Below are 80,834 nucleotides of genomic sequence, written 5' to 3'. Positions count from 1 at the left end.
CGGTCATCGTGGTCACCCTCGGTAAGGGTTTGAGTTGTGGTGACCAGACTGTACCGAAGAACCACGATGACCGCCCGCCGGGGCAGGCCCTCCGGCCGGCTACGCCGACCTGCGGACCTGCCCCGGCGAACGCGCTGCTACACCACGCCCTGGGACGTCACCGCTGATTGTGCGGCCAGGGCGCGCAGCACAAAGGGGATCATCACTCAGGGGAGCGATGGTTTCCAGGTTCATGTCGTGAGCACGCTGGGTCGCGGAATGCACAGTGTCGGCTTTCGGGCCGGCCCAGTCTGGCGGTCAACAACTCAGGCCATGGTCTCCTTACGGCCCCGACGCCAGGACGATGTCCGAGGCGCGCAGGGTGCGGGTGTCGAAGGTGGCGATGGTCACCGCGGCCCCGGCCCCCGAGCCGTCGGCGTCGAAGGACAGCACGCCGGTGTTGGTGTCGAACACGAAGAAGTCATCGGCGTCGCGCGGGTTGCCCAGCGCGAAGTTGCCGGCCGACAGGGTGCCCGACGCCAGGTTGCCGAAGTTCGGGCTGTAGACCACCACGGTGTCGACGCCGCTGGTGAAGTCGACGATGCGGTCGCCGCCGTCGGCGAGGTCGGTGTAGCGGAACACGTCCGCCCCCTCGCCGCCATGGAGGACGTCGGCCCCCTTGCCGCCCACCAGCGTGTCGGCGCCCTGGCCGCCGAACAGGGTGTCCGCCGCCTCGCCGCCATAGAGCGCGTCGTCGCCGCGGTTGCCGTAGAGGACGTCCTCGTCCTGGTTGCCGTAGAGCCCGTCCCGGCCGCCGTCGCCGAGCAGGGTGTCGCGGCCGCGGTTGCCGTAGAGGAGGTCCTCGCCCAGGCCACCGTAGACGGCGTCCCCGTCCTGCCCGCCGAACAGGGTGTCGGCGTCCTGGCCCCCGAACAGGGTGTCGGCGCCCTGGTTGCCGTAGGCGAGGTCAATCCCCTGGTTGCCGAACAGGACGTCGTTGCCGATGCCGCCGGTGACCGTGTCGGTGCCGGCGTCGCCGTACAGCACGTCGTCGCCCGCCTCGGAGCCGACGAAGTCGTTGCCGCCGCCGCCGTGCAGGGTGTCGTCGTCGGCGCCCAGGACGATGTACTGGTCCTCGCTGTCGCCCCAGACCGTCTGGGACCCGGCGCCGCCCGTCACCCGCACGGCGCCGATGACCGCCGCGAACTCGACGTTCTGAAGCAGGATGGTCGAGCCCGCGGGCATGCCGCGGGTGTCGACCACCAGCGCCGTGCGCACCCCGCCCGTCGCGGTCGGGGTGCCGGCGATCACCAGCGGCTGGCCCGATCCGGTGGCACCCGTTTCCACGGTCGGCACGATGGTCTGCACCACCAGCGGCGCGTCGGTGGGCAGGCCGCCGAGAAAGCCGCTGCCGCCCGAGGTGAGGGTGTCGCGGTCCGACGACCCCTCCGCCGTGTGGGCCTGGATCTCGCGGATGAGGTCACTGAGCGAGGTGCCCGCCGCCTTCGGGGCGGCCGATCCCGACGCCGTCAGGCCGACCCCGACCGGGACCTGGACTGTGAGCAGGCTTTCGCCGGCGACGGTGACCAGGGGAATGTCGGCGACGTCGTTGTTGCCGACGGAGTCCGCGCGGCTGCCCGTGACCACGGGGACGACCACGGTCTGCGACGTGGTCCCGTCTCCGTTGCTGACGGTGCCCGTGCCGATGGTCACCCCGTCCACCGTGGTCGGGGTCGTGGTGCCGCCGCCGCCGCCGCCGGACGACGCCGGCTCGGCGCCGGTGGTGAACGCGAAGGCGGTGCCGGTCACGCCGGCGAAGGCGTTGCCAGCCGCATCGGTGACCGCCCCGGCGGCGATCTCCACGGTGTAGGCGGTGCTGTAGGCCAGGGTCACCCCGGTGGTCACGGTGACGGTGCTGCCGGAGACGGCCACCCGCGCGGTGTCGCTGACCGGAACCGTGGCGACCACGGCGTCGTCGCTGGTCCGCTTCACGACGATGGAGCCGGTGCCGCGCAGCACCGCCTCGTCGAAGGTGAGGACCAGGCTGGCCGACGGGCCGACCCCGGTGGCGTTCTGCGCCGGGCTCTGCGTGACCACCGCGGGCGCGGTGGTGTCGACGGTGAAGGTGAAGGCCGCGGACTGGCCGGAGGTGACGCCGTCGACGTCCTGCGCCACCGCGGTCAGGGTGCGCTGCGACGGGGTCAGGCCGCCGGCCGCGAAGGTCCACACACCGTTGGCGTCGGCGGTCGCCGTGCCGACGCTGGTGACGCCGGAATAGAGGGTGACCACGGACAGCGCCATCGCCGAGCCGGTGAGGTCCGGGGTCGTGCTGTTGGTCCGGTTGTCGCCCAGGGTGCCGGTGTCGGAGGCGGCCGCCAGCCCCACCGTCGGCGCCGTCGCCAGCGGGGTGATGGTCAGGGTGAGCGGGGCGCTGGCCGACGAGGTGTTGCCGGCGGCGTCGACCGCGTGCACCGTCAGGCTGTGGGCGCCCACGGTCAGGGTGGACGCGGAGACCGACCAGTCGCCGAGCGGGTCGGTGTCGGCCTCGCCCACCAGGGTCGCGCCGTCGAGCAGCAGGATGTGGCTGTTCGCCTCGGCCCGGCCGGTCAGGGCCGGGGTGGCGACGTTGGTCATGCCGTTGCCCGCCGTGCCGCTGTCGCTGTCGGCGCTGAGCGCCACCGACGCGGGCGCCGTGGGCGCGGTGGTGTCGATGGTCGGCTGCAGGGCCACCGACGCCGTGGCGGTGTTGCCGGCCGGGTCGACCGCGGCGATGGAGATCTGGCGCAGGCCCTCGCTCAGAGGCGTCGAGACGAGGGTCCAGCTGCCGAAGGCGTCGGCCGTGGTGGTGCCCGTCACCGACGCGCCGTCGTAGAGGGTGACCAGGCTGTTGGCCTCGGTGGTGCCGAAGAAGGTCGGCGTGGCCAGGTTGGTCAGGCCGTCGTCCGGTTCGGCGCCCCGGTCGGACGCGGTGTCCATGAACACCACGGCGGGCGCCGCCGTGAGGTCGACGGTGACCACCAGGGCGTCCGAGGCCGCACCGCTGTTGCCGGCGACGTCCTGGGCCACCGCGGTCAGGGTGTGGGTTCCCTCGGCCAGCGGGCTGGCGGCGATGGTCCAGGCGCCGTCGGCTCCGGCGGTGACCTGGCCGACCAGCGCCCCGCCGTCGTACAGGGTGACGACGCTCAGCTCCTCCGCCGTTCCGGTGAGCGTCGGGGTCGCCACCGCGGTCAGCCGGTCGCTGCTGGAGCCTCCGGTGTCGGAGCCGGTGGCCAGCGCCAGACCGGTCGGCGCGGCGACCGCGGTGTCGACCGTCACCACCAGCCCACTCGACGCCACGCTGGTGTTGCCGGCCGGGTCGACGGCGGTCGCCGTGAGGGTGTGGGAGCCGTCGCCGAGCACGCTGCCCGACGAGACGCTCCACACGCCGGAGGTGTCGGCGGTGGCCGACCCCAGGGCGGTCGCGCCATCGCGCAGGGTGACGACGCTGCCCGCCTCGGCCCGGCCGAGCACCGTCGGCGCGGCGGCGCTGGTGATCCGGTCGTCGGCGGCGCGGCCGCTGTCGTTGCCGGCGGCCAGCGCCAGCTCGGTCGGCGCCGCCGAGCCCGTGTCGATGGTCACCGCCAGCACCGCCGACGCCGCGCCGGTGTTGCCGGCGACGTCGACCGCGACGGCGGTCAGCTGGTGCGCGCCGCTGGCCAGCGCGCTGGCGGTGATGGTCCAGGCGCCGGCGGGGTCGGCGGTGGTCGTGCCGGCCAGGCTCGCCCCGGCGTAGAGGTGGACGACGGCGTTCGCCTCGACCGCTCCGGTCACGGTCGGGGTGGTGACGTTGGTCAGCCGGTCGTCCGCGAGCGCGCCGCTGTCGGAGCCGGACGCCAGCGCCAGCGTCGGCGCGGCGGGGGCGGCGGTGTCGACGACCACGACCAACGGCGCCGACGGATCGCTGGTGTTGCCGGCGATGTCGATGGACCGGGCGGTCAGCGTGCGGCTGCCGTCGGCCAGGCCGCTGACCTGGATCGACCAGGCGCCGGCGCCGCTCGCCGTCGCGACGCCGATCTGGGCCGTGCCGTCGTAGAGCATGACGACGTCGCCGGGTTCGGTCGTGCCGGTGATGCGCGGGCTGGTGATCCGGGTGACGCCGTCGCCCGTGGCGCCGCTGTCGCTGTCGGCCGCGGGATCGAGGGCGAGGCCGGTCGGCGCCGCCGCCGTGGTGTCGATCTCGACGACCAGCGCGGTCGACGGGTCGCTGGTGTTGCCGGTGACGTCGACCGCGGTGGCGCTCAGGGTGTGGGACCCGGCGGCCAGCACCGGGGTGGTGACGCTCCAGGTGCCCAGCGCGTTGGCGGTCGCCGTGGCGATCGAGGCGGCGCCGTCATAGAGGGTCACCACGCTGCCGGCCTCGGCGGTGCCGGTCAGCGTCGGGGTGGTCAGGCGGGTGCGGGTGTCGGTGGTGTTCCGGCCGCTGTCGGACCCGGCGGCCAGGGCCAGGCCGCTCGGCGCGTCGGCGGCGAGGTCGATGGTGACCGTCACGCCGTCGGTGGCCTGGTTGCCGGCGCCGTCCTCCGACTCGATGGTGATGGTGTGGGTGCCGCCGGCCAGCGTGCCGGCGGTGAAGGTCCAGGAGCCGGTGGCGTTCTCCGTGGCGGAGCCGCTGGCGGTGACGGTGCCCAGCACGGTGGCGCCGTCCTTGACGACCACCTCGCGGCCGGAGCCGGCCGTCCCCGTGAAGGTCGGGGTGACCACCGAGGTGATGCGGTCGGTGCTCGACGTGCCGTTGTCGGACGCCGCGGTCAAGGTCACCGAGACGGCGTCGGGGACCGTGTCGATGGTGAAGGTCAGCGGCGCCGAGGCCGCGCTGGTGTTGCCGGCGAGGTCGACGATGGTGGCCAGCAGCGTGTGCGCCGTGCCGGTCCCGCCGGCCAGCGTCGCGGTGGTGATCGACCACACCCCGGTGGCGTCGGCGGTCGCCGTGCCCAGCGGCGTGGTGCCGACGCTGCCGCTGTACAGGGTGACGACGCTGCCGGCCTCGGCCCGGCCGACGATGGTCGGTTCGGTGACGGAGGTCAGCAGGTCGCCGGCGATCCCGGTGTCGGAGGCGGGCGCCAGGGCCAGGGCGGTCGGCGCGGCGCCGGCGGTGTCGATGGTGACGGTCAGCGGCGCCGAGGCCGCGCTGGTGTTCCCGGCCGCGTCCTGGGCCAGGGCGGTCAGGGTGTGCGGCGTCCCCGCCTCGGACCCGGCGAGCGCCGTCGGTACGATGGTCCACGAGCCGCCGCCGTCGGCGGTGGCGCTGCCGAGCGCCGTCGTGCCCGCGTAGAGGGTCACGATGCTGCCCGCCTCGGCCGTGCCGGTGACGGCCGGCGTGGTGGCGGCGGTGACCGCGTCGGCGGAGGAAAGGCCGGTGTCGGAGGCCGCCGTCACGGTCAGCCCGCCGGGCGCCCCGGGGGCGGTGGTGTCGACGGTGACCGTCAGGGCCGTGGAGGCGGCGCTGGTGTTGCCGGCGACGTCGATCGCCCGGGCGGTCAGGGTGTGGACGCCGGAGCCCAAGGCGCTGCTGGTGATCGACCATGCGCCGGCGCCGTCGGCCGTGACCGCGCCCAGCAGATTGCCGCCGGCGTAGAGCTGGACGACGCTGTCCGCCTCGGCGCTGCCGGTGATCACCGGGCTGCCCGTGGCGATCAGCCGGTCGGTGTTGGAGACGCCGCCGTCCGCGGCCAGCGCCAGGCCGGTCGGCGGTGCGGCCGTCGTGTCGACGGTCACGGTCAGCCCGGCCGACGCGGTCGAGGTGTTGCCGGCGGCATCGACCGCCACCGCGGTCAGGGTGTGGGCCCCGGTGGTGAGCGTCGCCACCGCCGACCACACGCCGAGGCCGTTGGCGGTGGCGCTGCCCAGCGCGGCGGCGCCCTCGTAGAGGGTGACCACGCTGCCCGCCTCGGCGGTGCCGGTGACGGTCGGCGTGGTCGCGGAGGTGATGGCGTCGGCGGTGGAGCGCCCGCTGTCGGAGGCGGCGGTCAGCGCCAACCCCGACGGCGCCGCCGTCGTCGTGTCGACGGTCACCGACAGCGGCGCCGAGGCGGCGCCGGTGTTGCCGGCGGCGTCGGTGGCGGTGACGGTCAGCCCGTGCACCCCGTCGGCCAGCGACCCCCCGGCGGTCACGGTCCAGGCGCCGGTGCCGGCCGCGGTGGCGGTGCCGATGGCGGTGGCGCCGTCGTACAGCGTTATGGTGGCGCCGGCCTCGGCGGTGCCGGTCACCGACGGCGTGGCGATCCGGGTCAGCCGGTCGGTCGCCGACGCGCCGGTGTCCGATCCGGTGGCGAGGGCCACCCCGGACGGGGCGGTGGGGGCGATGGTGTCGACGGTGACCACCAGGGGCGACGAGGCCGCACTGGTGTTGCCGGCGGCGTCGCTGCCCACCGCCGTCAGGGTGTGGGCGCCGTGGCCGAGCTGGCCGGAGGTGATGGTCCACAGGCCCGCGGAGTCGGCGGTCGTCGACCCGCGCAGCACGGTTCCTTCGTACAGGGCGACGTAGCCGCCCGGCTCGGTCGTGCCGGCGATGTCGGGGGTGGAGTCCCGGGTGGTGTCGTCGCCGCTCACCCCGCTGTCGGAGGCGGTCGCCAGGGCCGGCGTCGGCACCGCCGCCGTCCGGTCGATGACCACCGTCACCGCGGTGGAGGCGGACGAGGTGTTGCCGGCCTGGTCGACGGCCACGGCGGTCAGCGTGTGGGCCCCTTCGGTCAGGCCGGGGGCGGCGACGGACCACGCCCCGAGGCTGCCGGCGTCGGCGGTGCCGATCGCCGTGGCGCCGTCGTAGAGGGTGACCCGGGCGCCCGTCTCGGCGGTGCCGAGCAGGAAGGGCGACGCGCTGTTGGTGATGGCGTCACCGCTGGACACGCCGCTGTCGGACTGACCCGCCAGCGCCAGGCTGGGGGTGGCCGTCGTCAGGTCCACCGACACGCTGAGGGCGGCCGAGACCGACGAGGTGTTGCCGGCGCGGTCGACGGCGACCGCGGTCAGGGTGTGGTCGCCGGCCGCCAGGGGTCCGGCGGTGACGGAGAAGCCGCCGGCCGCGTCGGCCGTCGCCGTGCCGATGGACGACGCGCCCGCGTACAGGGTGACGACGCTGAGCGCCTCCGCCGTGCCGGCCACCACCGGGCTGGCGAGGCGGGTCAGCCCGTCGGTCGTCGAGATGCCGGTGTCCGACCCGGTGGCCAGCGCGAGGTCGAAGGGCTCGGTCGCCACGGTGTCGACGGTGATGGTCAGCGTCGCCGACGCGGCGGAGCTGTTGCCGGCGGGGTCGACGGCGCGCGCGACCAGCGTGTGCTCGCCGCTGTGCAGCGTCGCCGTGTCAGCCGACCACACGCCCGAGGCGTCGGCGGTGGTCGCCGCGACGGCGGTCGCGCCGTCGTAGACGGTGACCGCCGCCCACGCTTCCGCCGTGCCGGTCAGGGTCGGCGTGGTGTCGCGGGTCAGCCGGTCCGTCAGGGTCGTCGCGTCGTCGGCCCGGCCGGTGTCCGACCCTGCGGCGAGGGCGGGGGCGGTGGGCGGCGCGACGCTGACGTCGACGGTGACCGTCAGGACGGCGGCGGCGGTGGCGCTGTTGCCGGCGCGGTCGATGGCGACCGCGGACAGGGTGTGCGCCCCCTCGGCCAGGGTCGGGGTGGTGATCGACCACAGGCCGGCGTTGCTCGCCGTCGCCGCGCCCAGCAGGGTGGAGTCCTCGTACAGCGACACCACCGCACCCGCCTCGGCGGTGCCGGCGATGGCCGGGGCGACGGTGCGGGTCACCGCGTCGCTGGCGGAGCGGCCGGTGTCGGTGGCCGCCGTCACCGCGACGCCGCTGGGCGCCGGCGTGGTGGTGTCGATGGTGACCACCAGGGCGGCGGAGGCGGCGCTGGTGTTGCCGGCGGCGTCGACGGCGCGCGCGTCCAGGGTGTGGGCGCCGTCGGCCAGGGTGGTGGCGACGATGGTCCAGGCGCCGGTTCCGCTGGCGGTGGCCGTGCCGACCGTGGCGGCGCCGTCGGTCAGCAGGACCACGCTGCCGGCCTCGGCGGTGCCCGTCAGGGTCGGCGTCGTCGTCCGGGTCAGGGCGTCGGCGGCCGAGACGCCGGTGTCCGAGGCGGGGTCGAGCAGCGGCACGGTCGGCGCCGTGGGGGCGGTGGCGTCGATGGTGACGACCAGCGTGCCCGACGCGTCGACGCTGTTGCCGGCCACGTCGACCACCCGGACCGACAGCGTGTGGCTGCCGGCACCGAGCGCGGCCTCGATCGACCAGACGCCCCCCCCGTCGGCGGTCCCCATCCCGACGAAGTTGGCGCCGTCGTAGAGGGAGATCCGGGAGCCGGCCTCGGTGGTGCCGGTGATCGCCGGCGCCAGCAGGCGCGTCAGGAAGTCGCCGGCGGTCCCGGTGTCGGACGCCGGGGCCAGGCCCGGCGCACCGGGGTCGGCGAGGGTGAGGTCCACCGTCACCGTCAGCGAGCCGGCGGCGGCGGAGGTGTTGCCGGCACGGTCGACGGAGGTGGCGGTGACGGTGTGGGCGCCCTCGGCCATGCCGACGGCGGTGAAGGACCAGGCGCCGTTGGCGTCGGCGGTGGCGGTGCCGAGGGGCACCGACGAGCCGTTGTCGAACAGCGAGACGACGCTGTTGGCCTCGGCCGACCCGGTCAGCGGCAGCGTCGTCGCTGTGGTTCGGCCGTCGTTCGTCAACAGGCCGGTGTCGGCGGCGGCGGCCAGGCCGAGGCCGGACGGTGCCGGCGTCGCGGTGTCGATGGTGACGGTCAAGGCCGCCGAGGCGGCGCTGGTGTTGCCGGCCACGTCGACGGCGCGCGCGGTGAGGGTGTGCGGGCCCTCGGCCAGCGGCGGCGCGGTGATCGTCCAGGTGCCGTCGCCGGCGACCGCGGTGCCGACGGCCGACGCACCGTCGTAGAGGACCACCGTGCTGCCGGTCTCGGCCGTGCCGGTCACCGGCTGGGTGGCGACGCTGGTGAGCCCGTCGGCGGCGGCGGTGCCGCTGTCGAGGGCGGGGTCGAAGGCCAGCGCGCCGGGGGCGCCGGGCGCGGCGAGGTCGATGACGACGCGCAGCGCGCCCGACGGATCGCTGGTGTTGCCGGCGACGTCGACCAGCCGGGCGGTGAGGTCGTGGGTGCCGCTTCCCAGCGCCGCGGTGGTGACCGACCACGCGCCGGTGCCGTCGGCGGTGCCGGTGCCGACGGCAGCACCGTCCTTGTACAGGGTGACGACGCCGCCGGCCTCCGCCGTGCCCTGCACGGTCGGGGCGGAGACCGCGGTGATGCCGTCGCCGGTCTGCCCGGTGTCGGCGGCCGTCGCCAGGGCCAGCGCGCCGGGCACCTGGGCGGCGGTGTCGATGGTCAGGGTGAGCGCGGAGGACGCGGCCCCGGTGTTGCCGGCGACGTCGACCGCCGAGGCGGTCAGCGTGTGGTCGCCGGCTGCCAGCGCGCCGCTGGTGACCTCCCACAGCCCGGCCTCGGACGCCGTCGCCGTGCCGAGGGCGGTGACGCCGTCGCTGCCGAACAGGGTGACCACGCTGCCGGCCTCGGCGGTGCCGCTGACGGTCGGCGTGGTGGTGGCGGTGATGCGGTCGGTGGCGGAGGGGCCGGTGTCCGAGGCGGGCTGGAGGGCCAGCCCGGCCGGGGCCCCGGGGCCGGCGGTGTCGATGGTGACCGTCAAACCGGCCGAGAGGCCCAGCGCCGTGCCGTTGTGCTCGCCCGACGCCTTGAGGGTGTGGGTGCCGTCGCCCAGGCTGGCCGAGGCCGACACGGTCCAGAGGCCGCTGCCGTCGGCGGTCGCCGAGCCCAGCGTCACGCCGAGGTCGCTGGCCAGGGTGATGGTGCCGCCCGCCTGGGCGGTGCCGGTGACCACCGGGGACGCGGTGTTGGTGATGCGGTCGCTGCCCGACACGCCGGAATCGGTCGACAGCACCAGGGACCCGGGAATGCCGATGCGGCCGGTCACGGTGACCGAGGTGCTCTGGACCGCCTCGTTGCCGGCCAGGTCGCGGGCCCGCGCCGTCAGGGAATAGGTGCCGCCGGCCAGGTCCGGGGTGGTGATCGACCACGCGCCGCCGCCGTCCGCGGTCGCCACCCCCAGCACGGCGGCGCCGCCGCCGGTGCCGTCGTACAGGGTGACGACGGCACCGGCCTCGGCGGTGCCGGTGACGGTCGGCGTCTCCTGGTCGGCATCGGCGGTGATCGTCGACAGGGCGGGGGCCGCGGTGTCGATGGTGACGGACAGGGCCGACGACACCGCGCTGGTGTTGCCGGCGACGTCGACGGCACTGGCGGTCAGGGCGTGGGTGCCGTCGCCCAGCGCCGACGCGGTGATCGACCAGCGGCCCGACCCGTCGGCCGTGGCGGTGCCGACGGCGGCGGCGTCGCTGAACAGGCTGACGACGGCGCCCGCCTCGGCCGTCCCGGTCACGGTGGGCGCGGTGACCCGGGTCACCCCGTCGGCGGCCGACGCGCCGCTGTCGGACGCCGTGGCCAGCGCCAGCCCGCCGGGCTGGTCGGACACGGTGTCGACGATCACCGTCAGGGTGGTGGAGGCCGCGCCGGTGTTGCCGGCGGCGTCGACGGCGCGGGCCGTCAGGGTGCGGGTGCCGGTGGAGAGGGCGGACGCGGTGACCGACCATGCGCCGGTCGTGGCGTCGGCCGTGGCGGAGCCGAGAAGCGTCGCCCCGTCGTAGAGGTCGACCCGGCTGCCGGCCTCGGCCGTGCCGGTGATCGTCGGCGTGGTGATCCGGGTCCGGCCGTCGCCGGCGGTCCCGGTGTCCGAGGCGGGGGCCAGCGCCAGCGCCACCGGGGCGCCCGGCGCCACCAGGTCGACGGTGACCACCGCGGCGGCGCTGGGGGTCGACGTGTTGCCGGCGGCGTCCACCACGCTGGCGGTCAGGGTGTGGGCGCCGCCGTCGAGGCCCGATGCGGTCACCGTCCAGGCACCGTCGGCACCGGCGACGACCTGGCCGAGCAGCTGCGCACCCTCGTGGAGCGAGACGAGGCCCCCGGACTCGGCGGTGCCGACGATGGACGGCGACGACTGCCGGGTGATGGCGTCGCCGGCGGTTCCGGTGTCCGACCCCGGGGCGAGCCCGACGATCGCCGGGGTGTCGCCGGCGGTGTCGATGGTGACGATCAGGGCGGCGGAGGAGACGCTGAGGTTGCCGGCGGCGTCGGTGGCCGTGGCGGTCAGGGTGTGGGGGCCGACCGCCAGCGTGGTGCCGGCCAGCTCCCACGACCCCTGCGCGTTGGCGGTGGTCGTGCCCAGCAGGACGCCGCCGTCGCGCAGAGCCACGGTGCTGCCGGCGGCGGCGGTGCCGGTGACCGTCGGGGCGGTGATCCGGGTGACGCCGTCGCTGGTGCTCGACCCGCTGTCGGTGCCGGGCGTGAGCGCGAGGCCGCCCGGCGCGTCGGGCGGGGCGGTGTCGATGGTGACCGACAGCGTTCCCGCGCCGTCCCGGGTGTTGCCGGCGAGGTCGCGGGCGCGCGTGGCGAAGCTGTGGGTGCCGTCCGCCACCGTGGTGGCGGTGATGGTCCATGCCCCGCCGCCGTCGGCGGTGGCGGAGCCCACCGGGGTCGGCGACCCGGCGATCATCAGGTCGACGACGGCGCCCGGCTCGGCGGTCCCGGTGAAGGTCGGCGTGGCGATGTTGGTGAGGCGGTCGCCGTCCGACGCACCGCTGTCGGAGGCCGCTGTCAAGGCCGGCGCGGACGGCGCCGGCGGCGGCGTCGTGTCGATGGTGACGGTGAACGCGCCGGACTCGGCGCTGGTGTTGCCGGCGCGGTCGACCGAGCGCGCGGTCAGCGCGTGCGCCCCGTCGGCGAGCGCGCCCAGGGTCGCCTGCCACAGGCCCGACGCGTCGGCGGTCGCCGACGCCAGCGCCGTGCCGGTCTTGAACAGCGTCACGACCGCGAACGCTTCGGCCGTCCCGGTGACGGTCGGCGCCCCGGTGGCGGTGAGGCCGTCGCCGAGGGTGCCGGTGTCGGAGGCGGTCGCCAGGGCCAGGCCGGTGGGGGCGGTGGCGGCACCGTCGACGGTGACGACGAGGCCGGCCGACGCCACGCTGGTGTTGCCGGCGGCGTCGACCGCGGTCGCGGTCAGGGTGTGCAGGCCCGACGCCAGGGTCGGCGTGGCGAAGGACCAGGCGCCCAGCCCGTCGGCGGTCGCCGCGCCGAGGAACTGCCCGCCGTCGTAGAGGCCGACCATGCTGCCGGGCGCCGCCGAACCCTGCACGGTCGGGGCGGTGGTGCGCGTGATGCCGTCGCTGGACGAGACGCCGGTGTCGGTCGCGGCGGTCAGCTCCAGGGCCGACGGTGCCGCCGGGGCGGTGGTGTCGATGGTCACGGTCAGCGCCGGCGACGCCTCGCTTTGCGCCGCGCCGCTGCTTGCCCGGGCGACCAGCGTCCAGGTCCCGTCAGTCAGCGCATCGGCGGGTGTGATCCCCCACGCCCCGTCGGCCCCGGCGGTCGCCGTGCCCAGCGCCGTGCCGTTGCCGTACAGGGTGACCACGGCGCGGGCGTCGGCCGTTCCGGTCAGCGTCGGCCGGGCGACGCTGGTCAGGCCGTCGCCCAGCGCACCGCTGTCGGAAGCCGCGCCGAGGATCGGTGCGGACGGCACCGACACGGCGTTGGGGAATGTCAGGACGGTGTCGGCGCCACCGAGCTCCAGCGTCTGGCCGGGTGTGTAGACCGTCTCGATGCCCGACACGTGGATCGTCGCGGCGGTGTCGGTGAAGGTCACCACGTCGAGGCCGGCGGCGCCGATGACGGTTTCGACGGCGCTCACCGTCATGGTCGTCCCGCGCGTGGTGCGCACCGAGACGGTGTCGATCCCGCTGCCGCCGGCCACCGTCTCCAGGGCCTCAACGGCGACGGTGTTGCCGCCGTTCGTCAGGGTCAGCACATCGGTGCCGATCCTCCCGACGACGGACTCCACCGCCGACACCGCCAGCGTCGAACCGGCGTTGTCCAGGGCCATGACCAGGTCGTTGCCCGAACTTCCGACGATGGATTCCACCTGCGACACCTGCATGGTGCTGCCGGTGGTGTTCCAGGCCACCGGGCCGACGCCCACCACCGGGGTGCCGTCGCGCAGGTCGATGGTGATGACGTCGTGGCCGCTGCCACCGATCACGGTGTTGAGGCTGGAGACGGTGACGGTGTTGCCGACGTCCAGCAGCACGGCCGCGGTCCGGCTGCCGGTGCCGCCGACGACGTGGTCGATCATCGACACGGCGAGGGTGCCGGTCGCCGCCAGGAGGTTTACGGTCCCGGTCTTGAAGGCGAGGGTCGCGATGTCGTAGCCGGCGGTGCCGATCAGCGTGTCGGCGTAGGCGACGCCGATGGTGCTGCCGCCGGAGGTCAGCCGGATGACGTCCGCCAGCTGGGCGCTGCCGATGTACGCCTCCACGCCCTGGACGAGAACGGTGTTCGCCCCACCCCCCATCGTCGCGATCAAGTCGACGCCGGTCGTGCCGACGATGGTTTCGATGTTCTTGATGACGGTCGTCGTGCCGATCTGGCCGTCGGCGCCGAAGGTGATGACGTCCTTGCCGTCGCTGCCGGCGATCGACTTGATGTACGCCACCGACATGGTGTTGCCGGCGGTGTCGTTCAGAAGGAGCAGGTTGGTCCCGGTGCTGGCGCCGATGATGGTCTCGATCGACTCCACCGCCATGGTGGTGCCGGTCGACGAGATGAGCACACGGTCGCGCCCGGCGCTGCCGATCAGCGTCTCCAGGCCGCCGACCTTGATGGTGTTTCCGCCGGCGGCCGCCAGCGTGACGACGTCGCCCCTGGCGCCGTAAGGGGGATTGGCGCCGCCCGTGATGTGGTCGAGGCTGGTGACGGCGAGGGTATGGCCCTGCGTGCTGAGCACGACACCGCGGGTGCCGTTGCCCCGGATCCCGGACCAGACCTCCGTCTTCGAGAAAACGTAGTCCGACCCACCGGACGGCAGCGTAAGCGTCTGACCCGCGGCCATTTTCTGAATCCCGCACCTGCTGTGCCGGTCCGGGCGGCGCGCCGGGAGCCGGGATTGCCACGCCACGCGCCGCCCATTGCAACCTGGGCGACTAGCGGCATACTGATCGATAGCCCAAGAAGCGTTAACAAAACCACTACAAGATTGGAACGAATTGTAACGTTTTTTGACTTCGCATCGACCGCTCAGTTCTCGAGGATCATGCATGTAGCGAACAGAGCGCGTGCAAATCTCAAGTAGACATTCTATCGGCCGGCGTGTCGACGTGATGATGCGGCAAAGACTTCCGGTAGCAATGGTGATCGGCTACGGTGGCCAAGGGGCAGGGCGTTGCGGGCAGATGATCACGGGAGATCTGGGTGTGCCGACGGTTGACGGGGACGGCGTGCAACGGATTGGTGACGGCGACATCCTGGCCGCGGTCGCGGCCGCACTCGCGGCCGATCCGGCGGATGCCGGGGCCTGGAGCATGCTGGGTCTCCTGCTGCGCCGCTCCGGCCGTGCCGACGAGGCGATCGCCTGCCACCGCCGCGGGTTGGAGCATGCGCCGTCGAACGCCAGCATATGGACCAACCTCGGCAACGCGCTGGTCGACGCCGGCCGCTTCGACGAGGCGCTGGCGGCGCAGGGCGAGGCGCTGCGTCTCGAGCCCGACGCTCCGACCATCCACTTCAACGCGGTCGTCGCGCACCGCAAGGCCGGCCGCTTCGCCGATGCGCTGGCCGCCATCGAGCGGGCCGCGGCGCACGAGGCGGCGCTCCCGGCGCTGCGCTGGGAACGCGCGCTGACGCGGCTGCAGATCGGCGACTACGTCCATGGCATGGACGACTACGAGGCGCGGCGGCGGCTGCCGTCCTTCCACGGCCGTCCCTGGCGGGCGCCGGAGTGGGACGGTGGCCACCTCGGCGGGCGCCGCATCCTTCTGTCCAGCGAGCAGGGGTTCGGCGACGCGCTGCTGATGGCCCGCTACGTCCCGCTGGTGACCGCACGCGGCGGCCGGGTGCTCTACGAGTGCCACCATGAGCTGCGGCGCGCGCTCGCCGGGCTGGAGGTGGAGGCGCTCTTCCCCACGGGGGCGGAACCGCCGCCGGCCGAGGTGGAGGCGTCGCAGATGAGCCTGCCGAGGCTGTTCGGGACGACCCTGGCGACCGTTCCGCCGCCGCTCCGTCCGGCGGTTCCGGAGGCGGCGCGGGACAAGGCCGACCGTCTGCTGGGTCCGGGCGAGCCGGGCACGCTGCGGGTCGGCATCGTCTGGTCGGGCCGGGAGACCTTCGCCGACAACGCCCGCCGCGCCGTTCCCCTGCGGCGCTTCCTGCGCCTCGCCGAGGTGCCGGGCGTGCGCCTCTACAGCCTGCAGAAGGGCCCGCCCGAGGACGAGCTGGCCGTCCTCGGCCCGGCCGGCCGCCTGGTGGTCCCGCTGGGGCCGCAGCTCGACGATTTCGCCGACACCGCGGCCGTGGTCGACCGGCTCGACCTGGTCGTGATGACCGACAGCGCGGTCGCCCATCTCGCCGGCGCGCTGGGCCGCCCGGTGTGGAACCTGGTGCAGCACGTTCCCTACTGGATCTACGGCTTCACCGGCGCACACACCCCGTGGTACCCGACCATGCGCCTGTTCCGCCAGGGGCCGGACCAGGACTGGGGGCCGGTGTTCGAGGCGGCGGCCGACGCCCTGCGCGACGAGGTCCGCCGGCGGACGGGTCGCTGAGGAAGCGCGCGGGCGTCGGGCCGGCACCGCTAGGGCGGGGGCCGCGCCGCCCCGTCCCGCCGGAGCCAGTCCCGCCACATCGCGCGATAGGCCGCCTCCACCGCCCGCGCGAAGCCCAGGTGGTCGGTGAGGGGCGAGCGCGCCAGCCGCTCGCGCATGGTCCGGCGCAACGTCCCGAGACGCGCCGGGTCGGTCGCCAGGGCCGCCGCCGTCCCGACATACCCGGCCTCGTCGGTGGCGACCAGGTCGGGCAGGCCGCAGTGGTGCAGCAGGCTGGCGCCGACCCGGCCGACATGGCTGCGGCCGGCCAGGCTCACCACCGGCACCCCCATCCACAGCGCCTCGCAGGTGGTGGTCGTCCCGTTGTAGGGGAAGGGGTCGAGCGCCACGTCGATCGCCCCGTAGGCGCGCAGGTGGTCGTCGACCGCGGGCGTCAGCGGCAGCAGGGTGATGCGCCCGGCGTCCACGCCATGCCCGGCGAAGCGGTGCAGAAGCCCGTCGCGGGTCGCCGCATCGGCGTAGCCCCGGCTCTTGAGGAGCAGGCGGGACGAGGGCAGCCGCGCAAGCAGCGCCGACCACACCCGCACCACCTCGGGGGTGGTCTTGGCGGCGTTGTTGAAGGAGCCGAAGGTCACATGCCCGTTGGCGACCGCGGGCGGCACGGTCGGCGGCGGCGCGTCGGGCGGCGGCTGGTAGGCGAGAAAGCCGCGGGGCAGGCGGACCAGGGCCTCGGCGTGCCAGCGCTCGGTGACGCCCAGGGGATCGGCGACGGAATCGGTCAGGCGGTGGTCGACGGCCGGCATGCCCGTCGTTCCCGGATAGCCGAGCCACGCGACCTGGAGCGGGGCCGGCTTGCGGGCGAACAGCAGGGGCCGGCCGTCGGCGGTGTGGCCGGCGAGGTCGACCAGGATGTCGATGCGGTCCGCCTCCACCAGGGCGGCCGCGTCGTCGTCGGGCACGCCGACCACGCAACGCCAGTGGTCCGCCAGCGCCCTGATGCGTCCGGTGGTCGCGTCCTCGTGGCGGGTCGCGGAGTAGCAGACCACCTCCACCGCGGCCCGGTCGTGGGCGCGCAGCAGCGGCTCGATGAAATGGGCGCAGGCGTGGTGGCGGAAGTCGGGGGAGACGTACCCCACCCGCAGGCGGCGGTCGGCGCGCCGGTCGTTGGCGAACGGCCGCCCGGCCCGGGCCACCGGACGGGCATGCCGCTCGTTCCAGTGGAGGTGCGCCCGGTGCACGACCTCGGGCGGCACCCAGGGGGAGTAGTGCAGGGCGAGCAGCAGGTTGGAGTGCAGCAGGGCAAGCTCGGGATGGTGCTCCCGGCCGTGCTGCAGGACCGTCAGCGCCTCGCTGACCCGGCCCTGGTCCTTCAGCGTCTCGCCCAGGTTCACGAACGGCTGCGGCAGGGACGGCTGCACCCGGATCGCCGTGGCGTAGCAGGCGACGGCGAGGCCGGGCTCGTCGCGGTCGCGGTGGGCGTCGCCCAGGTTGCTGTGCGCCTCGCCCATGGCCGGGTTCACGGCGATGGCCCGCCGGTAGGCCGTCATGGCCGCCGCGCGGTTGCCGGCCATGCCGTCCAGGGTGCCGGCGTTGAACCACGCGCCCGGGTGGTCGGGGCACAGCGCCAGCGCCGACCGCACCGCCGCCGCCGCCGCGGCGGTTCGGCCCTGGTCGGACAGGGTGCGGGCCAGGTTGGTCCGGATCTGCGGGTCGTCGGGCCGGGCGGCCACCGCGTGCCGGTAATGGGCCGCCGCCGCGTCGAGGCGCCCGGCGGCGCGCAGCAGGATGGCGAGGTTGTTGTTGGCGTCGGGATGGCCGGGGTCGTCGCGCAGCGCGGCGCGGTAGCCGGCGGCCGCGGCCTCGAGCCGGCCGGCCTCGTGATCCGCCACGGCCGCCGCGAACGCCTGCGTCATCGCCGGAGGCCGGCCTCGTCGAGGATCGCCAGCAGGCGGGCGGCGGCGTGGTCCCAGGTGAAGCGTTGCAGCAGGCGGTCGCGCGCCGGCGCCGGCTCCGCACGGTCGCCGGCGATGATGCCGGCGATGATGGCGGCGGCGGCGGCCTCGTCGGGCACCCACCAGTCCAGGCCGTGGAAGGGCGGATAGAACTCGGTTGCGCCGGGCAGGTGGGCCGGCCCCACCGCCGTCGGCACCATGTGCGCCACCGTGTCGTCGAGGTAGTCGAGGTAGGCGGTGTGGCGTGGCGCGATCAGGCCGAGCCCCAGGGTGCCGGCCTTCGACATGGGCAGGTCCCAGCCTTCGCCGTGGGACAGGCTGACATAGTGGGTCGCCGCCCGGTAGAGCCGGGTCATGTCGGATTCGGCGAGCAGCCGGTCGACCAGCACCACCGGGGCGGCCTCCGCCATCCGCTTGCCCACGGCGCTCTCCGCCAGCCGCACCAGCGCGCCGAGATCCGCGCCCAGCGACGGCTCGGTGCCCTTGCCGACCTTGAGGATGAGCACCGCGTCGTCGCCGCGTGTGGTGGCGCGCAGCCACACCCGCAGCAGGCCGTCGATGTTCTTGCGGGCGACGAAGTCGGACACGTTGAGGAACCGGTGGCGGTGGCGGGACACCGCCCCGCCCTGCGGGTCGGCCAGGACGAGGGCGCCGGTGTCGTCGCCCCGCACCGGATCGACGCCCAGCGGGCACAGGCGCAGGCGGTCCTCGGGAAACCCCGCCGCGGCCCAGGCGGTGCGGGAGGATTCGGTGGGCACGACGACGAGGTCGCTGCGCTCGCATTGGCGCCGCCACGCCGGCGGGATCCGGCGTCCCTCGAACATGGTGAAGGTCACCGTCGCCAGGCCGGGCACCGGCTCGACCGCCAGCGGGATAAGGCAGTTCACCAGCGCCCGCGCGCCGACCGGCGCGGCGAGGTCCTCGGCCGGCCACGCTTCGTCGCCGAAGATGCCGATCGCCTGGAGCGGCACGCCGCGGCCCCGCAGCCCCTGGATCAGGCGATGGCAGAAATGGCCGTAGCCGCTGCTGCTGAGGAACGGCCCGCGCACCGCCACCCCGGCGGACGGGCCGGCGCTCCCGGCCGTCGCCGCGTGGTAGCGGCGGCAGCGGGCGAGGCCGTGCGCGGCCGCCGCCGATCCGGCGTCGAGCCGGAGGGTGCGCCGGAACGCGGCGGCGGCGGCGGCGGTACGGCCCAGGCGCAGAAGCGTCTCGCCGAGATGGAGCGGGGGCGACGCCAGGGCGGGATCGATCGCGGCGGCGCGCCGCAGCGCCGCCACGGCGTCGGCGTACGCGCCGGCAAGAAACCCGACCACGCCCAGGTTGAGCCAGCCGGAGCCCGCGTCGGGGTCGAGCCGGACGGCGCGCCGCAGGCAGCGCAGGGAGGCGTCGAGGTCCCCGGTCTCCTGCAGGACGGCGCCCAGCCGGGCGAACGCGACCGTCGATGCCGGGTCGAGCACGGCCAGGGAGGCGAGATGGCCCCGCGCGGCGGCCCAGGCGCGCCGGTGCTGCAGCACCAGCGCCAGGTTGGCGCGCGCCGCGGCGTCGCCCGGGGCGACCCGTGCCGCCTCCGCCAGCGCCGCCGCGGCGCCGTCGCTGTCGCCGGCGGAGAAGAGCGCGACGCCAAGGATGTTGAGCGCTTCGGCGTGGCGGGGGGCGGCGTGCAGGATGGCCCGGCACGCGGCGACGGCCTCCGTCAGGCGGCCGGCCCGGACGTGCCGGGCGGCCGTGTCGATGCTAGCCGTCATGGCCCGTCCGGAGGATCCAACGATGCGCGGTCCGCATGGTCAGCGATGTAGCGGCGCCCCGGCGCGGCGTCAACCGCGGTGCCGCCGCGGCGCCGGCAGGCGGTGCCGGGAAAAGTCCCTTGGCAAGCCGGCGCCGGTCGCCGACGATGGCGTCATGACCCTCGACGAGGCGCTGACACGCGCGCTGTCCCTGCACGAGAGCGCGAGACCGGAGGCCTGCGAGGCGCTCTGCCGTGCCATCCTCGCCGCGGTGCCCGACCAGCCGGCGGCGCGCCTCCTGCTGGGCGTGGCCGCCTTTGCCGGTGGCCGGCTCGCCGAGTCGCGCCGGCACCTGGCGGTGGCGGCGGCCGTGAAGCCGGATCTGGCCGACGCCTATCTCAACCTCGGCGTGCTGGCGCGCCGTGACGGGAACGCCGTTGCCGTGGCGCTGGCACGGCGGGCGGTCCGGCTGCTCGGCGATGGGTCCGGCACCCGGCCCTACGCGCACCTGGCGGCGGTGCTCCGCGAGCGGGGGGAGGCCGCCGGGGCCCTGCCGGTTCTGCGCCGGGCCCTGGCGCTGCGGCCGGACGACGCCCGGGAGTGGCGGGGATACGGCCATGCGCAGCGCGAGGCCAACCTGCCCGCCGCCACCGCGTACGGCCGCGCCTTCCGGCTCGACCCCGACCGAACCGAGTGCCTCAGCGAATGGCTGTTCGCCAGCCTGTCGGTGTGCGACTGGAGCGCGTACGATCGCCTGTGCGGGCAGGTGCTGGACCTCATCGACACCGGGCGCGGGGTCGCGCTGCCCCTCCTCACCCTGGCCATCGCCACCACCCCGGCGCAGCAGGACCGCTCCGCCCGCCTGTTCCACCGCACCTTCGTGCGCCCGTCGGCACCGCCGCACGAGCACCCGGCGGCGGCCGGGCAAGGGCAAGGGGCGGCGGCCGTTGCGGCCGGTGGCGGGCGGCTCACCGTCGGCTATCTCTCCGCCGACTTCCGTGACCACGCCACCGCCCATCTCGCCGCGGAGCTGTTCGACCTGCACGACCGCACGCGGTTCCGTGTCCACGCCTACTCCTACGGCGCCGACGACGGCAGCGCCATGCGCCGGCGTCTGGAGGGTGCCTTCGACGCGTTCCGCGACATCCGCGGCGCCGACCCGCAGGTGGTCGCCGGCCAGGTCGCCGCCGACGGCGTTGACATTCTGGTCGACCTCAAGGGCTACACCCAGGACGGCCGGCTCGACCTGCTGGCGCGCCGGCTGGCGCCGGTGCAGGTCGCCTGGCTCGGCTACCCCGGCACCCTGGGCGCCGACACGATCGACTATCTGATCGGTGACCCCGTGGTCACGCCGCCGGACCAGCAGGCGCACTACCGCGAGCGGCTGGTGCTGATGCCGGAGACCTACCAGATCAACGACCGCCGGCGCCCCAGGGACCTGCCGGCACCGGATCGCGCCGCCTGCGGCCTGCCCGCCGGCGCCGTGGTCTTCTGCGCGTTCAACGCTCCGTTCAAGATCACCCCGCCGCTGTTCGCGGTGTGGATGACCATCCTCGCCGGCGTGCCGGGCAGCGTGCTCTGGCTGGCCGGCGGCGGCGAGGCCGCGGCCAACCTGCGCGGCGCGGCAGCCCGCCACGGGATCGACCCGCGCCGGCTGGCTTTCGCTCCCCAGGCGCCGCTGGCCGTCCATCTCGCACGCTACCGGCTGGCCGATCTGGCGCTGGACACCTTTCCCTACACCGGCCACACCACCACGTCGGACGCCCTGTGGATGGGGGTTCCCGTGGTGACCCGCCGGGGCGACACCTTCGCGTCGCGGGTCGCCGCCGGCCTCCTCGGCGCCGCCGGCCTGCACGACCTGGTCGTCGGGACCTTCGACGCCTATGGGGCGCTGGCCGTCCGGCTCGGCCGCGACGCCGTGTTGCGGGGCGCCTTCCGGGAGCGGGTGGAGGCGGCGCGGCCGGTGGCTCCCCTGTTCGACAGTCCCCGCTTCGCGCGGCATCTGGAAGCCGCCTACCGGACCATGTGGGACCGCCACCGCGCCGGCCTGCCGCCGGCCCCCTTCGCGGTGGCGCCGCTGGCGACGCCGACCCGGGCCCGGTCCGCCACCGCCGGGCCGGGCTGAATCGAATCGGCCGGGGCGATGGGCCATTTTCGCTCCGCCCGCTGTTGCGGTCCCGGAAGTCCACTCGTCCAGGGAGCACACCGATGCCGACCGAACACCGACCCTCCGAGCGGCGCGCCGCGCCGCGCCCCCTGACCGCGGAGCAGGCGCGCCAGGGGCGCATCGTCCTCGACACGCCGGCGCGCCGCTGGATCTTCGTGGCCGGGCTGGCGGGGTTCGCCGTGCTGGCCCTGGTCGGCGCGGCGATCGTCTGACCGCGGGCACCGCCCGGCGGGTTCACCGCTCCGGCGGGTCGAGCGGCGGCACCCGGGCGACGAAGCGGCCCTTGACCCCCTCGGGCCATTGGCGGAAGGGCACGACGCCGTCGGCCGAGGCCGCATAGGCCTCGGCGTACGCGAGCAGCGTCCGGGCGGCCTCGGGCGCCGGGGCGAGGTCGCCCAGCACGTAGGCCATCTTTCCCGGGGCGCGGAGATGGACGGCGCAGGGCCGGCGGCAGCTCATCAGGCAGCGCAGGGTCGCGACGCGGATGGCGGCTCCCCCGGCCCGGCCCGGGGCGTCCCGCTCGGCCAGGGCGGCGCGCAGCAGGGCGGCGAGGCGGGCCCCGGCCGTCGGTTCGTCCGGCCCTTCCGGCGCGGCGTCGGCTTGGCGGCAGGTCTCGCAGACGATGATCTCGGTCACGGGGGTGGCGGCTCCGGTCGGGGGACGAAGGCCCTTCGGTAGGGCGTCGCGGCGCTCCCGTCAACGCCGCCGCGCCGGGGAACAGAGCGGGGCGGCCGGCGGTTTATCCCTGGCGCATCCGAAAAGGGGAGGAACAGGCACCATGGGCAAGTTGAGCACGATTCTCGGCGTCATGCTGGCCAACGGGATGGGCGGGCACAGCGCCCGTGGGCCGGCGTTCGCCGCGGCGCTGCCGCTGCTCCTGGGCAAGAAGGGCAAGACCCTCAAGCGCGGCTACGCCGCGCACGCCCTGGGCGCGCCGCCGATGGCCAGCGCGGCCATGGGGTTGTCCGGCAAGGCCGGCCTGGCGGCGCTCGGCTACCTCGCCTACAAGGCCTACCAGGACGGCCGGACGCGCACGGCGCCGGGCGCCGCGGCCCCGGCGGGGGCGCCGGGCCAGGCCGCGAACCCGCTGGCCGGGTTGCTCGACCGCTTCGGCCTGGGCGGACTCCTGGGCGGCGGTCCGGCGGCCGGCGGCGCCGGCGGCGGCGGCCTCGGCGACCGGCTGGCCGGGCTGCTGCGCGGCACCGCGGCGCCGGACGGAGAGCTGGGCGACGCCAAGGCGCTGCTGCTGATCCGCGCGATGATCGCGGCGGCCAACGCCGACGGTGCCATCTCGCCCGACGAGACGCGGCGCATCCTCGACAGCCTCGACGCCGCCGGCGCGGGCCCGGAGGAGCGCCGCACCGTCGAGCGGGAGCTGGCGGCACCCCGGCCCATGGACGACATCGTCCGCGGCGTCGACGATCCCGAAACGGCCGAGCAGATCTACCTCGCCTCGGAACTGGCGGTGCGCGGTGGCACCGCCACCGACCGCCAGTACCTGGCCTATCTCGCCTCGCGACTCGGCCTGCCCGAGGAGCGGCGGCGCGCGCTCGACGCGGTCGTCGAGGCCTCGGAGGGCCGCGCGTAGCGGCACCGGTCGGCCTGGGATGCCGCCCCGAAGGTGGCGCCATCTACGCGGCAAAGCGCCGCAGGCGTTCGGTGGAGGGGGTGACGCCGAGGCCGGGGAGGGTCAGCGGGGCGTCCAGCGCGGCGGCGGGATCGTCGAGGACGTCCTCGGCGAGAAGCGTGGCGTTCTGCGCCCGGCCGTCCAGCCAGGCGAAGTCCGGCACGCATTGCCCCAGCACCTCGGCGGCGCGGGTCAGCAGCCCGGTCTCCCCCACCAGTGTGCCGAGGTCGCAGCGCAGGCCGGCGGCGCGCGCCCGTTCGACCAGGCGCAGGGCGCCCAGAGGGCCGCCGCACTTGCCGATGCGGATGTTGAAGGCGTCGGCCGCGCCCTCGGTGATGAGCCGCTCGGCGTCGGCCAGGGTGCACAGGGATTCGTCGGCGACCACGGGGATGCCGGTGGCCTCGCGCACCCGGCGCGCGCCGGCAAGGTCGTCGGGCGGCAGCGGCTGCTCCACCGACGCCAGGGGCACGGATGCGAAGGCCGCCAGCCCGCGGATCGCCGCGTCGGCGGTGGCCCAGGCGCCATTGGCGTCGATGCGCAGCGGCACGCCCACGGCGTCGGCGACGATGGCCAGACGGGCGGCGTCGTCGGGGAGGCCGACCTTCACCTTCACGTGGCGGGCGCGGCGCAGGCGCAGCACTGCGGCGTGGCGCGGCAGGTCGCCGGTGGCGACGTCGAAGCCGATGACCACGCCGGCGGGGGGCGGCGGCCGCACCGCCCCGCCGAGCAGGGTGGCCAGCGGCACCCCGAAGGCCTGGCCGGCGAGGTCGAGCAGCGCCCCCTCGAAGCCGCCGTGGGTGGCGAGGGCCCGCCCGGCGGCGTCGCGCGCCCGCTGCAGATGCGCCACCACCGCCTCCAGGGTGGCGAAGTCGCGGCCGACCAGGGCGCGGCCGGCCGCCGGTCCCAGCGTCTCCAGCACGCCGCCCAGCGTCTCGCCCGTCACGTAGGCACGGGGCTGGATCTCGCCGTGGCCGGTGAGCCCGTCGGCCGCGCGCAGGGCGACCACCACCGCATCGGTCTGGACGCGGCGGTGCCGGGCGTGCGTGAAGCTGCGCCGGAAGGGGATGCGGATGGGATGGAGCACGAAGCCGGCGATCCTCATGCCGCACCGCCCGCGGTGTCCGGCCCAATGTCCGGCCCAATGGCCGGCCCGCCGTCCGGGGCCTTGCCGGACGTCCACGCGGCCAGGGTCGCGGCGAGCCGGTCCGGTGCCTCGAACGGCAGGCCGTGGGCTCCCGCGAGCATGGTGACGGCGGCCGGCCGGCCGGGCCGCCGGGCGAACGCCTTCAGGGTGCGGGCGTTGTCGGTCGCCTCGTCGTCGCCGGCCAGCACCAGCAGGATCGGCAGCCGCAGCCGCCGCAGCGCCAGTTCGGCACCCAGCGCCAGCGCCCTCATGGCGGCGTGGAAGCGCGGCGTGACGCGGCGGCAGCGCAGGGTGTCGGCGGCGAGCGCCGCCAGGTGCGGCCCGCGGGTGAACAGGGCGTCGGGGATCGGCACCTCCAGGCAGGGCGCGTCGGCCGGCCGGCCCCGCGCCTCGGCGTCGAGGATCGCCATGCCGGCGGCCACCGCCGGCGTGGGGTGGAAGCCGGGGGCGAGGAACGCCAGCCCGGCCAGCGCCTCCGCCCGGGCCGCCGCGACATTGGCGGCCAGCACCGCCCCCCAGCACCAGCCGCCGAGATGCAGGGGGATGCCCGGCCGCGCCTCGGCGTCGAGGATGCGGACGGCGTCGTCGATGAGCGCGCCGGCGGAGGGGGCGTCGCCGCGTGCCTGCGCGTTGAGGCCGCTGCCGCGGCGGTCGGCCCCGACCAGCGCCACCCCGGCGGCGGCCAGTGGCCCGGCCAGGGGCTGGAACCAGCCGGCGTGCCCGGTGACGCCGTTCAGCAGCACCAGCGTCGCCCGCGCCGGCCCTTCCGGCGACCACGCGCGGTAGCGCAGCGCATAGCCGTCGGCGCCGCGGAGGGTCGCCACCCGAGGTTCCGGTTCCACCGCGCGTCGCCTCCTCAACCCCAGGGAAGGATGCGCAGGTCGCCCGGCCGGTCCTGCCAGTCCGGGTCGATGGGCCGCGTGCGCAGGCGCAGCGCCCCGTCGCCACGGCTGGCGACGATGGTGGTCAGCCAGGCCGCGTCGTCGCGCCGGGGATGGTCGGCGCGGCAGTGGGAGCCACGGCTTTCCGTGCGCAGGGTCGCGGCGCCGATGATCACCTCGGCGACGTCCAGCAGGTTGCGGTGTTCCAGCGCCGCCACCCGGTCCGCCGGCCGGGTGATCCGGATGCCGGTCGCCAGCCGCTCGCGGTCGTCGTGGACGTACTGGAGCGCGGCGGCGAGGCGGGTGGCGTCCTTCTCCACCAGGAGATGGGACCACATCGCGCGCTGCAGCGGCCGCAGCAGGTCGCCCGGCCGTGCCGGGCCGGCGGCCTCGGCCAGGCGGGCCAGCGGCTCGAACAGCAGGCGGTCCAGGGTGTCGGCCGCGACGGCGGCGGCAGGGTGGTCGCGCGCCACCTCGGCCGCCTTGCGCCCGGCGCGGAAGCCGAACACCTGCGACCCCCCCAGCATGGTGCCGCCGAGGCGGTCCGCGCCCTGGTAGCCCATGGTCTCCCCGGCCGCGAACAGGCCGGCCACCGCGGTCTGCCCGTCGCCGTCGACCCGGGCGCCGCCGTTGCTGGTGTGGTGGTGGTTCTGCACCTGCAGGAGGTCGCGCGAGAGGTCGATGCCGAAGCGCGCCATGTAGTCGACGAACATCTCCGGCAGGAAGCCGCGGCGCGCCGCCGAGAGGTCGAGGTAGACGCCGTCGTGGTCGGTGGCGCGCCCGGCCAGCGCCTCCGCGTGGATGGCGCGGTCGAGGTGGAGGGCGAGGTCGCGCCCGCTCACCGGCCAGTGCAGGGCCTTGCAGCGCGAGACCTCCTCCAGGGTCACGCCCGCCGGCAGGTAGCCGGAGACGAAGGATTTGCCCTCGCGGTTGAACAGCCGGTAGGGCTCCGGCATCTCGTACAGCATGACCATGGCCTGGCAGGGCCAGGTGGTGGCGAGTCCCTGCTGCATGAACTCCATGTTGAACAGCTCGCCGCCCGCCCGCAGCACCATGGCGTAGCCGTCGCCGGTGTTGCCGGGCGGGTTGAAGCTGTACTGGAACAGCTGGCCCACCCCGCCGGTGGCCAGCACCACCGCCCCGGCGCGCACCAGGAAGGGGTCGCCGTCGTCGTCGATCCCCACCGCGCCGCAGCAGCGCCCGTCCTCCACCAGCAGGTCGGTGAGGTTGGCGTGCTCGACCACCGTGGTCTCGGTGTGCTCGATCACCGCCTTCTGGATCGCCACGATGTTGTTGGTGCCGCCCGCCGCGGCCACCGCCGGCATCACCGCCAGGACCTTGCTCTGGAAGCGCAGGCCCATGGAGCGCAGGCGCTGGATCGCCTCGGGCGCCTCCTCCACGAAGATCCGGCACAGCTCCGGGTCGGCCATGCCCAGGCCGGCCTGGACCATGTCGCGGTGCACCAGCTCGGGCGGGTTGAACAGCCCGCCCTTGGGGCCGATGGTGCGGATGGTCCAGAAATCGGCCAGCGGGTTCGACGTCGCGCCGGCCCCGCGCACGCCCGGCACCCCGAACCGACCCTTGACGGCGAGCATGGTCCGGGCGCCGGCCTCGTGGGCGGCGATGGCCGCGGCGGTGGCGGCGCCGCCGCCGCCGACGATCAGCACGTCGGTCTCGTGGAGCTGGAGCGCCGGCTTCATCGCCCACCCCGCACCGGACGCTGGTGCTGGACCGGCATGCCGTTGACCGCGCGCAGCACCAGGTCGGTCCTGGTCCCGCAGCGGACATGGGCGTGGGACCGGCCGATGTAGTGGGCGGTCAGGGAGTTGCGCGAGGTGCCCGGCGCCGTCGGCTTGAGGCTGCCGTGCAGCACCCGCGACCCCCAGAACACCACGTCGCCGGCCTCCAGCATCGGTGCCAGGAAGGGGATGCCGGCCAGTGTCCGGGCCAGCACCCGGCCATGCTCCACCCGCAGCGCCGCGTTCTCCGCCTCGGTGTTGGCGGTGAAGGTGCCGGCGGTGCGCTTCGCCAGCGCCTCGTACGCCTCCCATTGGGTGCGCAGGTGGGCGAACGGCGGCGCGTCGGTGCCCAGATGCTGGCTGCGCGGCAGCAGGTAGAAGCGGCCGGCGCCGGGGTCGATGTCCTCCAGCGCGAACCATGCGCCGACCAGCGCGCCGGGAACCGACGCGTCCATGAAGTGGGAGTCCGGGTGGGTGATCGTGCCGCGCGCGCTGGATTCGAAGTACATGGATTCCACACAGGCCGCGGCCTCCCCGGCGAGACCGGCCAGCACCCCCTGCACCCCCTCGTCGGTCAGCACGGCGAGGCTGGCGTCGCGGAACCCGGCGAAGCGCGGGTCCACCAGATCCTGGACGCTGAGGAGCGTGTTGGTCATGAAGCCGTCGGCGGAGAAGCGGTGCTCCTCCATGCGGGTGGTGAGCTGGCGCAGCAGCGGCCCGCGGTGGGGCTTCACCTCGGCGCGGAACGCGGCGACCACCGCGGCGGCGCGGTCGGCGGGGATCAGGCCGCGGGCGACGGCGTAGCCCTCGTCCCGGTAGTGGGCGGCGAAGGCGGCGCCGTCGCGCCAGTCCGGGCCGGCGCCGCGGACGGTCTCGACGACGACGGGCAGGCCCTCCTTGGTGCGCGCGGCTGCCGGGGCGGTGCCGGTACCGATGGCGGTGCCGGTGGGCGCGAGGGTCACGGTTTCCATGGTCACCTCCTTCGACGCGGGTGATGGGGCGCTGGGGGCGCGGTCAGGGCCGGCGCTTGAGGATCTCGGTCAGGTCGACGCGGGCCATCACGGCGTCCGGAACGCGGTTCGGCCGGATCGGCCGGGCGGGCCGCAGGGGCCGGGTGGCGTCGACCCCCATCTTGGAGCTCCGCCCCTCGGTCGAGGGGCAGGAGGGGTCGAGCAGGGAGCCGCGCTCGTCGGCGAAGAGATGGACGCCGGCCGCCGGCTGGGTGTTGAGCCCGAGCGCGCGGAACACCGCGCGGGGGTCGCGCACGTCGACGTCGGCGTCGACCACGAACAGGTGCTTGGCCTGGATGTCGGTGGTCAGCAGGGCGTCCATCACCCGTCGCGGCTCGTCATCGGCGGCCTTGTGGAGCGCCACCGCCGCGGTGAACGGGGCCAGCGCGGCGTAGGCGGTGACCCCGGGCACCGCGGCGCGGGCGCGGGCCAGGGCCCGGTGCTCGATGGCGGGCAGCTCGATGGTCACGTGCTCCAGGCTGCCGCTCACCACGTCCTGGTAGAGCGGGGCGGTGCGGCTGGTCATGGCGGTGACGTGGAACACCGGGGTGCGGCCGGTGCCGGTGCTGAAGCCCGGCCACTCGCCGAACGGCCCCTCCTCGACCCGCTCCTCGGGGGCGACGACCCCCTCCAGAACGATCTCGGCCCGGGCCGGCACCACCAGGCCGGGTTGCGTCAGGCAGCGGACCACGGGCAGCGGCGCCCCCAGCAGCCCGCCGATGACGTCGTATTCCGGCAGCGGGCCGGAGTGGACCGCGCCCAGGAACCAGGCGGGGTGGAGGCCGATGAAGAAGGCGATGGGCATGGCCCGGCCGGCCCGGCGGTGCGCCTGGTGGATGGCGTCGAGGTGGCGGCCCGGTTCGATAAGGATGGCGGTGCGGGCGCGGTCGAGGACCATCAGGCGGTGGACGCTGAGGTTCGTCCGCCCGGTATCGGGATCCCGGGCCACCCCGACGGCGGCGGTGATGTAGGGTCGCGGCGCGTCATGCTCGTGGTAGACCAGCGCGGGCAGCCGGCCGAGATCGACGTCGCCGCCCAGCGCCACCGTCTCGTGCACCGGCCCGTCCGGCACCGTCACCGGGGCGACCGGGTCGGCCACCGCCCGGGCGTAGCGGGCCGCCACCTCGCGCAGCGGGCAGCCCAGCGCCAGGGCCATGCGGCCCATCGAGCCGCACAGGTTGGTCACCACCGGCATGGCGGTGCCGGCCACCCGGCGGAACAGCAGGATGGGCGAGCGGTGCTGGGCCTCCAGCGCCGCGAGGATGGCCGCGGTCTCGTAGCGCGGGTCGACCTCGCGCTCGACCTCCACGAGGTCGGCCGGCCGCTCGGCGCGGACGCGGTCCAGGAAACCGCGGAGGTCGGACGGCGACTCGTTCATTCCATGGTCGTCCCGCCGCAGATGTTGAGGGACTGGCCGGTGATGCCGGCGGCGAGGTCGGACATCAGATAGACCGCGAGGCCTGCGACCTCGCGCTCGTCGATCAGCCGCTTCATCGGGCTCTCCGCGACGACCCCGGCGAGGTAGTCGTCCACCGATTTGCCGAACATGCGCGCCCGGCGTTCCATCGCCTGGTCGACGAAGTCGGTCCGGACGTGCCAGGGGCAGAGGGCGTTGGCGGTGATCCCCAGCCCGGCGGTCTCCCGCGCCACCGTGCGCGTGTGGCCCAGAACCGCCGCCTTGGACGCCGCGTAGGCGCCGTTGTACGCGGGCCCGAACTTCGCGGCCACCGAGGCGATGTTGACGATGCGGCCCCAGCGGGCGCGGATCATCGGCCGCAGCGCCGCCTGGGTGGTCGCCATCAGGGCGAAGACGTTGAGCTCGAACACCGCGCGCAGGTCGTCCTCCTTCTGCATCACGGTGTTGGCGATGGTGGTGGCGGCCGCGTTGTTGACCAGCACGTCGACCCGCCCGAAGCGGTCGAGCGCCGCCTTCACCAGGCCGGCCGGGGCGCCCCGCGCGGTGAGGTCGAGGGGCAGGGCGAGGGCCGTGCCGCCGTGCTCGGCGACGGCCGCCGCTGCGGCGTCCAGGGGATCGCGCGTGCGCGCCGCCAGCACCACCGAGGCTCCGGCGGCGGCGGCGGTCAGGGCGATGGCGCGGCCGATGCCGCGGCTCGCCCCGGTGACGATGACGACGCGGCCGGACAGGTCGACCCTCATGCCGAGGCCTCCGCCCGCGCCGCCGCGCCGCCGGGCGGCAGCGGCGGTTCCCGCAGCGCGTCGCGCCGCACCTTGCCCGACGCCGTCTTCGGCAGCTCCGCCACGACGCGGATCTCGCGCGGGACGCGCAGCAGGGGCAGGCTGGCGAGGCAGTGGCGGCGCAGCGCCACCGGATCCGGCCGCCGCCCGGGGTGGGCGACGACGCAGGCGACGACCCGCTCGCCCAGGTGCGCGTCCGGCTCGCCGAAGGCGGCGGCCTCGGCGACGTCGGGGTGGGTGGCCAGGATCTGCTCGATCTCCGCCGGGAACACGCGCTCGCCGGCCGTCTTGATCATGTCGGACCGGCGCCCGTGCAGGTGCAGATAGCCGTCGGCGTCGAGGTGGCCCAGGTCGCCGGTGCGCAGGCGACCGCGGGAGTCGATCCGCCCCGAGCTGCGTTCGTCCCCCGACACGTAGCCCATCATGATGCCGGGACCGCTGGCCACCACCTCGCCGGCCACACCGGGCGGCTGCGCTGCGCCGTCGGCGCCGAGGATCTCGATGGTGACGCCGGGCAACGGGCGGCCGCACGAGGTGGGGCGGGCGAACACCTCGCAGGACGGGCCGTGGTAGGTGAGGCGCGGCGACGCCTCGGTCAGGCCGTAGTTGAGGTGGATCGCCGCCTCGGGCAGGGCGTCCTGCAGCGCGCGCAGCCGGTCCGGGGCAAGCGCCCCCCCGGTGATCATGAGGTGGCGCAGGTCGGGCAGCGGGGTGGTGGCGATGCGGCTGTGGCTGAGCAGGGTGGCCACGTGGTAGGGCACGCCGGAGAAGCAGGTGATGCGGTGGCGCGCCAGCTCCTGGACCACCAGCGGCGGGAAGCGGAAGCCGCGGGAGATCACGACGGTGCCCCCCAGCATCGCGAACAGCAGGAGCTGGATGCGGCCGTGGATGTAGTGGAGCGGCGCCACCAGGAGCAGGCTGTCCCCGGCCGTCAGTCCGATCCGCGCCTGGTAGGCGGCGAGGTTGGACAGCAGGTTGCCGTGGCTCAGCATCACACCCTTCTGCCGGCCGGTGGTGCCGGAGGTGTAGACGCACATCGCCAGCCCGGCCTCGGCCACCCGCGGCAACGGGTCGCCATCGCCGTCCCGGCCCTGGTCGTCGGCGAGGGCGCCGACGGCGAGCACCCGGCGCCCGGACGCGGGCAACGCCGGGGTGGGGCCGTCCGCATCGGCGCCGGTCACCAGCACGATGCCGGGGCACCCGCGCAGGGCGACGTCGGCCATGGCCCGGAGAAGCCCGGCATGAGCCGCCAGCGCGCGGGGGGCGGCCTCGTCCAGGGCGTCCAGGGCGGCCGGGGTGGCGGAGGGCGCGATGTCGACGGTGGCGGCGCCGGCCCGCAGCACGCCCCAGAACACGGCGAGCGCGTCGAGGGACGGCTCGGCCATGATGGCGACCCGGTCGCCCGGCCCGATGCCCAGGCCGCGCAGACGCCGGGCGACGGCGTCGCTCCGGCGGTCGAGGCCGGCGAAGGAGATCGCCCCATCGGGAGCCACGACGGCCGCCTTGTCGGGCCACCGCCGGGCCGCCGCGGTGAGCAGATCGTGCAGCATGGTCAGCCGTCCCCGCGCCCCGTGTTGCGCGCGATCCACCGGGTGAGCTGGTGCACGCTGCCGAAATTGTCGGGCGTGATGTCGTCCAGTTCGACGGTGAAGCCGAAGGTGCCTTCCACCCACACCACCAGCTCCATGATCGCGGTGGAGTCGATCAGCCCGTCGAGCGGCGTGTCGGCGGTGAGGCCGCCGGCCTGGCCCGGGATGAGATCGTCGCGCAGATGCGCCAGCACCTGCTCCTCGATGCCGGCGGTCGCGGCGGCGTCGAGCGTCGGTTCGGTCGTGGAGACGGTCATGCGGTGGCTCCCGTGCGCAGGCTCAACGGGCGCATGTCCGTCCAGACGGCGTCGATGTGGGCGAGGCAGTCGGCCTTGGAGCCTTCCTTCCCGGCGTCCCGCCAGCCGGCCGGCAGAGGCTTGGCCGCCGGCCAGATGGAGTACTGCTCCTCGTCGTTGATGACGACCCGGTGAATGGTGCGGTCTTCGTACCCGTCGCTCATGGTTCCTCCTCCGATTCGATCTCGTCGAGCCAGCGTGCCACCTCGTCGGGGTCGGCCGCCGCGGCCTGGGTCTGGAGAACGAGGAGCGCCAGCTCCGCCACGGTCGGCGCCTCGAACACGCGGTGGATCGGCAGGTCGACGCCGAACGCCTCGCGCAGGCGGGTGACCAGCTGGATGACGCTCAGCGAGTGGCCGCCCAGCGCGAAGAAGTTGTCGTGGACGCCGATGCGGTCGCGCATCAGCACCTCACGCCACATGGCGGCCACCTCCTCCTCGACGGCGTTGCGCGGCGCCACCGCCCCGGCGGCGCCGGCCGCCCCGGGCAACGCGGCCGGGTCGGGCAGGCGGTAGCGGTCGACCTTGCCGGTGCCGCCCAGCGGCAGGCGGTCCATCGCCACGTAGACCGACGGCACCATGTGCTCCGGCAGCCGGTCCAGCAGGAACCGCCGCAGCGCCACGCCGTCCGGCGCGTCCCGGCCGGGGGCCGCGACCACGTAGGCGACGAGGTGCCGGTTGCCGGCGTCGCTGCCGCGGGCGGTGACGACGGCCGCGTCGACCTCGGGGTGGCGGCCCAGCGCCACCTCGATCTCGCCCAGTTCGATGCGGAAGCCACGGACCTTGACCTGGTGGTCGCGCCGGCCGAGCAGGTCCACCGTGCCGTCGTCGCGCACGCGGGCGAGGTCGCCGGTGCGGTAGAGCCGGGCGCCCGCGGCACCGCCGAACGGGTCGGGGACGAAGCGCTCGGCGGTCATCGCCGGCCGGCCCACGTACTCCCGCGCCACCGCCAGGCCGCCGGCGCAGAGCTCGCCCACCACCCCGACCGGCACCCGGCCGCCCCGGCGGTCGAGGACGTGCACGGCGGCGTTGTCGATGGGCCGCCCCACCGCCGGCAGGGTCGGCCAGTCCCGCGGGTCGGGCGGCAGGGTGTGCTCGGTCACGAAATGGGTTTCGGTCGGGCCGTACTCGTTGTGCAACCGGCAGCCCGGCAGGGCGGCGAAGAAGCGGACGATGTTCGGCGTGACCTGCAGCGGCTCGCCGGTCGAGATCACCTGGACCAGGTCGAGGCCCAGCGGCCCCCGCCCCGCCGCGTAATCGGCCAAGCGGGCCAGGGCGGTGTAGGGCAGAAACAGGCGGCGCACCCGTTCGCGGGCCAGCAGAGCGGCCAGGGCCGCCGGGTCGCGGCGCGTCGCCTCCGACACCAGCACCAGCGTCCCCGCCGTCGACAGGGTCGACAGGATTTCTAGCACGCTGACGTCGAAGCTGAAGGCGTTGTACTGGAGCGTGCGCTCGCCCGGTCCCAGCGGGTTGATCCGGTTCTGCCAGACTGTGAGGTTGGTGAGCGAGCGATGGCTCATCCCCACGCCCTTCGGCACCCCGGTGGAGCCCGAGGTGTAGATGATGTAGGCCAGGGCCTCGGGGCTGCCGGTGGGTGCCGCATCCTCCTCGGGCTGGCCGGCCAGGGTGTCGTCGGCGTCGATGCGCAGCACCGTGCCGCGATACCCCTGCGCCAGCGCCGCCGCCGTCCGCTCCTGGACCACCACCACCGGAGCGCGGGAGTCGTCGAGCATGCCGGCGAGGCGCTCGGCCGGGTAGCCGGCGTCGAGCGGGACGTAGGGGCCGCCGGCCTTGAGCACGCCGAGCACCGCAACGACCATGTCGATCGACCGTTCCACGCAGATGCCGGTCGCCACCTCCGGCCCGGCGCCGGCCGCGCGCAGGCGGTGGGCCAGGCGGTTGGCACGGGCGTTCAGGACGCGGTAGGTCACGGCCTCGCCGTCGCACACCACGGCCTCCGCGTCGGGCGTGGCGCCCGCCTGCTCCTCCACCAGCCGGTGGGCCTGGCGGGCGTCGGCGGCGGCCGTCGCGGTGCCGTTCCAGGCGGCGAACCGCCGCCGCTCCGCATCCGTCAGCAGCGGCAGGTCGGCCAGCGCAGCGTCGGGGTCCGCGGCGATCCCCTCGGCCAGGGTGGCGAGATGGCCGGTCATGCGGGCGATGGTCGCGCCGTCGAACAGGTCGGTGTTGTACTCCCACAGGCCGGTGATGGCGCCGTCCGCATCGGTGAGGTAGAGGCTGAGGTCGAACTTCGCGGTGCCGGTGCCCAACGGGCCGGGGTCGCGGTTCGGGTCGCCCTGGCCCGCCGCCGCCGTGCCGTCGGCGGCCCCGCCCTGGAGCACGAAGAGGACCTGGAACAGCGGGTTGACGTTGAGGTTGCGGTCGGGCCGCAGCTCCTCCACCAGCTTCTCGAACGGCAGGTCCTGGTGCTCGTACGCCTCCAGGGTGATGGCGCGGACGCGCCGCACCAGGGCGCGGAACGGAAGGTCGGGGGCGACGTCCGTGCGCAGGACCAGCGTGTTGAGGAACAGGCCGATCAGCCCCTCCAGCTCCGGCCGGTCGCGGTTGGCCGCGGGGGTGCCCACCACCAGGTCCTCCTGGCCGGTGCTGCGGTGCAGCAGGGTCAGGAACAGCGCCAGCAGGACCATGAACGGCGTCGCCTGTTCGGCCCGTGCGAGGGCGCGCAGCGCGTGGCTGGCGGCCTCCGGGAGGCTGAAGGGATGAGTCCCGCCGCGGTGGCTGAGGACGGCCGGCCGCGGCCGGTCGAGGGGCAGCTCCAGCACGGCCGGGGCGCCGTCGAGGCGGTCGCGCCAGAACGCCATCAGCCCGGCCAGATGCGCGCCCTGCAGGCGCTGGCGCTGCCAGCGGGCGTAGGCGCCGTAGCTCAGCGCCAGCGGCGGCAGGGTGGCGGCCCGCCCGGTCAGCCGGGCCTGGTATCCGGCCGCCAGTTCGCCCAGGAACAGGCGCAGCGACCAGGCGTCGAAGACGATGTGGTGGACCGTCGCCACCAGCCAGTGCTCGTCCTCGTCGATGGCCAGGAGGAGGGCGCGCAGGGGCGGCCCCTCCGCCAGGTCGAACGGCCGCACGATCTCGGCCTCGGCGCGGCGCCGGGCGTCGGCCCGCCGCGCCAGGCGGTCGGCGCCCTCGCACACCGCCACCGGCAGCGGCACGCCGGCCGCCGCCGCGACCCGCTGCACCGGGCGGCCCGCGGCCATGCCGAAGCGGGTGCGCAGCGCATCGTGGCGCGCCACCACGTCGGACAGACTGTCGCGCAGCGCCGCCACGGCGATGGCGCCGTGCAAGGGGACCACGCACGGGATGTGGTAGGCGGGGTTCCCCGGCTGCAGCCGGTCGAGGAACCAGAGGCGCTCCTGGGCGAAGGACAGCGGCGCCGGGCCGTCCGTGGCGGCGCCGGTGACCTCCCACCACGGGCGGGCGCGGCGGTCCTCGGGGCCGGTGAGGGCGGTGGCGTCGGTCTGGTCCATCGTCATGGCGCTCGCACCTCGTCGGGCAGGGCGCGGGCGCCCCTGGCCTGGGCGACCAGCGCGTCGGCGTCGGGTGCCGCGTCGCGGATCGCCCGGGCCAGCAGCGCCGGCGTGGGGGCGTTGAAGAACCGCGACACCGGGAGGTCCACGCCGAGGCCGGCGCGCAGGCGGGACAGCACGCGCACGGCCAGCAGCGAATGCCCCCCGAGGTCGAAGAAGTTGTCGGTGGCGGCCACGGCGCGGCGGCCGAGAACCTCCGCCCAGACCTCCGCCACCAGGGCCTGCACCGGGTCGTTGCCCAGGTCCTGCGGAGCGTCCTGATCGGCGCCCGTCAGGGCGCCCTGACGGGCGCCCTCTGGGCCGCTCCCCGCGGCCGGCCGCGGCAGGGCCTTGCGGTCGAGCTTGCCGTTGGCGGTGACCGGCACGGCGTCGATGGCGATGATGTGCGCCGGCACCATGTACGACGGCAGGACGGCGTGGAGGGCGCGGCGCAGGCCGTCGGCGTCGACCCCGTGGCCGCTGCGGGGCACGACGTGGGCGACCAGGGCGCGGTCGGGGGAGGCCGCCGCCCCGTCGACGGTCACCACGGCGTCGCGCACCGCGGCCTGGCGCAGCAGCGCGGCGCGGACCTCGCCCGGCTCGATGCGGATGCCGCGCAGCTTCACCTGGTCGTCCAGCCGGCCGAGATACTCGATCTCGCCGCCCGGCAGGCGGCGGCCGAGGTCGCCGGTGCGGTACATGCGGCGGCCCGGCGCCTCGCCGAAGGGGTCGGGCAGGAAGCGCTCCGCCGTCAGGCCGGGGCGGCCGAGATAGCCGCGCGCCGGGGCATCGCCGGCGATGAACAGCTCGCCGGCGATGCCGACGGGCACCTCGTTCAGCCGGCGGTCCAGCACATGGATGCGGGTGTTGCCGATGGCATGGCCGATCGGCACGGTGGAACGGGCGGGGTCGCGGCGGCACGGCCAGCGGGTGACGTCGATGGCGGCCTCGGTCGGGCCGTAGAGGTTCTCCAGCGCCACCCCGGGGAGGCGCGCGAACACCGCCTCCTGCAGATCGGGCGCCAGCGCCTCGCCGCTGGCGACGATGCAGCGCAGCGCCGGCAGGTCGAGGCGGCCGGGCCGGGCGAGGAAGGCGCGCAGCATCGACGGCACGAAATGGACGTGGGTGATGCCGGCCCCGGCCAGGGCGGCGGCCAGGTATTCCGGGTCGCCGTGGCGGCCGGGGGCCGCCATCACCAGGGTCGCCCCGGTGATCACCGGCCACAGCAGTTCCCACACCGAGACGTCGAAGCCGATCGACGTCTTGTGCAGAACCCGGTCGCCGACGCCGAGGCCGTAGGTCTCCTGCATCCACACCAGGCGGTTGGCGAGGGCGCGGTGGGTGTTCACCGCCCCCTTCGGCCGGCCGGTCGACCCCGAGGTGTAGATCACGTACGCGGCGTTGGTGCCGCCGGCCGGGGTGCCGCCGGCCGGGGCGGCCCGGCCGTGCGCCGCCGCGGCGTCCACGGCGACGGCCCGGGCGCCGGCGGCGGTGACCCGGGCAGCGGCGGCGCCGTCGGCGAACACCAGGGCCGGGTGCGCGTCGCCCAGCATCATCGCCAGCCGCTCGTCCGGCAGGTCGGGGTCCAGCGGCAGGAAGGCCGCGCCGGCCTTCAGCACGGCCAGCACGGCGACGGCGAGGTCGAGGGAGCGCTCCACGCACACCCCCACCAGGCTTTCCGGGCCGACGCCCTGGGCGCGGAGGTGGCGGGCCACCGCGCCGGCGCGGCGGTCGAGCGCCGCGTAGGTCAGGCTGCCGTCGCCGTCGGCCTCGGCCACCGCCACCGCGCCGGGCGTGCGCGCCGCCTGGGATTCGAACAGCATCGGCACGGTGGCGTCCGCCAGGGGGGCGCCGGTGGCATGCCAGGCGCGCAGCCGGTCGAGCTCGGCCTCCCCGGCCAGCGGCGCCTCGGCGAGCGCCGCCGCGGGGTTTGCGGCGACGACGGCGATGAAGCGCTGGAGGTGGTCGGCAAGGCGGGCGATGGTCGCGGGCTCGAACAGCGCGCTGCGGTACTCGATCACCCCGTTCAGGCCGCGGCCGTCGTCGGCGACGTGCAGCGACAGATCGAACTTGGCACCCTGGGCGCCGGGCGCCTCCGCTGCGCCGCCGCCGCCCCCATCGCCGGTGGCGGTCGCCGCGCCGGTGCGGTGCACGGTGAACATGACCTGGAAGACCGGGTTGAACGCGGGGTCGCGCTCGGGTTGAAGGGCCTCGATCAGGCGGGCGAACGGCAGCTCCTGGTGCTCGAACGCCGCCAGCGAGGTCGTCCGGACCTGCTCCAGCAACCGGTCGAACGTCATGGTGTCGTCGAGGTCGGCGCGAAACACCAGCATGTTGACGAAGAAACCGATCAGCGGCTCCACGTCGATTTCGTCCCGGTTGGCCACCGGCGAGCCGACCAGCACCGTGTCCTGCCGGGTGCAGCGCCACAGGAAGGCCTGGAACGCCGCGAGAAGGACCGTGAACACGGTGGTCCGGCGGGCCAGGGCGAGGGACCGCACCGCGGCCGCCGCCGCGTCCGGCAGCGCGAAGGGATGCAGGGCGCCGGCAACCGGGGTGGCACCATGCCCGGGCGGGTGGTCGAAGGGCAGGTCGATGCGCGGCGGGGCGTCGGCGAGGCGCGTGGTCCAAAAGGCCAGCAGGCGGTCCAGCCGCTCCCCCTGCAGGCGGGCGCGCTGGCGCGCCGCGCAGTCGCCGTATTGCAGCGCCAGCGGCGGCAGCGCCGCTGGCACGCCGCGGGTCAGAGCGTCGTAGAAGGTGGCGAGCTCGCGCAGCAGCACCGCCGTCGACCAGGCGTCGGCGACGATGTGGTCGACGACGATGAGCAGGCATGCGGCGCTGTCGCCGAACCGGGCCAGGGTCGCCCTCAGCAGCGGCCCCGCGGCGAGGTCGAAGGGCTGGGCGAGGGCGGCGGCGCGCAGCCGGCCGTAGGCGTCGCGCCGGGCCGTCTCGTCCTCGGCCGGGAGGTCCACCACCGGGATGTCGAGGGTGAGCGCGGGTGCCACCACCTGCACCGGGTGGTCGCCGTCGAGACGGAAGGTCGTGCGCAGCGCGTCATGCCGGGCCACCACCAGGTTCAGCGCCCGCCGCAGCCGGTCGGCGTCGACCTGCCACAGCGGCAGGTCGACCGGGATGCTGTAGGAGCGGTCCCCGGGGTCGAGCTGGCGCAGGAACCACAGCCGCTCCTGCGCGAAGGACAGCGGATGCCGACGGGCGGGCGCCGTCGGCACGGCCTGCGGCTCGGGCGGGGGTGGCGATGGCGCGACCGATGACGGGACCGGTGGCTGGACCCCGGCCGTCGCGGGCGACGCGCCGGCGGGTCCAGTCCGGGCCAGGGCCTCCTCGACGCGGGCGCTGAGGTCGGCCACGGTCGGGTGTTCGAAGACGGCGCGGATCGGCAGGTCCACGCCGAACGAGTCGCGCACCCGGGCGGCGATCTGGGTCGCCAGCAGCGAGTGTCCGCCCAGGTCGAAGAAGTTGTCGTGCACGCCGATGCGGTCGATCCCCAACAGCCCGGCCCAGATGCCCGCCACCGCGTCCTGCACCGGGCCGGACGGGCTGAGAAAGGCGTCGTCGAGCGCCGGGCGCTCGCGCGGCGGCGCCGGGAGCGCCCGCCGGTCGACCTTCCCCGCCGGGTTCAGGGGCAGCGCGTCGAGCGCCATGAAGGCGACGGGCACCATGTGCTCGGGCAGGCGCTGGCCGAGGAAGCGGCGCAGCGCGCTCGGGCCCGGCGCGGTCTCCGGATCGGCAACGAGGTAGCCGACCAGGCCCCGGCCCGCCGGGAGGTCGTCGCGCACGGCGACCGCGGCGGCCCGCACCGCCGGATGGGCCAGCAGCGCCGCCTCGATCTCCCCCAGCTCGACCCGCATCCCGCGGATCTTCACCTGGAGGTCGAGCCGGCCGAGGAAATGAAGGTCGCCGTCGGCCCCGCAGACCACCAGGTCGCCGGTGCGGTAGAGCCGGGCGCCCGGCGGCCCGAAGGGGTCCGGCACGAAGCGCTCCGCCGTCAGGCCGGGGCGGCCGAGATAGCCGCGGGTGACGCAGACGCCGCCGATGAACAGCTCGCCCGGCACGCCGGGCGGGACGGGGGTGCCGTGCTCGTCCAGCACGTGGGCCCGGGTGTTGGCGATCGGCCGGCCGATGGTGACCGGCCGGTCCGGGGACAGGAAGGTCCCGGTCATCCACATCGAGGCCTCGGTCGGCCCGTAGCAGTTGAAGAACTCCGGGACGTGGCGCCAGCGGGCGACCAGCTCGGCCGGGCAGTCCTCGCCCATCACGATGATCAGCCGCAGCGCGGGCAGGGGGGCCGGCGGCAGCATGGCCAGCGCGCTGGGGGGCAGGGCCAGGATCGACACCGCGCGCGCCTCCAGCACCCGCAGCAGGTCGGCGCCGGACCGCGCGGTGTCGGCGTCGATCAACTGCAGGGCGGAGCCGCCGCGCAGCGCCATCAGGATCTCGAAGATCGAGGCGTCGAAGGTGAGCGACGCGAACTGCAGGACGCGGTCGTCCGGGCCGGTGCGGTAGAGACGGTGCTCCACCTCGCCGGCGTTGCAGGCGCCGCGGTGGGGAACCACCACCCCCTTGGGCCGCCCCGACGAGCCCGAGGTGTAGATCACGTAGGCCGGGTGGTCGGCGCCGACCCCGCTGTCGGGGGCGTGGTCCGGTCGGGCCGCGATGGCCGCGGCCTCCGCCGCCAGGTCGACCACCCGGCCGGCGAATCCGGGCAGCCGGGCGGCGCAGGAGGGATGGGTCACGACCACGGGCACGCCGGTGTCGTCGAGCATGAAGCGCAGCCGGTCGGCCGGATGGGCCGGATCGAGCGGCAGGTAGGCGCCGCCGGCCTTGAGGATGCCGAGCAGGCCGATGATCATGTCGGGCGAGCGTTCGGTGAACAGGCCGACCACCGTCTCCGGGCCGACACCGGCGGCGCGCAGATGATGGGCGAGACGGTTGGCGCGGGCCTCCAGCTCGGCGTAGGTGAGCGTCCGGCCGGCCGCGTCGACGATGGCGGTCGCCGCGGGGGCCGCCGCGGCCTGGCGCTCCAGAAGATGGTGGATGCACGCCGCGGCGCCGAGCGGCTGGGCGGTGTCGTTCCAGCGGCCGAGCCACGCCTCGTCCTCCGCGCTCAGCAGGGCGAGGCGCGACAGCGGCGTGTCCGGGCGGCGCAGGGCGTCGGCGAGGCAGGTCCGGTAGCGCCCGGCCAGGCGTTCGATGGTGGCCGCATCGAACAGGTCGGTGCGGTATTCGACGTAGCCGGTGAGCCGGCCGTCGCCCTCGATGACCGAGAGGGTGAGGTCGAAGCGCGACCGGCCGCTCGCCGCGGTCGGCGTCTCGAATCCGCCCGGCCCGGCGGCGGCGGCCGACTGCATCACGAACATCACCTGGAACACGGGATGGGCGCTGAGGCTGCGGTCCGGCTTCACCGCGTCCACCAGGAGCTCGAACGGCAGATCCTGATGGTCGAACGCGTCCAGCGTCGCCGCCCGGACCTGGCCGAGCAGCTCGGCGAAGCTGGGGTCGCCGTCGATCCGCGTGCGCAGCACCAGGGTGTTGAGGAAGAAGCCGATCAGCCCTTCCAGCTCGGCCCGGTTGCGGGTGGTGATCGGCGTGCCGACCACGACGTCGCGGGTGCGCGCCGACCGCGCCAGCAACACCACGAACGCCGCCAGGGTCGCCATGAAGGGGGTGGTCCGGGTGCGCTCGCACACCGTGCGCAGGTCTGCGGCGACCTCCGCGGGGATGGCGAAGGCGTGGGTCTCCCCGCGGTCGCTGCGCGCCGCGGTCCGCGGCCGGTCGGTCGGCAGCGGCAGGACCGGCGGCGCGCCGTCGAGCCGGCTCCGCCAATGGTCCAGCAGGCGCTGCCGGCGGTCGCCGTCCAGCCGCTGCCGCTCGGCGGCGGCGAAGGCGGCGTACTGGATGGGAAGCTCCGGCAGGGGCGACGGCCGGCCGGCGGCGAACGCCTCGTAGAGCAGGCCGAGCTCGCGCAGGAACACCGACAGGGACCAGGCGTCCGACACGATGTGGGGCATCACGACCACCAGCAGGTGGCTCGGTTGCCCCGGCCGCTCGGCGAGCCGGACCAGGGTGGTGCGCAGGGGCTGCCCGGCGGCCAGGTCGAAGGCGTGCTGGCACGCCGCCGCGATCGCCTCCCGCAGCCCGGCCTCGTGGTCGGCGCCGTGCAGCCCGCCGAGGTCGACGAGCGTCAGCGGCACCGGGCCGGGCGGGCCGGCGACCTGAACCGGCTGGCCGTCGCGGGTGGTGAAGGCGGTGCGCAGGATGGCGTGGCGGCGGACGATCTCCTCCACGCAGCGCTGGAGAAGCGCGGTGTTCACCGGCCCGTGCAGGGGGAACGCCGCCGGCACGTTGTAGGCGGGGCTGCCCGGCTCCATGCGGTCGAGGAACCACAGGCGTTCCTGGCCGAAGGACAGGACGGCCGGCGGGATGGTCGCGGGGGCGGGCGGCGGGCCGTCCGGCGCCGGCCGGGCCGCGCCGGCGCGGGCCGCCGCCGCCGTGCGCAGGCGGTCCTGGAGGCGGGCCGCCTGCGCCGGCGTGAGGTTCGGAATGCGGGCCGTCACGTCACTCATCGTCTCGTTTCCACTCCCGTCCGTTCCCGGTGCCGTCCGTTCCCAGTGCCGTCCGGTCCCGCCCCTGGTCGCCGCCACCGGCGTCGGCCGCTGCCTCCGGATGTCCTGGCGGGGCCGGTCAGGCGCGCGGCGGGGCGCCGCCGGCCCAGCGCGCCACGTCGCCGCCCGACCAGGCGACGTAGCCGAGCAGCGCCGCCGGAAGCTGGTCGAGGTTCACCCCCTGCCAGGCCTTCTGGAGCGCGGCCAGGTACGTGCGGTAGGCCGCGCTGCACTGGTCGGAATAGGTCTTCTGCAGCTTGGCGGTGGTCGCCTCCCAGTCCTGGGCGAGGCCGGCGTGCTTCTGCGCGGCGGCCAGCCAGACCCCCCACAGGTCGCTGTAGCAGCGGCCATAGGCGGTCATGGCGGCGCGCTGCCGCTCGTCGCAGGTGGCCGCCTGGGCGGCCGACCATTGCTCCTCGTCGTGGCGGCGCCCGCGCTCGGCCATATCCCGCCGCAGGTCGCGCGCCATGGTGTCGCAGGCCTTGGCGTGGGCGCTCTGGGCGTCGGTGTACGCGCGCTGCGCCGTCTGCCAGCTCTCGGCAAGCTGCTGCAGATAGGCGTTGTGGGCGTCGATGAAGGGGCGGGCCAGTGTGGCCGCGGGGTCCTCGGCGGCGCCTTCGGGTTGGGGCTTCTTGGGCGAAGTGTCGGGGGTGGCCATGGCGGGTCTTCCTCTGCGGTGTCTCATGCGGCGCCTCCGGGTCGGGGCCGCCGCCCTACGCCGGCGGCGGCTGCTGCCGGGCGCAGCGGTAGAGGTCGAGGCGGTCCTGGAGGCGGATCGGGGCCTGCGCGGCGAGGCCGGCGCCGGCGATCCGCAGCAGCAGCTCCTCGGGCCGGATCGCCGCCTGGGCGAGCCGCTGCTTGTCGTCCTCGTCGTAGATGCCGAGGTAGCGCAGGTCCCGGCAGGCCTCCTCCGTCCAGACGGTGAAGAACAGAAGGCCGTCGTCGGCGAGCAGGCGGGCGAACTTCTCCAGGGCGCGCTGGAAGGGGTCGTCGAAGGGCGGCGCGGTGGCGGAGCCGCGCTCGAAGTGCGACAGGGTGCCGAGCATGCAGGTGACGAGGTCGAAGCGGCCGGCGGCCGGCGGCTCCATCGATCGGAAATCGTGCCGCTCGATGCGCAGGCGGGTCTGATCGCCCAGCGCGCGACGCACCTTGGCCTTGGCGAAGCGGACGCAGTCGATGTCGTTGTCGACGCCGAGGATGGCGCCCTCCGGCACCACCGCGTCCCGCAGGGTCAGCGGGTAGCGGCCGGTGCAGGTGCCGACGTCGAGGAAATGGCGGATCTCGCCCCAGCGGCCCAGCCGGATGAGGTCGACGCGCACGGCGCTCAGCTCCTCCAGCTTCAGGGCTTCGTCCTCGCGCGAGAGGGCGTGGTCGTAGCGGACCAGCCAGCTCACGGGGTAGTCGATGCGCCGCACCGATTCCTCGGTGTCGCGGCGCAGGCGCTCCAGGAAGTCCGCCATCGGCGTCGACGTCGCCCACAGCTCCTCGAAGCGCCCGGCGAGGGCGTCGCGGTACTCGGCGAAGCGGGTCATCGCGGGGGTGTAGCCCTGGACGCATTGGATGGAGCCGATCAGCCCGCCGCGGAACAGGTCGAACCGCCAGTCGTCGTAGAGCGCCAGCTCGGTGTCGCGCGGGTCGACGTCGAGATCCACCGGCAGGCTCTGGTACAGCCGGTCGGGGTCGCAGCTCACCCGCACGTCGCAGCCGTGATGGCGCAGCAGGGCGATGTTGCCCGCCAGATTGGCCATCCGCTGGTCGAGGCGGGCCAGCCCGTCGCGGTCGTCGCACTTGCGCAGGAGGATGCGTTCGTCCTGGATGCGCTGGATCTCCTCCTCCGGCGTGAGCGCGAGCAGGAAGAGCCGCCGCACCTCGCCGCCGGCGCGGCGGCAGTCGATCGTCATGCGGACGTTGGCATCGAGGATGTCCTCGTCGATGTCGCACCAGAAGCCCGACCCCAGGAAGGTCGTGGTCCAGAAGCGCCGACGCACCCGGGACAGCGCCCCCTTGTAGGCGAGGATGGCGAGGGCCCGGGAGTCGAGGCAGAACGGCGCCCCGGCCCCGGCGCGCCTTGTCGTCGCGTAGTCCTGCAGCACACGGGCGCTTTCCTCGATCGACGAGCGCGCGGCGGCCAGCGCGTCGGCAAAGCCGAACGACTCGTCCGGGGCGAGCGAGGGGCGGTTCCGTTCGGCCAACGTCATGGTGCGATCCCCGGCTGTGGTGGTACCGGCGGCGGAGTCCGGCGCCGCCGCCTGCGCTCGTGCCTCCGGCTCACGGCGTGCGGCCCTCCACATCAGTGGGGGCACGCCACCGACGCCGTACCGGCCAGACCATGGCGCAGAGCGGTCAATGCCAAAACGGCATAGATCCTTTGATCAAACAAAAAGGATTGGCATCGACAGGACGAAACATCATCCCGATCTTGTCCCCCATTGGGGCGGACAGATCAACTTTGCTCGAAAGCAAAACTTTATTTCTTGGGCGGTTCGTTTCTGAGCCGGAGATTGCCAAGACAACGCCGACGAGTCAAGCGGATTCCCGCGCAATAAGAATTCAGAGGTCAAGCATACCGGCGTATTGTGAACGCATATTGGGCGATGAGTCGATCGGTACGCTTCCATACTAAAGTAATCACCGAGGACAGCGAACCTGTCACACTTGTGCGGCGATAAGCGTCATGGATAATATTTGGTGCCTCCGGCGACGCCTCGCGGCGAACCCGTCGGATGCGTGGCAAGATGCGAGAATCGTTCAGCTGTTGCGTGCTGGCCGAGGCCAATGGGTGCGCGGCCGCACGCGTTGGGAGCGTCACGGCGCGAAGTAGACGATCGCCTGATCGCCGGCGGCCAGGGTGACGCCCTCGCGCCGCAGGATCTCGTCCTCTCCGGCGCGCAGCGAGACGTCATAGGTCCCCGCGGGCAGCGTCAGCGCGTCGGTCGGCAGAGGCAGCGGCGCTGGCAGTGCGACGAGGCCGTCATGGGCCCGGCGGATCTCGACCCGCAGGCCGTCCAGGCCGCCGCCACTCTCCGGCGCCCGGGCCAGTGCCACGACGCGTAGCGTCGGCGGCCCGGCCTTAGGCACCTGTGCGGCGCGGCGCGCCTTGTCGGCGATGCCGGCGACCACCTCGGCCATCCGTTCCGCCGCGTCCTGCGGCCGCGCCAGGTCGATCCGCCGCGCGCCCGAGCATTGGGCCAGATGGTCGACCGCCTGGAGACGCATGCCGTCGGCCCTCGGCACCACGATGGCGTCGATGTAGACCCGGTCGGCTTCGTCGCGCTCGTCGTTGATCTGTTGGAGCGCCTCGCAGGGCGCCTGGATGCCGCCTTCGCACGTCTCGTCGAAGTCGGTGATCAGGACGAGCGTCCCACCGTCGCGCCCCAGGCTGTCGGCGGCCCGGCGGATGGCCCCGGCGATGGGGGTGTAGCCCCGCGCCGTCAAGCGATCGACCTCGCCGTCCAGGCGGTCCAGGACATCGGCGCCGAGGGTCCCGGGCTGCGCCACCACCTGGATGTCGGTGCAGCCGCGCGCCTTCGCCGCATCGCTGCCCTTCTCATAGGCGACGGTGTGGCCGAAGGCCACGACGCCGAGCTGGAGGGCGACTCCTTCGCGTGCCAGGCCGCGGCCGAAGGCGTGGAAGGCCTGCCGCGCCACCCGGTCCTTGCGGTACCCATCGGTGGTGCGGCCGACCATGCTGCCCGAACTGTCGATAATCACGATGACCTTGGTGGCAACGGCCGCAGCCGCGGCCGCGGCCGCGGCGGGTGCGGCTGCCGCGGCCGGTGTCGTCGCGCCGGTGGAGGGGCGTGCCCTCGCCTCCAGGGCCGTGCCATCGCCGGCGGCGCCGGCAAGGCCGATGGCGAGCGTCGCGGCGATCAGCCCCGGCATCGCGCCGTGGGCGCCGGAGGGGCGGGTCATTTCAAGATCATCCTTCCAAACGGCAGCACGCCCTCCGCCATCCCGCAGGCGTTGTGCAGGCGGATCTCGTAGGTGCCGTGGCTGGACCTGTCCACGGCAACCCCTTCGAGGCCGAACCGGATGCGGACGGTTCCGTCGAGGCGACAGCGCAGGGGGGCCAGGATCTCGATCGCCAAGGTGTAGTGCGCGCTCGGGTAGCGCGCGGTCGCCGCCGACTTGTCGACGCGGAACGGGACCGGCCGGGCCGACGACGGAATCCCCGTGCCTGGCACGGGGACCGCGAAGATGGCGACGGCCGCCCCGGCGCTGGCCGGGTCGACGACCAGCCGGGGCGGTTCGATGCGCGTGCGGAAGGGACGGCGGTCGGGATCGTGCCGGAAGAGGGCGTCGACGCGCGGCCGTGGTGGTGTCGCCGGCGGGACCGCCACGGCCGTGTCCGTGGCAGCGCCGGTGCCCTGATCGCTCGTGCCGCCGCCGGCCTCGCGGCGGGTGTCCCGGCGGTCGGTGGCTTCGGGGGCCGCGGCGTCCGCGTGGGCGGCGGGGGGCGGCCCGCCGTAGGGCGCCGGCGCGGCAGCCGTCGGCGGCGGCGGTGTTGATGGCGGCGAGGTTGGCGGTGAGGTTGGCGGTGACATGGGCGGTGACATGGGCGGTGACATGGGCGGCGACATGGGCGGTGACATGGGCGGCGACGCCGGCGTTCGCACGGGCGGTAACGGTGCCGCCGGCGGTGCCGTTGCCATCGCCGTGGCGCTCGGGGCGGGTGGGGGAGGCGTGTGCGGTGCCGTCGGCGGTGCCGTTGCCGTTGGTGCCGGCAGGGGTGCCGTCGCGCCCGGCGGCGTCGCAGGGGAGGGCGGGACCGTTGGAGCGGTCGGGATGGCCGGCTGGGGCGTCGCCGGGGACGCCGCGGTCGTGGGCCCCGGCGGCTGGCGTGGCGGGCCGGCGATCGCATCCGACACCGCGGCGCGACGGCGGGCCAACGCCGCGACCGCGTCCGGGGAGTCGATGCGGACGCATCGCAGGGGTTCGACCGTTATGCGCGGGAACCGGGCGTTTTCGGCGGTCTGGCAATCGGTCGCCGACGGCTGCGGGGTTGGCGTCCGTGGCACGCGGTGCGGGGCGGACTCGCCGAGGCAATCCAGCCCGTCCTGGACGACCAGCGGGTCCCCCAGCACCGCCGAGGTCCCGGTGACCGCCTGCGCGATGTTGTCGAGCACCCGTGACGAGAACGCGGTGTCGCCAAACGAGGCGATCACCACCTGCAGCGACAGGGTGATGAGCGACCGGTCCGGCAGTTGCCTCAGCCAGTCTTCGGCGATGCGACCCAGCCCGCCGTTGGCGAAGCAGGAGTCCGGAACGTCGAAATCGTCCAGCTTCAGAGGCTCTTCGGCGTTGAGTGGCCGGGCCCGGAGGTCGTCGCCCAGCAGGTGGACGATGATCGTGACGGTCTGGCGGGCGTGTGTTCGCCGGGCGCGTTCGGCGAACGCGGCGAACGCGTCTTCGACGTCCAGGCGGGCGGTGTCCAGCGCGACGTCGATGTCGATGTACCCTCTGCTGCGCGGTCGACGGGGAAGCGCCTGCAACGCGGTGATCATGGCGTCGATCGGGGTGTCCACCACCCCGTCCGGCAAGTCGACCGATCGCACCATCGACGCCGAGCGATTGCCCGGCGTCCGGGCGACGATGATCGCCCGGTGGCGCGGGCGGTCGCCCCGTGCGAACACCTGGGGATCGTAGACATCGCGCCAGCGCGTGTGCAGGTAGGTGCGCACCAGCCCGTCATGGTCCTGGAGCAGGTGGGTGTTCACGATGTAGATGTGAAGCACGTGCATCGGTTCGCTTGCGGCCAAGGCGCTGCCCACCTCGGCCGCCAGGAACAGCCATGCCAAGACAAGAAAACGCGTCAAGACGACCCCGCTATTTGCATCCGGAAATCACTTCAAAGGTGTCGAATTTTTCGACAATTTCCTGGACGGAGGGTTGCGGGCCCGGCTGCTGGCTCAGCCATTTGACGAATTCAGCGTTCAGCGTGTCCTTGTCCTTGCAGAGGCTGGGCACGCAGGCGATCCGCAGGCTGCGGCCGGCGTTGTCGCGCATCCACTCCGCCGCCGCGTCCAGGCGCTCCCAGCCGCCGACCTTCTGGGCAAGGTCGACCCCGCACCAGTTCCGGTCGTAGCCGGCCTCGGCCCGGCCCAGTTCCTGGGGCGCCCGCTCGAAGAAGGCGTGCACGAAGGCGCTTGCCGGGCGGTGGCGCGGCGCCCAGCGTTCCCAGGCGTAGGCGGCGAGCACCGACGGCACCCCGATCGTGGGCACGGCTTGACCCGGCACCACGAAGTCGGGGTAGTCGGCCGGCGTGAACGTGCCGGGCTCGTAGGGTGTGCCATCAAGGCCGCCGGCGGGGGACGCGCCGTCGCACCCCTCGCGGAAGAGGTCCGGCCCGATCGCCAGCAACTCCAAGCCGTTGTCGATGATGTCGCTGCTCGACAGCGTCTTGAAGACCGGCGCGGGCTTGCCAACGACGAAGGCGACGGCGTCCACCGTGCCCGCCTTGAGCTGGGCGATCCCCTCGTCCGTCGACGCGCTGTCGTCGTAGACCAGCTCCAGCCCGATCAGCGCCTCGAGAACCGAGCGGACCGTCAGCCAGGTTCCCGACAGGCGGCCGCCGACGTTGATCCGCTTTCCCGCCAGAACGCAGGCCGTCGCCTCGCGCTCGCCGATGACATCGCGCCGGGTCAGGATGTGGAGGTATTCGGTGTGCAGCCGGCTGACATAGCGCAGGCTCTGTTGCAGTTCGCCACCGCTCTGGGTGTCCCGGTAGGCCTTCAGCACGTCGCTTTGCAGGATCGCGAAGTCGATGCCCCGCAGATTCAGCAGGTCGTCGATGTTGCTGATGGAGCCCTGCCCGGTGACCGCGGCGATGCGCAGTTCGCCGCCGGCCCGGTCGTTGAGCAGCCGCAGCATGTCCGCGCCCAGGCGTGCGTAGACCCCGCCGGGCTGGCCGGTGACGATGCCCACCTGGCCACGCCGGATCTGGTCCTGTTCCGTGTCGGAGCGGATGACCGGCGGCAATTCGGATGCCCAAGGCTGCGCGGGGGGCTGTCCTTGTGCACCGACCGGCGGTGCGGTCCATGCGGCGGTGCCGGCGACGAAGGCCAGGACGGCGACCTTTCCCATCGATCCCATCGCGTTCATCCCCCCATGTCCATCGGGTTCATTTTCTTCAAAATCAATTGCAATGAAATATAAGTCAAGCGCGGACGGATCGTCAGAGAAAGATCGATATCAAAAGAATACATGTGGATGTTATTTATCGTATGTTTGACATGGTCGTTGCGCGGTGCGTGAAGCGGTGTCTATCATGTGAACGCGCATGAGAGTCGCCAGGGTTTTATTATGTTCGATGATAACCATGAGGTTGACGACGGCGATCGTCGCCAAAGCGTATTGATAACTGTCTTGTTCAGAATTGGAATTATTCTGATATCGGCCATTCTGGCGGTCTGGTACTCGGTGTCGTCATCAAAAGATGATATCTTCGTTGTGCTGCGACCAAGCGCCCCGGCCATCACGTCGGTCACCGATCTTCTCTCCAACAAATACGATATGGCTTCGAGCGAAATGCTGCGATTCGGCGCCGACGTGCAGCGCATCTACCGTGAGCTTGCGTCCGGCAGTCGTCAGCAGCTCGGCATCATTGAGTATCTGTTTGCCGCCTATGGCGACGTTCCGGATAAGGAAAAAGGGCGAGCGATATCTCAGGATTTCTCCGACAATCTTCTGAAGTGTCTTGATAGGATCAACAACGAAAGCCTGTCGACCGACCGCGCACGGAAGATCGTCTCCTATATTTACTTGAGAGCACCGGGATCCGCGAGCGGTGGGCGGGCCAATCTCCACCTGTGGGCCGAAGAAGGCCGGGCGATCATCGGGGAGGGCTGCCTTCCCTACGCCAACGGCTTGCGGCGTTTCGCAGCGCCATTGGCGGACCTCGACCAGGACTGGGACGACAAAGGGTATGTCAGCCGGTTTGACGGCGAAGCCCTGGCGATCGTCGCCACCTTGCGGCGGTTCCGTCACGCCGTCGAGGCTGCCCGCGACAAACTGAGCCTTGAGAACATCAGGGGTGTCGCCTTCCACCGCGACGGGATCGACGAACTCATCGCCGAAGCGTCGTCGGTGTTGGCGAGAGGCGCCGCGGACGGTGGCGAGCGACGCGGCTTTGCTGCGTGTGGTGATCGTCTCGACGATTCGCTGGTCGTCGTACTCAGCAAGTTCGTCGACAAAGGACGCCGCTTCTCGAACGACATGGTCATCTACCACGGAAAGAAAAATGGCAAAGAAATCTCGAAACTCATCTGGAATACACTGATCGGTATCACCTTTTCTTGGGTCGGTATCTTCTTTGCGGTGGGAATTCCGCGACTTCATCAGTCATGGGTGGCCTGGGCCGGGGCGAGCAGCCCGCCGCCGGTCAACTAACCCGCGGTGCCGAGCGCCGGCGCTCCGCCGCGACGAGCCGAAGAGCGCCACGCCGATGATCACAAGGAGAATGACGGTGGACCAGGGGAACTATCGGCCGACGCTGTTGGTGGGGGTGGGAGGCACGGGCTGCGAGATCGCGGAGCGGGTGTACCGGCGCGCCCGCACGCTCGGCGCCTCGGCGGCGGGGCGCCTAGCCGTCGTCGGCTTCGACACCGACGCCAACGACATGTCGCGCCTGCGGGCGATCGACAGCCGCAACCGTGTCCAGACCAGCTCCACCGACACCATCTACCAGATCCTGACCAAGCACGCCGAGGTGGAACAGTCCTTCTGTTTCGGGCGGGACGAACTGCCGGACACCCTTCTCAACATGCGCCTGATCGACGGCGCGGCGCAGATCCGGATGCTGTCCCATCTCGCCTTGTACACCGCGTTGAAGGCCGGGGCGGTGCAGAGCCGTGTCGGCGACATCCTGTCCCAGGTGGCCCGGCACGATGGCCGCACTGAATTCGACGGCACGGTCAACATACTCGTCACCGGCTCGCTCGCCGGGGCCACCGGCTCGGGCTCCTTCATCCAGGTCGGGCTGCTCCTGCGCCGCCTGGCGGAGGAGCGGGCGATTCGCGCATCGGTGCGGGGCATCTTCATGCTGCCGGACGTGTTCGTCCGCGGCGCCAGCCTGCCGACCGGGCAGATCGAGAACGTGCTGGCCAACGGCTACGCCAGCCTCAAGGAACTGAACGGCGCCGTGGCCCGGGCGGAACGGCAGAGGTCGGCGCGCAACCTCGTCTACGAATTCGGTCCGGGCATGGCCCTGCGCGATGGCGAGATCCCCTACCAGAGCATCACCCTGGTGGATTTCGAGAACTCGGCCGGCGGAAACCTTGGCCCCAGCATCGCCAATTACAAGGAGATGGTGGCCCGTGCCGTCTACCAGCAGATCTTCACCCCCATCGGTCTGCGCATCGCCAGCGTGACCATCAACGACGCCCTGGCCAAGCTGGGGGCGGCGGCGGCCAACACCAGCAACATGTTCGGCGCCGTCGGGGTGTCGGCGGTGGTGTACCCGGCCCAGGAGATCGCCCAGTACCTGACGCTGCGGTTCGCCCGCGAGGTGCTGTCCGGGGACTGGCTGCGCCTCGACCGCATGTATCTGGAGCGGGTCCGTCGTTACGAGGAGCAGCGGGCGGCCGGCAATCTGACGCTGCAGATCGTCGAGCAGGGGGACGCCTATCTGGAGGACCTCGACCAGCTCGCCCTGCGCGAGCGGATCGCCTTCTTCGCCGAAACGCGGCGCAACCTCTATCCCAAAGTGGCCGATGAACGCGTCGGCGAGGTCGAGGTGCCGCTCCACACCACCTATCTCGACGCCCTTCTGGGGCACCTCGTCGACACCTTCTGGAACACCGAGCGCCTCAGGGAGCTGCGGGACCGGCCGCCGATCGACTCGACGGCGTTCCGCAACCTGGCCCGGCTGGAGGCCCTCGTGCGGGTCAGCGAAGCGGCGCTGGACGACGACCTGCGCGCCGCCGAGGCCAGCCTGTTCCAGCGGCCGCAGGATCTCTTCATCAACGTCCTCTCCACCGAGGACGACCTCGGCGAGGGCGAGCTTCGGCCCTACCACCTGCAGACCTACATCGTCCGCGGCGGTCCCCACGCCGTGCAGGTGCGCGCCTTCCTGTACGCGCTGCGCAAAGAGGCGCTCAGGCGGCGCCGACAGATCGACATCGGCGTGCTGCGCCGCAGTCTCATGACCGCCGCCACGGTGTTCGACGAGGGCATGGCCTCGGCGCACGACGAGGCGATGCGCGGTCATCCCCGCATCCTCGACAAGGCGCGCCGTCACGCCAATCCCGGCCTTCTCGACCGTCTCACCAAGAAGACGGCCCAGTTCGTCGGCAAGTACACGTCCTACTACAACGCCAGCCTGCTGCACCTGCGCCGGTTCGTCGAGGGGTCGCTCACCGTCAAGGTGCTCGACCTTCTGATCGCCGAGATCGACGCCCTTGCCAACAGCTACGCCGGGCTGTTCGGCGAGGTCGGGCATGTCCTGGAGCGGCTGGATGAGGACATGGAACGCGAGGAGAACCGGCACGCCACCGGCGCCGGGGCGTTCACCGGCAACCTTTTCGTCGATGCCGAAGCCGACAGCAAGCGCGCCCTGTGGGACGATCTGCGCCTCAAGACGGCGGGGCTGCGCCAGAACGAGGCGGCGAACCGGGGGCTCAACCGCGCCATCTACCGCCAGCACCGGGAGGACCGCAAGCAACGCCGCACCACCGGATTCCGTGAGCTGCGGCACCTGTTCGAGACGTCGGTCATCGACGGCTTTGCGGCGGCGTCGGTGCGCAGCGATTTCGCGTCGGTCTGGAACGTGTCGGTCATCGAGGCGGCCAAGCGCGAAGCCGAGCGCCGGGGCGTCGACTGGAGGACGCGGATCAAGGAGGCTGTGGACGTCGTCGCCTCCCAGGCCGAACCGTTCCTCACATTCGACGATCCCGGCCGGGGCCAGCGCATCGTCTTCTGGGCGATCGCGCCCAGCGTGAAGGAGGCCTACAACGACGACGGCGAGTTCGACGCGCTGTTCACCTTGAAGCAGGGCGAGCAGCCGCTGGTGTTGCCGGAGTTCTCCGAGCACGAACTGCTGTGCGTCAACCACCGGGTCAATCTGGAGCTGCGCCATCTCGCCAAGCTGAACCCGGGCGGCCTGCCCACCGCCAACGTCAACGAGACGGCCCGCGGGCGCTATTTCGGCGCCTACGCCGACCGGGTCGGCCGGCTGATCGACGAGGAGATCGGCGCCCGCGCCCTCGGTTCGGAGCGGCGCTACATCTCCACCATCACACCGCACATCCACCGCGACTGGCACCGCGGCGGCCGCCTGCCGGAGATCTTCCCGGAGATCCAGCAGAGGGAACGGATGGACGCGGCGCGGGCGTTCGTCGCGGCCTTGGGCATGGGCCTCATCCAACGGGACACGGATTATGGCCGGCCCGTCGCCAACTTCGCGACCATCGGGCGCGTCGCCCATGGCGGCCTGCGCGCCCGGCTCGCCGACACCGGCCGCCTGTGGGACATCCTGCTCGCCTTCGAGCAGCGGGCGGACCTGGTGCGCGCCGCGCTGGACGCCTGGAACGCCGAGAAGGGCGCGCTGTTGCCCGGCTCCGACCTGGAGACCCTGCCGCTCGCCGACAAGGTGGCCGGCGTTGCCTGCGCACTCCACATCCTGGAGATCGGCCGCGACCGCCAGCACGTCGAACAGCGCGAACTCGCCTGCGCCGCCCTGTTCGCCGCGCGCCATCTGCTCCTGGCGGAAATGGCCGACGAGGTGCTCTCCCATCTCGAGCCGCCGGGGAGGGAGGCGGCGGTCACCGCGTACGAATCCGCAACCTGGGCCGCGGCCTTCGCGTCGTTCACCCGGCAGGACGGCGTGCGCGAGGAAACGGCGCGCAGCCTGAAACAGGTCCATGACGGAGCCGTCGCGCCGCTCCAGCAGACCCGTGTCCCGGCATGACGGACCCGCTGTCGGAAGAGCGGGTGTCGGAGGAGCCGGTGGCGGACGGGCGGGACGCCCGGATCACCGTGGCCAACCTCGACCCCGAATGGCCGTTCGCCGACCTCGTCCGCCGCTTCGCCCTCGATCTCCACGGGCGCAGCCGGAGCGGCGTCGTGGAGTTCCGTACGGTCGGCGGCGAACGCAGCGGGGGCGGCGAGGATGCCCTCGTGTGGGGCACCCGCTGGCCCCGCATGTACGGCGACGACACCGAGAGCCTGCTGGCCGATCTGTTCGAGGACCTCGCCCTCCTCGACGAGCGGCGCCTCAGCCGCCTCACGCTCCTGGTCGTGCTGCCGGATCCGCGGCACGAGCCGGAGCGGGCGCAGGAGGTCCTGAACCTCGCCCGCCGCCTGGAGGAGCGGCTGGAGGGGTCCAGCGGAATCCGCAGGAGCCTGCGGCGCTTCGTCGTGATCCGCGACGGCGCCCGGCCGGTGGCGGACGGCGGCGCGGTGTGGCGGGATCTGGACCGGACGTTCCTCAACGATCCCACCAACCAGGGCCGGCAGCCCTTCGACGGGGCGGTGCTGCTGCGGCGCCCGACGGTGCGGACCGACGACGAGGAGGTGCACGCGCGCCAGTTCGCTCTGTTGCGGTGCGTCATGGCGTTCCTGGACGAGGACGGGCACCGCACGGGCGACGGCGCGGAGAGCGGCGCCGCCTCGGTGCGTGAGTTCCATCGCCAGCTCCGTGGTCGGATCACCGCGCTGGAGCTGTCGGGCGCCTACCCGGTGCTGTCCTCGGAAAGGATCGGCACGCTGCTGCACGCCTTCTACGCCGTGGCGGCGGACATGCCGGCGGCGGCGGGGGCGCCGGGGCGGAGCGGCGGTGGCGACGCCGCGGACCAGCGGGACACCGAGGTCACCACCATTCTGAAGCGGATCGAGGAGGAGGTTGCGCCGCACGATCTGGAGATCGCGCCGCCCGAGCCGCCGCCCGCCAGCTGGGACGACGTCCACGAGCGCGAGACCTTCTGGACGGCGACCCTCGACGTCCGCTTCCAACGGGACCTGGAGGCGGATTTCGACGCGCTCGACCGCTGGAGCGTCGAGAGCCTGCGGACCGTCGGCGAGCGCAAACAGAGCCTGCACCAGAGCGCCACGCGGTCGCGCGAGAAGCAGTTGCGCGGCGCGATCGGCATCATGGCCGTCACCAACGCCGGGCTGTCCGGAGAGGCGGCGCAGGCGCTGGAGCGGATGAAGCAGCAGGTTTGGAGCAAACGGGCCGAACTGCTCGAGGCGGCCAGCGAGCGCCGGGCCAAGCTGATGTTCATCCAGGTCCCGTCGGAATCCCGCACCGCGGCCGTCCCCCAGGTGGAGGTGAGCGTCGACCGTCTCGCGCTGACCAACATGAAGGAGTACGGGGACTACCGGAAAGCCGCGGTGAACGCCCGGACGGCCGTGCGGCGGCTGGTTCCGCGGCGCTACGTCCACCTGCCCTGGATGCTGCCGGCGGCGGCCCTGGCCACCGTTCTCGCCCATGGATGGGCACGGACGCCGCCACCCCGGACCCCGGTGGCGTTCCTGGACACGCTGCTGGGGACCGGCGTGCCGGTGCTGCCGATCGCCTGGGCCATGGCGACGGGGCTCGGCGTGGCCCTGGTGTGGAACGCGGTGTCGGATCGCCGCCGCACCATGCGGTGGGCCATCGACGACCTGCGCCGCAAGCGGCGGGATCTGGCGGAGCGGGCGCACGAGGCCATGCGGGCTGCCCTCAACTATGTGATCCTCACCAGCCGCATTCCCTGGCTCGACCTGCTGCACGAGGAGGTTGCCCGGCGGGGGGCCGAGAACGACGTCCACGCGTTCGACCGTGCCCTGCGCCAGATCCGCCCGCGGCCCCACCGGGAGGCGGCGGTGACGCTGGAGCCCGGCGAGGACCGGCAGTTCTTCAATCGCCACCATGACGCGGTCGCCCGGGAGCGGGTCACCCGCTGGCCGGCCTGCATCCTCGACCGCATCGACCCCGCCAGGGATCTCCGGCCGGCACCGATCACCGTGGAAACCGCGGAGGGCACCGTCCGCTTCAGCCTGGAGTCGACGCTCTTCGTGGGCCCCGCGACCATCCTGCTGGTCGGCGTCGATCTCGACGGGGAGGAAGTGTCGCATGATCTCTGACGGTGGCCAGACGGGCAGCGGCGCCACCGCGCCCCGCCCCGGCGAGCGGTGGATGAGCAGCCGCCTGCTGATCGTCATCGCCGGTGCGGTCGCCGCCTTTGCCGCCTACCTCACCTACCGCATCACGGACACGGGCGTGGGCCTGCTCAACGCGCTCGAGACGCTCCATCGGACGGCCGAGGGGATTCTCATGGTCGTCGGTGTGTTCGCCGTCCTGGTGCGGCGCGGCACGCTGTGGATGGCCGGAGCGGCGGGAATCGAGCCGGCCACGGCGTTCCTTGCCGTCGACATCCTGATCAACGTCGCCGCCGCCGGGCTTCTCGCCGCTGTGGCGACGGCGGCGCACGCGGTGTTCCGGCCGGTCTGGAACTGGTTGGCGCCGATCGAAGACCCGGTCGAGGCGGGGCGGCCACGGTCCGGCGCGCGGGCGGCGGCGGGCCGCGCTCTGGTGGCGACGCTGGCCTTCGTCGCGGTGATCCATCTCGTGCGGCTGGCCGCCGCGGAATTCGACGAGTCGGCGAACGACCGCACGCTGGGGTTCCTGTGGGCGGGGGTGGTGCTGGCCGCCGGCATCCTCTACGCGCGGACCTGGGGGGCGTCGACCTCCCGGCGGGTCCGCACCCAGGCGACGGCGCGCGCCGAGTTCGTGCCGTCGCTCGACAAACTGTACCAGGCGTACAAGACGCTGGGCGACGGCAAGGGCTTGCTGTTTTCCGAGAAACGCGAGGTCGGAAAGCCCACGGGGCGGCTGCTCCGCGAGCGGGTGGAGCCGAGCCAGCGCCTCGGCGCCGCCGTGAGCCGGTTCGTCGATCAGACGACCAAGGAGATGCGTCTCGACCGCGACGGGGCGGACGCGCTGGAGCGCTTCCTGGTGGCGGTCGGGCGCAACGACATCGAGCGGCCGGCCGGGCGGGGGGAGCCCAACGTCAACGTCTACTTTGAGGAGCCCCTGAGCGACCTCCACTACCGTGCCCTCGCGGAAGCGGTGTCGCTGTCCCAGGACGAGGGGGGCGCGACTCTGGTGCTGTGCCCGGACATCGCGTTCCGCACCGTGCGCGACACGCTCTGGCGCGTGTTCGCCGATCATTGCACCGACGTGACCCAGACCTGGTGGACCCAGGACATGGGGGATTTCGACCCGTCGAGCATTCCCTCCCTGCTGCTGGTCACCCACGAGGGGCTTCAGGACCGCATCCTCGGCCCGCGCGCGCGGGATTTCGACCACGCGCTCGAACGCCTGCGCCTGATCATCCTGGTCGACGCGCACCGCTTCGACCCGTCCCTTCTGCACCTGCATCTGGCGCTGCTGTGGATGCGCGTTCCCGCCCGCCGCGTTCGGGTGATCGCGCAGGGCGCGCCGCGTGCGGAGGTCAAGAACCTCTACCATCATCTGTTCGGGGCGACCAACCGGGCGCCGGTCGAGGTGTCGTTGCGCTCGCGCGCCGGATCCCGGCTCTACACGCTGATCTGGGACCGTGGACCGGCGGCGCGCGACGCCCTTCTGGACAGCCCCCTCAGCGGGCTGCCGGTGCCTGGCGCGAACCGGGACGGCATCGACGCGGTTCCGTTGCTCCTGCTGCCGGCCCTGCGCGCCGGCGCCCGCTGCGTGAACCTGGACCCCTGGGAGCTCAAGGAGGACGGGCGTTGGGCGCTTCTCGACGACCGCCTGCAGGGCGAGGCGCTGGGGGCGGCGGGCGTGGCCCAGCTCTCAGCCGTGGCGACCGTGCACCAGGCGGCGTTCGAGCGGGCCTCCCTGGTCGCGCTGGTCGAGGACCGTGGCAACCTTCACGACGTCTTCACCGACCTCTACCAGGGCCAGCTTCCCCATGAGTTCCTGGTCCTCGTCGCCAGCCACGCCTACCCGCTCCGCGACTTCCTCGTGGAGCCGGCGCGGCTGGAGGAGGCGATCAAGGGCCTCACCGGCGCTCCGTTCCAGCCGATCGCGCCGCAGCCGCGCGGCGGGCTTCGGGAACTGGCGCTGATCATCCTGATGCGAATGCTGTCGCCCGCCGGGCAGGACCGCGACCGGGGGGCCTCGACGCTCACCCGCGTCGAGGCGACGCGCCATTTCGAGGCGCTCGGCAACCCGAACCTGCTGCGCGCGTTCAGGGTCTCGCCGACCCGTCACGGGATCGAGACGCTGCTGCACAGCCAGTTTCCCGGTGAGCAACTGACGGTCGAGATCGACCGGCGCAGCGCCGGTGCGGCGGCGGCCGAGCCGTCGCTGGCCAGCGACCCCGGCCTCGCGGACGATGTCCGGTACTTCTGTCGCAACCACCGGAGCCTGCCCGCCTCGCTGAAACCCCTGGCCGCGCTGACGGTCGGCGGCATCGACCGGCACACGGTCGGCTGGGTCGCCCGCGATGATCTCGGGCTGGCGTTCGTCAGAGGCACCGTCATCCTGGCCCGCGGCCGCCACTACATGGTCGAGCGGGCCGACGGGGACATCGCGGTCCGGCCCCTCAGCGATCCCCGCGCGCACTTCCAGGTCCAGGGCGGCATCGGCTTCCGTTTCGCACGCACGTACCGCCTGCCGTTCGACGAACGCACGGTGATGAGCGAAGCCATTCACAGCTCCGACCGCAAGACCGGCCTGCACATCCGTTCCATGCTGCTCCACGCCCCGGTGGAGCGCACCACCGTGGGCTACCACGTCACCGACACGCTGTCCGGGCCGCAGGTCGTCAAGGCGGTCCATCTCCAGCCCGGCGACATGGTCCGGCGCGAACACCAGAGCGTCAACATGGCGGCGATCAGCTACCGCTTCGACGGCGCGGGCGGTCTCGGCGCCGGCGACCCGGCGCGCATCGCCTTCACCCTGGCCGCGGTTCTGAACGACCTCCTCGACGGGCTGTTCCCCGGACTCGGGCACCGCATCGCCGTGGTCTCGCCCCAGGCGGGCCCGGTGCAGGAAGGCTTGCTCGCCGCGGCCGACGCGGTCTCGGCAACCCTGGCGCAGCGCTATCCCCGCATCGTCGCGGAAAGCCCGCTCGACGACCGGATCGCCCCGGCTGCGGCCGAGACGGTGGTGGCGGGCATCGAGCGTGCCGGCGGCGGGCGCGACACGGCCGCGCCCGGCGCAGGGCCGGAGGCCGACCGCATCGACCTCCTGGTGATCGAGGACTGGCCGACCGACCTGGGGGTCGCCCGGGCGGTCCATCTGTACTCCGCCCGGATCGAGCGGGCTCTGGCGCAGTTCACCGGATGGCTGGCGGAGAACACCGAGACGCCGACGCTCCACTACCGCTTCGGTGCGGACCGGCTGTCCGATGCCTTCGATTTCGATGGAGCCGCCTGGATCGCCCGGGCCGCCACCCCCGCCCCGCCTCCGGAGCCGGCGCCGTGACCGGCGCGGCGCCGGCCGGCTTCGTCCTGAGGGCGGTGCTGGCGGCGTGGCTGGGCATTCTGGCGTTCGGCCCGGCACCGGCCATGGCCGCACGGGTGGTCGGCATCGTCTATGACGATTCCGGGAGCATGGCCGGCCGGGTCAACCTGCCGGCCTTCGGCGCCCAGGTCCTGGCGTCGACGCTCGACGGCCGGCCCGGCAACGACCGCCTGCTGACCGCCCGGCTGTCGGTCTTCAACGCCGCGCACAGCCGGTCGAGCGGCGATCTCGCGCGGATCCGCGGGGCCTATCCCGAGGCCTCGCCGGAGGCCATGGAGGCGATCGCCCGGCTCGGACTCCCGCTCGTCCGCGAGGAGCGGTTCGCAACGGCCGACGCGCACCAGGACCTGCTCGCGACGATGGCGACGGACTGGGCGCGGGCAAATGGGGGAACGCCTTACGAGCCGCTGGAGTTCGTGCTCAGGGAACTGGTCGCACGCACCGGCCCGGACGACCAGGCCTTTCTGATCGTGCTGACGGACGGCGCGTTCTTCGACGGCAAGCGGCCGGGTCCGGGGCCGGCCGCCCTGCAGGCGGTGTTCCGGGCCTACAAGCAGCGCCTGAAAGGGGCGCTGCGGGTCGACTTCGTGCTGATCGGCCCCGACGACGCCCTGCGTGCCAAGGTCGACGCGCAGGGCGTGCGTGCCGGTCTCCTCACCGTGTTCAACGGCAGCACCGACGACGGCAACCACGAGGTCGGTGCGGCGGAGGATCTGCGCAAGGCGCTGTTCGACATCACGGCCCGCATTTCCGCGACGGACCGGACGGCCGTCAACGGGTTCAGCCGCATCGACGGCGACCGCATCACCGTCTCCAGTCCCTTCTCCATCGCCCGGATCGCCAGCGTTGCCGCCGCCGCCGCCGATCAGCCCGTTCCGGACGTGGTCGAGACCAGCTTCGACCGGGCCCCGGCGGCCACCTTGCACAGCGCCATGCAGCAGCCCGACACGGCGGCCGGCTGGCGCAACGAACGCCTGCGGGCGATCACCCGGCAGTATCGGTTCCTCCCGGCCTTGCCGGCCGGTCCGGTCACGCTCCGCTACGACCGGCCGGTGGACGACCGGGTGATGCTGCTGGTCGAGATCGGGACCCGCCTTGACCTTGCCGTCCGCGACGCCCAGGGCGCGGTCGTCGCCCCGGACGCCGAGGGCGTCATCGAACTGTTCCAAGGGCGTGCCTATGCGCTTGAGGCGACGCTGGCGGAGCCGCCTGACGCCGGCCAGACGGGTGCTCCGTTCGACTTCGCGGCGCTGCCTCCGTCGGCGCGAATCTCCGCCTGGATCGACCCCGGCGGGCGGCGGGCGACGGTTCCGCTGACCCTCGACCGGGCCGAGAGCCGGGCGCATGGTCCCCTTCCGACCGCCGAGACCGGAGTCTACGAGGCCGGCGGAACCTTCACCGTTCCCGGATTCGTGATCCAGGAGGGCACCCCGCTCAAGCTGCGGGTGGTTGCCCCCGACGTCGGCTACGCCGTTGCCGTGTCGGGCGAGGGGGCGTGCCCGTCCTGTGCCGCCGGGGAGTTGCGTGCGGAGTTCCGCCCCGGCGCCGCGGCCGAGTCCGTGGGGCGCGTCACGGTGAGCCAGATGGCCGGCCAGCCCTCGGCCCTGACCGTGACCCTGCGCGACGCGCCGCCCTGGCTCGCGCTCACGGACGATGCGGGCGTGCCGGTCGCACCCGACCGCCCCATGGCCATTGCCGATGGTCGGCCGCTCACCCTGAGCCTGATGCGTGACCTTTCCGGCGTGTCGAGCCTGGGGCGGCGCGAGAACCGGTTCACGGTGGAGGTGCGGGCGGCGCCGCCCCACGAGGGTGAGGCGACGGCCGAGGTGACCCTCGTCGTCGAGCCGGCGGACGTGCGGGTCACGTACGCGGCGCACACCCGCGGCCCTCCCTCCGGCCCTCCCCTGGCGCTCTCCTACGGCGACCTCGAACGCGGCGACCAGAGCCTGTTCTTCGACATCGAGAACGCGCCGCTCCCGCCGGGCGCGGACCAGATCGTCGTCGACGCCGGCGGCCAACTCATCGACGCCACCGTGGAGGTGAACGACCACCGGGTGGCGGTGCGGCTCGGCTCGGGCCGCTCGTGCTGCGCGCTGTGGCTGCATGGCCTGTTCGGCTCTCTGCCCGATACCCTCTCGGTCCGCTATCGATTCATCGACGACGTGGAGCCGGCGGTGGGCACGGCCCCCCTCCGCATCGAACCCACCACCGGCGAAATCCTGCGGGGCTGTCTGTGGTGGGTGGCCTGGGTGGCCGCCGCGGGCTACGTCCTGCTGCTCGTCCGCACGCACCTCGCCACGCATTCCTTTCCCAAAGGCAGCGTGGCCCAGGTGCTCGACCGCAACGCGACGCTGCCGCGCTACGAAGACCTTCATCGCTGGGCCGCTCTGCGTTGGCTGCTGGTGGCGTTCCTGGTCCGCGCGCACGAGCGGCGCAGCGTCGAGGGGCTGCTTCTGGAGGCCCGGCCGGACGGTGCTGCCATCATCCTGCAGGACAGTGATCCGGCCTTCATCATCGAGCGTCTGGGGCAGTCGATCGGCCAGATGCACTCGGATCAGCCCGCGTTGACCGACGTCCTGATCTTCTGGGGAGAGCGGATGAACCGGCCGAAGGGGCCGAAATCCCTGACTCTCGTGCGAGAATTTATCGATCAGTGATCGCGCGCCCCGTGATCACGCGCCCCGGCGTCGCGCCATCGGCGCGTTGATCCTGACGGACATGCATCCGCATTGGACGTCCGGTTCTGGAAGGATGGATCTACGCGATTGTCTGTCGGCAATGTTGAACGTATGGGTGTTCCCGGCTACCCTGCCGGCCGGCCGGCCGCGGACCGGCGTGACCGCGGCCTGCATCCGCCATCAGGAGGGAGACGACCGTGCCGTCAGCGCGCGACGCCGCATCCTTCGCGGCCGGCTTCGACCGGCCGGACGACCTGCAGGAGCGGCTGCTCCTTGACCGCATCGTCGGGCCGAACGCCGCGTCCGCCTACGGGCGCCGCCACGGCTTCGCCGGCATCCGCACGGTGCGCGACTTCCAGCGCAACCTTCCCATCGTCACCCACGCCGACCTCGCGGCCGACATCGCCCGAGTCGCCGACGGCGAGGCGGGGGTGCTGACGGTGGAGCCGGTGCGCCGCTTCTTCGCGACCAGCGGCTCGACGGGCAGCGCCAAGGCCGTGCCGGTGACGTCGAGCCTCATCGCCGACAAGGCACGGGCGTTCGGCGTCTACTGGGACGCGGTGTTCCGCCGCCATCCCGCCGCCGGCGCCGGCCGGGTGGTCGGCAACTTCGCCGACAGCGCCGGCGGCGGAACCGTGCGCTGCGGGCTGCCCCTCACCTCCGAGGGGGCGTACTGGAACGCGGTGGGGGCGGCGGCGCAGCGGCGCGGGCGCTCGCCGGTTCCCAGGGCGGTGACCGCCATCGCCGACCCGGACGACCGCTACTACACCGTGGCCCGCATCCTCCTGGAGGAGGAGGTGTCGCTGCTGATGGCGCTCAACCCGAGCACCTTGCTGGTGCTGCTGCGCACGGTCGCGGCCTCGGCCGGGCGCCTCGCCGACGACGTCGCCCGGGGCGGCCTCGATCCCGACATCCGGGTCGACCCGGCGGTGCGGCGCGACCTCGCGGAGCGGTACCGCGGCGACCCCGCCCGCGCCGAGCGGCTGCGTGACCTCCTGCTGCGGCCGGACGGTCCGGCCCCGGCCACCGCCCTCTGGCCGGGGCTGTCGCTGGTCATCTCCTGGCGCAGCCCCATGCAGGCGCCCTACCTGCGCCTGCTCGAGCCGCTTCTGGGTGCCGTGCCGCAGCGCGACTACCTGCTGATGGCGTCGGAGGGGGTGATCGCCATTCCCGTCGACGACACCCTCAGCGGCGGGGTGCTGGCGACCCCCTTCCATTTCTTCGAGTTCGTGGACGAGGCGGACCTGGACCGGCCGGCGCCGCCGGTCCGGCTGGCGGGCGATCTGGAGGAGGGGCGCAGCTACGCCGTGCTGCTGACCACGACCGCCGGGCTCTACCGTTACAACATCGGCGACATTGTCCGCGTGCGCGGCTTCGCGGGCCGCACCCCGGTCGTCGAGTTCCTGCACCGTTGCGGCGCCACCTCGTCCCTGACCGGGGAGAAGCTGACGGAGGAGCAGGTCGTCCAGGCCATGGACGCCGCCACGGTGCGGTGCGGCCTGGCCCTGGAGGGCTACACCCTGTGCCCGGGCACCGACGGGTTCCCCCACTACGTGCTGCTCGCCGAACCGGCCGGCGGCGGATCGGGGGAAGGCGGCGCGGGTCCCGACCGGCTCGCCGCGCTGCTCCGGGCCTTCGAGGAGGAGCTGGGCGCCCGCAACATCGAGTACCGGGCCAAACGCCACTCGCGGCGCCTTGGCCCGCCGGTGCTGTGGGCGGCCGGCCCGGGGGCGTACGACGCATGGCGCCGCCGGCGCATCGCCGCCGGCGCCAACGACGCGCAGATCAAACCGGTCCGGCTCACCCGCGACGCCGCCTTCCCGGCCGCCTTTCCCGTCCACCGGGTGGTGGCGCTGTGACCGGCGCCGGCGCACGGGGGCTGGAGGACGCCCGCGCGATCCTGGCCGGCGGCTTCGACCGGGCGCTCGACGGGCTCGACCTGGTGGAGGTCGGATCGGGGCGGGCCCGGGCCCGCCTGGCCGTCGGCGACGCGGTGCTGAACGCGTTCGGCCAGCTCCATGGCGGGGCGGTCGCCACCCTCGTCGACGGCATCGGCAGCGTGGCGATCGTGACGGCGGACCGCTACGGGCGGATCGGCGTCACCACCGACCTGCACGTGTCCTACATCGCCCCGGGGCGCCCCGGCGACCGGGTCCTGGTCGACGCCGAGGTGGTGTCGTGCGGCCTCACCCTGGCCTTCGTCACGGTTACCGTGACCAGCGAAGCGCGGGGCCGCGTGGTGGCGCGCGGCACCATGACCAAGCATCTCGGCGCGCCGCCCTCGGCCGGGGTGCCCTGACCTCAGGGCGCGAAGCGCGGCGACGCCAGGGCCTCGTGAAGGGCGGCGATGAACAGCCGTGCCTTGGGCGGCACGAACCGGGCGGACGGGGTGATGGCCCAGATGTCGAAGGGGGTGACCGTGGCGTCCGCCAAGGGCAGCGCCACCAGATCCCCGGCGGCGACGGCGTCGGCGGTGTTCCAGGCGGCCAGACAGCCGATGCCCAGCCCGCCGATGCAGGCCTCGCACAGGATGTCGATGTTGGTGACGCTGACCCGGCCGGCGACGAGGCGCCGGGTGGTCCGGCCGTCGACCAGGAAGTCCCAGTGCGGGGCGTCGGAGACGGTCAGGCAGTCGTGTCCGGCGAGGTCGGCCAGCCGCGCCGGGCGCCCGCGCGCGGCGACGTAGGAGGGGGCGGCGTAGAGGTGGCGGGGGCTGTCGGCCAGGCGGCGGGCCACCAGGCCGTTGTCGAGCGGCTGGCCGATGCGGATGGCGAGGTCGACCCCGTCGGCGACGATGTCGACCCGCGTGTCCGACACCAGCAGATCGACCTTCAGGGCGGGGTTGGCGGCCAGGAAACGCGGCAGCAGCGGCGCCACGACCTTGCGGCCGAAGGCGCTGGACGTGGTCAGCCGCAGCAGGCCCGAGGCCCCCAGCGATTCCGGCCGGACGGCGGCCCGGGCCCCGGCCTCGCCGTCCAGCAGGGCGCGCGCGTGGGGCAGGAACGCCTCCCCCGCGGTGGTCGGCGCCAGCGCCCGGGTGGTGCGGTGAACCAGCCGGACGCCCAGCTCCGCCTCCAGCGCCGCCAGCCGCCGCGACGCCGCCATCGGGGCGATGCCGAGGCGCCGGGCCGCCGCCGCCAGGCTGCCCGCCGACACCGCCTCCACCAGCACCGCCACGTCGTCCAGATCGATCATATCGAAATCCGATAGGCCGACACATCACATTGACAGGCTACCGACGCGACGAGATCCAATCCACTGTCATGGCCATCAACCGCGTGGGGGAGTGACGGTCATGGCGGAACCATCGGTGGCGGCCGCAGCGGTGCCGCGGGCCGGGCCGGCGGCCGGCGAGGGCGGTCTGGGGCGGGGTCTCACCGTGGCCATGGCCGCGGCGGCCGGGGTGGCGGTGGCCAACCTCTACTACAACCAACCCATGCTGGGGCTGATCGGTGACGATCTCGGCCACGGCGTCAGCCTGGTGCCCACCGCCACCCAGCTCGGCTACGCCGCCGGCCTGTTCCTGCTGCTGCCGCTGGCCGACCTGGCGGAGCGGCGGTCGCTGGTGGTCGCCAGCTTCCTGGTGCTGGCCGTCGCGCTGGCCGCGGCCGCCCTGGCCCCGGGGGCGGGGGCGCTCGTCGGCGCCTCCCTGTTGGTCGGGGCGTTCAGCACCGTGGCCCAGCAGGTGGTGCCGTTCGCCGCTCATCTGGCCCCGCCGCACCGGCGCGGCGCCGTGGTCGGCACGGTGATGGCGGGGCTGCTGGCCGGCATCCTGCTGAGCCGCACGGTGGCCGGAGCGGTGGCCAGCCACGCCGGCTGGCGCGCCATGTTCTGGCTGGCCGTGCCGGTCGCCGTCGCCATGGCCGGGTGGATGGCGCTGCGGCTGCCGCGCAGCCCGGCGGCGGGGGGCTTGAGCTACGGCCGGGCGCTGGCGTCCCTGGCCGGGCTGTGGCGGGCCTTTCCGGCGCTGCGCCGGGCGGCGCTGACACAGGCCCTGCTGTTCGCCGCCTTCAGCGCCTTCTGGACCCTGCTGGCGCTGCGCCTGCGCGAACCGGACCTGGGCATGGGCGCGGACGCCGCCGGCCTGTTCGGCGTGATCGGCGTGGTCGGCATCCTCGCCGCCCCGCTGGCCGGCCGGGTCGCCGACCGGCACGGCCCGCGGCGCATGGTGATGGCCGGTGCGGCCCTGACCGTCGCGGCGTGGCTGGTGTTCGGGCTGTGGCCCGGGCTTGCCGGGCTGGTGGTCGGCGTGCTGGTGCTGGACTTCGCCGTGCAGGCGTCGCTGGTGTCGAACCAGCACATCGTCTACGCCCTGCGCCCCGAGGCGCGGGGCCGCCTCAACACGCTGTTCATGGGAACCATGTTCCTGGGCGGCGCCGCCGGGTCGGCGGCGGCGATGCAGGTGTGGGCGGCCGCGGGCTGGACCGCGGTGGCGCTGGTGGCGGGCGGCGTGTCGGTGTTGGCCGTGCTGATCCAGGCGGTGCCGTCGCGCGCCCGGTGACGGCCGGGCCGCCACGCGCTACGCTGGTCCCATGCGGTGGCTCCTGGGCGTGGCGGTGGCGGTGGCGGCGTGGGGGGCGGACGCCCGGGCGGACCCGGGCGACGTGCGCGTCGGCGTGCTCGCCTACCAGGGGTCGGAACGGGCCGCCCGCGACTGGGAGCCGACGCTGGCCCACCTCAACCGCGCGCTGCCCGGCCACCGCTTCGCCATGGTCCCGCTGGACCTGCCGGGCATGGTGCTGGCGGTGGCCGACCGCGCCGTCGATTTCGTCATCACCAATCCCGGCAGCTACGTGACCCTGGAGGCGCGCTTCGCCGCGACCCGGATCGCCACCCTGGAGGCGGAGCTGGCGGGCACGCCGATGGCCGCCATCGGCTCGGCGGTGATCCGCCGCGCCGACCGGCCCGACCTCGCCACCCTGGCGGACCTGGACGGGGCGCGGGTGGCGGCGGTCGACACCGACGCCTTCGGCGGATTCCAGGTCGCCTGGCGGGAGATGGCGGAGGCCGGCGTCGACCCCTTCTCCGACCTCGCCGAGCTGATCCTGCTGGACTTCCCCATGGAGCGCGTGGTCGAGGCGGTGCGCGACCGCCGCGCCGACGCCGGGATCGTGCGCGCCTGCCTGCTGGAGGAGCTGGAAGCCCAGGGGCGCGTCGCGCCCGGCGCCTTCGCGGTGCTGGACGAACGGCGCACCGGCGAGCTGCCCTGCCGGGCGTCGTCGCGGCTCTACCCCGACTGGCCGTTCGCCCGGCTGCCCCACGCGCCGCGCGACCTGGCGCGGCAGGTCGCGGCGGCGCTGCTGACCATGCCGCCGGCCGCCGGCAAACGCTGGACGGCGCCGCTGGACTACACCGCGGTCCACGAGCTGTTCCGCGCCCTGCACATCGGCCCCTACCCGCGCACCGCCCCCGACCTCGAGGAGCTGGTGCGCGCCCACTGGCACTGGCTCGCCGCGGTCATGGTGGCGGCGCTGTGGTGGGGCGCCCACGCCGCCCGGGTGGAGGCGCTGGTGCGGCGGCGCACCCGCGAGCTGGAGCGCGAGATCGGCGAGCGCGAGCGGGTCGAAGCGGCGGCGCTGCGCCTGCGCCAGGAGCGCGACCAGCTGTCCCGCCTCGGCATCGTCGGCGAGATGGCCAGCAACATCGCCCACGAGCTCAACCAGCCGCTCGGCGCCATCACCAACTTCGCCCATGGCATGGCCCGCATCCTCGACACCGCCCAGCCCGACCTGGGCCGGCTGCGCCAGGGCGCCCGCGCCGTCGCCGAGCAGGCGGAGCGGGCGACCGCGATCATCCAGCGCACGCGCGGGTTCGTGCGCCGCCGCGACGCCCAGCGGTCGCTGGTCGACGTCAACGCCGTGGTGACGGACACCCTGTCGCTGTTCGGTGTCGCCGGGGTGCCCCGGGCGGTGACGATCCGCACCCGCTGCGCGCCGTCCCTGCCCGCGGTGCGGGCCGACAAGGTCGAGCTGCAGCAGGTGTTGCTGAACCTCCTGCAGAACGCGGTGGACGCCACCCTCCAGGCGGGCGGCGGCGAGATATCCGTGCGCACCGCGGCGGCGGAGCGTATGGTGGAGGTGGCGGTGCGCGATGGCGGCCCCGGCCTGTCCGAGGAGACGGCGGCCCGCATGTTCGAACCGTTCTACACGACAAAGCCCGACGGGCTTGGGCTCGGTCTGTCGATCTGCCGCACCATCGTCGAGCGGCACGGCGGACGCATCCAGGCAACGGGCAACCCGGAGGGCGGGCTGACCGTGCGCTTCGTCCTTCCGGAGGCGGAAGAGGAGGAGGTCACGCCATGACCGACGCGCCCCTGGTGCTGGTGGTCGACGACGACGAGGCGATGCGCACGTCCGTCGCCTATCTGCTGGCCTCGGTCGGCATCGACTGCGAGACCTACGCGTCGGCCGAAGCGTTCATGACCTGCCCGTTCCTGGTGCCGCCGCTGCGTCCGGGCTGCGTGCTCATCGACATCCGCATGCCCGGCATGAGCGGCATCGAGCTGCTGCGGTTCCTCAAGGAGCGTGGCTGCAAGCGCCCGGTGGTCATCGTCACCGGCCACGGCGACGTGCCGCTGGCGGTGGCGGCGCTGAAGGCCGGTGCCGAGGAGTTCATCGAGAAGCCCTACAAGGACCAGGTGCTGCTCGACGTCATCAACGGCTGCATCCGCAAGTGCCGCGCGATCCTGGAGCGCAGCGCCGGCCGCGAGGCCGTCCGGGCCCGCCTCGCCCAGCTCAGCCGGCGCGAGCGGGAGGTGCTGGACCTGGTGCTCGACGGCAAGCAGAACAAGGAGATCGCGGCCGCGCTCTCGATCTCCGTCAAGACGGTCGAGGGGCACCGCCAGATGGTCATGGAAAAGATGCGCGCCCGCTCCGTCGCCGAACTGGCCCGGATGATGCTGGTGCCGGACCTCGCGTCCCTGGTGTGACCGCCGCCGCCGCGGCGCAAAACGGTCGGGGATCCATCGGATAGTACCGACGTTCTATGAAACCAAGGGTTTTCCCTGGGTGCCCCGCGGGTTCCACCCGATGGCGCCGATTGCTTGTGGGCCGTATCATCATCCTATTCGAATATTCGTCGGCAGGACCGGACAGGATAAGGATGGTGATGACGATGTTGCGGCCCAGGGGCGACGCGAATCCCCGCGGTGAAGGGCGTGAACCCGCTGCGGACTTGTCTTCCGGGCGCCTGCGGCGGGCGCCGGAGAACTTCCTCACCCCGGACGAGATCCAGCTCGTCAGCAAGGGACGGCGGGATTTCCTGCGCACCAGCTTCCTGGCGGCGGGCGCCGCCACCCTGGCGGCCACCGTCCCCGGAACCGGCGGGCGCGCCCTGGCGGCCGACGGCGATCCCGACATCCTGGAGCCCACACCCTGGGGCAGCAGCCTCGGCCAGCCCGTCGCCGCCCGCCCCTACGGGCTGCCGTCCAAGCACGAGAGCGCGCTGGCCCGGCGGCCGAGCCCGGGGCTGACCCAGGTCGCCGCCGCCAGCGTCTCCTTCGCGCCGCTGCAGGGGCTGTTCGGCATCATCACCCCCTCCGGCCTGCATTTCGAGCGCCACCACCAGGGGTGGCACGACATCGACCCCACCCGGCACCGCTTCATGATCAACGGCGCGCGGCCGGAGCTGGTGGCGCGGCCCAAGGTCTACACCCTCGACGACCTGATGCGGCTGCCCTCGGTGTCGCGCATGCACTTCATCGAGTGCGGTGCCAACACCGGCATGGAGTGGGGCAACGCCGCGGTGCCGACCGTCCAGTACACCCACGGCATGCTGTCGTGCAGCGAGTTCACCGGGGTGCCGCTGCGCGCCCTGCTGGAGGACTGCGGCGCCGACCTGACGGCGGGCACCTTCGTGCTGGCCGAGGGCGGCGACGGCTCCTCCATGACGCGGACCATCCCGATGGCGCTGGTGCTGTCCGGCGAGGTGCTGGTCGCCTACGGGCAGAACGGCGAGATGCTGCGGCCGGAGAACGGCTACCCGCTGCGCCTGGTGGTGCCCGGGGTCCAGGGGGTGTCGTGGGTCAAGTGGCTGCGCCGCATCGAGGTGGGCGACCGGCCCTACGCCGCCAAGGACGAGGCCATCCACTACGTCGACCTGATGCCGGACGGCCAGCACCGCCAGTACACCTCGATCCAGGAGTGCAAGTCGGTCATCACCAGCCCGTCGGGCGGCCAGGTCCTGCTGGACAAGGGGCTGTTCACGGTCACCGGCCTGGCGTGGTCGGGGCGCGGCCGGGTCACCCGGGTCGACGTGTCGGTCGACGGCGGCGTCAACTGGGTCGAGGCGACCGTGCAGACGCCGGTGCTGTCGAAGTGCCTGACCCGGTTCAGCGTGCCGTGGGTGTGGGACGGCGGCCCCGCCCTGCTGCAGTCGCGGGCCACCGACGAGACCGGCTTCGTCCAGCCCAGCTACGGCCAGCTCCGCGAGCGGCGCGGCACCCGGTCGATCTACCACAACAACGCGATCCAGTCCTGGCAGGTCGCCGAGAGCGGGGATGTGAGCAATGTCCAGATCCTGTAAGGCGGCCCTGCGGGGCGGCCTGGCATGGGCCGCCCTGGCGGCGGCCCTGGCGATGGCCCAGGGGGCCGTGGCGGACACCCTTCCCAGCGTCGGCCGCCCGGCCACCCCGGCCGAGATCGCCGCCTGGGACATCGACGTCGGCCCCGATTTCGCCGGGCTGCCCACGGGCTCGGGCACGGTGGAGCGCGGCATGGAGGTCTGGGAAGGCCAGTGCGCGAGCTGCCACGGCGTGTTCGGGGAGAGCAACAGCGTCTTCACCCCGCTGGTCGGCGGCACCACCGCCGAGGACATGGCGGCGGGCCACGTCGCCAACCTCAGGCGCACCGACTATCCCCAGCGCACCACCTTCATGAAGGTGGCCACGGTGTCCACCCTCTACGACTACATCCGCCGCGCGATGCCGTGGAACGCGCCGAAATCGTTGAGCGACGACGACGTCTACGCGGTGCTGGCCTACCTCCTGAACCTCGCCGAGATCGTGCCCGAGGACTACGTCCTGAGCGACGCGACAATCCGCGACGTCCAGGGCATGATGCCCAACCGCAACGGCATGACCACCGCCCACGCCCTGTGGCCGGGCCCCGGCCTGGCCGACGCCGCGGCCGCCCCGGACACCGCCGCGGCGCCCTGCATGACCGCGTGCAAGGCGGGCGCGACCATCGTCTCCAGCCTGCCGGAGCACGCCGACGGGTCGCACGGCGACCTGGCCGCCCAGAACCGGATGATCGGCCCGGTGCGCGGCCAGCCCGGCGCCGGCGGCGGGGCCGTGGCCGAGGCCGCGGTGTCGCCGGCGTTCCAGCTGGCGGAACAATCCGGATGCCTGTCCTGCCACGGAATCGATACGCGGATCGTTGGCCCGAGCTACAGTGAGATCGCCGAACGATACCGTGGCAAGAACCAGGAGGCGGATCTGGTGGTGAAGGTGAAGGAGGGTGGCGAAGGGGCGTGGGGCGATGTACCCATGCCGCCGCAGACCGAACTGCAGGACGACGACGTGAAGGCGCTGGTCGACTGGATCCTGGCGGGCGCGCCGGCGAAATGACCCATCGAGGAGGTAACATGTCCATCACAGAGCATCGCATGGAGCGCCGGCAGGTGCTCACGGTCCTGGGGGCGCTGGCGGCGGCGGGGATCGTTCTCCCGCGCGTGGCGCTGGCCAACTGGGACAAGGCGGCCTTCGAGGCCAAGACCATGGAGGACGCCCTGGCGGCGCTGGGCGCCGGGGCGCCGGCGGACAGCGGCGACGTGCAGATCATCGCCTCGGACATCGCCGAGAACGGCGCCGTGGTGCCGGTCCAGGCGGTCAGCAAGCTGCCCAACACCGAGCGGATCGCCATCCTGGTCGAGAAGAACCCGAGCATGCTGGCGGCAGCCTTCGACCTCGGCCCCGACACGCTGCCCGACGTCACCGCCCGCATCAAGATGGGCCAGACCTCGAAGGTCCACGTGATCGTCAAGGCGGACGGCAAGTTCTACGCCACCGCCAAGGAAATCAAGGTGACGCTCGGCGGCTGCGGCGGCTGAGGCTGGGGCAAGGAAAAGGAGCACCGACATGGGCAAGCCGATGAAGATCCGCGCCGCCAGCAAGGACGGCGTGACCGAGATCAAGGTCCTGATGAACCACGAGATGGAGACGGGGCAGCGCAAGGACGCCAGTGGCGCGGTGATCCCCGCCTGGTTCATCAACGAGGTCACCGCCAAGCTGGGCGACCAGACCGTGCTGCAGGCGCAGTGGGGGCCGTCGGTGTCCAAGAACCCGTACATGGCCTTCAAGGTCAAGGGCGGCAAGGCGGGCGACACGGTCACCATCACCTGGGTCGACAACAAGGGCGACACCCGCACCGACGAGGCGAAGGTGACCTGACGCCGCCGGCGTCCGGACCGCACAAAAAACGAGAGAGACAGAGCGACTGGCCCTCGGGAGGGGACATGGACCGAACGAAAACCGGATTGGCGGCGCTGGTCGTCGCGGCGGCCGCCGCGGCGACGGCCGCCCACGCGCAGGACGTGCAGGAGAGCATCGACGCCTACCGCGAGGCGTTGCTGGACGGCAACCCGGCCGAGCTCTACGAGATGAGCGGCGAGGAGCTGTGGGTGACGCCCTCGGGTCCCAAGAACGCGTCGCTGGAGCAGTGCGACCTCGGGCTGGGCGCCGGCGTCGTGAAGGGCGCCTACGCCCAGCTGCCGCGCCACTTCGCCGACACCGACCGGGTGCAGGATCTGGAATCCCGCCTGCTGACCTGCATGGAGACGCTGCAGGGCAAGGACCCCAAGCCCTACATCGACGCCGGGTTCCGGGCCCCGCCCAAGGAGGAGCTGTCGGCGCTCGCCGCCTACGTCTCCGGCCAGTCGCGCGACGTCCCCGTCGCCGTCAAGCCCAGCCATCCCAAGGAACAGGCGATGTACGAGCTGGGCGAGCGGCTGTTCTTCTACCAGGGCGGCCCCTACGACTTCTCGTGCGCCACCTGCCACGGGCAGGAGGGCACGCGCATCCGCATGCAGAACCTTCCCTACATCCCCAGCCACGACGGCGCCGCGGCGGGCTGGACGACCTGGCCGGCCTACCGGGTCAGCAACGGCCAGATGTGGTCGATGCAGCACCGCCTCAACGACTGCTTCCGCCAGCAGCGCTTCCCGGAGCCGGTCTACGCCTCCGACGCGACCATCGCGCTGTCCATGTACATCGCGGCCAAATCCGACGGGGCGGTCATGGCGACCCCCGGCATCAAGCGCTGAAGGGGGGCATGAGATGAAGCCGTACGCGTATCTCGCCGCCGCCCTTCTGGCGCTCGCAGCCCCTGCCGCCGCCCAGGACACCGCCGGCACCGCCTCGTGGGGGCCGGCCGCCAGCGACGCCGCCTTCGAGGCGATGCTGAAGGACAGCTTCCGCGCCAAGGGCGTCGCCACCCTGGCCCGCCTGGAGCAGGACGAGACCCAGGCCTTCTGCTCCGACCCCGAGCGGGCGGCGAGCCCCGAGGCCGCGGCCAAGCGCGAGCAGATCGAGAAGGCCAACCTCGCCACCGTCAAGTGGCCCACCGACGGCACGTGGATGGGCGACTGGAAGGAGGGCGAGAAGATCGCCCAGAGCGGGCGCGGCAACACCTGGACCGACAAGGCCGACCAGGTCAACGGCGGCAACTGCTACAACTGCCACCAGATCACCGCCGAGGAGATCTCCCACGGCACGATCGGCCCGAGCCTGCACAATTACGGCAAGATCCGCGGCACCGACGAGGCATCGCTGCGGGCGACCTGGGCCAAGATCTACAACGCCAAGTCCAACAACGCCTGCTCGAACATGCCGCGGGCCGGTCACATGGGCATCCTCTCCGAAACGCAGATCCAGCACCTGATGGCGTTGCTGCTGGACCCGCAATCACCCGTCAACCAGTGACCGCACGCCAGAAACGGGGCCCGTAACATGAACCGTCGCGAGTTTCTCCACGTCCTGACCGCCGCCGGCGCCGCCGGCATGGTCCTGCCGCCCGGTCTGGCCCGTGCGGAGACCGCGGCGGCTTCGTTCTACGACGCCCCGGCCTTCGGCAACGTGTCGCTGCTCCACATCACCGACTGCCACGCCCAGCTCAAGCCGATCCACTTCCGCGAGCCGAGCGTCAACCTCGGCATCGGCGGCATGACCGGGCAGGCGCCGCACCTGGTGGGCGCCAAGTTCCTCGACCACTTCGACGTCAAGGCCGGCACGGCGCAGGCGCACGCCTTCACCTGCCTCGACTTCGAGCGGCTGGCCCCGGTCTACGGCAAGGTCGGCGGCTTCGCCCACCTCGCCACCCTGGTCAAGCGGGTGCGGGCCTCGCGCCCCGACGCCCTGCTGCTGGACGGCGGCGACACCTGGCAGGGCTCGGGCACCGCGCTGTGGACGAAGGGGCAGGACATGGTGGAGGCGGCCAAGCTGCTGGGCGTCGACATCATGACCCTGCACTGGGAGTGCACCTACGGCATGGAGCGGGTGCAGGAGGTGGCGCAGACCGACTTCGCCGGCCACATCGAGATCGTGGCGCAGAACATCAAGACCGCCGATTTCGGCGACGACGTGTTCAAGCCCTACACCATGCGCGCGGTCAACGGGGTGAAGGTGGCGGTGGTCGGCCAGGCCTTCCCATACACGCCGATTGCCAACCCGCGCTACCTGGTGGCCGACTGGACCTTCGGCATCCGCGAGGAGGAGATGCAGGCCACCGTCGACGACGCCCGCGCCGCCGGTGCCGCCGTGGTGGTGGTGATCTCCCACAACGGCATGGACGTCGACCTGAAGATGGCGTCGCGGGTCAGCGGCATCGACGCCATCCTCGGCGGCCACACCCACGACGGCATGCCCGCCCCCACCATCGTCGCCAACCCCGGCGGCAAGACGCTGGTCACCAACGCCGGCTCCAACGGCAAGTTCCTGGGCGTGCTGGACCTGGAGGTCAGCGGCGGTCGGGTCACCGACTTCCGCTATTCGCTGATGCCGGTGTTCGCCAACCTGCTGCCCGCCGACCCGGAGATGGACGCCCTCATCACCCGCGTGCGCGCCCCCTACGAGGACACGCTGGGCGAGGTGCTGGCGGTGACCGAGGGGCTGCTCTACCGCCGCGGCAACTTCAACGGCAGCTTCGACCAGCTCATCCTCGACGCCCTGATGGCCGAGCAGGACGCCGAGATCGCCTTCTCGCCGGGCTTCCGCTGGGGCACCACCCTGCTGCCGGGCCAGCCGATCACCATGGAGAACCTGCTCGACCAGACCGCCATCACCTATCCCTACGTCACCGTGACGGAGATGACCGGCGAGCAGATCAAGACGGTGCTGGAGGACGTCTGCGACAACCTCTTCAACCCCGACCCCTATTACCAGCAGGGTGGCGACATGGTGCGGGTCGGCGGGCTCTCCTACTCCTGCGATCCCGCCGCCGACATGGGGCACCGCATCGCCGACATGACGCTGGACGGCGCGCCGGTCGAGGCGTCGAAGACCTACAAGGTGGCGGGCTGGGCGCCGGTGGCCGAGCAGGCCCGCGACGCCGGCGGCGAACCGGTGTGGGAGGTGGTCGCCCGCAACCTGCGCGCGCGCAAGACGGTCGCCCCGCCCGACCTGAACCTGCCGACCCTCAAGGGCATGGACGGCAACCCGGGCCTCGCGGCCTGACCAGGAGGACACGACATGGACATCGCCCGCCGCCTCGCCCGTCTCCTGCTGCCCGCCGCCCTGGGGGCCGGCCTGCTGGGTGCCGTGCTGGCCGCCGCCGCCCCGGCGCTGGCCCAGGACAAGGTGGTCTACCACATCGACGACGCCGCCCAGCAGGGCACCAAGGCGCTGCGCAACATCCGCAACCACCTGGACGTCGCACCGGACACCGAGGTGCGGGTGGTGACCCACGCCGACGGCATCGACCTGCTGCTGGTGGGCGCCGGGGACGCCAAGAACGACCTCGCCTACGGCCCGCTCATCGCCGACCTCAGCGCCCGGGGCGTGGTGTTCGAGGTGTGCGAGATCACCATGGACCGGCGCAAGCTGGGCAAGGACGCCTTCGTCCTGGAGGCCGAGTTCACGCGGTCGGGGGTGGTCCGCCTCACCCAACTCCAGGCCCAAGAGCACTACGCCTACATCAAACCCTGATCCGCGGTTCGGCGTGGGGCCCGTTTCCCGCGCCATGGGCGAAAGGACCGGCCGATGACCTTCGACGGGCTCATGGAGCTCCTCGGGGAGGAGCACTTCCTCGCGCTCGGCGGGCTGCTGATCGGCGCGCTGTTCGGGGCCCTGGCGCAGCGCTCGCGCTTCTGCCTGCGGGCGTCGACCCTGGAGGTCGCCCACGGCCGCCTGGGCGACCGCCTCGCGGTGTGGCTGCTGGCCTTCTCCAGCGCGCTGATCGCCACCCAGGGGCTGATCCTGGCGGGTCTGTTCGAGACCGGCACGGTGCGCCAGCTCAACAACGCCGGCAGCCTGTCGGGGGCGGTGATCGGCGGGCTGATGTTCGGCTGCGGCATGACCCTGACGCGGGCCTGCGCCAGCCGCATGCTGGTGCTGTCGGCCACCGGCAACCTGCGGGCCCTGCTGTCCGGCCTGGTCTTCGCGGTGGCGGCCCAGGCGGCGACCGGCGGCGTTCTGGCGCCGGCGCGCGCCGCCATCAACGGCCTGTGGACGATCCCCGGCGGGCAGCGCGACCTGCTGGCGCTGACCGGGGTCGGCCATGGCGGGGCGCTGCTGTTCTCCGTGGCGTGGCTGGTGGCGGGGGTGGTGATCGCACGCCGCAACCGGGTGTCCGCCCGGACCGCCCTGGGCGGCGTGGGCGTCGGGCTCACGGTCGCCGCGGCCTGGTGGTTCACCTGGCGCGCCGCCGCGTCCGCCTTCGAGCCGGTGAACGTCCATTCGCTGAGCTTCACCGCGCCCTCCGCCGATTTCCTGATGCTGGTGCTGTCGCCGCCGGGCACCACATGGGGCTTCGACACCGGGCTGATCCCCGGCGTGGTGCTGGGCGCCTTCGCGGCCGGGCTGCTGGGCGGCGAGCTCCGGCTGGAGGGCTTCAACGACGGCTCCAGCATGCGCCGCTACATGCTCGGCGGCTGCCTCATGGCGTTCGGCAGCGTGCTGGCCGGCGGCTGCGCCGTGGGCGCCGGGGTCTCCGGCGCGTCGATCTTCGTGCTGACCGCCTGGCTGGTGCTGTGGTCCATGTGGATCGGCGCCGTGCTCACCGACATCCTGGTCGACCAGCGGCCCCGCCGACGGGACACGGCCGGCGCCGCGGTCGCCGCCCAATGATCCGAAGGGGAACCACCGCCATGCGCCATCCGGTCCGCCGCCGCGCCCTCACCGGCGCCACCCTCGCCGCCGCCGCGGCTCCCCTGGCGGCGTCCGTGGGCCGTCTGTTCGACTGGCCGGCGATGGCCGCGCTGGCCGCCGACGTCGGCGCCTTCCTGAAGGGGCCGCCGGTGCCCGACCATCCGATCGTCCGGGTCAGCCCCCACGTCTTCGTCATCCAGGCGCCCGACGGATTTCCCACCGCGGCCAACCAGGGGATGATGGCGAACATCACCTTCGTGGTCGGCGCCAAGGGGGTGATGGTGGTCGACACCGGGGCGTCGCTGCAGATCGGCGAGATGGCGATCCGCCGGCTGCGCACCGTCACCGACGCGCCGGTGGTCGGCATCGTCAACACCCACTACCACGGCGACCATTGGCTGGGGAACCACGCCTTCGTCGGGGCCTTCGGCGCCGACCTGCCGCGCCACGCCCACCCCCACACCCGCGCCGCGGTCGAGGGGGCGGAGGGCAGCGCCTGGCAGGCGGCGATGGTCAAGTGGACCAGCCAGGCGACCATCGGCACCCGGATCGTGCCGCCCAACCACGACATCGGCCACGGCGACGAGCTGTCGCTGGGCGACGTGCGGCTGCGCCTGCACCAGTACGGCACCGCCCACACGCCCAGCGACGTCTGCGTGGAGGTGGTGGAGGACCGGGTGATGTGCGTCGGCGACGTGCTGATGGACCGCCGCATCGCCAACATCGAGGACGGCTCCTACCGCGGCACCTTCGCCGCCCTGGACGCCCTGCAGGCCAACAGCGACACCGCGGTGTGGCTGCCGGCCCACGGTGCGCCCGGTCCCGGCGTGCTGGCCTGGCACCGCGCGCTGTTCGAGGGGATCTACGAGACCTGCGTCGCCGCGGTCGAGGCCGGGCTTGCCCTGGGCGAGGCCAAGGAGGCGGTGCTGCGCGACCCCCGCGTGGCGTCCCGCGCCGCCGAGACCAAGGGGTGGGACAGCAACATCGGCAAATACGTCAGCCTCGCCTATCTGGAGGCCGAGCAGGAGGCGTTCTGAGCCTCGCCGGCTCCGCGCCGGCTGGCAACTGAGAGATACAAAGGGGGCCGGCGCAGGGGTGCCATGCGGTGCCGCGCCCGATCTGGCGCGGCCGCCGCCGCCGTGCCACCGTGCCGCGCCATGACCAGCCATCCGGGCGATCCCGCCTCCCGCACCGCCTCCCGCACCGCCGCCGCCGCACCGGGGCGCGGCCGCTCCGCCTTCCGCCACCGCGCCTTCGCCCTGTTCTGGGGCGCCCGCATCGCCACCGCCCTGGCGGTGCAGATGCAGGTGGTCGCGGTGGGCTGGCAGGTCTACGCGCTCACCGGCGATGCGCTGGACCTCGGCCTGGTCGGGCTGTTCCAGTTCCTGCCGACCCTGATGCTGGCCCTGCCGGCCGGCCATGTGGTCGACAGCCGCGACCGGCGCCGGGTGCTGCGCGCCTGCCTCCTCGTGGCGTTGGCGGCGGTCGGGGCGCTGGGGGTGGCGACCTGGAGCGGGGCGATCACGCCACCGCTGATCTTCGCCGTGGTCTTCGTCCTCGGCGCGGCCAAGGCCTTCGAGGGGCCGTCCTACCAGGCGCTGCTGTCGGCCACCGTGCCGACGGAGGAGCTGCCCAAGGCGGTCGCCTGGTTCTCCTCCGCCCACCAGACGGCGACGGTGGCCGGGCCGGCGCTGGGCGGGCTGCTCTACATCGCCGGGCCGACGGCGGTCTACGCCACCGCGACCGCGCTGCTGGCCCTGGCGGCGCTGTTCGTCCATCGCCTGCGCCCGCGCCGGGTCGAACTGCCGCCGCGGGCGATGAGCTGGTCGACCCTGCTGGCCGGCATCGGCTTCATCCGCAGCCGGCCCGCCATTCTCGGCGCCATCTCCCTCGACCTGTTCGCGGTGCTGCTGGGCGGGGCGACGGCGCTGCTGCCGGTGTTCGCCCGGGACATCCTGCACGTCGGGCCCTGGGGCCTCGGGCTGCTGCGCAGCGCGCCGGCCATTGGCGCCCTGCTCACGGCGGTGGCGCTGGCCCGCTGGGGGGTGGAGCGCCGCGCCGGGCGGTGGATGCTCGGTGCGGTCGCGGCCTACGGCGCGGCCACCATCCTCTTCGGCCTGTCCGGCGACGCGGTCCTGTCCTTCGCCGCGCTGGTGGCGCTGGGCGCGGCCGACCAGGTCAGCGTGTTCGTGCGCCAGACCCTGGTCCAGCTCGCCACCCCCGACCCGATGCGCGGCCGGGTCGGCGCCGTGACCTCGCTCTTCATCGGCGCCTCGAACCAACTCGGCGAGTTCGAATCGGGGACCGCCGCGGTGCTGATCGGCGCCGTCCCGGCGGTGGTGGCCGGCGGGGTCGGCGCCATCCTCATGGCCGGGGTGTGGGCCTGGCGCTTCCCCGCCCTGCGCCGCGTCGACCGCCTCACCGCGCCGGGCTGACGCCGTCGGGCAGGCAGCCGATGCCGACCAGCGTGGCGCGCACCGCCGCGTCCAGCGGGGTGTGCGGCTCCGCCCCGAGGGTGGCGGCGAGGTGGGCGTTGGCGAGCCGAACCGGCCGCTCCCAGAAGTGGCGCATCTCCGACAGTTCGCGGAACAGCGGCACCAGCGGCGCCGCCAGGGCCACCAGCCGCCAGGGGAAGCGGCGCACCGGCAGGGTGGGGTTGCCGACCGCGCGGCGGATCGCCGCGATCATGGCCGTGCCGTCCGCATCCCAGTGGCCGTCCATGTGGTAGGCGGCGACGTCGGCCAGGGCGTCGCCGCGCTCCACCAGCGCCACCATCGTCGCGGCGACGTCGGGCAGGTAGGCCCATTGATGGCCGATGCCGCGGCGCCCGGGACAGGTGATCGACCGGACCGGCCGGCCGGCCCTGACCAGGCCCTGGGAGAACCAGTTGTTGCCGGGGCGCGGCCCGAAGAAGTCGCCGGCCCGCACCACCAGCACCTTGGCCCCGGTGTCGGCCGCTGCCCGCAGCCGTCGTTCCATCGCCACGCGGATGCGCCCCTTGCGGGTGGCCGGGTTCTGCGGCGCGTCCTCGGCGATTTCGGGAAACGCGTCGGGGCCGTAGTTGTAGACGGTGCCGGGCAGCAGGATGCGGGCGCCGGCGGCGCGCGCCGCCGCGATGGTGTTGTCGAGCATCGGCAGCACCTGCGTGTCCCAGTTCCGGTAGCCCGGCGGGTTCACGGCGTGGACGATGAGCGCCACGCCGTCCGCCGCCGCGGCCACGTCGCGCGCCGCCAGGGCGTCGCCGCACCGCCAGTCGACGGGGCCGCCGGCC

At 73.6% G+C, this 80,834-nt stretch carries 47 protein-coding genes; 25 read left to right on the top strand and 22 right to left on the bottom strand.

All coding sequences use genetic code 11. The features are described from left to right. Positions 1-321 precede the first annotated feature (321 nt). Positions 322-13,965, bottom strand: coding sequence for an Ig-like domain-containing protein (locus tag AC6H2I_RS23315; RefSeq protein ID WP_497503149.1), 13,644 nt, complete (start codon positions 13,963-13,965; stop codon positions 322-324). A gap of 361 nt (positions 13,966-14,326) precedes the next feature. Between AC6H2I_RS23315 and AC6H2I_RS23310 the strand changes: the two genes are divergently transcribed. Next, positions 14,327-15,673, top strand: coding sequence for a glycosyltransferase family 9 protein (locus AC6H2I_RS23310; RefSeq protein WP_497503148.1), 1,347 nt, complete (start codon positions 14,327-14,329; stop codon positions 15,671-15,673). Positions 15,674-15,702: 29 nt separating this feature from the next. Here AC6H2I_RS23310 and AC6H2I_RS23305 read toward each other — a convergent pair whose 3' ends face one another. Further along, a complete protein-coding gene (locus AC6H2I_RS23305; protein ID WP_497503147.1) occupies positions 15,703-17,586 on the bottom strand; it encodes an O-linked N-acetylglucosamine transferase, SPINDLY family protein in 1,884 nt (627 codons plus the stop codon). Then, the gene (locus tag AC6H2I_RS23300; RefSeq protein WP_497503146.1) at positions 17,583-19,370 is read right to left on the bottom strand and encodes a tetratricopeptide repeat protein; all 1,788 of its coding nucleotides are present in this window, start codon (positions 19,368-19,370) and stop codon (positions 17,583-17,585) included. Before AC6H2I_RS23300 ends, AC6H2I_RS23305 begins: the two co-directional genes overlap by 4 nt. Before the next feature lie 154 nt (positions 19,371-19,524). Between AC6H2I_RS23300 and AC6H2I_RS23295 the strand changes: the two genes are divergently transcribed. Both AC6H2I_RS23295 and AC6H2I_RS23290 read left to right on the top strand, forming a co-directional pair. Continuing rightward, positions 19,525-21,474, top strand: coding sequence for an O-linked N-acetylglucosamine transferase, SPINDLY family protein (locus AC6H2I_RS23295; protein ID WP_497503145.1), 1,950 nt, complete (start codon positions 19,525-19,527; stop codon positions 21,472-21,474). 83 nt (positions 21,475-21,557) lie between these two features. Then, complete coding sequence (locus AC6H2I_RS23290) at positions 21,558-21,728, top strand: hypothetical protein (RefSeq protein WP_497503144.1); 171 nt, start codon at positions 21,558-21,560, stop codon at positions 21,726-21,728. Positions 21,729-21,750: 22 nt separating this feature from the next. On the opposite strand, the gene AC6H2I_RS23285 is transcribed toward AC6H2I_RS23290, so the two are convergent. Next, positions 21,751-22,152: a DUF1636 domain-containing protein gene (locus AC6H2I_RS23285; RefSeq protein WP_497503143.1), complete on the bottom strand. Its 402-nt coding sequence runs from the start codon at positions 22,150-22,152 to the stop codon at positions 21,751-21,753. A gap of 142 nt (positions 22,153-22,294) precedes the next feature. Here AC6H2I_RS23285 and AC6H2I_RS23280 point away from each other — a divergent pair, with 142 nt between their 5' ends. Continuing rightward, positions 22,295-23,104 (top strand): tellurite resistance TerB family protein, encoded by an 810-nt coding sequence (locus AC6H2I_RS23280; protein ID WP_497503142.1) that lies wholly within the window; start codon positions 22,295-22,297, stop codon positions 23,102-23,104. 43 nt (positions 23,105-23,147) lie between these two features. On the opposite strand, the gene AC6H2I_RS23275 is transcribed toward AC6H2I_RS23280, so the two are convergent. From AC6H2I_RS23275 to AC6H2I_RS23200, 16 genes are all read right to left on the bottom strand, one after another. Further along, positions 23,148-24,245 carry a mandelate racemase/muconate lactonizing enzyme family protein gene (locus AC6H2I_RS23275; protein ID WP_497503141.1) on the bottom strand — a complete coding sequence of 366 codons (1,098 nt, stop codon included), beginning with the start codon at positions 24,243-24,245 and terminating at the stop codon, positions 23,148-23,150. Further along, the gene (locus AC6H2I_RS23270) at positions 24,242-25,111 is read right to left on the bottom strand and encodes an alpha/beta hydrolase (protein WP_497503140.1); all 870 of its coding nucleotides are present in this window, start codon (positions 25,109-25,111) and stop codon (positions 24,242-24,244) included. The genes AC6H2I_RS23275 and AC6H2I_RS23270 overlap by 4 nt, the downstream gene beginning before the upstream one ends. Positions 25,112-25,143: 32 nt before the next feature. Then, positions 25,144-26,868 carry an FAD-binding protein gene (locus AC6H2I_RS23265; protein ID WP_497503139.1) on the bottom strand — a complete coding sequence of 575 codons (1,725 nt, stop codon included), beginning with the start codon at positions 26,866-26,868 and terminating at the stop codon, positions 25,144-25,146. Then, on the bottom strand, positions 26,865-27,878 hold the full coding sequence (locus AC6H2I_RS23260) for a phytanoyl-CoA dioxygenase family protein (protein ID WP_497503138.1): 1,014 nt from the start codon (positions 27,876-27,878) through the stop codon (positions 26,865-26,867). The genes AC6H2I_RS23265 and AC6H2I_RS23260 overlap by 4 nt, the downstream gene beginning before the upstream one ends. Before the next feature lie 43 nt (positions 27,879-27,921). Further along, positions 27,922-29,295 (bottom strand): UbiD family decarboxylase, encoded by a 1,374-nt coding sequence (locus AC6H2I_RS23255; protein WP_497503137.1) that lies wholly within the window; start codon positions 29,293-29,295, stop codon positions 27,922-27,924. Continuing rightward, positions 29,292-30,074, bottom strand: coding sequence for an SDR family NAD(P)-dependent oxidoreductase (locus AC6H2I_RS23250; RefSeq protein WP_497503136.1), 783 nt, complete (start codon positions 30,072-30,074; stop codon positions 29,292-29,294). Before AC6H2I_RS23250 ends, AC6H2I_RS23255 begins: the two co-directional genes overlap by 4 nt. Further along, on the bottom strand, positions 30,071-31,663 hold the full coding sequence (locus AC6H2I_RS23245; protein ID WP_497503135.1) for a class I adenylate-forming enzyme family protein: 1,593 nt from the start codon (positions 31,661-31,663) through the stop codon (positions 30,071-30,073). Before AC6H2I_RS23245 ends, AC6H2I_RS23250 begins: the two co-directional genes overlap by 4 nt. Before the next feature lie 2 nt (positions 31,664-31,665). After that, positions 31,666-31,959: a hypothetical protein gene (locus AC6H2I_RS23240; RefSeq protein WP_497503134.1), complete on the bottom strand. Its 294-nt coding sequence runs from the start codon at positions 31,957-31,959 to the stop codon at positions 31,666-31,668. Further along, a complete protein-coding gene (locus AC6H2I_RS23235) occupies positions 31,956-32,162 on the bottom strand; it encodes an MbtH family protein (RefSeq protein ID WP_497503133.1) in 207 nt (68 codons plus the stop codon). Before AC6H2I_RS23235 ends, AC6H2I_RS23240 begins: the two co-directional genes overlap by 4 nt. After that, positions 32,159-35,485 carry an amino acid adenylation domain-containing protein gene (locus AC6H2I_RS23230; RefSeq protein WP_497503132.1) on the bottom strand — a complete coding sequence of 1,109 codons (3,327 nt, stop codon included), beginning with the start codon at positions 35,483-35,485 and terminating at the stop codon, positions 32,159-32,161. Before AC6H2I_RS23230 ends, AC6H2I_RS23235 begins: the two co-directional genes overlap by 4 nt. Then, positions 35,482-42,102, bottom strand: a complete 6,621-nt coding sequence (locus AC6H2I_RS23225) for an amino acid adenylation domain-containing protein (RefSeq protein ID WP_497503131.1) — start codon at positions 42,100-42,102, stop codon at positions 35,482-35,484. Before AC6H2I_RS23225 ends, AC6H2I_RS23230 begins: the two co-directional genes overlap by 4 nt. Positions 42,103-42,220: 118 nt before the next feature. Continuing rightward, positions 42,221-42,799, bottom strand: coding sequence for a hypothetical protein (locus tag AC6H2I_RS23220; protein ID WP_497503130.1), 579 nt, complete (start codon positions 42,797-42,799; stop codon positions 42,221-42,223). A 55-nt stretch (positions 42,800-42,854) separates the two neighbouring features. Then, positions 42,855-44,339 carry a class I SAM-dependent methyltransferase gene (locus tag AC6H2I_RS23215; protein ID WP_497503129.1) on the bottom strand — a complete coding sequence of 495 codons (1,485 nt, stop codon included), beginning with the start codon at positions 44,337-44,339 and terminating at the stop codon, positions 42,855-42,857. A 607-nt stretch (positions 44,340-44,946) separates the two neighbouring features. Continuing rightward, a complete protein-coding gene (locus tag AC6H2I_RS23210) occupies positions 44,947-46,053 on the bottom strand; it encodes a vWA domain-containing protein (RefSeq protein ID WP_497503128.1) in 1,107 nt (368 codons plus the stop codon). Continuing rightward, complete coding sequence (locus AC6H2I_RS23205) at positions 46,050-47,939, bottom strand: hypothetical protein (protein ID WP_497503127.1); 1,890 nt, start codon at positions 47,937-47,939, stop codon at positions 46,050-46,052. Before AC6H2I_RS23205 ends, AC6H2I_RS23210 begins: the two co-directional genes overlap by 4 nt. 28 nt (positions 47,940-47,967) lie before the next feature. Continuing rightward, positions 47,968-49,233: a TAXI family TRAP transporter solute-binding subunit gene (locus AC6H2I_RS23200; protein WP_497503126.1), complete on the bottom strand. Its 1,266-nt coding sequence runs from the start codon at positions 49,231-49,233 to the stop codon at positions 47,968-47,970. A gap of 177 nt (positions 49,234-49,410) precedes the next feature. Between AC6H2I_RS23200 and AC6H2I_RS23195 the strand changes: the two genes are divergently transcribed. From AC6H2I_RS23195 to AC6H2I_RS23165, 7 genes are all read left to right on the top strand, one after another. Beyond that, the gene (locus tag AC6H2I_RS23195) at positions 49,411-50,529 is read left to right on the top strand and encodes a hypothetical protein (protein ID WP_497503125.1); all 1,119 of its coding nucleotides are present in this window, start codon (positions 49,411-49,413) and stop codon (positions 50,527-50,529) included. 76 nt (positions 50,530-50,605) lie between these two features. Next, complete coding sequence (locus AC6H2I_RS23190) at positions 50,606-54,046, top strand: tubulin-like doman-containing protein (RefSeq protein ID WP_497503124.1); 3,441 nt, start codon at positions 50,606-50,608, stop codon at positions 54,044-54,046. Continuing rightward, the gene (locus AC6H2I_RS23185) at positions 54,043-56,202 is read left to right on the top strand and encodes a hypothetical protein (RefSeq protein WP_497503123.1); all 2,160 of its coding nucleotides are present in this window, start codon (positions 54,043-54,045) and stop codon (positions 56,200-56,202) included. Before AC6H2I_RS23190 ends, AC6H2I_RS23185 begins: the two co-directional genes overlap by 4 nt. After that, a complete protein-coding gene (locus AC6H2I_RS23180) occupies positions 56,192-59,548 on the top strand; it encodes a hypothetical protein (RefSeq protein WP_497503122.1) in 3,357 nt (1,118 codons plus the stop codon). The genes AC6H2I_RS23185 and AC6H2I_RS23180 overlap by 11 nt, the downstream gene beginning before the upstream one ends. Beyond that, on the top strand, positions 59,545-62,244 hold the full coding sequence (locus AC6H2I_RS23175; RefSeq protein ID WP_497503121.1) for a hypothetical protein: 2,700 nt from the start codon (positions 59,545-59,547) through the stop codon (positions 62,242-62,244). The genes AC6H2I_RS23180 and AC6H2I_RS23175 overlap by 4 nt, the downstream gene beginning before the upstream one ends. Before the next feature lie 218 nt (positions 62,245-62,462). Then, positions 62,463-64,124: a GH3 auxin-responsive promoter family protein gene (locus tag AC6H2I_RS23170; RefSeq protein ID WP_497503120.1), complete on the top strand. Its 1,662-nt coding sequence runs from the start codon at positions 62,463-62,465 to the stop codon at positions 64,122-64,124. Beyond that, complete coding sequence (locus AC6H2I_RS23165) at positions 64,121-64,564, top strand: PaaI family thioesterase (RefSeq protein ID WP_497503119.1); 444 nt, start codon at positions 64,121-64,123, stop codon at positions 64,562-64,564. Before AC6H2I_RS23170 ends, AC6H2I_RS23165 begins: the two co-directional genes overlap by 4 nt. A gap of 2 nt (positions 64,565-64,566) precedes the next feature. Here AC6H2I_RS23165 and AC6H2I_RS23160 read toward each other — a convergent pair whose 3' ends face one another. Next, a complete protein-coding gene (locus AC6H2I_RS23160; protein ID WP_497503118.1) occupies positions 64,567-65,460 on the bottom strand; it encodes a LysR family transcriptional regulator in 894 nt (297 codons plus the stop codon). A gap of 100 nt (positions 65,461-65,560) precedes the next feature. On the opposite strand from AC6H2I_RS23160, the gene AC6H2I_RS23155 reads away from it, so the two are divergent. From AC6H2I_RS23155 to AC6H2I_RS23090, 14 genes are all read left to right on the top strand, one after another. After that, on the top strand, positions 65,561-66,766 hold the full coding sequence (locus AC6H2I_RS23155; protein ID WP_497503117.1) for an MFS transporter: 1,206 nt from the start codon (positions 65,561-65,563) through the stop codon (positions 66,764-66,766). A gap of 31 nt (positions 66,767-66,797) precedes the next feature. Continuing rightward, on the top strand, positions 66,798-68,567 hold the full coding sequence (locus AC6H2I_RS23150) for a sensor histidine kinase (RefSeq protein ID WP_497503116.1): 1,770 nt from the start codon (positions 66,798-66,800) through the stop codon (positions 68,565-68,567). After that, on the top strand, positions 68,564-69,193 hold the full coding sequence (locus AC6H2I_RS23145) for a response regulator transcription factor (RefSeq protein ID WP_497503115.1): 630 nt from the start codon (positions 68,564-68,566) through the stop codon (positions 69,191-69,193). The genes AC6H2I_RS23150 and AC6H2I_RS23145 overlap by 4 nt, the downstream gene beginning before the upstream one ends. A gap of 245 nt (positions 69,194-69,438) precedes the next feature. Next, the gene (gene soxC / locus AC6H2I_RS23140; protein ID WP_497503114.1) at positions 69,439-70,788 is read left to right on the top strand and encodes a sulfite dehydrogenase; all 1,350 of its coding nucleotides are present in this window, start codon (positions 69,439-69,441) and stop codon (positions 70,786-70,788) included. Next, positions 70,772-71,830, top strand: coding sequence for a c-type cytochrome (locus tag AC6H2I_RS23135; protein ID WP_497503113.1), 1,059 nt, complete (start codon positions 70,772-70,774; stop codon positions 71,828-71,830). Before soxC ends, AC6H2I_RS23135 begins: the two co-directional genes overlap by 17 nt. A gap of 17 nt (positions 71,831-71,847) precedes the next feature. Further along, positions 71,848-72,312 carry a thiosulfate oxidation carrier protein SoxY gene (soxY, locus tag AC6H2I_RS23130; protein ID WP_497503112.1) on the top strand — a complete coding sequence of 155 codons (465 nt, stop codon included), beginning with the start codon at positions 71,848-71,850 and terminating at the stop codon, positions 72,310-72,312. Between the two features lie 28 nt (positions 72,313-72,340). Beyond that, complete coding sequence (gene soxZ, locus AC6H2I_RS23125) at positions 72,341-72,652, top strand: thiosulfate oxidation carrier complex protein SoxZ (RefSeq protein ID WP_497503111.1); 312 nt, start codon at positions 72,341-72,343, stop codon at positions 72,650-72,652. 65 nt (positions 72,653-72,717) lie between these two features. Next, positions 72,718-73,524, top strand: a complete 807-nt coding sequence (soxA, locus tag AC6H2I_RS23120) for a sulfur oxidation c-type cytochrome SoxA (protein ID WP_497503110.1) — start codon at positions 72,718-72,720, stop codon at positions 73,522-73,524. Between the two features lie 13 nt (positions 73,525-73,537). After that, positions 73,538-74,182, top strand: a complete 645-nt coding sequence (gene soxX / locus AC6H2I_RS23115) for a sulfur oxidation c-type cytochrome SoxX (protein WP_497503109.1) — start codon at positions 73,538-73,540, stop codon at positions 74,180-74,182. A 27-nt stretch (positions 74,183-74,209) separates the two neighbouring features. Beyond that, a complete protein-coding gene (soxB, locus tag AC6H2I_RS23110) occupies positions 74,210-75,931 on the top strand; it encodes a thiosulfohydrolase SoxB (RefSeq protein WP_497503108.1) in 1,722 nt (573 codons plus the stop codon). Between the two features lie 15 nt (positions 75,932-75,946). Further along, on the top strand, positions 75,947-76,402 hold the full coding sequence (locus AC6H2I_RS23105) for a DsrE family protein (protein ID WP_497503107.1): 456 nt from the start codon (positions 75,947-75,949) through the stop codon (positions 76,400-76,402). Between the two features lie 54 nt (positions 76,403-76,456). Further along, positions 76,457-77,542 carry a YeeE/YedE family protein gene (locus AC6H2I_RS23100; RefSeq protein ID WP_497503106.1) on the top strand — a complete coding sequence of 362 codons (1,086 nt, stop codon included), beginning with the start codon at positions 76,457-76,459 and terminating at the stop codon, positions 77,540-77,542. Positions 77,543-77,562: 20 nt separating this feature from the next. Beyond that, a complete protein-coding gene (locus AC6H2I_RS23095) occupies positions 77,563-78,600 on the top strand; it encodes an MBL fold metallo-hydrolase (protein WP_497503105.1) in 1,038 nt (345 codons plus the stop codon). A gap of 120 nt (positions 78,601-78,720) precedes the next feature. Further along, on the top strand, positions 78,721-79,998 hold the full coding sequence (locus AC6H2I_RS23090) for an MFS transporter (protein WP_497503104.1): 1,278 nt from the start codon (positions 78,721-78,723) through the stop codon (positions 79,996-79,998). Here the strand turns inward: AC6H2I_RS23090 and AC6H2I_RS23085 are convergent. Next, the coding region (locus AC6H2I_RS23085; protein ID WP_497503103.1) for an NAD-dependent epimerase/dehydratase family protein at positions 79,982-80,834 on the bottom strand (853 nt) is incomplete at its 5' end. The two genes, AC6H2I_RS23090 and AC6H2I_RS23085, sit on opposite strands and share 17 nt — an antisense overlap.

The organism is Azospirillum sp. NS33 (assembly GCF_059703765.1).
The sequence above is the reverse complement of the archived record's forward strand: the minus strand, read 5'-3'. Positions and strand labels throughout refer to the sequence as shown.

Coding starts and splice junctions, on each gene's coding strand:
- AC6H2I_RS23105 (WP_497503107.1), top strand. CDS start 75,947: ATGGACATCGCCCGCCGCCTCGCCCGTCTCCTGCTGCCCGCCGCCCTG.
- AC6H2I_RS23155 (WP_497503117.1), top strand. CDS start 65,561: ATGGCGGAACCATCGGTGGCGGCCGCAGCGGTGCCGCGGGCCGGGCCG.
- AC6H2I_RS23210 (WP_497503128.1), bottom strand. CDS start 46,053: ATGACCCGCCCCTCCGGCGCCCACGGCGCGATGCCGGGGCTGATCGCC.
- AC6H2I_RS23215 (WP_497503129.1), bottom strand. CDS start 44,339: ATGACGTTGGCCGAACGGAACCGCCCCTCGCTCGCCCCGGACGAGTCG.
- AC6H2I_RS23250 (WP_497503136.1), bottom strand. CDS start 30,074: ATGAGGGTCGACCTGTCCGGCCGCGTCGTCATCGTCACCGGGGCGAGC.
- AC6H2I_RS23235 (WP_497503133.1), bottom strand. CDS start 32,162: ATGAGCGACGGGTACGAAGACCGCACCATTCACCGGGTCGTCATCAAC.
- AC6H2I_RS23275 (WP_497503141.1), bottom strand. CDS start 24,245: ATGAGGATCGCCGGCTTCGTGCTCCATCCCATCCGCATCCCCTTCCGG.
- AC6H2I_RS23185 (WP_497503123.1), top strand. CDS start 54,043: ATGACGGACCCGCTGTCGGAAGAGCGGGTGTCGGAGGAGCCGGTGGCG.
- AC6H2I_RS23260 (WP_497503138.1), bottom strand. CDS start 27,878: ATGGAAACCGTGACCCTCGCGCCCACCGGCACCGCCATCGGTACCGGC.
- AC6H2I_RS23135 (WP_497503113.1), top strand. CDS start 70,772: ATGTCCAGATCCTGTAAGGCGGCCCTGCGGGGCGGCCTGGCATGGGCC.
- AC6H2I_RS23230 (WP_497503132.1), bottom strand. CDS start 35,485: ATGACGATGGACCAGACCGACGCCACCGCCCTCACCGGCCCCGAGGAC.
- AC6H2I_RS23220 (WP_497503130.1), bottom strand. CDS start 42,799: ATGGCCACCCCCGACACTTCGCCCAAGAAGCCCCAACCCGAAGGCGCC.
- AC6H2I_RS23090 (WP_497503104.1), top strand. CDS start 78,721: ATGACCAGCCATCCGGGCGATCCCGCCTCCCGCACCGCCTCCCGCACC.
- soxA (WP_497503110.1), top strand. CDS start 72,718: ATGGACCGAACGAAAACCGGATTGGCGGCGCTGGTCGTCGCGGCGGCC.
- AC6H2I_RS23265 (WP_497503139.1), bottom strand. CDS start 26,868: ATGAAGCCGGCGCTCCAGCTCCACGAGACCGACGTGCTGATCGTCGGC.
- soxB (WP_497503108.1), top strand. CDS start 74,210: ATGAACCGTCGCGAGTTTCTCCACGTCCTGACCGCCGCCGGCGCCGCC.
- soxY (WP_497503112.1), top strand. CDS start 71,848: ATGTCCATCACAGAGCATCGCATGGAGCGCCGGCAGGTGCTCACGGTC.
- AC6H2I_RS23145 (WP_497503115.1), top strand. CDS start 68,564: ATGACCGACGCGCCCCTGGTGCTGGTGGTCGACGACGACGAGGCGATG.
- AC6H2I_RS23095 (WP_497503105.1), top strand. CDS start 77,563: ATGCGCCATCCGGTCCGCCGCCGCGCCCTCACCGGCGCCACCCTCGCC.
- AC6H2I_RS23160 (WP_497503118.1), bottom strand. CDS start 65,460: ATGATCGATCTGGACGACGTGGCGGTGCTGGTGGAGGCGGTGTCGGCG.
- AC6H2I_RS23255 (WP_497503137.1), bottom strand. CDS start 29,295: ATGAACGAGTCGCCGTCCGACCTCCGCGGTTTCCTGGACCGCGTCCGC.
- AC6H2I_RS23300 (WP_497503146.1), bottom strand. CDS start 19,370: ATGACGGCTAGCATCGACACGGCCGCCCGGCACGTCCGGGCCGGCCGC.
- AC6H2I_RS23240 (WP_497503134.1), bottom strand. CDS start 31,959: ATGACCGTCTCCACGACCGAACCGACGCTCGACGCCGCCGCGACCGCC.
- AC6H2I_RS23150 (WP_497503116.1), top strand. CDS start 66,798: ATGCGGTGGCTCCTGGGCGTGGCGGTGGCGGTGGCGGCGTGGGGGGCG.
- AC6H2I_RS23100 (WP_497503106.1), top strand. CDS start 76,457: ATGACCTTCGACGGGCTCATGGAGCTCCTCGGGGAGGAGCACTTCCTC.
- AC6H2I_RS23290 (WP_497503144.1), top strand. CDS start 21,558: ATGCCGACCGAACACCGACCCTCCGAGCGGCGCGCCGCGCCGCGCCCC.
- AC6H2I_RS23180 (WP_497503122.1), top strand. CDS start 56,192: ATGATCTCTGACGGTGGCCAGACGGGCAGCGGCGCCACCGCGCCCCGC.
- AC6H2I_RS23280 (WP_497503142.1), top strand. CDS start 22,295: ATGGGCAAGTTGAGCACGATTCTCGGCGTCATGCTGGCCAACGGGATG.
- AC6H2I_RS23200 (WP_497503126.1), bottom strand. CDS start 49,233: ATGGGATCGATGGGAAAGGTCGCCGTCCTGGCCTTCGTCGCCGGCACC.
- AC6H2I_RS23315 (WP_497503149.1), bottom strand. CDS start 13,965: ATGGCCGCGGGTCAGACGCTTACGCTGCCGTCCGGTGGGTCGGACTAC.
- AC6H2I_RS23295 (WP_497503145.1), top strand. CDS start 19,525: ATGACCCTCGACGAGGCGCTGACACGCGCGCTGTCCCTGCACGAGAGC.
- AC6H2I_RS23225 (WP_497503131.1), bottom strand. CDS start 42,102: ATGAGTGACGTGACGGCCCGCATTCCGAACCTCACGCCGGCGCAGGCG.
- soxZ (WP_497503111.1), top strand. CDS start 72,341: ATGGGCAAGCCGATGAAGATCCGCGCCGCCAGCAAGGACGGCGTGACC.
- soxX (WP_497503109.1), top strand. CDS start 73,538: ATGAAGCCGTACGCGTATCTCGCCGCCGCCCTTCTGGCGCTCGCAGCC.
- AC6H2I_RS23305 (WP_497503147.1), bottom strand. CDS start 17,586: ATGACGCAGGCGTTCGCGGCGGCCGTGGCGGATCACGAGGCCGGCCGG.
- AC6H2I_RS23245 (WP_497503135.1), bottom strand. CDS start 31,663: ATGCTGCACGATCTGCTCACCGCGGCGGCCCGGCGGTGGCCCGACAAG.